This is a genomic window from Shewanella sp. Choline-02u-19 (assembly GCF_002836205.1).
Classification (GTDB): domain Bacteria; phylum Pseudomonadota; class Gammaproteobacteria; order Enterobacterales; family Shewanellaceae; genus Shewanella.
The window spans coordinates 3,402,617-3,517,959 of sequence record NZ_PJBE01000013.1 but is presented as its reverse complement, the minus strand read 5'-3'; the positions used below and the strand labels follow the sequence as shown (position 1 = coordinate 3,517,959).

Annotated in this window: 98 protein-coding genes, 4 tRNA genes and 3 pseudogenes (2 of these 105 running past the window's edge); 33 read left to right on the top strand and 72 right to left on the bottom strand. The window is 43.8% G+C overall.

Annotated features, from left to right (window positions below):
* The 14 genes and pseudogenes from CXF83_RS22105 to gmk form a co-directional block, all read right to left on the bottom strand.
* Positions 1-250, bottom strand: a pseudogene (locus tag CXF83_RS22105) (lysophospholipid acyltransferase family protein); it reaches 570 nt to the left of the window's first position.
* The gene (locus CXF83_RS22100) at positions 243-959 is read right to left on the bottom strand and encodes a beta-ketoacyl synthase chain length factor (protein ID WP_101089485.1); all 717 of its coding nucleotides are present in this window, start codon (positions 957-959) and stop codon (positions 243-245) included. The pseudogene CXF83_RS22105 and the gene CXF83_RS22100 overlap by 8 nt, the downstream one beginning before the upstream one ends.
* A gap of 345 nt (positions 960-1,304) precedes the next feature.
* Complete coding sequence (locus CXF83_RS22095) at positions 1,305-2,177, bottom strand: DUF3014 domain-containing protein (protein WP_101089484.1); 873 nt, start codon at positions 2,175-2,177, stop codon at positions 1,305-1,307.
* Between the two features lie 130 nt (positions 2,178-2,307).
* Positions 2,308-4,383, bottom strand: a complete 2,076-nt coding sequence (gene recG, locus CXF83_RS22090) for an ATP-dependent DNA helicase RecG (RefSeq protein ID WP_101089504.1) — start codon at positions 4,381-4,383, stop codon at positions 2,308-2,310.
* A gap of 82 nt (positions 4,384-4,465) precedes the next feature.
* On the bottom strand, positions 4,466-5,062 hold the full coding sequence (locus tag CXF83_RS22085) for a response regulator transcription factor (RefSeq protein WP_101089483.1): 597 nt from the start codon (positions 5,060-5,062) through the stop codon (positions 4,466-4,468).
* Positions 5,063-5,067: 5 nt separating this feature from the next.
* A complete protein-coding gene (locus tag CXF83_RS22080) occupies positions 5,068-6,138 on the bottom strand; it encodes a sensor histidine kinase (protein ID WP_101089482.1) in 1,071 nt (356 codons plus the stop codon).
* Between the two features lie 120 nt (positions 6,139-6,258).
* Positions 6,259-6,960: a hypothetical protein gene (locus CXF83_RS22075; RefSeq protein ID WP_101089481.1), complete on the bottom strand. Its 702-nt coding sequence runs from the start codon at positions 6,958-6,960 to the stop codon at positions 6,259-6,261.
* 126 nt (positions 6,961-7,086) lie between these two features.
* Positions 7,087-8,010: a calcium/sodium antiporter gene (locus tag CXF83_RS22070; RefSeq protein ID WP_101089480.1), complete on the bottom strand. Its 924-nt coding sequence runs from the start codon at positions 8,008-8,010 to the stop codon at positions 7,087-7,089.
* A 221-nt stretch (positions 8,011-8,231) separates the two neighbouring features.
* A complete protein-coding gene (locus tag CXF83_RS22065) occupies positions 8,232-9,887 on the bottom strand; it encodes an AMP-binding protein (RefSeq protein ID WP_101089479.1) in 1,656 nt (551 codons plus the stop codon).
* 274 nt (positions 9,888-10,161) lie between these two features.
* On the bottom strand, positions 10,162-10,848 hold the full coding sequence (trmH, locus tag CXF83_RS22060) for a tRNA (guanosine(18)-2'-O)-methyltransferase TrmH (RefSeq protein WP_101089478.1): 687 nt from the start codon (positions 10,846-10,848) through the stop codon (positions 10,162-10,164).
* 65 nt (positions 10,849-10,913) lie between these two features.
* The gene (locus tag CXF83_RS22055; RefSeq protein WP_101089477.1) at positions 10,914-11,297 is read right to left on the bottom strand and encodes a RidA family protein; all 384 of its coding nucleotides are present in this window, start codon (positions 11,295-11,297) and stop codon (positions 10,914-10,916) included.
* A 49-nt stretch (positions 11,298-11,346) separates the two neighbouring features.
* Positions 11,347-13,452: a bifunctional GTP diphosphokinase/guanosine-3',5'-bis pyrophosphate 3'-pyrophosphohydrolase gene (gene spoT, locus CXF83_RS22050; protein WP_101089476.1), complete on the bottom strand. Its 2,106-nt coding sequence runs from the start codon at positions 13,450-13,452 to the stop codon at positions 11,347-11,349.
* Positions 13,453-13,465: 13 nt separating this feature from the next.
* Complete coding sequence (gene rpoZ, locus CXF83_RS22045) at positions 13,466-13,747, bottom strand: DNA-directed RNA polymerase subunit omega (RefSeq protein ID WP_101089475.1); 282 nt, start codon at positions 13,745-13,747, stop codon at positions 13,466-13,468.
* Positions 13,748-13,808: 61 nt separating this feature from the next.
* Positions 13,809-14,432: a guanylate kinase gene (gmk, locus tag CXF83_RS22040; RefSeq protein WP_101089474.1), complete on the bottom strand. Its 624-nt coding sequence runs from the start codon at positions 14,430-14,432 to the stop codon at positions 13,809-13,811.
* A gap of 296 nt (positions 14,433-14,728) precedes the next feature.
* On the opposite strand from gmk, the gene CXF83_RS22035 reads away from it, so the two are divergent.
* From CXF83_RS22035 to CXF83_RS22025, 3 genes are all read left to right on the top strand, one after another.
* On the top strand, positions 14,729-15,844 hold the full coding sequence (locus CXF83_RS22035) for a DUF805 domain-containing protein (protein WP_101089473.1): 1,116 nt from the start codon (positions 14,729-14,731) through the stop codon (positions 15,842-15,844).
* A 125-nt stretch (positions 15,845-15,969) separates the two neighbouring features.
* Complete coding sequence (locus tag CXF83_RS22030) at positions 15,970-16,866, top strand: nucleotidyltransferase family protein (protein ID WP_101089472.1); 897 nt, start codon at positions 15,970-15,972, stop codon at positions 16,864-16,866.
* Positions 16,867-16,957: 91 nt separating this feature from the next.
* Positions 16,958-18,025: a phosphotransferase enzyme family protein gene (locus CXF83_RS22025; RefSeq protein WP_101089471.1), complete on the top strand. Its 1,068-nt coding sequence runs from the start codon at positions 16,958-16,960 to the stop codon at positions 18,023-18,025.
* Between the two features lie 492 nt (positions 18,026-18,517).
* On the opposite strand, the gene CXF83_RS22020 is transcribed toward CXF83_RS22025, so the two are convergent.
* From CXF83_RS22020 to CXF83_RS22000, 5 genes are all read right to left on the bottom strand, one after another.
* Positions 18,518-19,177: a TorD/DmsD family molecular chaperone gene (locus CXF83_RS22020; RefSeq protein WP_101089470.1), complete on the bottom strand. Its 660-nt coding sequence runs from the start codon at positions 19,175-19,177 to the stop codon at positions 18,518-18,520.
* Positions 19,178-19,270: 93 nt separating this feature from the next.
* Positions 19,271-19,906 carry a DMSO/selenate family reductase complex B subunit gene (locus CXF83_RS22015; RefSeq protein ID WP_101089469.1) on the bottom strand — a complete coding sequence of 212 codons (636 nt, stop codon included), beginning with the start codon at positions 19,904-19,906 and terminating at the stop codon, positions 19,271-19,273.
* Positions 19,907-19,918: 12 nt separating this feature from the next.
* Positions 19,919-22,357, bottom strand: a complete 2,439-nt coding sequence (locus CXF83_RS22010; protein ID WP_101089468.1) for a DMSO/selenate family reductase complex A subunit — start codon at positions 22,355-22,357, stop codon at positions 19,919-19,921.
* Positions 22,358-22,397: 40 nt separating this feature from the next.
* Positions 22,398-24,404 (bottom strand): MtrB/PioB family decaheme-associated outer membrane protein, encoded by a 2,007-nt coding sequence (locus tag CXF83_RS22005; RefSeq protein ID WP_101089467.1) that lies wholly within the window; start codon positions 24,402-24,404, stop codon positions 22,398-22,400.
* Between the two features lie 15 nt (positions 24,405-24,419).
* Positions 24,420-25,373, bottom strand: coding sequence for a DmsE family decaheme c-type cytochrome (locus tag CXF83_RS22000; protein WP_101089466.1), 954 nt, complete (start codon positions 25,371-25,373; stop codon positions 24,420-24,422).
* A gap of 756 nt (positions 25,374-26,129) precedes the next feature.
* On the opposite strand from CXF83_RS22000, the gene CXF83_RS21995 reads away from it, so the two are divergent.
* Complete coding sequence (locus CXF83_RS21995) at positions 26,130-27,416, top strand: acetyl-CoA hydrolase/transferase family protein (protein WP_101089577.1); 1,287 nt, start codon at positions 26,130-26,132, stop codon at positions 27,414-27,416.
* Between the two features lie 90 nt (positions 27,417-27,506).
* Here the strand turns inward: CXF83_RS21995 and CXF83_RS21990 are convergent, their stop codons facing one another.
* Both CXF83_RS21990 and CXF83_RS21985 read right to left on the bottom strand, forming a co-directional pair.
* Positions 27,507-28,229 carry an SOS response-associated peptidase family protein gene (locus CXF83_RS21990; protein ID WP_101089578.1) on the bottom strand — a complete coding sequence of 241 codons (723 nt, stop codon included), beginning with the start codon at positions 28,227-28,229 and terminating at the stop codon, positions 27,507-27,509.
* A 268-nt stretch (positions 28,230-28,497) separates the two neighbouring features.
* Complete coding sequence (locus CXF83_RS21985; protein ID WP_101089579.1) at positions 28,498-29,130, bottom strand: outer membrane beta-barrel protein; 633 nt, start codon at positions 29,128-29,130, stop codon at positions 28,498-28,500.
* A gap of 567 nt (positions 29,131-29,697) precedes the next feature.
* Here CXF83_RS21985 and CXF83_RS21980 point away from each other — a divergent pair.
* The 4 genes from CXF83_RS21980 to CXF83_RS21965 are packed head-to-tail and all read left to right on the top strand — an operon-like array spanning position 29,698 to position 34,028.
* Positions 29,698-30,585, top strand: coding sequence for a virulence protein (locus CXF83_RS21980; RefSeq protein ID WP_101089580.1), 888 nt, complete (start codon positions 29,698-29,700; stop codon positions 30,583-30,585).
* Between the two features lie 43 nt (positions 30,586-30,628).
* Positions 30,629-31,537 (top strand): alpha/beta fold hydrolase, encoded by a 909-nt coding sequence (locus CXF83_RS21975; RefSeq protein ID WP_101089581.1) that lies wholly within the window; start codon positions 30,629-30,631, stop codon positions 31,535-31,537.
* Positions 31,534-32,835: a DUF4056 domain-containing protein gene (locus CXF83_RS21970; RefSeq protein WP_332871126.1), complete on the top strand. Its 1,302-nt coding sequence runs from the start codon at positions 31,534-31,536 to the stop codon at positions 32,833-32,835. Before CXF83_RS21975 ends, CXF83_RS21970 begins: the two co-directional genes overlap by 4 nt.
* Positions 32,832-34,028: a BamA/TamA family outer membrane protein gene (locus CXF83_RS21965; protein WP_101089582.1), complete on the top strand. Its 1,197-nt coding sequence runs from the start codon at positions 32,832-32,834 to the stop codon at positions 34,026-34,028. The genes CXF83_RS21970 and CXF83_RS21965 overlap by 4 nt, the downstream gene beginning before the upstream one ends.
* A gap of 59 nt (positions 34,029-34,087) precedes the next feature.
* Here CXF83_RS21965 and CXF83_RS21960 read toward each other — a convergent pair whose 3' ends face one another.
* The 5 genes from CXF83_RS21960 to CXF83_RS21940 form a co-directional block, all read right to left on the bottom strand.
* Complete coding sequence (locus CXF83_RS21960; protein WP_101089612.1) at positions 34,088-34,831, bottom strand: cupin domain-containing protein; 744 nt, start codon at positions 34,829-34,831, stop codon at positions 34,088-34,090.
* A gap of 176 nt (positions 34,832-35,007) precedes the next feature.
* Positions 35,008-36,093, bottom strand: a complete 1,086-nt coding sequence (locus CXF83_RS21955) for a DcaP family trimeric outer membrane transporter (RefSeq protein ID WP_101089583.1) — start codon at positions 36,091-36,093, stop codon at positions 35,008-35,010.
* A gap of 185 nt (positions 36,094-36,278) precedes the next feature.
* Positions 36,279-37,412: a hypothetical protein gene (locus tag CXF83_RS21950; protein WP_101089584.1), complete on the bottom strand. Its 1,134-nt coding sequence runs from the start codon at positions 37,410-37,412 to the stop codon at positions 36,279-36,281.
* 49 nt (positions 37,413-37,461) lie between these two features.
* A complete protein-coding gene (locus CXF83_RS21945) occupies positions 37,462-37,830 on the bottom strand; it encodes a cytochrome c3 family protein (RefSeq protein ID WP_101089585.1) in 369 nt (122 codons plus the stop codon).
* Positions 37,830-39,353 (bottom strand): flavocytochrome c, encoded by a 1,524-nt coding sequence (locus CXF83_RS21940; RefSeq protein WP_101089586.1) that lies wholly within the window; start codon positions 39,351-39,353, stop codon positions 37,830-37,832. Before CXF83_RS21940 ends, CXF83_RS21945 begins: the two co-directional genes overlap by 1 nt.
* Positions 39,354-39,692: 339 nt before the next feature.
* On the opposite strand from CXF83_RS21940, the gene CXF83_RS21935 reads away from it, so the two are divergent.
* Positions 39,693-40,484: a TetR/AcrR family transcriptional regulator gene (locus tag CXF83_RS21935; RefSeq protein ID WP_101089587.1), complete on the top strand. Its 792-nt coding sequence runs from the start codon at positions 39,693-39,695 to the stop codon at positions 40,482-40,484.
* 99 nt (positions 40,485-40,583) lie between these two features.
* Here the strand turns inward: CXF83_RS21935 and CXF83_RS21930 are convergent, their stop codons facing one another.
* The 6 genes from CXF83_RS21930 to CXF83_RS21905 all read right to left on the bottom strand — a co-directional run bounded on the left by CXF83_RS21930 (position 40,584) and on the right by CXF83_RS21905 (position 46,840).
* The gene (locus CXF83_RS21930; protein ID WP_101089588.1) at positions 40,584-42,212 is read right to left on the bottom strand and encodes a methyl-accepting chemotaxis protein; all 1,629 of its coding nucleotides are present in this window, start codon (positions 42,210-42,212) and stop codon (positions 40,584-40,586) included.
* Positions 42,213-42,509: 297 nt separating this feature from the next.
* Positions 42,510-43,643 carry a hypothetical protein gene (locus CXF83_RS21925; protein WP_101089589.1) on the bottom strand — a complete coding sequence of 378 codons (1,134 nt, stop codon included), beginning with the start codon at positions 43,641-43,643 and terminating at the stop codon, positions 42,510-42,512.
* A 22-nt stretch (positions 43,644-43,665) separates the two neighbouring features.
* Positions 43,666-44,142, bottom strand: a complete 477-nt coding sequence (locus CXF83_RS21920; protein ID WP_101089590.1) for a DUF3299 domain-containing protein — start codon at positions 44,140-44,142, stop codon at positions 43,666-43,668.
* 57 nt (positions 44,143-44,199) lie between these two features.
* A complete protein-coding gene (locus CXF83_RS21915) occupies positions 44,200-44,937 on the bottom strand; it encodes a cupin domain-containing protein (RefSeq protein ID WP_232775176.1) in 738 nt (245 codons plus the stop codon).
* A gap of 35 nt (positions 44,938-44,972) precedes the next feature.
* Complete coding sequence (locus tag CXF83_RS21910) at positions 44,973-45,326, bottom strand: cytochrome c3 family protein (RefSeq protein ID WP_101089592.1); 354 nt, start codon at positions 45,324-45,326, stop codon at positions 44,973-44,975.
* A gap of 11 nt (positions 45,327-45,337) precedes the next feature.
* Complete coding sequence (locus tag CXF83_RS21905; protein ID WP_101089593.1) at positions 45,338-46,840, bottom strand: flavocytochrome c; 1,503 nt, start codon at positions 46,838-46,840, stop codon at positions 45,338-45,340.
* 188 nt (positions 46,841-47,028) lie between these two features.
* Here CXF83_RS21905 and CXF83_RS21900 point away from each other — a divergent pair, with 188 nt between their 5' ends.
* The gene (locus tag CXF83_RS21900; protein WP_101098065.1) at positions 47,029-47,787 is read left to right on the top strand and encodes a TetR/AcrR family transcriptional regulator; all 759 of its coding nucleotides are present in this window, start codon (positions 47,029-47,031) and stop codon (positions 47,785-47,787) included.
* 168 nt (positions 47,788-47,955) lie between these two features.
* Complete coding sequence (locus CXF83_RS21895; RefSeq protein WP_101089594.1) at positions 47,956-49,044, top strand: branched-chain amino acid aminotransferase; 1,089 nt, start codon at positions 47,956-47,958, stop codon at positions 49,042-49,044.
* Between the two features lie 189 nt (positions 49,045-49,233).
* On the opposite strand, the gene CXF83_RS21890 is transcribed toward CXF83_RS21895, so the two are convergent.
* From CXF83_RS21890 to CXF83_RS21875, 4 genes and pseudogenes are all read right to left on the bottom strand, one after another.
* The gene (locus tag CXF83_RS21890; RefSeq protein WP_101089595.1) at positions 49,234-49,647 is read right to left on the bottom strand and encodes an energy transducer TonB; all 414 of its coding nucleotides are present in this window, start codon (positions 49,645-49,647) and stop codon (positions 49,234-49,236) included.
* Between the two features lie 353 nt (positions 49,648-50,000).
* Positions 50,001-50,942, bottom strand: coding sequence for an acyltransferase (locus CXF83_RS21885; protein WP_101089596.1), 942 nt, complete (start codon positions 50,940-50,942; stop codon positions 50,001-50,003).
* Positions 50,943-50,948: 6 nt separating this feature from the next.
* A complete protein-coding gene (locus tag CXF83_RS21880; protein ID WP_101089597.1) occupies positions 50,949-51,854 on the bottom strand; it encodes an acyltransferase in 906 nt (301 codons plus the stop codon).
* Positions 51,855-52,027: 173 nt separating this feature from the next.
* Positions 52,028-53,353: pseudogene (locus CXF83_RS21875) on the bottom strand (YifB family Mg chelatase-like AAA ATPase); the annotation flags it as partial.
* Positions 53,354-53,392: 39 nt separating this feature from the next.
* Here CXF83_RS21875 and CXF83_RS21870 point away from each other — a divergent pair.
* Together CXF83_RS21870 and CXF83_RS21865 are read left to right on the top strand one after the other, a co-directional pair.
* On the top strand, positions 53,393-55,252 hold the full coding sequence (locus CXF83_RS21870; protein WP_101089598.1) for a recombinase family protein: 1,860 nt from the start codon (positions 53,393-53,395) through the stop codon (positions 55,250-55,252).
* Between the two features lie 179 nt (positions 55,253-55,431).
* Positions 55,432-56,991, top strand: coding sequence for a DNA cytosine methyltransferase (locus CXF83_RS21865; RefSeq protein ID WP_101089599.1), 1,560 nt, complete (start codon positions 55,432-55,434; stop codon positions 56,989-56,991).
* A 24-nt stretch (positions 56,992-57,015) separates the two neighbouring features.
* Here CXF83_RS21865 and CXF83_RS21860 read toward each other — a convergent pair whose 3' ends face one another.
* Positions 57,016-57,993: a hypothetical protein gene (locus tag CXF83_RS21860; RefSeq protein WP_101089600.1), complete on the bottom strand. Its 978-nt coding sequence runs from the start codon at positions 57,991-57,993 to the stop codon at positions 57,016-57,018.
* An 81-nt stretch (positions 57,994-58,074) separates the two neighbouring features.
* Positions 58,075-58,650, bottom strand: a complete 576-nt coding sequence (locus CXF83_RS21855; protein ID WP_101089601.1) for a DNA-3-methyladenine glycosylase family protein — start codon at positions 58,648-58,650, stop codon at positions 58,075-58,077.
* A gap of 112 nt (positions 58,651-58,762) precedes the next feature.
* Here CXF83_RS21855 and CXF83_RS21850 point away from each other — a divergent pair, with 112 nt between their 5' ends.
* Entirely contained in the window at positions 58,763-59,137 is a 375-nt protein-coding gene (locus CXF83_RS21850; protein WP_101089602.1) for a MazG nucleotide pyrophosphohydrolase domain-containing protein, read from the top strand.
* Between the two features lie 34 nt (positions 59,138-59,171).
* On the opposite strand, the gene CXF83_RS21845 is transcribed toward CXF83_RS21850, so the two are convergent.
* From CXF83_RS21845 to CXF83_RS21815, 7 genes are all read right to left on the bottom strand, one after another.
* Complete coding sequence (locus CXF83_RS21845) at positions 59,172-59,720, bottom strand: recombinase family protein (RefSeq protein WP_101089603.1); 549 nt, start codon at positions 59,718-59,720, stop codon at positions 59,172-59,174.
* Between the two features lie 134 nt (positions 59,721-59,854).
* Entirely contained in the window at positions 59,855-60,121 is a 267-nt protein-coding gene (locus tag CXF83_RS21840) for a hypothetical protein (protein ID WP_101089604.1), read from the bottom strand.
* Entirely contained in the window at positions 60,115-60,417 is a 303-nt protein-coding gene (locus tag CXF83_RS21835; protein WP_101089605.1) for a hypothetical protein, read from the bottom strand. Before CXF83_RS21835 ends, CXF83_RS21840 begins: the two co-directional genes overlap by 7 nt.
* A gap of 83 nt (positions 60,418-60,500) precedes the next feature.
* Positions 60,501-61,013 (bottom strand): hypothetical protein, encoded by a 513-nt coding sequence (locus CXF83_RS21830; protein ID WP_101089606.1) that lies wholly within the window; start codon positions 61,011-61,013, stop codon positions 60,501-60,503.
* A complete protein-coding gene (locus CXF83_RS21825; RefSeq protein WP_101089607.1) occupies positions 61,010-61,414 on the bottom strand; it encodes a hypothetical protein in 405 nt (134 codons plus the stop codon). Before CXF83_RS21825 ends, CXF83_RS21830 begins: the two co-directional genes overlap by 4 nt.
* Positions 61,407-61,871 carry a hypothetical protein gene (locus CXF83_RS21820; RefSeq protein WP_101089608.1) on the bottom strand — a complete coding sequence of 155 codons (465 nt, stop codon included), beginning with the start codon at positions 61,869-61,871 and terminating at the stop codon, positions 61,407-61,409. Before CXF83_RS21820 ends, CXF83_RS21825 begins: the two co-directional genes overlap by 8 nt.
* Positions 61,868-62,089 (bottom strand): hypothetical protein, encoded by a 222-nt coding sequence (locus CXF83_RS21815; RefSeq protein ID WP_101089609.1) that lies wholly within the window; start codon positions 62,087-62,089, stop codon positions 61,868-61,870. The genes CXF83_RS21820 and CXF83_RS21815 overlap by 4 nt, the downstream gene beginning before the upstream one ends.
* An 801-nt stretch (positions 62,090-62,890) precedes the next feature.
* Here CXF83_RS21815 and CXF83_RS22655 point away from each other — a divergent pair.
* Both CXF83_RS22655 and CXF83_RS21805 read left to right on the top strand, forming a co-directional pair.
* The gene (locus CXF83_RS22655; protein ID WP_157822877.1) at positions 62,891-63,046 is read left to right on the top strand and encodes a hypothetical protein; all 156 of its coding nucleotides are present in this window, start codon (positions 62,891-62,893) and stop codon (positions 63,044-63,046) included.
* 140 nt (positions 63,047-63,186) lie between these two features.
* Positions 63,187-64,065 (top strand): hypothetical protein, encoded by an 879-nt coding sequence (locus CXF83_RS21805; protein ID WP_101089426.1) that lies wholly within the window; start codon positions 63,187-63,189, stop codon positions 64,063-64,065.
* A gap of 69 nt (positions 64,066-64,134) precedes the next feature.
* On the opposite strand, the gene CXF83_RS21800 is transcribed toward CXF83_RS21805, so the two are convergent.
* From CXF83_RS21800 to CXF83_RS21790, 3 genes are all read right to left on the bottom strand, one after another.
* Positions 64,135-64,518: a hypothetical protein gene (locus CXF83_RS21800; protein WP_101089425.1), complete on the bottom strand. Its 384-nt coding sequence runs from the start codon at positions 64,516-64,518 to the stop codon at positions 64,135-64,137.
* Between the two features lie 21 nt (positions 64,519-64,539).
* Positions 64,540-65,055, bottom strand: a complete 516-nt coding sequence (locus tag CXF83_RS21795; protein WP_101089424.1) for a hypothetical protein — start codon at positions 65,053-65,055, stop codon at positions 64,540-64,542.
* A gap of 217 nt (positions 65,056-65,272) precedes the next feature.
* Complete coding sequence (locus CXF83_RS21790) at positions 65,273-66,133, bottom strand: hypothetical protein (RefSeq protein ID WP_101089423.1); 861 nt, start codon at positions 66,131-66,133, stop codon at positions 65,273-65,275.
* A gap of 42 nt (positions 66,134-66,175) precedes the next feature.
* On the opposite strand from CXF83_RS21790, the gene CXF83_RS21785 reads away from it, so the two are divergent.
* Entirely contained in the window at positions 66,176-66,442 is a 267-nt protein-coding gene (locus CXF83_RS21785; protein WP_232775175.1) for a helix-turn-helix domain-containing protein, read from the top strand.
* Between the two features lie 66 nt (positions 66,443-66,508).
* On the opposite strand, the gene CXF83_RS21780 is transcribed toward CXF83_RS21785, so the two are convergent.
* Together CXF83_RS21780 and CXF83_RS21775 are read right to left on the bottom strand one after the other, a co-directional pair.
* A complete protein-coding gene (locus tag CXF83_RS21780; RefSeq protein ID WP_101089422.1) occupies positions 66,509-66,949 on the bottom strand; it encodes a thermonuclease family protein in 441 nt (146 codons plus the stop codon).
* A gap of 47 nt (positions 66,950-66,996) precedes the next feature.
* Positions 66,997-67,209 (bottom strand): annotated as a pseudogene (locus CXF83_RS21775) (magnesium chelatase domain-containing protein); the annotation flags it as partial.
* A gap of 1,147 nt (positions 67,210-68,356) precedes the next feature.
* Here CXF83_RS21775 and CXF83_RS21765 point away from each other — a divergent pair.
* Positions 68,357-69,433, top strand: a complete 1,077-nt coding sequence (locus CXF83_RS21765) for a DUF2157 domain-containing protein (protein ID WP_101089420.1) — start codon at positions 68,357-68,359, stop codon at positions 69,431-69,433.
* Positions 69,433-70,242 carry a DUF4824 family protein gene (locus CXF83_RS21760; protein WP_101089419.1) on the top strand — a complete coding sequence of 270 codons (810 nt, stop codon included), beginning with the start codon at positions 69,433-69,435 and terminating at the stop codon, positions 70,240-70,242. The genes CXF83_RS21765 and CXF83_RS21760 overlap by 1 nt, the downstream gene beginning before the upstream one ends.
* Positions 70,243-70,710: 468 nt before the next feature.
* On the opposite strand, the gene CXF83_RS21750 is transcribed toward CXF83_RS21760, so the two are convergent.
* Both CXF83_RS21750 and CXF83_RS21745 read right to left on the bottom strand, forming a co-directional pair.
* Positions 70,711-70,986: a hypothetical protein gene (locus tag CXF83_RS21750; RefSeq protein ID WP_101089417.1), complete on the bottom strand. Its 276-nt coding sequence runs from the start codon at positions 70,984-70,986 to the stop codon at positions 70,711-70,713.
* Positions 70,983-71,414: a GNAT family N-acetyltransferase gene (locus tag CXF83_RS21745; RefSeq protein ID WP_101089416.1), complete on the bottom strand. Its 432-nt coding sequence runs from the start codon at positions 71,412-71,414 to the stop codon at positions 70,983-70,985. The genes CXF83_RS21750 and CXF83_RS21745 overlap by 4 nt, the downstream gene beginning before the upstream one ends.
* A gap of 434 nt (positions 71,415-71,848) precedes the next feature.
* Here CXF83_RS21745 and CXF83_RS21740 point away from each other — a divergent pair, with 434 nt between their 5' ends.
* The gene (locus CXF83_RS21740; RefSeq protein ID WP_101089415.1) at positions 71,849-72,775 is read left to right on the top strand and encodes a LysR family transcriptional regulator; all 927 of its coding nucleotides are present in this window, start codon (positions 71,849-71,851) and stop codon (positions 72,773-72,775) included.
* A gap of 302 nt (positions 72,776-73,077) precedes the next feature.
* On the opposite strand, the gene CXF83_RS21735 is transcribed toward CXF83_RS21740, so the two are convergent.
* Both CXF83_RS21735 and ilvY read right to left on the bottom strand, forming a co-directional pair.
* On the bottom strand, positions 73,078-73,899 hold the full coding sequence (locus CXF83_RS21735; RefSeq protein ID WP_101089414.1) for a GGDEF domain-containing protein: 822 nt from the start codon (positions 73,897-73,899) through the stop codon (positions 73,078-73,080).
* Positions 73,900-73,987: 88 nt separating this feature from the next.
* Positions 73,988-74,860, bottom strand: a complete 873-nt coding sequence (ilvY, locus tag CXF83_RS21730) for an HTH-type transcriptional activator IlvY (RefSeq protein ID WP_101089429.1) — start codon at positions 74,858-74,860, stop codon at positions 73,988-73,990.
* Between the two features lie 202 nt (positions 74,861-75,062).
* On the opposite strand from ilvY, the gene ilvC reads away from it, so the two are divergent.
* The 7 genes from ilvC to CXF83_RS21690 all read left to right on the top strand — a co-directional run bounded on the left by ilvC (position 75,063) and on the right by CXF83_RS21690 (position 85,262).
* A complete protein-coding gene (gene ilvC, locus CXF83_RS21725; RefSeq protein WP_101089413.1) occupies positions 75,063-76,544 on the top strand; it encodes a ketol-acid reductoisomerase in 1,482 nt (493 codons plus the stop codon).
* Between the two features lie 558 nt (positions 76,545-77,102).
* Positions 77,103-78,776, top strand: coding sequence for an acetolactate synthase 2 catalytic subunit (gene ilvG / locus CXF83_RS21715; protein WP_198553566.1), 1,674 nt, complete (start codon positions 77,103-77,105; stop codon positions 78,774-78,776).
* Positions 78,773-79,039 carry an acetolactate synthase 2 small subunit gene (gene ilvM, locus CXF83_RS21710; RefSeq protein WP_101089411.1) on the top strand — a complete coding sequence of 89 codons (267 nt, stop codon included), beginning with the start codon at positions 78,773-78,775 and terminating at the stop codon, positions 79,037-79,039. The genes ilvG and ilvM overlap by 4 nt, the downstream gene beginning before the upstream one ends.
* A gap of 4 nt (positions 79,040-79,043) precedes the next feature.
* The gene (locus tag CXF83_RS21705; protein ID WP_101089410.1) at positions 79,044-79,973 is read left to right on the top strand and encodes a branched-chain amino acid transaminase; all 930 of its coding nucleotides are present in this window, start codon (positions 79,044-79,046) and stop codon (positions 79,971-79,973) included.
* A 428-nt stretch (positions 79,974-80,401) separates the two neighbouring features.
* Positions 80,402-82,249, top strand: a complete 1,848-nt coding sequence (gene ilvD, locus CXF83_RS21700; RefSeq protein WP_101089409.1) for a dihydroxy-acid dehydratase — start codon at positions 80,402-80,404, stop codon at positions 82,247-82,249.
* Positions 82,250-82,277: 28 nt separating this feature from the next.
* Positions 82,278-83,828 (top strand): threonine ammonia-lyase, biosynthetic, encoded by a 1,551-nt coding sequence (gene ilvA / locus CXF83_RS21695; protein ID WP_101089408.1) that lies wholly within the window; start codon positions 82,278-82,280, stop codon positions 83,826-83,828.
* Positions 83,829-84,125: 297 nt separating this feature from the next.
* Positions 84,126-85,262 carry a pyridoxal-phosphate-dependent aminotransferase family protein gene (locus tag CXF83_RS21690; RefSeq protein ID WP_101089407.1) on the top strand — a complete coding sequence of 379 codons (1,137 nt, stop codon included), beginning with the start codon at positions 84,126-84,128 and terminating at the stop codon, positions 85,260-85,262.
* 213 nt (positions 85,263-85,475) lie between these two features.
* Here the strand turns inward: CXF83_RS21690 and CXF83_RS21685 are convergent, their stop codons facing one another.
* The 6 genes from CXF83_RS21685 to CXF83_RS21660 all read right to left on the bottom strand — a co-directional run bounded on the left by CXF83_RS21685 (position 85,476) and on the right by CXF83_RS21660 (position 91,988).
* Positions 85,476-87,065 (bottom strand): methyl-accepting chemotaxis protein, encoded by a 1,590-nt coding sequence (locus tag CXF83_RS21685; protein ID WP_232775174.1) that lies wholly within the window; start codon positions 87,063-87,065, stop codon positions 85,476-85,478.
* Positions 87,066-87,383: 318 nt separating this feature from the next.
* Complete coding sequence (locus CXF83_RS21680; RefSeq protein WP_101089406.1) at positions 87,384-87,800, bottom strand: VOC family protein; 417 nt, start codon at positions 87,798-87,800, stop codon at positions 87,384-87,386.
* A gap of 128 nt (positions 87,801-87,928) precedes the next feature.
* A complete protein-coding gene (locus tag CXF83_RS21675; RefSeq protein ID WP_101089405.1) occupies positions 87,929-88,357 on the bottom strand; it encodes a hypothetical protein in 429 nt (142 codons plus the stop codon).
* A 634-nt stretch (positions 88,358-88,991) separates the two neighbouring features.
* Positions 88,992-90,350, bottom strand: a complete 1,359-nt coding sequence (locus CXF83_RS21670) for a sodium-dependent transporter (RefSeq protein WP_101089404.1) — start codon at positions 90,348-90,350, stop codon at positions 88,992-88,994.
* A gap of 287 nt (positions 90,351-90,637) precedes the next feature.
* Entirely contained in the window at positions 90,638-91,123 is a 486-nt protein-coding gene (locus tag CXF83_RS21665; protein ID WP_101089403.1) for an Lrp/AsnC family transcriptional regulator, read from the bottom strand.
* An 82-nt stretch (positions 91,124-91,205) separates the two neighbouring features.
* The gene (locus CXF83_RS21660; protein ID WP_232775173.1) at positions 91,206-91,988 is read right to left on the bottom strand and encodes a phosphatase PAP2 family protein; all 783 of its coding nucleotides are present in this window, start codon (positions 91,986-91,988) and stop codon (positions 91,206-91,208) included.
* A gap of 239 nt (positions 91,989-92,227) precedes the next feature.
* On the opposite strand from CXF83_RS21660, the gene CXF83_RS21655 reads away from it, so the two are divergent.
* Entirely contained in the window at positions 92,228-93,073 is an 846-nt protein-coding gene (locus tag CXF83_RS21655) for a DUF417 family protein (RefSeq protein ID WP_101089401.1), read from the top strand.
* 85 nt (positions 93,074-93,158) lie between these two features.
* Here CXF83_RS21655 and ubiK read toward each other — a convergent pair whose 3' ends face one another.
* The 4 genes from ubiK to CXF83_RS21635 all read right to left on the bottom strand — a co-directional run bounded on the left by ubiK (position 93,159) and on the right by CXF83_RS21635 (position 98,395).
* Positions 93,159-93,413, bottom strand: coding sequence for a ubiquinone biosynthesis accessory factor UbiK (gene ubiK, locus CXF83_RS21650; protein ID WP_101089400.1), 255 nt, complete (start codon positions 93,411-93,413; stop codon positions 93,159-93,161).
* A 173-nt stretch (positions 93,414-93,586) separates the two neighbouring features.
* Positions 93,587-96,667, bottom strand: a complete 3,081-nt coding sequence (locus CXF83_RS21645; RefSeq protein ID WP_101089399.1) for a multidrug efflux RND transporter permease subunit — start codon at positions 96,665-96,667, stop codon at positions 93,587-93,589.
* A 15-nt stretch (positions 96,668-96,682) separates the two neighbouring features.
* The gene (locus CXF83_RS21640) at positions 96,683-97,801 is read right to left on the bottom strand and encodes an efflux RND transporter periplasmic adaptor subunit (RefSeq protein ID WP_101089398.1); all 1,119 of its coding nucleotides are present in this window, start codon (positions 97,799-97,801) and stop codon (positions 96,683-96,685) included.
* Positions 97,802-97,816: 15 nt separating this feature from the next.
* Positions 97,817-98,395: a TetR/AcrR family transcriptional regulator gene (locus CXF83_RS21635; protein WP_232775172.1), complete on the bottom strand. Its 579-nt coding sequence runs from the start codon at positions 98,393-98,395 to the stop codon at positions 97,817-97,819.
* A gap of 404 nt (positions 98,396-98,799) precedes the next feature.
* Here CXF83_RS21635 and rep point away from each other — a divergent pair, with 404 nt between their 5' ends.
* Positions 98,800-100,812 (top strand): DNA helicase Rep, encoded by a 2,013-nt coding sequence (gene rep, locus CXF83_RS21630; protein WP_101089397.1) that lies wholly within the window; start codon positions 98,800-98,802, stop codon positions 100,810-100,812.
* 43 nt (positions 100,813-100,855) lie between these two features.
* Here the strand turns inward: rep and CXF83_RS21625 are convergent, their stop codons facing one another.
* Positions 100,856-103,477 (bottom strand): bifunctional diguanylate cyclase/phosphodiesterase, encoded by a 2,622-nt coding sequence (locus CXF83_RS21625; protein WP_101089396.1) that lies wholly within the window; start codon positions 103,475-103,477, stop codon positions 100,856-100,858.
* Positions 103,478-103,693: 216 nt separating this feature from the next.
* Here CXF83_RS21625 and CXF83_RS21620 point away from each other — a divergent pair.
* The 4 genes from CXF83_RS21620 (at position 103,694) to CXF83_RS21605 (ending at position 104,248) form a co-directional block, all read left to right on the top strand.
* Positions 103,694-103,770, top strand: a tRNA-Arg gene (locus CXF83_RS21620).
* Between the two features lie 39 nt (positions 103,771-103,809).
* Positions 103,810-103,885, top strand: a tRNA-His gene (locus CXF83_RS21615).
* A gap of 35 nt (positions 103,886-103,920) precedes the next feature.
* Positions 103,921-103,997: transfer RNA gene (locus CXF83_RS21610), tRNA-Pro, on the top strand.
* Between the two features lie 174 nt (positions 103,998-104,171).
* Positions 104,172-104,248: transfer RNA gene (locus CXF83_RS21605), tRNA-Pro, on the top strand.
* Positions 104,249-104,707: 459 nt separating this feature from the next.
* Here the strand turns inward: CXF83_RS21605 and CXF83_RS21600 are convergent.
* From CXF83_RS21600 to CXF83_RS21570, 7 genes are all read right to left on the bottom strand, one after another.
* Positions 104,708-106,630, bottom strand: coding sequence for a bifunctional diguanylate cyclase/phosphodiesterase (locus tag CXF83_RS21600; RefSeq protein ID WP_101089395.1), 1,923 nt, complete (start codon positions 106,628-106,630; stop codon positions 104,708-104,710).
* 8 nt (positions 106,631-106,638) lie between these two features.
* Complete coding sequence (locus CXF83_RS21595; RefSeq protein WP_101089394.1) at positions 106,639-107,352, bottom strand: transglutaminase-like cysteine peptidase; 714 nt, start codon at positions 107,350-107,352, stop codon at positions 106,639-106,641.
* 18 nt (positions 107,353-107,370) lie between these two features.
* Positions 107,371-107,976 carry an OmpA family protein gene (locus CXF83_RS21590; RefSeq protein WP_101089393.1) on the bottom strand — a complete coding sequence of 202 codons (606 nt, stop codon included), beginning with the start codon at positions 107,974-107,976 and terminating at the stop codon, positions 107,371-107,373.
* On the bottom strand, positions 107,973-109,388 hold the full coding sequence (locus tag CXF83_RS21585) for a TolC family outer membrane protein (protein WP_101089392.1): 1,416 nt from the start codon (positions 109,386-109,388) through the stop codon (positions 107,973-107,975). The genes CXF83_RS21590 and CXF83_RS21585 overlap by 4 nt, the downstream gene beginning before the upstream one ends.
* A 32-nt stretch (positions 109,389-109,420) precedes the next feature.
* Positions 109,421-110,803, bottom strand: coding sequence for an HlyD family type I secretion periplasmic adaptor subunit (locus tag CXF83_RS21580; protein WP_101089391.1), 1,383 nt, complete (start codon positions 110,801-110,803; stop codon positions 109,421-109,423).
* Positions 110,800-112,977 carry a type I secretion system permease/ATPase gene (locus tag CXF83_RS21575; RefSeq protein WP_101089390.1) on the bottom strand — a complete coding sequence of 726 codons (2,178 nt, stop codon included), beginning with the start codon at positions 112,975-112,977 and terminating at the stop codon, positions 110,800-110,802. The genes CXF83_RS21580 and CXF83_RS21575 overlap by 4 nt, the downstream gene beginning before the upstream one ends.
* Positions 112,978-113,071: 94 nt before the next feature.
* Positions 113,072-115,343: the 3' portion of a beta strand repeat-containing protein gene (locus CXF83_RS21570; RefSeq protein WP_101098064.1), read on the bottom strand. 2,657 nt of this gene lie beyond the right edge of the window; 2,272 of the gene's 4,929 nt are visible here — the last part of the coding sequence; the start codon falls outside the window, past its right edge; it ends in the stop codon at positions 113,072-113,074.

The window sequence follows — 115,343 nt, the reverse complement described above, 5'->3', positions numbered from 1 at the left end:
CGCCATGACTGACCTTAATCAACCCCGTCCAAGTGAGCATGCAGACAAAGCCTTTGAACATGAGGTGAACCGCATGCTGCACTCTTTCTATACGTTGTGTGGGGGTGCCAGGCCAAAATCTGAGGATAGGCAAAATGGTCAATGAACTGAGTAATCCACCAAGGCCAAAAACGATATAGCAAAACGTGCCCCCTACCCATCGTGGCAAGTAAGCGATACCGGTTAGTCGAGGTGCTGGGTGCTTATTCAAAGCTCAAACTCCAATGCGCACCGGAAAAGTTACCTGAAATAGCCTGTTTTAGCGCGATACTAGATAATATATCACCAAAGCTTAATGTCGCAGCTTTGGGGCACAGTTCGCTTAAGTTAATTGTTGCCAAGGCCGCTTGCGGTGAAGTTATTGGCGCGACTAGAAATGCCATTGCAATCGGCCATTCTGGTTCACTCGTAAATGGCTTATAAATATTGGGTACGGTGTCATCGGCATAAGAAAGTAGTACTGGCTCAGGATCATCAACCAGTAGTGCGTATGCTTCAATGAAGGCTTGGGATAGCGTCTCACTGCCGGCAGCAATGGATGTTGATGCTGCTCTGTTTTGACTAATGATGCTAAAGATCCCGCTGGCAGTATTGTGCACTGACTGACTAAAGGCGGTGGGTGATAACGCAGACTTATCGACAATGTCATTAAGTAAGCTAATCGTACGGTTTATCTCTCCATGCTGCGAAGCAAAAATGCTGCGACATTGCGGTGGTGGTTCACATTGAAAAATAGCATCAAGGATAATTTTTGTGAGTTTACTGAGGCGGCGGCGTTGCATTGCAGGCACTTGTGGCAATTTAGGCACAGCCGTCTTCGCAGTAGATACGTCTAATACTGTCTTGGGCCAAGCCTGCCATTCAGCGTTATGCTGATAGTGTGGCGACCATGCGCCCCATGAAAGAATGCTAAACTTCATTGCATTGCCTTACATACGAATATCCGTTCGTAGTGCCTAAGTTCATTGTAAATAATCGCTTGATCCCCTCAAAAGTAAATCAATTCTTAAGGCCTAGCATATACGATATGTCGAAGTAGCCGCTATTGCTTGGTATCACACGAAAGCTTAGTTCAATAGTATAATTATACTGTTGAAATTACGGCATTAGAGCCGCTATTCTACATCATAAGATAGAGATTACAGAAGTGCTTTACGATACGGCTGTAGCGCAAAAGCGCTGAAGACTATTAAAATGTGGCGATAAAGTAAAGGCCCTGTTGGTTCGGGGCCTTTGAATACTTTAATATTTTACTTTAGGAGAGGTTAGTCGAGGTGCTTTTGCAATCGACGTAGTGCTGATTTTACCTTGCGAGCATTTTCAGGTCCCATGCGCACCATGAGTTTCTGAGCATTAGGTAAAGCTTCTAGTTTAGGATCAACAAACTGGTAGTTAACACTCACACCATCGAGTTCTATCGGTTGTTCAATAATCGGCGCATCGAGCATGATGCCAATGGCTTGCTGCATTCTGTCGTTAAACGACGTGCTACTGTAGCCAAGTTCGCTGAAAGCTTCGCTTAAAAGCGGTGTCATCTCTTTGTAAGTTTTAGCTAATTCCTCTTCATTTAAGCTGGCAAGGAAGTCTGCATATAAGTCATATCGGTGGTAACTATCTGGGTCAACATAGGTCTTATTAGCGATGTCTGACACGGTAAAGCCATTATTAGGTGCTTTTAATGGACTGACTTTTCTAGCCAACTCTCCTTGAGCTAAGTTATCAACAAATACCACAAATTGACGCACAACATTGTCTTCAATGAGTAAAGGCTGAATTGCCATGCCGTCTGCAATATCAATCGCTTTCTGATGAACATAAGGATCGCTATCGGCCAGTGTTGGCAATGGCTCTACTGCTGGAACGGGTTCGAGTGTAGGCAACTGCACAGGGACAGGATCCACTATTTCTGGTTCCGGTTCTGGCAGATTAGCATCGGTTTCGAGTGGCTCTTCTGGGATAGGATCGGGAATGACAACCGGCGCAATAATTTGCGGTGCTTCGCTCTTATCATTACCGCTTAAATAGTAATAACCTCCAGCAGAGATCAGTACAACAACGGCAATGGCAATAATCGCTAGGCCATTAGTACCTGAGGACTTTTCCTGAGGTGAAATTCTATCTTCTTGACTGAGTTGCATGTTGATTCCTCTGCTACCGCACGATGATCGTTATAGTGATAAGTATAGCCTTAACCCATTTTGCAAAATAAAACGAGCTTGTCTATAGGTTGAAGCTCTATTAAGAATATTTAATTTTATGGATCAGCAATTAGGCTTGAACAAACTGCTCCCGATCGCCAAGCCAGCGTTGGATAATGGCATCCACACTGTCGGGCGATTGCTGCATGACATATGGGGCAAGCTTCTGTACATGGGGGATTAAGGCTTGATCTCGCATTAAGTCAGCAATCTTCATATCGGCGATGCCAGTTTGCTTGGTGCCGAGCACTTCACCTGGGCCACGGATCTCTAAGTCACGCTGGGCGATCACAAATCCATCGTTACTTTGCCTTAGTACGCCGAGTCTTTTAATGGCGGTGGCTGACAGCGGTGGCTTATACATGAGTACGCAATGACTGGCCACGGCGCCTCGACCGACACGGCCTCTAAGCTGATGCAGTTGTGCTAGACCTAAACGTTCTGGATTTTCAATAATCATCAGACTGGCATTAGGCACGTCAACACCGACTTCAATCACTGTTGTAGCCACAAGTAGATGCAAGTCTCCAGCTTTAAAACTGGCCATAATCTGCTGCTTTTCAGCAGATTTCATTCGGCCATGTATCAGGCCAATATTGAGTTCAGGTAAGGCAATTTTAAGCTCTTGAGCTGTGTCTTCTGCTGCTTGGCACTCTAATGCCTCAGACTCTTCAATAAGCGTGCAGACCCAATAGGTTTGACGGTTATCATTCACCGCCGCTTGGCGCACTCGGTTGATAACTTCCTCTCGACGCTGATCCGATACTGCGACTGTAGTGACCGGTTTACGCCCTGGTGGAAGCTCATCGATGATTGAGGTATCTAAGTCCGCATAAGCGGTCATGGCCAATGTACGTGGAATGGGAGTCGCTGTCATAATGAGCTGGTGCGGATGAAAGCCCTGACTCACTCCTTTTTCTCGTAGGCCTAGGCGCTGATGTACTCCAAATCTATGTTGTTCATCGATGATAATTAATGCGAGCTTATTAAACACCACTTGTTCTTGGAATATAGCGTGGGTGCCAATCACAATATTGGCCGCACCCGATTCGATATCGGCTAACGATTGTATTCTGGCCTTGCCTTTTAGCTTACCGGCTAACCAGCCGACTTTTAACCCTAATGGCTCAAACCAGCTGCTGAAATTAATCATGTGCTGCTCAGCGAGTAACTCTGTTGGCGCCATCATAGCGACTTGGTATCCGCTCTCGATAGCCTGTAATGCGGCGAGTGCGGCCACTAAGGTCTTCCCTGATCCCACATCGCCTTGAACCAGTCGCATCATCGGCTCTGCTTTTTCAAGATCGGTGCTGATATCGACACCGACTCGCTGCTGTGCGCCAGTGGGTTTAAAAGGCAGTGACGCCAGAAATGGATTTAACAGCTGACCTGTTGCCGACATACTCACGGCTTTGTCTCGACGTGTTCGTTGACGTAGGCGTAGCATGCTTAAATTGTGTGCTAACAACTCCTCTTGGATAAGGCGTTGCTGTGCAGGATGTGTCCCTTGCTCAAGATCAAACTGTGAGACTTGATTATTCGGTCGGTGTAGTAACTGTAGTGCTTGTTTGAGCTCCATATGATTGGGTTGCAGATGGGGAGGCAATAGCTCTGGTAGTCCTCCCTCAGCCAGCATCACCAAGGCTTGCTCTGTTAACTTAATCCAACTTGCCTGCTTAAGGCCCTCAGTGGTGGGATACACCGGCGTTAAGGTATCACTTAGCGGCATGTCATCTTCGGCGGAGACTAACTTGTATTCAGGATGAATAATTTCACTAAAATGCTTACCGCGGCGAATTTCACCATAGGCTCGAATCACCGTGCCGGCTTCAAGACCATTCCGCTGAGCTACTGAAAAGTTGAAAAAGCGTAGGGTTAAACTGCCAGTATCATCACGTACAGTACAGGTCAGCATGCGTTTGCGACCTTGGATCACTTGGCTTGACTGGATCACCGCTTCAATGGTGCCATAACTGCCAGGATAGAGTGAAGCAATAGGGTAGATCTGAGTACGATCTTCATAACGCAGCGGCAGATGAAACAACAGATCTTGCACTGTTGTAATATCCAGCTTAGCTAATCTCTCGGCCATCTTTTTGGCGACGCCCTTGAGTTCTGTTATAGGAACAAGATCGAGACTTTGCAAACGGTTAGCACTCAAACACTGTAAATTTATACATATATTATCAGAGATATCATTTTTCGCAAATTAGCGCGTTATTTAACCATTACAACCAACCTTTTTGCTGTGCAATTCTGGCGGCATCAATACGGTTAGTTGCATGTAATTTACTGATAGCCTCAGATAAATAGTTTCTCACAGTACCTTCTGCAATAAATAGTAGCTCGGCTATGTCTGAGGTGGATTTTCCTTCGCTGGCGAGCCTTAATGCGCGGCGCTCTTTGTCATTGAGTGGGTCCATTTCGCCCACGGCCATCATTGCCAGTTCAGGATCGATTATGCGCTTACCTGCCATCACTTGGTTAATCGCTTTGATTAAGGTGTCAGAGGGAGCATCTTTTAATAGAAAGCCCCCTACACCAGATTCTATGGCACGTTTGATATAACCGGCTCTGCCGAAGGTGGTAATGATAACGATCTTAAGTGCTGGCTTATGTTGTTGGCACCAACTGGCGAGTTCGAGCCCGGTACGGCCCGGCATTTCAATATCCGTGAGCAGCAGGTCAAACTCCGTCAGTTTTAACAGTGCTAGGGCTTCGTCTCCATCAGCCGCTTGGGTAATGTCAAAGTCACCGCCTAAAGAGAGTAGCGCTGACAATGCCCCTCTCACCATGGCTTGATCTTCTGCTAACAAAATTCTCATTGGTTTCATCCTTGTGCTGGCAGAGTAATGGTAAATTGGCATTCATCATCCAACTCCCATGCCAATACCCCTTGAAATTTAGCCAGTCGCTCATTGATACCAATGAGTCCATTGCCTTGTTCGATTTTGCTCGGGCAGCCATCATCGGTAATAGCGATCCGCAGTTGAGTTGCCGTTTGCTCAAAGTGCAATTCACATCGGGTGCCCTTGCTATGGCGAACAATATTGCTACAAAGCTCCGTCAGACTCAAAATTAATTGGGTTTCTAATTCGGGCTCAAGCTTGGGGATGTTACCAATCAAACTGACACTTAAGCCCTTGTCTCGTAGTGTTTGACAAAGCTGTGTCACACTGGCGGAAAGGCCCTTGTGTTTATAACCTGAGACAGTTTGCCTTATCTGGCTCAAGCTATCTCTAGCGATGCTATTGAGTTCAGTTAATTGCAGTCGTGCTTGCTCAATATCATTATTGGCGATCAGCTTTTCGGCTAACTCGGCTTTCAAAGATATTGAGGAAAGACTGTGCCCCATAATGTCATGCAGATCGCGAGCAATGCGTTCTCGTTCTAGCATGGTCGCAAGTTGTTGGATCTCCGTTTGGCTTTTTTGTTGCTGACATTTATGCTCCACGCGTTTGCGCTCTGCAACCCCAAACAGCCCTACACCAGCAATGAGGCCTGCACCATAAATGACCCAATAATAATGGTCAAAATTAAGGCTAGCATTCAACAGCGACAGTAATCCCATTAGCCCTAATAGGCTGACAATGGCTGTTCTTAACGGGTAAAAAAAACCGAGAAAGAAGCCGGCAAAGGTAAATAATGATAGCGAGCCAGTATTAATAGGGGTCACTAATACGCCGATAATTATCATGGCTAGAATAGGTCGGTAAGCGTTAGCCGTGGTGGACCGATAAGCCCAAAAATAGCAATAAATGAAGGGCACAAGCGCCATTAAGCTTAGGGTTATTTCCCATGGCTGCATCTCATTGACAAAAATGGGGATAAGGTAAAAAACCAGATTGACGAGATATATCCAAGCCAGTTTGTCTTCTTTTGTTTGAGTTGACGTTGTCATGAAAAATTCCTATTTATACCTAAACGACTTGTTCACCACAAAGTGCTGCTTTAAAAGTGGCTTGAATATAGGAGAGTTAAGTCTAAGATTGCCGCTCTCCATCCATTGCGTTGTAGTGAATTATCGCTGGGCGCTTTGGCTATTTTGTTGCAGTAAAAATCGTGCCCAGTTGTAGTCGCTTTCGACAACTAAGGCTTGCTGCCAATCTGATATCGCGCCATCAACATCACCTAAATTCTGCTTAGCTAATCCTCGCCAAGTGTAGGCTTCAGCGTGTCCCCAGCAAATGTTATCACAAGGAATTGCATAAAACTCAATGGCTTTACTGCTTAAATCAATAGCACCTTGTTTGCTGCCACCGTATATTTCTGGTGTATTAAAGGCGGTGATTGCTTGAACTAATAGTACCCTAGGATTGGTGGGGGCCAGTGCTTTTGCTTGCGCTATCGTAGTGCCAGCTTTGGCACCATATACAGCGCCTTTACTATTATCCAAGCCAATAAGGATGCCATAAATGGATGACAGCAGGGCGAGGTTGTCGGCATTGGCACTAGAGGCCGTTAGTGGTTCTAGTGTGTCTTTTGCTGATTCAAGCGCGGTGATTGCAAGCGCACGTTGGCCAAGAATATTGGCGCTAATAGCAAGTCTATAACCTGCGTATGCTTGTTGATAATCATCGCCTTGCCGAGCAAGTGACTGTAAGGTTTTTACGTCCATGTGGTTAGCTGCTGCATCGATAGCGCTAATACTAGTATTAGTGCTGTCAGCTTGAGCAAATTGGCTAATGATGGCCATTGAAGTTACGAGTAGTAATGATTTCATGTCAATCTCCTTTTGAGCCCTGTATTGGGTACAGGGCTAGTATTGAAGATTATGAGGGAGTTTTGCAGGCACAAAAGTCATAAAAAGTGCATGACAAATGTCATTTAAATCTTTGTGATAACGGCTTTAAGCCTGTGTGATCAAATAGCCTATGTAAGCTAAATAGCCCAACACCAAGATGCTGCCTTCTCTACGACCAATTCGCAGACCGGTATAGGCAAAGGGGAGTAGAAGGGCTGCTAGGCCTATCATGACCAGCCAATCAAGTGGGTTAATGTCGTTGCCAATGATGGGATGGATCACCGCCGTGACACCGAGAATCCCTAAAATATTGAATAGGTTAGAGCCTACGACGTTACCGATCGCAATATCGCTTTGTCCTTTAAGGGCGGCAACGACGGAGGTCACCAATTCTGGCATGCTAGTGCCAATCGCTACGATGGTTAGTCCTATGATGATTTCGCTGATCCCGAAAGACTGCGCTAGTGCCACGGCACCATCGACAAATAATATGCCGCCGCCAACCAACATACTGATACCAATAATGATAAAGACGATAGATAGCCACTGGCTTTGATTATCCGCAGCAACCTCTTCAGAGATTTGTTTGTCGGCAGTCAAATAGCTATAGCTTAAATAGATAATTAGTAGCGTTGAAAGAATGACACCATCAACAAAGCTCAAGCCTCCATCGAGAAGTAGGCCCCAAAATAGCAGTGATGCCGCGATCATAACCGGAATGTCGCGCTTGACCATTTGCGATTCAATCTTTATCGGTCGAATCAGTGCGGTAATGCCTAATATTAGACCGATGTTGGCAATGTTTGAACCAATCACATTGCCTAATGCAATACCGCTATTGCCCGCCACCGCGGATTTAATACTCACCGCTAGCTCGGGTGCACTGGTGCCAAAAGCGACAATGGTTAAGCCGATAATTAACGGCGATAAGCCAAGCCTTAAGGCGATTTTGCTGGCACCTCTGACTAAAGATTCGGCGCCGACGGTCAAAATGATAAACCCGCCGATAATCGACAACCAAATAAACATAATGAACACTACTTATAGATAAGATAAATGGGTGGCTAGGATAGGTTTTTTTCTAAAGAGCACAACAAAAAAAACAGCTAATGGCCATTAAAGATAGTTTATTTAACCAGACCTAGTGGTAATGAGTCTCTGAACCATTGCCTTGCCTAAATTAACGGCTAACCTGATATGAAACGCGCACCAAAAGGTGCGCTGTTGTATGCCAAAAATATCACTATAGACTAGATTTCGTCTTCCCAGCAGATCTTGCCGCCGCGAATACCATCGACCTTTTCGCTGAAACTCTTCTCAAGTATATGACGTTTGATCTTAAGCGTTGGGGTTAACACGTCGTTATCGACATCCCATTTATCGGTGACAACCACAATCGCATCAACCGTTTCGTGAGATTCTAGATGAGGATTAACCGCATCTAAGGTCTTTTTAAGTGACGCCTTAACCTCTTCTCTAGGTTGCAAAGAGGCACCTTCAGATAGTTGTACCAGTGCAATTGGGTGTGGTAGACCTGAACCAATAACGCAAATCATCTCTACGTGAAGATCTTGTGCCAGTTTTCGCTCAATAGGCACTGGCGCAACGTACTTACCTTTAGAGGTTTTAAAGTTATCTTTAACGCGGCCTGTGATGGTGACGTAACCATCGTCATCAATACTCACTAAGTCGCCAGTGTAGAAATAACCCTCTTCGTCAAAACACGCGGCACTTTCTTCGGGCTGCTTATAATAACCTTGCATCAATCCAGGGCTCTTAACCATCAACTCACCGACATCTGTTTGCTTAATGGTGCAACCTTCAACAGCGCGACCCACGGTGCCAATTTTACTGGCATCAAACGGATTGTTAATGATCGAGTAAGCGCAATTTTCAGTCATACCCCAAGCTTCGGAGATATTGAGACCAATTTTGTGGTACCAGCTCACGAGCGAGGGTGGAATTGGCGCAGAACCAGAACCGAGTAAATGGCAATGTTCAAGGCCCAAGCCTGCATGGATTTTACGTTTTACGATACCACTAATAATCGGTATTTTAAGTAACAAGTTGAGCTTGCTGTCGCCAATTTTGTCGATAATGTTTTTTTGGAATAGGCTCCAAAGACGAGGCACTGAGAAGAATACCGTGGGTCTTGCACGCTGGACATCGGCGACAAAGCTATCGAGGCTTTCCACAAAGGCCACGCTGCTACCTGAATAGAATGAAGAGCCTTCCATCGCTACTCGCTCGGTGATGTGTGCTAACGGTAAGTATGAAATTAATCTGTCTTCGCCATCCGTTTTTAGATCACGAACAACTGCGTTACAGGTCCAAGCATAACTGGCAAAAGTTTGAATCGCGCCCTTGGGCTTTCCGGTTGAACCTGAGGTGTAAACCAGCGTCATGATCTGCTCAAGCGTCGGCAGTGGAGCATCGACTAAAGGCTGACCAAGAGTGAGTAGTTTATCCCAGTGATATTGGGCTGGCATGGTGTCGTAAGGCATTGCCATACGTAAAATTTCACCGCCAACGCCAGACTCTTGATCGGCCCAGTAATCCAACTTACCGATGAATATTGCTTTTGATTCACTGTGCTCAAGTGTGTAGCGGATGGTATCGGCATTGGCTGTTGGATAAATAGGTACGCTAATATACCCGCCATGCATCAGGGCGAGATCTGTGATAAACCATTCGGCGCAGTTTTTAGACAGAACGGCAATTTTATCGCCTGGATTAAGCCCTAAATGTTTAAGTGCCCCCGCAATTTGTTGCATTGTCGTTTGTACATCGCGCCAAGTAAAAGTCTTATATTGACCGTCAATAGGCTGCTTTAGATAGACTTGATCGCCTTGCTTTTCGACCCAATGTTCAAGCATCTCAATTGGGGTTTTCATAGATGATTCCATCGCATTTCCATATTGATTATTATTAATTCCAATCCAGTCGGCTGATTACTTTTTGTTTTAATCGTTCGTTTAACAGACTGATGTCGCTAATATTGAGTATGGCGAAAAATGTGATCTATGACAACTTTTTCAAACGCTCGTTACAATTTCGCGCAATGATGCCGTTAAAGCGTGTCTTTGGGTTTAAAAGAGTGGTAGGTAAATCGAGGGACTTTATGGGTAAGAGCTGGCCTGATTGGTCAGCTCTTATTGAACATTTATGAAAGTGGTGTTGTTATGCAGACGGTTCGCGCATTTTTTGCCACCATTGTTCATCAGCCACAATTTGGCCAGTGTCATCAATGCCGGGATAGGCAAGCTTCTTACGGCGGCAGGCTTTGGCGTAGATAGGGTGGCCTTGTTCAAACAGTTTTATTTGGCAATAGGCGTCATCAAGTTTGCGGGTTCCGTACATGCCTGCAGCTTCGCGTTGACGCTGCGCTTCATACACAATCAGTGCGCCAGCCACCGAGACATTGAGTGATTGCACCATGCCTATCATTGGAATAATAATATGCTGATCTGCTGCTGCAATGCCTGCTGCACTCACGCCATCGCGCTCATTACCTAAAATAATGGCCGTTGGACGAGTGTAATCTATTTCGCGAAAGTCGACGGCGGTCGGAGAAAAAGTGGTCGCTAAAATCTGCATATCTTGCCGACGAAACTCCTCTACTGCATGGCCCATCGTATGATGAACTTGTGTTTTAACCCATTGCTGACTACCTGATGCCGTATTGCCCGAGACACGCATCTCCAGCTCAGCCCAGACCGCATGAACCTCATGGATCCCAACAGCGTCGGCGCTACGGATCACTGCTGCAATGTTATTGCTTTTATGCACAGTGTCTAAGCAAAGGGTGAGATCAGGTTGGCGATTATCTAGCATCTGGTTGATACGGGCGAAACGTTCAGGACTCATGGTGTTCTTCTTAAATGTTATCAATAAAAAAGGGCGCCGAAGCGCCCTGTTTTTGGCTGAATGGATTAAACCTCCATTACGCCATCCATCTCTACTAGCGAGCCTTTCGGTAGCTGACTTACACCGATAGCCGCACGAGCGGGATAAGGTTGCTCAAAATAGCGACCCATAATTTCGTTTACAGTGGCAAAGTTACTTAGGTCTGTCATGAAGATGTTGAGTTTAACAATATCACTTAATGAACCACCAGCAGCAGCACAAACCGCGGTTAGGTTTTCAAAAACCTGGACCACTTGTGCGTCAAATTCTTCACTGACCATTTGCATCGTTTCAGGGTTCAGTGGGATCTGACCTGATAAATAAACGGTGCTGCCTACTTTTACTGCTTGAGAATAGGTGCCGATAGCTTGTGGTGCTTTGTCGGTAGCAATGATGATTTTCTCTGCCATGATTATCCCTTTATCTGTATTAAGTAAACTAATGTTTAGGTTAAATGAGCTAGCGGTTACGCGACGTTCGCAGTACTTCAGGGAGCACCCTAATGCGGCGCATCACGTTGGCTAAATGAATACGATCTCTCACAGAAATACGCAGGTTGATGAGGAATACACGCCCATCTCGCTCTTCTGTGGTTAAATTATGAATATTGGAGCCTTCAGCTGCCACAATAGAAGTAATTTTAGCGAGTGCACCTTGGTGGTTTACTATCTCTACGCGCAAGTTTGCTTGATACTCAACACCCTCGGCACTATCCCACTGCACTGGAATATACTTATCTGGCTCACCTTGGTAGCCACGAATATTGGCGCAGCTTTCCATATGCACCACTAAGCCCTTACCTGGACTAACGTGGGCAATAACCGCATCCCCTGGGATCGGGCGACAGCAGTTAGCAAAGGTGACCAACATACCATCAGCGCCACGAATGGGCATGGTATAGGATTCTCTGTGCTCCTGCGTATCGACTTGATCGCCACGTAAACGTTGGGCAATAACAATACTCATCGCATTACCAAGGCCAATATCAGCGAGTAACTCGTCAAGCGTATCGTGCTTGGTATCATTAACGACTTTATCGATGTGCTCTTTAGACAAGTCATCTAGCTTGGTTTCGCCTAACGCATGGTTTAATAAGCGCTTGCCGAGCAAGATAGCATCTTCTCCTTTGAGACTCCTAAGCAACTGACGGATCTTAGAACGCGCTTTACCGGTCACTACAAAGTTGAGCCAAGCAGCATTGGGACGTGCGCCCTTAGCGGTAATAATCTCAACGGTTTGACCTGAAATAAGTGCTTGGCTTAATGGATACGCTTGACGATTAACTCGAGCGCCGACACAGGTGTTACCTACATCGGTATGCACTTCATAAGCAAAATCGACCGCTGTAGCGCCATCTGGTAGCTCTAAAATACGACCTTCAGGGGTGAAGACGTAGATCTCTTCTGGGAATAACTCGGTTTTAAAGTTCTCCACAAACTCAAAAGAGGTGCTGGCGCTTTGTTGCAATTCAAGTAGGCTCTGCATCCATTTGCGGGCACGCACTTGTGTCGTCGTGCCTTGCTCTTGTGAGCTACCTTTCTTGTATAACCAATGTGCCGCAACCCCTTTATCAGCCATTTGGTCCATATCTTCAGTCCTAATTTGGATCTCAACGGGTACGCCGTGAGGACCAAAGAGTGAAGTGTGTAATGATTGATAGCCATTGGCTTTAGGGATAGCGATATAATCTTTGAATCGACCTGGACGCGGCTTATAAAGGCCATGCATGGCGCCCATTACGCGGTAGCAGGTGTCGATTGAGTCGACGATGACTCTGAAGGCATAGATATCCATGACCTCTTGGAACTGCAGTTCTTTATTACGCATCTTGTTATAGATGGAATAGAGGTTCTTTTCACGACCTTTGACAGTGCCTTCAAGGCCAGTGTCATCTAATCGTGTCGCAACGGCAGCTTCGATACTTTGAATAAGCTCTTTACGATTGCCTCGTGCGGCTTTCACCACTTCTCTCAATACACGATAACGCATCGGATAATAGGCTTGAAAACCTAATTCCTCTAACTCGCACTTAATATTATGAATACCAAGACGGTTGGCGATAGGGGCATAAATTTCGAGAGTTTCACGGGCGATACGACGGCGCTTATCGGGCCGCAGTGCACCTAAAGTGCGCATGTTGTGTGTTCTATCGGCAAGCTTGATTAAGATGACCCGTATATCTTGAGTCATAGCCATCATCATTTTACGGAAGTTTTCAGCTTGAGCTTCTTTCTTGTCGCGAAATTTTAGCTTATCGAGCTTAGATACACCTTCAACCAATTCGGCAATAGACTCACTGAATTTTTCAGCCAGTTCCTCTTTGGTAACAGGGGTGTCTTCGATAGTGTCGTGCAGAAGTGCGGCCATAAGCGTCTCATGATCGAGACGCATATCGGCCAGGATGCGGGCAACCGCAACCGGATGGGTAATATAAGGTTCGCCACTCGTGCGCATTTGACCTTCATGGGCATCGCGCGCCACCTGATAGGCCTGCTTGAGTAATGCTACCTGCTCAGGTTCTAAATAACCTGAAGCTGACTCTTTGAGACCTTCAAACAGATACAAGTGGCTCTACTCCTTATATAGCGTTACGGCCTTCAGCGATGGCAGCAACAGCAGCAATTTCAGCTGCTTCACGTTCACGAACTGTTTGGCGCTCATCAGCATCCAAAGTCGCAGCGGTGACTAAACCTAGCTCGATTTCGCGCAAGGCGATAACCGTTGGCTTGTCGTTCTCTTCGTCAACCATAGGATCTTTACCCTGTACGGCGATTTGGCGAGCACGACGCGCAGCAATCAGAATCATATCAAAACGGTTGCCGATTTTATTTACGGCATCTTCTACAGTTACGCGAGCCATGTGGGGAAACTCCAGTGGTTTATTGATTGGAAAAATGACGCAAAATTGTACATGAAGACAGTTAGCCTGCCAACAGATCTTTAATCATATCATTTTGGGTATGAATTTGGCTAGCACAGGTTAGTCTTTGGCTGCGAATGATCGCTAAAAGATCGGCCTGAGCCTTGTCGAAATCATCGTTCACTAAAATAAAGTCAAATGCATTGTAGTGTGACATCTCTGAAACAGCCTGTGCCATGCGGCCATCAATGACCTCTTGGCTATCTTGTCCGCGGCCTGTAAGGCGACGTTCTAGCTCGACTCTTGAGGGTGGAAGAATAAATATTCCAATCGATGTGGGCATCAATTTTTTAACTTGCTCGGCACCTTGCCAGTCAATATCGAGAAAAACGTCGATACCTTTAGCCAGTGTTTGCTCAATGGTCACACGTGAAGTGCCATAGTAGTTACCGAAGACTTCGGCCCATTCAAAAAAAGCATTGCCTTCGATTAACCCTTTAAACTCATCTTGATTTACAAAGTGATAATGCTGGCCATGTTCTTCACCTGGACGAGGTTGACGCGTGGTATGTGATACCGACACTTGCATATCAGCGGGCTGATCTTTTAACAGAGCTGATATGAGTGATGATTTACCTGCGCCACTTGGCGCTGAGACGATAAATAGGTTTCCGCGTGCAGTCATGATTTGCGTATCCGGTGCTTTAGCCCATTTGAGGGCAAGTGAAAAGATTTAGCGCGACATTATACAGTCTAGGGCGATATTTGCGCTAGTCATGACAGTTTGGCCTGATAATATTTTATTCTAGCGGCACTTTTCGGACTAATTTTGCTGTATCCGCCTAAAACACTGACATCTTCAGGCAAATTGGGTAGGCTATTTCTTTAGGTTTGAACATAAGAACCAGCTTGATTTGTAGTTAAGCGGATAGCGATCCGTTTATTAGTCAGATTCTATTGAGAAGGTAGGTATATCAAGGTATGCAGTTTACGACGCTTTTTTGTTTAGTCGGTCGCGACAACGGCCAACGGTTCGCCAGTATCAGTGGCTTGGTTTTCTTTGTTTTGTTGTTGGCAGCAGTGGTGTCGGACTCTGCATCGATCCTGTATATCGTCGGCCTGCTACTGGCGCCAATATTGGCATTAACCAGTCTTAGGCGATTGCGTGATAGTGGTAAATCATCAAAACTGGCGGCACTGACGCTGGCACCATGGGTGTTGATTATGCTGACACTAGCGCATATCGACAGCGTGATGTTGCTGATCACTCTTATGCTCTTTGCTGGATTGGCGATTGGTTATGTGGCTATGTTGCCCGCAATCTCAGTCAGTCATTACAAGCAGGGCTATTCGGGGCCGATAGACATTAGCGCCAATGTAACGGTAAATAATGCTCGAGTACGAGTCGAACCTACATTAAGCGACGCTAAGTCTGACGTTGACGCGCACTCAGCGGCTTTTGTTGACCCAACCGCAGGTATCAAAGAGTGCAGCACTGCATCCTCTAATGAAAATGAATCGGATACACTAACATCGCGCAGATCTAATAAGAGCAGTGCGAGTTTGATGCAGCTACAGCATTGGTTACTGGAGCATAAAAAGGTCGCGTTTTCTGCTGTCGCTTCATTAATGCTGGTGATGCTATTACTTAGCGTTTGGTCAATGATCCCAAGCGATGATGTGAGTGCCGCAGAGCAAGATATTGCTGAGGCGGGAAGCATCGCTAGTAAACCTGTCATCGCGCGTGAAATTACCACACTACCAGATGGGTTTAGCTTGGTGCTTGAAGATGATGTGTTAATCGTAAGGTGGCTTGGTGAAACTGGCTCGCCGACAAAATTATGGTCGCTTGCCACTGCCAAAGGGGATAGAGCATGTTCAGCGCTGACGTTTAATAACGGCACTGAATATCGCACCGTTGCGGTCGATCTATTGGCTGATACCGGTACAGAAGCCCGCTTTTCCCCCCTCGACACTAAAGCGATTATTGTGGATATGGCACGCCGAGGCAATGTGAGTTTGTGTGGCTATAACTTTAGTTTGAAAGGCAGCCAAGCAGCCATTGGAAAAGTGGCCGCATTCTCTACCTATTTATAAGCTGCTGTATCAGTATGATGTAATAGTGGAAATTAGCGGGGAGAGTCATTAAACTGCTTCGCCTTAACTTTATATGCTACGTCGTGTGGTTATAGCGATGATTAGAGCGCTTGATAGGTAACACAATGCCAGATTTAACCTTGGTTATTCTTGCCGCCGGTTTAGGCACCCGTTTTGGTGGTGATAAACAGCTTGCGGCACTCGGTCCCAATGGCGAGACCATGCTGGAGTTATCACTGCAAAGCGCGCATCGAGCCGGCTTTACAAAAGCAGTGTTAGTGATTCGGCCGGAACTTGCCGACACTTTAGATATGCTATTAGAGAATAAGTTACCCAGTGATTTTGTTTGTGACTACTGCATACAGTCACTTGATGACCTACCTGTATCCGCGGTGCAATATGCGGATGTAGCATCGCGTAAAAAACCTTGGGGAACAGCACATGCCCTCTGGAGTGCAAGAAAGCTGGTATTGGGACCAATGGCGGTTATTAATGCTGATGACTTTTATGGCGATAGTGCATTTATCTTGTTGGCTCAAGGGCTACTCAAAAACACTGACGATTGGATGATGGTTGCCTATCCGATTAACTTAACCTTGTCAGATAATGGCGGTGTTAATCGTGGTTTATGCGCAGTGGAAAATGGCAAACTAGTCGATGTTGCAGAATGGCTAGACATTCAATCGCATTCAAATGGATTGGTTGGCACTCTTGCTGGTAAGCGGGAAAATATTGCAGACAATGCGTTGGTATCGATGACATGTTGGGGCTTTAAACCCGATATTTTTGATGTTATTGAAACGCAGTTAAGCCGCTTTTTCATTGAACATGGCCAGCTCGCTAAAAGTGAGTGCTACTTGCCGAGTGTAGTGCAAGCGAGATTGCAAGAAAGTGCTAATAGTCATACCGATACTCGGAGTGTTTATGTCAGTGTGGCACAGGAATCTTGGTATGGGGTCACTTACCCAGAAGATGCCGAGTGGGTTAAACAGAAATTATTGGAAAAATTAGCGGCATCTTAAACAGAGCGGCTAATTCATAATGAGTTTGCACGAAAAACCTGCATGATAAACAGGTAGAAGCAACGATATTGACAGAGAACTGGAGAGTTGGGTGATTGATTTTATAAGACAAAACGTTTTGTCGCATTTTGGTGAAAAGATGGACAATGCCAAGGTGTCCCCATTGGGGAATGGCCATATAAACCATACTTTTCTGGTACGCTGGCCAGCAGGTGAGATGGTGTTGCAAAAAATCAATACACAAGTGTTTACTACGCCAGATGCCTTGGTGAATAACGCAGACCGGATCAGTCGACATTTAGCGGCCAAAAAACAAGCAAAACAATACCAGTTACAAGTTGTCTCTCCGGAGTTAACGCAAGAGGGCGCCTTGTCGATTGATCTCGGTGAACATGGATATTGGCGGGCGATGAATTACTTGCCTCACAGCCACAGTGTTGATGTTGTTAGTACTGAATCTCACGCTGAAATAGCGGCTCAAGCCTTTGGTCACTTCTCTGGTGCTTTAAGCGATCTCGATGCGGAGTTGCTTGAAGATGTTATTCCCAATTTTCACCATCTTCCTGGACGCATCGAGCTGCTGTCGAAAGCTGTCGCGCAAGATACTAAGGCACGCTTAGGTGAGTGTCAGCAATGGGTTGATTTCGTTATGGCGCAAACAGAGTTGCTGCAGGAACTCGCGCAAGTGGAAGCTACGTTGCCGCAGCGCATTTGCCATAACGACACCAAAATTAATAACATGTTGTTTGATAAGCGCGACATGAGTAGTTTGGCCATTATTGACCTTGATACCTGCATGAAAGGTTATTTAATGTATGACTTTGGCGATATGGTGCGGACTTTTTGCAGCCCTGAAGAGGAAGATTCAACGGCGCTTGATAACGTGCAGGTGCGCGAGTCTATTTTCGCTGCCATTTGTAAAGGTTATCTGGGCGAGCTTGCGCCGATATTGTCTGATGTAGAGCGACAAAGTTTGTGGCTAGGTGCGAGGGTGATCTGTTTAATGATCGGGGTTAGGTTTTTAACCGACCATCTCAATGGCGACGTGTATTTTCATATTCATCATGAGGGTCACAATCTTGAGCGCGCGGCTAATCAATTTACTTTGTATCAAAGTTTATTGAGCCAACAAGATACTCTTAGCGCTTATTTGAAATAAGTGATTAATTTCTAACTCACTGAATAAATGGGATTATAATCGATCTATTTGGCCAGCGATAAAGTCATTGAGGGTTAACCTAGGTGGCTTACCTATCGACTTATATGGACTCAATTTATCTATCTGATCCACTTCACAATAAAAGTCATGCCTAAGGGATGGCTTTATCTATTTTCAAACATATCCACTTGCTAATCCTTTGGCTGTAACCAAGCATCTCTCATCGTTTCCTCTTCGGCTAGAAAGCTTACCGTCTTCAATAAAGTCTGATGCGCAATAGCATATTATTGGAAATAGTCGGCAGACTGTCAGGCCTTCATTTCTAATACCAGTTGCATTAAAAGTTTGAGGCGCTCTGAATTGATCAAATACCTAGTGCAATGGGTATAATGCACGTTGTGATTGGTACGTGCCAATGATGATTTACCGCGAATAAGAGAGCCCCATAAAACTGAGGCGATATACACTCTTCGTTGATGTGAATCTTAGCGACTAACGATATAAGCGTGTCGTTATTGGAACTAGGTTTAATTTTTGGATCAGTCCCTCTAAATAGGCTTGAGTCAGCAATGCTATGCCGCGATAGAAGTCGGTTCTGGCATGCTCAGTCATAAGTTCCAGGCAACGACCGGACCAGGGGAGTAAGTGTTGCTGAAGCAGGATCATGCAGCTGCGCTCCAGTGGTTCGCTATCTTCTGTTTGTGCCCATTGGCTAAGCATCTGATCCAAGACGGCGAAAAACAGGCCGATATGATCCACCGGTTGATTGCTATCGAGCTCGAAGCTGATCCCTTGCTCTTGATAAAAAGCCATCAGTGCCATAGTCGACTTGTCATTGAGGAGTTGCCTCTCACTCAAGTAGACCGATCCCCAAGGTACGGCATTGGGTTCACCCGGACCATAGAAGAGTTGTGCATAATCCAATTTTAAGGCTTGTTGTTTATCTACAGTCCATTGACCGAGATAGTTGGATAGTAACTCTCGACCACTCTTTTCTTCGGCAGATGACGTACACTCAGGCCAGCTTTGGGCCACACAATGCCCAATAAAACCCTGGATCAATTCAGGTGTCGGATCGTTAAATAAGACATTGTGAAGAATGCGCGCAATGCCTTGATATTCTAAGATCTCATTTTCAGTAAGGGATGACATACTAACCTCATTTGTTGCACTAAAATTTGTCGGGACTAATTGCAAGAACCAGCAAAAAAGATGCCATTCAAAATGAATGGCATCAAGCGGGGGTTAAACTTCTGAGTTGTTTAATACTTTCCCATCGGTGCTGCTACTAGGGCGAGCGTGGCGGTTAGGTTTCATCAACAAGTTTGGTGAGGTTACGCTGCTATTTGGCATAGGCGCAAAGTTAGGTTGAACTGCACCTGGGTATTTAGCCTTAAGTTCATCCATGGTACCAAAATCAATAGCACGCATTGGGCAAGACTCGACACATGAAGGTTGTTTACCCTCGGCCAGACGCTCAAAACAACCATCACATTTGGTCATTACCTTACGATCTTTGTCTATTTGTGGTGCATCGTATGGACAGGCTCTTGCGCAGCTTTCACAACCGATACACAGATCCGCAGCCACATGAACTAAACCATCTTCGCGGCGCTTGTGCATCGCGCCAGTCGGACAAGCCTTAACACACACAGGCTCAGAGCAGTGGTTACAACCTAAAGAGGTGTAATAAGCGAAAACATCTTGGTTGATACTACCGTCAGCATTCTCTGTCCAAGTACCACCGCCATATTCATACACACGACGCCAGTTGATACCTACAGGAAGATCTTTGCGATCTTTGCAGGCGATTTGGCAGGTTTTACAACCAGTACATTTACTTGCATCGACATAAAAGCCGTATTGAACATTATTACTCATTGTAAGCTCCTATTAGGCTTTACGGATTTCAACTAGGTTAGTGTGTTGTGGGTTACCCTTGGTGATAGGGGTCGTTCTATGCGTGGTTAACACATTTAAACAACCACCTTTATCAACGCTGCCACCTGGTTGGAACCATGCGCCTTGACCTAAAGCTGTTACGCCGATCATGATTCTTGGAGTGACTTTAACTTCAACTTCAATGGTGCCACGGTCATTAAATATGTGGACTTTATCTCCGGTTGCTAGCCCGCGAGATTGAGCATCAATCGGGTTCATCCAAACAGCATCTTGTACTGCTTCACGCAGCCAAGGCACGTTGTGGAAACTGGAGTGAGCACGGCCTTTGGTGTGATAGCCCGTTAGCTGTAGCGGATATTTCGCCTTCATGGCGGTATCTTCGAAGCCTTCCCAAGTCGGTACATACTTAGGTAATGCTGAAATCACATCGCCTGGCTTAAGTTTCCAGGTTTTGGCTTTTTCAGCTAACTGAGAAGAGTAGATCTCAATCTTACCCGATGGTGTGCCAAGCTTATTATTTACCGGATCTTTACGGAAGTCTTCCAGGACAATATAGCTACCGTCTGGCAGATATTTACGATGGATACCTTGCTTGAGCATCACCTCTTTTACAGGCAGATCTGGCGTAGCAGCTTTGGCTGTAGCATAGAAGCCATCTAACCAATCTTTACGAGTTTTACCTTCGGTGAATTCAGCTTCGACACCCATACGCTTAGCAAGGTCGACACAGATTTCATAGATAGGACGAGATTCGAACATAGGGTCAACGCTCGTGCTCATCTGGATAAGTGTAGCGGTATCACCAGCGGCATAACTTTGGTTGACTAAATCTTCTGACTCTAACCAAGATACGTCAGGTAGCAAGATATCTGCGTACTTAGCGCTTGGTGTCATCCAGTTATCAACGACTAGAATGAATTCACACTTAGATTCATCGCCAACAATTTTAGCTGTTTTATTGACATCAGAGTGTTGGTTGATTAATGCATTACCGCCATAGTTGATAATGGCTTTAATGTCATGACCTAGCTTACCATCGCCGTTTGCATCAAGCAGTTCTTTAGGTAGTGCGACACCATCGCTCAAAACGGTCATATTCTTGCCGTCTTCAACGGCTTGGGTCCATGTAAAGAAAGAAATACCTTTCGTTACAGGGTTGCTTCCAGCTGGCATAGAAGGGGCAGTCATTGAAGACCCTTTACATAAACCACCACAGTTAGTGCCCGGCAGACCAAGCTGGCCTAAAAGAATCGGCAGCATGTAGCCTGCGCGAGTGTTATTTTCACCTGCAGCTTGACGGTTTAGTGAGGCTGCAATTTGGATAAATGGCGCTTTAGCCGCCGCCAGTTCTCTTGCTAACTCAATGATGACATCTTCGGCAATACCTGTGATCTTGGCAGCCCAAGCAGGAGTTTTAGCATTCACGCCCGGAGTTGAGTCACCAGCCGTTTTGTTATCTAAAATATAAGATTTGTAGCTTTCTTCATATCCTACGCCAGCTGGCATAGTCTTCTCATCGTAGCCAACACAGTATTTATCAAGGAAAGCTTGATTCACGGTATTAGTGGTTATCCACTCGTAAGCTAAGGCTTCGAACAATGCCGCATCTGTACCTGGACGAATCGCTAGCCATTGATCTTCTTTACCGACAGCCGAATCGGTATAGCGTGGATCGATGATGATAGTCTTAAATTTCTTGCTTTGCTTCAGTGATAAGAAGTCGTAAGCCTCACCTGAACCACTCATGCGGATCTCAGATGGGTTATAACCAACCATTAGCACAAGATCTGAGTTCTTCATTTCAGAAACAGAGCTGCCTTGCCAACCTGGACCAGCAGAACCGTATGTTTTTCCTGCTGCTTCATAGATTTGCGACCAGCTATAATCGCCATTAGAGTTCAGGAAACCGCCTTTAAGGTTCATTAAACGCTTAAGACAGCCGGTACCTGAAAAGTGATAACGTGCACCTGAATCATAGGTAAAGTGTACTGACTCGTTGCCATACTGATCGATAGTATCTTGCAGCTTTTCAGCAACAATATCTAAAGCCTCATCCCAAGTGATACGCTCAAACTGTCCTGCACCACGAGGGCCTACACGTTTCATTGGGTACTTTAATCTGTCGGGAGCATAAACACGCTTACGTAGTGAGCGGCCACGAGGGCATGCACGTACATCATGATCGCCATACTTATCACTAACCGTAAAGTTTGACTCCACTCGGGTAATGACACCCTCTGTAGAGTACACGCGAACTGGGCAGTTAGAACCACAGTTAACCAAACAAGCCGACCAGTTCATCTTCTCAACAGCCGTTGTCGGTGTAGTTGGTGCGACGACTTCAGCATCACTTGAGCTAGAGTTACAACCTGTAACTGTCGCTGCACAGCCCATTGCGGCACTCATTTTTAAGAAACTTCTGCGTTCCATTATCTTTTCCTCATTGCAGTTATGATTAGCACTGTTTGCATTAGCGCAGCTGGTAGCTAAACGACAACATCACTTGGTGCGCGTTATAGTTATGGTTCAGGTCACCTAAGGTGGTCAGTCCTGGAACTGTATTGACATCAATTTGCGCGTAATCGGTGTCGTAATAGCGCTCATACTGGTAAGCCAGTTTTAACGCCATCTCTTCGCTCAATGCGTAGTTCGCATGTAGCTTGAGACTGTGGTTGAAAGAGAAGTAATCCCCCTGTGGCGTGGTGACGTCATAGGTGACCAGCGTGTTGCTGGTGGAGTTAGCGAACAAGTAGTCGCCGCCCAGACTGAGCCTGTCTTCAAGCAGCCCGGTATAGGTGAAGCCAGCGCCCAGATTGATAAACTCATCTTCGATATCAGCGAACCAATCCGGGGTTGAGAAACTCTGGCTGCCAGCTTGATTAGATTCGATCCACTGCTGACCGGCAAAGGCATAGCCAGACAGGTGCTCATCGAGTTGCAGTCCAAGGTTGATGTCATAGCCGTAATCTTCAGATTCGGTCAGACCCAGTTGCGTCTCGTTATAATCATCTTTGGCGTAGCGGGCGGTCATATCCAGGCTGAGCCACGACGTTGGGGTGTGATTAAACTTGGCTTCGAAGGCGGTGCGCTCTCTGTCTGCCAGGTAGTATTTCCGCAGCAACGGATTCTGTTCAGATGAGGTCAGTTCGCTGGTTTGATATTCGCTGCCGCCACGGTTATCCAGACTGGCCTTGAATTTAAGCTTGAGGTTATCCAATGCGCGAACATTGAGTTTGGCCCATAGCACGTCGTCATTGGTCTGTTCGCGGTCACCATGGCTGCGCTCCATCTCTTTTCTGTCATAGCCGGCTTGCAGGCGATAGTCGCTGGTCAGACGGTAACTGGCATTAAGCTTGAGGCCACGGCGCTCAGTGTCTAAAGGTACATTCTGTTTAAAGGCTCCTGTGATGCCGTTCACTTCATATTGGGCGAACTCCCATACCGAGCCCTTGTTGTCGCGCTTGCTGTAATCGACACTGCCGCCGAGTCTGAATTTGTTGCTCATAAGTGAGGTGACAGACAGCTTGCCGTCTAAGGTATCTACTTCTCCGTCCCAGTTTTGCAGTGGGTTACCGGGCATCTGGATCAAATTATCGTCTTGGATCATCTTGCCCGATACCAGACGAGCACTCATGACGGTGCGGCTCAATTGGTATTGGCCAGACAAGCTAAGTTGATGGGCCTGATTGTCAGGAGCGGGTGCAAAAACGTCATACAGATAGGGGGGACTTAAGGCGCCAATATCGTTGTTATACTGACTGACGAAGTAATTCAGATCTGTAGTCCAATTATCGCCGGAGAGTGACAGGCCTGCGGTGAGGTTATCTGTGCTAGCATCGATAGGCAGACCGAAATTAACCGGACGTGGGGTGACGATACTGCTGCTCTGGTAACCCGTTTTTTGCTCGTGGTCATAGCGCACATAAGCCTGATAGAAATCGCGGCCATAACTCAGACCCAGGCCAGCTTTATTTCTCTGCAGGGAGAGCTCCTGGATCTGAGTATGCTCACTCGGTGTCAGCACGTCATCTTTGTACCATAACTGGCTGCGCGCATTGCCTGACTGATAACTCGTCAGTTGTTGATAATCTGCCACCAGTTCATAGTGACCTGATTTTCCCGCTTCAAGATGAGCGAAACCGTTATCTAGGCCTAACTGGTGTGCCTGGAATTTGGCCTTGTAGCCTGATTTATTTCGATAATTGAGGTCGGCATCCACACTGGCATTCGCGCCGTCTTTGTCAGTTCCGAACGCATTACCGGAGTGAATGTCATCACTGTCAATATAGGCGGCATTGACCCCGATGCTTCCGGTATAGCCTTCGACTTGAGGGCAGCGTTTACACTGAAAGACTTCCTGTCTAACTGTACTGGTATTGGCCTTGTTTACGCCAAAGTCAGCCGCCATTGCAGAGCCCGTTATCGCACCCGATATGGTGAGAAGTGATAACGTGATGAGGTTAAATTTGAATCTCATTTGAGTTACTCCTGGTTAGCGCTGCAGCTTGCTGCCGGCTGGATGATTGGAGCCATGGATCTGGCTATGGCAGTTGAGACAGCTCTTACCGCCGCCAAAGGCGTCACTTCCACCTTGCTGTACGACACGGCTTGCATGACCATTGTCCATATGGCATTGCTGACACAGTTGCGGCGCTCTTTGAGTGAGCATGGCTTCATTAACGCTGCCATGGGGGTTATGGCAGTTGGCACAATTTTCTGTGACTGGCGCATGCTCCCATAAAACGGGGCCACGTTTTTCGCCATGACAGCTATAGCAAGTGTCATTTATTGTGGTGTGGTTCAGTGCACTTTCACTCATAGACCCATGTGGGTTATGGCAATCGATACAGGTCATTTGATCCCATTTCATCGGGTGGGATGAGCGCTTATTCATGTCAGATTTTTGCTGAGTGTGGCAAGAGGTGCAGGTGTCATTGACCGTGAGTTGGTCCATTACCGGATCTTTATCGGTGTGGATATTATGACAATCGCTGCAGGCCACTTCGTCTAAATTGTGACTGCTGCTATGCCATGCCATCTGCTTAGGATCGTTGTGGCAACCCAGGCAGACACTGTTCTGACTCTGAGCGGAGAGCTTGCTCTCTTTGCCAAAGGCGATCATCGGCTCCTTACCGCCCTTATTATGTTTGCCTAACGGCCCATGACAGGCTTCGCACTGCAGACCCGCCATGGGCGAATCCGTTTGCCCCGAGTTACCGTGCACGCCATCGAATATTGCCATGACCTTGTCATTTTTCTTATGGCACATCAGGCAGGAGTCGGCACCTTTGTTGGAATATTTACCCTGAGCAAATTTCTCCGTCAGTTGCTGTTCCAGTTGTTCACCAGTGAGTTGGTTCCAGGGGGCCGCCTGAACTGAGAGAGATAAAAACGCGAAAGCGAATACCCCAAAAAGTAACTTAGTGATAATAGATTTGTTCATCATCTTGGCCTTACGGTTAATTATTTTAATGTTTAGTATTTTTTATGTTAATTATTTTGCAGTTGAATTGTAGTTTGAATGTATCTGTATTACTAAATAGGTATGCGTGAAATTGTGATTATTAATTTAAAAATAATTTATACGTGATCGGGATCTTTATTTAGAGGTCGCTGTTTGATGCCGTAATTATTATATTTGCACCCCAATGCGTTTCGGTGTAAATAACTGTTTATATTGATTTTATATTGTTTTTTTGAGGTGCGCTTTATTTGTTTTCTAATATTTTTAATTTTTATTTTATATATATTTAAAATAAGCATTAATGTGAATAAATATAATAGTTTTTCATATTGTTTTTTATAAATCCTGTTCTGTTAATAAGTTTTAATAACTTTATTAATAATTCTTCATAAAAATTCATATTTCTTCAATAGTTCAATTGATAATCATTATTCTTTATGTTTTTTAAGGGGGTTTATATGATTTTTATTGTTGGTCGTCGCCAATCGATAGGTGATTTAACCTCTTTAAATAATGACCCGATTACGTTTATGACAACAATGATTAGCCAGCATCATTCTTGTATTGGATGACTGTAGATTACAGCGCTAGACGGAAGTGTTCAGAACGGCCTTCGTTGTACAAATATTGGCTGAGTTGTTTAAGATCACATCATCGTTAACTGGCATGTGTAACCGCTGTTAATGAATGACCGAACCTCATACACTGGCGGCATAATCATTATATTAGGGATCATTGATGGCACCCATTATCTGCAGTAGTGCTTTAGAGGCTGTGTCTTTAATTCAAAGTGGTGAGACGCTATGGACACATTCAATGGGGGCGACTCCGACCCTGCTACTCGATGCTCTTGCTGAGCATGCATTAACCAAGCAAGACCTGACTTTGTTACAGTTGCACACTGAAGGGGCTGAGTCACTCAGTAGCGAGAAGCTCAAGGGCCATCTGCGGCATCGTTGTTTTTTTGGTGGCTTACCAACTCGCTCGCTACTGCAACAGGGGGATGCGGATTACGTGCCTATTTTTCTCTCTGAAGTGCCTAAGCTATTTCGTTCGGGTGAACAGCCCATCGATACCGCCATCATTCAAGTTTCTCCTCCTGATAAACATGGCATCTGTTCCTTAGGGATCTCAGTTGAAGCGACATTGGCTGCTTGTCAGGTAGCAGGTAAGATTATTGCTCATATCAATCCCCTCATGCCGCGAACGCATGGCGATGGTTTTATTCATTATAATAAGTTTGCCGCGGTATACGAGCAAAGTATGCCACTGCCACAACATCCATTAGCCGCAAGTGATGAGGTTAGCCTCGCGATAGGGCAAAATGTGGCGAAGCTAGTACGTGATGGGGATTGTCTACAGATGGGGATCGGTGCCATACCTGATGCAGTGCTTTCTTGTTTAACCAAGCATAAAGATCTTGGGGTGCATACCGAGTTGTTCTCCGATGGGGTGCTTAACTTAGTCGAGCTTGGGGTGATCAATAATAGCCGTAAGAAGGTACATCCCGGTAAGCTCGTCACCGGTTTTGCACTCGGTAGCCAGCGACTCTATGATTATGTCGATGATAATCCTTCGGTGATATTTATGGATATCGAGCAGGTCAACGACACGTCTATCATCCGTAAAAACCCTAATGTCATGGCGATTAACTCCGCGCTGCAGGTGGATATCTCAGGGCAGATTTGTGCTGACTCTTTAGGGACTCGAATTTACTCTGGAGTCGGTGGTCAGATGGACTTTATTCGTGGCGCAGGCCTTTCTGAGGGCGGCCGCTCGGTGATCGCACTGCCGAGCACGGCTGCACGTGGCTCAGTCTCGCGGATCAGTACCGTGTTATCTCCCGGTGCGGGAGTGGTGACCACTCGCGCCCATGTGCATTATATTGTTACTGAATATGGCATCGTTAATTTAAGGGGGAGATCGTTACGAGAGCGGGCGAGAGACTTGATAGATATCGCCCATCCAGATTTTAGAGAACAGCTCTGTCGAGAGACTTTCGACATGTGGGGATTGACGGTGTAGTTAATTTTGCCTTGCCCTACGCGATCTCTAAAATAAGCACCTTAAAGTCACTATGATATCTAGGTTCGGTAAGGGATTGCTGTTTTGATTTTATTCATTGGTGCTGCGCTGAGCGGCAAGAAAGTCATTGGGCGTTAATCTCGATGGCTTGCCGATAGCATTGTGTAGGCTAGGTTTATCTATCTTCTGGGCTATAAAGTCATGCCGCAGTGCTGGCGTTAATAGCTCGTCAAACATATCTACCTGTTGATTATGAGGGCTCAGCCATGCGTCCATTATTGATTCATCTTCAGGTAGAATCATCGGGCTTGCCTTACTGTGATAAGGCAGTAAATCAGGGTGAGGTGGATTGGTAATGATGGAGCAGGAAACGCGACTCTCACCTGTTTTAGGGTGTTGCCATTCTCGATATAATCCACCAAAGGCTACTGCTGCATTTTCCGCGATAAAATCATGATAAACATTGCGGCTGCCTTTTGTCTCTGTTTCGCCAAAACCTTTGGCAATCACAATACAGCGACTCTCTCTAAATGGCGTAAAGCCGGCACTATTGGGTTGGTTGAGTTTATCGGAACGGGTATTAAACGAGGTAAAGCGACTCGGTTTAAAACCGTGATAAGTCGTTTGTTGTAAAAGCCACCAAGTAGCTGTCTGTAATTGTCGTTCGCCGTCTTCGGTTTCACGCACAATACTGATGTCATTGGTCGGCATTTTAAAGCGAGAATAGAGCATCTCGTCGCTATTGTTGACGCGTAAGTCTTCCATCAATGCTTGTACAAACATATCATCGATAACATTCAGTCGACCGCACATCTCTATTCTCGTTTTAGTAATCGCTGTTACCTGTATAAATAGCAGATATGAGGTTGGAAAACATCATGCCTCTGGTATTGATCTAGCGAGGTTGCTGTTTCTTGAGGGGATGATACGAGTAAAATGACGTTAGCGATGGGTTGGATTAAATGCGCTAGGCTGATAAATATCATTAAACAACAGATACAAAAACTCCAGCAATATACATTGCTGGAGTTTTTGTATGCCCCGTGCACTAGCGTGAGGCAAGGTCTATATAACGACTCGCTTAGAAGCGGTAATCAACAGATAGATATAGTTGCTGGCTATCATTTAGTGATGCCGTTTCTGTAATGGTTGTTCCAATAGCATCTTCCATTTTAGGTTGCATGGTCATAGATGCTGATGCATCATAATCCTGCTTAAGGTAACGGTAACCAATTTCTGTGCTTAGGTTGTCATTGATCTTGTACATAATACCTGTTTGACCACCCCATACAAAGTTGTTGCTTGAGCTAGCAAGCGCAGTTTCAGGGCTGATGTGATTAACACCCGCTGTTGCACCGATGAACCAGTTCAGCTTGTTGCTATCACCTAGGGCTACAAGGTAATCATAAGAGAGTAATAAACTCTGTTGCTTAGCAAAATCATCTGAGTTGTAAGAGTATGTACCGTAAACACGGTTATTATCATCTAGAAAAACACCCGCTCTTAATTCGTAAACTGCATTATCTTCAGATGTTGACCAGTTTTCAGTCTCGCTGTTAAACCCTGGGTCAACTGTTGCTTCAGTGGTTGTTGAACCTTTATATGAGTTTTGCTGTGCGCCAACACCGCCACCAATAAACCAATCTGCTGCCATTGTCGGTGCTGAAATTACGGTTGCGATTACTGATGCCAAGATAAGTGATTTAGTTTTCATATTTGTGCTCCCACACTAAAAAATTTTTGATTGTGTTCATTATCAATCGAGGTGTTTCGTTTCGTTGGAGCTATAGTAGGGGACACTAGCTGAATAATAACTGAATGATATTAACGATAAGGGAACTTTCTGTTTTAGCTATATGTAACGGAACGCAGTACTGTTAATCTGCTGATATATAGTGGGTTAATTTATTGCAGTGTTATTTTTGAACTCTCTCTAGTGTCGTGTTATGGCAACTTATATTTAAAGCTTTCTTACAATAATCCCCTTTTTGCATTCTCTTTCATCAGTTAACCCAGCTTATCTTCGCCCTCTAATAAGGGGCTTTTAGCAATCGTACCGCAAATCTGTTTAACCCTGATTAATGTTGTTTTAACAATACAGATCAAATTAGACCTTTTACTCTAATTATTGTTGGTAATGGCTCTCATTTCAGATTTATTTCAGATTAGTACGAGATAATTATGCTTCATTAATGTATTGCCTCGTCTTAGTTAATCTATGTGCGACCTTCATTGAAACAACATTCACTCCTCTCTTTTTCAGCAAAGGCTCAAACTATACATGTTTAAATTTTTAAAAATCATGGCTATATCAACCATGCTGTTTTGTATTGCACCTGTTCACGCTATCGAGCGAGAGCCGCATCAAGTGCGTTATGACCGCACCTTTCCTATTTGGGCTCAAGAAGCGATTGATTTGGGGCATGAATTACCAAAGCCATTTGGTTTTAGCGTCAACTATATGTCGATGGAGCAACCTTTAATCGTCGATTCTGTTGCCTTTTCTGGATTAGGCGGCCTAGATGATCTGCTCAGTATAAAAGGCAGTGAAGCGCAGCAAGAGTCAGAAACCATCACTTTTAGAGCTGATGCATGGGTACTGCCATTTTTGAATTTATATGGGGTAATAGGGCATACCAAAGGCAGCAGTGTGGCGAATGTACAGCTTGAAGCTGACTGGTCTTCAGTGTTGCCACCGTTGGTATGTAAGATCAATCCTTGCCAGAGCGTTAGTGACCCATTCGATTTCGAACTCAACTTCAAAGGCACTACCTATGGTGTGGGCGGCACGCTAGTCGGCGGCATCGGCAATTGGTTTGCATTGCTTGATATTAATTATACCAATACTAATTTGGATATTTTAGATGGTGAGATCAGCAGTATCGTAGTATCCCCTCGTGCTGGATACCGCACTAGCTATAACAATCATGATATTCAGATATGGGCCGGGGCTATGTATCAAAATGTGGAACAGACCTTTAGTGGCTACCTGCAAGATATTGGCATTCCATTGGGTAAGGCAAAGTTTGAGGTCAACCAGCATCTTGAAGATAAATGGAATGGCCTTATTGGCGGGCAAATCGGGGTAACTAAAAATATCGACCTGTTGATGGAGTTGGGAATAGGTACGCGGACGAGCTTCATGATGAGCTTAGGTTATCGTTTCTAAAGCATTTAATCGGAAGTTTAATCAGGCACTTTCAGGGGGCATTATGCGATCTATTTATCTATTACTCAGTATCCTATTTATCAGTGGTTGTTCAATTGTTGAGATGGCTGATTCAAGTGACAAAGCCGCATTGCAAAAAGTGGGTTTTTCACAGCAGCAGCTTACGTTATCAGAGGGCGGTGAGCTCAATTATTGGCAAGCGGGACAAGGTAAAACGGTGCTGCTCATTCATGGGTTTGGTGGCTCGGCTGTCACGACTTGGCAGCAAGTGATGCTTGAGTTGAGTCAAGATTATCAGGTTATTGCAGCAGACTTAGCTTGGTTTGGTGACTCTCTTAGTCAGGCTGCACCTAGTCTTGCGACTCAGTCACAAGCGATTCGCCAGCTTATTGATGCGCTTAAACTCGATAAGGTCAATGTCGTTGGGATCTCCTACGGTGGCTTTGTCACTTTCGACTTAATGGTTAACGAGCCTAAGGTTGAAAAAGCAGTGTTGTTAGCAAGTCCTGGTGTGCTTTTCTCTGATAACGACTTAGCACAAATGAATCAACGTTTTGGCGTCGATAATGCCAGCGAGGTTTTTGTACCTGAAAATGCTCAGCAGATGCGTCGCTTGCTCGATGCGACTTTTACTGACTTTCCTTGGTATCCCGCTTTTATTGATGAAGCCATTTTTGCTCAGTACTTTGTACAGCACCGCCAAGAAAAACACTTACTCATTGAGGGGCTACCGGCGGACAGATATCGTATTGCGGCGGCGATAGCTGTGGAGGCATTACCGCCAAGCATGCTGATTTGGGGTGAGAATGATCAAGTTTTCCCATTGGCATCGGGGATCCAACTGGCTAATTATTTAAGCGCTCCGATAGTGGTTATTCCAAAAGGGGCTCATGGGATCAGCAATGAGCACCCTGAGATCATTAGCCAAGCAATAAAGGCGTTTATACAATGATGGCGGGTAATTTAAGTTGGAAAAGTGGGGTGCTGGTGATTAGCCTATTGCTGCTTGGCGCGTGTAGTAGCCCTGACTGGCAAGTGCGAGCTTTACCCAGTGATATTGCGATTGCTGCCGCGCTAGATAATGAGCCTGACCCACTGTTGATGGGTGACGTAGTGCTGCAAGATTTACCATTAGTGCGTATGCCTGAAGATGTTCGTCCTTGCTGCGCCTTTGGCAATGCGCAAAAAGTCCAAGTCGGCTCTGTGCCTGTGCCGTTCTTTCGTTATGCTAACACGTTAGCGGTCGACAGTGTTGGGCCACATGCTTTTGAGGCGGGGACATTTAGCTACCAAAAAGGTGCGCCTAATGGCAGTCGTGGCGGTGAGAATAACGGCCAAATTTATACCCTACGTGGCGGTTTTATCGATTTAGCCCATGTGCGCGATACCGCTGATAATGCCATTGCCCTGTTCTATCGTATTTACCCTCAATTAGGTTTGCCGCAGAGTATTGTACTGCCTGATGAAATTGGTCCACGCACCATAGAGCTCAAAGCCTTTGATACCTCTGGTTTAACCGCCGCTCAGCGCTGGGAAATTGCAGCGACCATCTCCGTGCGCTTAGCTTATTTTATGGCGGAGGCTCATGAAGTCGCGCAGTGGCATGGCTATCGTAGTTGGGTGCCGTGGTCTGAGGCGGTATCGGCTTATTCACCTGAAGATCTTTATTCCAATATGTTGGGCGCCAAGATTGCATTAGCCTTGCTGACTAATAACTTGGCGATGAATAAGGAGTTATATAATCAACACATGACACAATGGCTAGCGGCTACACTCACCTGGTTAGAACCTGTTTCTATAGCGCAAACCAATGCACTATTTGATGTCATTGATGGCGTTTGGTGGGATTCAACGCAACCCTTACCGAACAAGTTTATGCTGCTCAAACGCCATTATGAGTTAGGCGATAAGCAGTCACCTTACTTAGTGCCAGAATCCTTAGCTAATTCCCATGCTAAATGGCGCGATGTTAGCGAGCTGTATGAGTCGAATGCTCAGCCGCATCACTTAGCCCTGAGTAACACCATACATGGGATAGACATTGATGCGATTGCTCAGCAAAAGCTGTCGGTGGCGGATAAATTCAGATCCAGTTTTAGCCATATCCCCGAGAAACTGTGGCGCAATGGCTTCACTCAAGCCGATTTTTATCGCATCAGTGAGTACAACCAAATACAAGACTCAATCGAATTACAGCAGCATATAGAGCAGCGAGCTCGCCACCTTACCGAGTTAGAGGCACAACCATGAATAGCGGTAATATCGCTAATGTGCTTATGCTCAGTCTCGTTTTAGGATGTACGCTCAAGGTGCCTTATGTTGCCGCTACGGAGTCGACAGGTTCAATAGAGGCCACACAACCACAAGATGATGACGTTTCCCAAGGTTGGCTCGAAGGTTTCTTACAGACCTTAGGGGCTGATGGCGAGTTTAACTCCGATAAACTGATTGATTTCAGCTACCTGCCAGGACCCTTTTATAATCCAGAAATGGATCTTGGTGTGGGGATCTCTGCGGTAGGTTTGTACCAATATGATCCGAATGATGAGGTCAGTCAGTTATCGTCACTGGTGATTAACGGTTTGGCCTCAACTAATGGTGCACTAGGGATGACAATCGCCAATAAGACCTTTATCAATCAAGACAATCAACGCTTTTATCTCAACGCTGAAGTGTTTGATGCGCCAGATGTATTTTATGGTGTGGGTTACGATGCTAATCACAATGATGGTAATCGTGTTGAGTTTAACCAACGCATCATGTCGGTTAATCCTATGTTATTACAGCGAATGAGTCCGACTAGTTTTGTGGGTATTGGTTTTGATTTTAGCTATGCCAGCGCCGAAAAAATCAATCCGTTAGATTCAAGTGTGGCTACCGAAGCGCTAGAGGAAAGTTCACGCAATGTCGGGATTAATGTGCTACTTAATCATGACAGTCGCGACAACGTACTTAATCCACAATCAGGGCGCATTTTAGAAATAGATGCCGCGTTTTATCGACAGAAATTAGGCAGTAAAACCGACTTTGATGTCTATAACGCGCTCTACAGCGAATACATGAAAATAGGCCGTGGCGAAGATATTTTAGCATGGCAACTGCGTGGCCGTTTTACCTCGGGTGATGTGCCTTGGGATCAGTTATCTAAGGCAGGCGGCGGTAGCTTATTACGCGGTTATACCTCGGGTCGCTACCGTGACAAGCAAATGCTGCTTACGCAAGTGGAGTATCGGCTTAATCTTCCTGGTCGACATGGTATGGTCTTTTGGGGTGGTGCTGGCGTGATAGCAGATGATGTCAGTGGGTTTAACCGCGATACAATTCTACCTAATGGCGGTGTTGGTTACCGTTTTGAAGTTAAACCGAGAGTGAACTTACGCTTAGATATGGCATGGGGTGATGGTGACAGCGGCTTTTATTTTAACGTCAATGAGGCTTTTTAGCGGATTGTTGATGACGTTAATTTGGGGCCCAATTGAGCCCCAAATAAGATTAACTTAGCTTACTTTTTGAAAACAGCTTCGTTAGTACCGTATGGACCTAAATCTAGGTCACGCTTACGGATCTCATCAACGCGGTCAAATGCTTCTTCAGCAACGCGAAGGTTTTTCACATCTTTACGCCAGTAGTACTTAAAGCCATCAAAGTGAGCGTTGTTTGGATACCAGTACATCACACCTAAACCTTTATCAGACATGATAGGCGTGTTGTGGATAGTTGCACCGGGAATGTAGAAGTACTGGCCTGTACCAAGCTTCTTGAACTGGTTATCGGCAAGTGTTTGCCCTTCACCATTGACCACATAGTAACACTCAGGTTGACCATGGAAGTGGGGAGCATGATCTGACTTACCACCATCGGTAATGCCCATGACCATAGGGCTATCTGAAAGCTCTTTCCAAATGTAACCAACCGGTGATTTTGACTTATCGCAATCTTTAACTTCTAGGATGTTACCGTTGTCATCTAATGTCTTACAGAAACGCTGATCGGCAGCAATACTGCTGTTAGATTGGATGCTATTGAAATCAATTTTACCCGCTTCCCAGTCAGCAATGTACGCTTCTACCATAGGGTTACTACACTGAACTGGCATGGTATCTTGTGGCGAGTACGGTGTGCTGTCGTATGGCACTGGTGTCATCTGCTGGAATGGCAATTGTGCGTGATTACATTGTGGGCCTTGGGCGAAAGCGGCTGTTGATGTTAGCGCAGCAATGCCAAATATCATTTTTAGTTTCATCATTCCTATCCTGTTTTTAGCTGATGCAGCTTTAGCTGCGATATTGTGCTCGTTTAAACGGGCTTGAACTAACAATAAAGCGATTGTTGCGGCGTAAATTTGAATTGGATCACGCCGTGTTTTGACTAACAAACTTATTCGTGAGCAAGCTCGCGAATATTCTTTTCGTTAGCCACAATTTATAGATAGAACTGCAAACTTAACTGCACATAATTGGATGAACCTTGCGCAGCTGGCTGTAATGTATAGGCAGACAGTTCATCACTGATTTGATAGCGGCCGACTTCAAAGCCCAGTGCTAATACCGGGGTTAAGTTGGTAAAAATGTTGGCGCCAATATGAAAGCGGTCAGTTTGTTCAATCTCTGTTGTTGTACGGCCATAAAATAGACTTGAACGGGTGCGTTCAGTCCAAAAGTGGCGATAGGAAAACATGGCAGAAAGCGTTGTTTCAACTTCACCGTTGACGATGTCGCGAGCGGCGTCGGTACCTACATATCGCCCCAAATTGCCGTAATGTAGCTGCATTCGTAAATCGTCTTTGCCGAAGGTGTGTAGTTTGGCAGCAACCGACACCCCTGCTGCCAGCTGTGCGTTGTCGGCAGGATCTAAATAGCGCAGTAAGCTAGAAATTGAAACATTGCCCCAATCTCCTTGTTGGTCATAGCGGATTATGGCGTCGGGTACATAGTCATTACTGGTGTCTATCCAATCTGGCTCTGCAGCAGTTTGAGCGCCATCGCGCATGGCTTGTTTGCCATAGGTATAGGGGTTTTCTAGCGCGAATTCCCAATCGCCTGTTTGGTAACGAATTAATGCTTGTCGCACCATCGCTTGACCGACTAATGGTCCACCTAAATCGGCCGTTTCGGCAAAGGTGCTGGTATTAACCATTGTTGACCAAGTTTGTCCTGCAGTGACACCTTGGTACTCAATAAAGGCATGCCTTAGGCGTGGACTGTAAGAGTTAGAAAATACAGCATTACCTTGTGATGAACCGGCAAAATCGATTTCGACAAATCCTTTCACATCCCCTTGAGTCACAGTGACATTAAAGCGACTCTCTGCTGCGCTAAACTGACTTCGTTTAGCAGATTCTGTGACGCTGCCACCACCGGTCCAGCTGTCCTGAAAGGCAATGTTGCCATCAATGTAGCGTGCATTCGCTTTGATAAATCCACCAAAGTGATACTCACTGGCTGACAATGGCGCAGATAAAGTGCCAACCAAACAAATAAAGATGGAAGTTTTAATCATTGATTTCATAGTTTTTTCTTGTTGAGAAGGGTTACAAAACCCTAACAAGGGCATGATTTATTGAGATGGCTACAAACAGATGAGAGATATCAGATTTAAATGTTAGTAGGATCAAAAAGTAAATTGGATGGCAGGAGAAAAGTGGGAGCAACCTAACTCCTGCCGATAGCTTTAGTTCACTAAATCTTCATCCGTTAGAAGTAGTAACCAAAGTTGATGTTAACGCGTTTATCCCAATCATTGCCCATTTCAGGCAGACCAACATGATCGTTGTTAGCAGTTGAGAAGGTCATGTTTTTTCCCATGACGAAATCAAGCATGGTGTAAGTTGGACCGGCAGAAATGGCACAACCTGTCACGTTTTGTATGCTGTTATCGTAGTTATCATCATCAACATCTGGCGTCATTAAACCAAAGTCGTTGTAGCATTTAACACTACCCCAATCAGTGGTAAATGTTTTTGCGATATTAACGTTGTACGCTTGACCTTTTGAGGCAATTTCATACTGCCAGCTAACCACTGAAACACCAATTTTGTTTGGATCTTCAGCATCCGCGGCATCGTACTCATACTGCATCGCTTGCACTTGTAGATTCCAGCTCTTATAGCTGCTGTCTAAATGCATTGCTACCGCGTAACGGTCGCCATTATTACCCGTTTTGCTGTTATAAATTTGACCATATTGAACAGAACCACCAATCGTTGTTTGGCCGCCTTCATGTTCTGCTGTATAGGTTTGACGCACGTTGAACTGGTTAGTCTCTTCGTTGTTATACTCAGTGCCATTGATGGTACCTGTGTATAAGTCGGTCGAATAACGCTTGTTCTCAGTTGGGCCATATTCAGCATTCTTATAGAAAGCTAAATCTGTGTGCCAGCCATTTTTCTCGTAGATTGCTTTGATACCGACATCATGGTCATCTTCGAAACCAAGGTAATAAGGAAGACCAAACCACCAGCTGTTTGAGATAAAATCACGGTTACCAAAAGGCACCTTGTTAATACCAAACTGTAGTTGCCAATCAGGATCGATATTGTAGATACCGTATCCATATTTGATGTAGTTAGTGTTTGAAGTAAAGCGATATTCAGCCGCTAATCCCCAGTCACCTTTTTTGCCGTCAAACTTGATAGCGGCCATATCAAAGGTTAAATCACCGCCTTTGTCTTTTGAGGCTTCATCGTAGTCTTTATAACCGTAATTAACTCTTACAGCGCCGCCAACATTGATACCATCTTCCTGCTCGGCAGCGAATGCTGCTGAACCTGAAAGTGCGATTGCTGTGGCCACCATCGACAACATAAACTTAGTGGTATTTTTCATCATCATTCCCATTTTTTTAGATTTTTAGATTTTTGTATTTAAATTTGTTCTATTACATCTCTTCAAACCAAGTACGGTGGCACTCAGCGCAAACTGGTGCTTTTTTCTCGTGCTCGCCATGACATGCAAGGCAACTTGCACCTTGGTTGTAATGCAGTGACTTATGTGGATTTGCTTCTGGGATCGCCAGTTTGGTTTCATCGACATCAATGCTGTTGATGTCGCCATGACATTCAACACATGCGCTATCCGTGGCATTCTTTCTACCTGAACCTTGGTGGCAAGATTGACAGCCATCTTGGTAGATAAACTCGTGGTTTACTCGGCCTTTGGTGCTGCCTTTCATTTTGACTAACTCGCCGGCCATCGCACCTTGTGACACCACAAAGCTAAGTAGGGCTGTAAGTAATAACTTGTTCATTAGACGGCTCCCTTAAGATCAGCTTTAATCGTTTCAGAGACGACGATCCCCATCGCGAGACACTCTAGGCAAGAGGTTGAACTCAAGCGTGCTTCACCGTGAATACCGCCGGTAACTTCACCAATGGCGTAGAGGTTTTTAATTGACTCCATTGAGCGGCCATCAATGACGCGAGCGGCTAAATCGGTTTTAAGCCCCCCCATGCAGTAATGCACTTTTGGCCAAATACGAGAGACAACAAACGGTCCTGTTAGCACCTCTGCAGTATCCATTTTGCGGTTAAACAGTGGGTCTTTACCGGCTTTAACGTGCGTGTTGTACTCAGTAATACTGTGTTTTAGCTCATCGGCTGGGATATCGAATTTTGCGGCGATATCATCGAGCGAATCAAGCTTCCAGGCCATCTTGTCGCGCAATGCACGGGTAACACGATGGTCTTCGGCGTAGTTGTTGTAGTTAAAGAGCACGATTGGGTAAGCTGGGCTGCCATCGCTGTTACGGTTTTTCATAATGGCTTCAGAGCAGGTTTTGCGATCGGCTCGCTCATCCATAAAGCGTTTGCCGTTGAGCACGCTAATCGAAGCGCCTTGGTGCCAGCCAATTGAAAGGAGGGCATTAGACCAACCAAATCCGCCTTCATCAGGTGAACCCCAATGGCCAGTTTGGATAAGGTTCATGTGCACCGGCAGTGCGCCATAAGCCATTGCGGTAAGTGTCACTTCACCGGTTGCACCTAATGCATTGGTACAATCGAGTGTAGGGTCCAACGATGGATCGACGGCTGCACGCAATGCCATGTTACGAGCAAAGCCACCGTTGGCTAAAATCACAGCCTTGTTGGCTTTGATAAAAATGCTGCTACCGGTTTTTAGATCGGGGAAGCGGTAGTTCTTACGCACTTTTACACCGATAATCTTCTGGCCATCCATGATGAAGTCTTCAATATAGTGTTGTAGGCGGTAATCAACGCCTTCCTTTACACCCGCTTCATATAGCTTGGTGGTGATATCGCCACCAGTACCGTGTTGGGTGCGGATCGCACGCGCCTTGTTGTGGCCACCGACCTGAATATTGAAGCCTTCCTTAAATTTAACCCCTGTATCGATGCATAACTCGTAAGCATCTAAGGCTCGGTTGGCAATTTGGCGCAGTGCAGCTTCGTTCTGCATGCCACGCCCAGAAATTATTTGATCTTTCACTAGCTCTTCTGGTGAATCGTCATTAATACCTTGTGCTAATTGAGTCGGGTTTTTTGGGATCGCTAACCAACCACCGTTAATCGCCGAATTACCACCAATCACTTGCATCTTTTCTAAAACTAATACTGAACCCATGCCTTGACGTTTAGTATTGAGCGCAGCGGATAGGCCTGCAAAACCAGAACCGACAACAATCACATCGACGCTTTCGTTCCAGTTAATCTCGCCGCAGGTTTTTGCTTGGACAGTACCGGGCAACGTTGCTGCTATGCTACCAATTGCGGCACCCGCACTTAGTTTTAAAAAATTTCTTCTACCTTGCATTCTTGAATCCTCTCAATGGGAATGAGGTAACGATAAACACAAGTTAGGCTGCTAAAAGTGAACTAAGTCACGCCATTTTTTCAGTGACAAATTTATTCGTGAGTCAGATCTCGAAGATCTTTTCTCTACTCAAAAAGAGCTAGTAAATTGCGGTGGAAAATGTGACAGGATTTTATACTGAGTTAACAGCTGTGGTTGAAATGTTTGTATGAAGTAACTCACAAAGCCAAATAATAAACGGGTATTAGCGTGAAGTTAATCCCGATTAATGAAGCAACACCTAAACTAACAATTTTTAACAGCGCATAATTATCGCAAATAGATATAAAGGCTGTAATGATGAAATGTCCTACTGAAGCATTGCCCATGATGCGTTGTAATCAAATACTCGACGCTGCGGAGCAGCTTATTGAGTCACAGGGGATCGTGTCATTTAAGTTTTCTCAATTAGCCAAAGAAGTGGGTTGTTCCACAGGTACTCTCTATAAGTTTTTTGAACGAAAGGAGGATATCCTCGTTTGTCTTTTTCTGCGTAGTGCCACCTCTAATCATCTGCCCATTTTTATCGATAAGCATCCTGAACTAACGGCACAAGAAAAAGTGCTATTGCCAATTTTGTTTACCTTTGAAACCATTAAACGCAGTAAGAGCTTTTTTACACTGCGTTCAGTCTCTGTCAATACCATGGTGTGGCAGCTGGCGAGTGACGCAAAAATTGCAAAGTTTAAAAAACGTATTAATGGCTTCTGGGGTTGGTTCACTAAATCACTTAATGAAGCGATAGAAAGAGGGGAACTAGAAGCAACCCCCCTAGAAGTAAAAGAGTTAGTGCAAGGCATTACTTTTTATCTAACCGGTTCATTGACTCAATTTGAAAGCCAGCTAATCGCTCCTGAATATCTATCAAATCGCCGCGAAACCTGCTATCGCCATTTAGCGCGCTTAATGGGGCAGTACAAATGGGCAAAGCCATTAACGCCTGAATTATTTGAATCTTTGGAAAATAGAAGTTCAGATTTTTTCGACAAACACTATCGAGAGCATATGACCTGCGCAACATGCAGTGCGTTAGTGTGTGCATCGACTGATAAAATCTCAGCCTGCTCACGCCTAGAGGCCATCGCTAGATAAATAAAAAAGCCCTCAATAAGAGGGCTGGACCGAATAGTTGATGTGATGTTGGAGATGATGTTACTGGTCCAAAAACTGCAATTTAAGGGAAACTCTTCTCTATACTTTGAACTGTCTCAGTGTTGATGATATATCGGTGGCTAGTGCTTGTAGCTGCTGTCCGGCTATCTCTATTTGCTGAGCGCCTAACGCTGATTCATCAAATGCCTCTCTGATGTTTTCGATATTTTGATGTACGGTATTGACGACCACACTCTGCTGCTCGGTCGCTGAGGCTATCTGAGTATTCATATCAGCGACCACATCGATGTCAGCACTGATGTCACCAAAAGCTTCGGCGGTGAGTTTGGCTTGCTGTACACTGGAATCCGCTTTTTGTCTGCCTAAGTCTATGGTCTTAACGGCCTCATCAACTTGAGTTTGCATACCGAGAATCATACGTTCAATATCTTGAGTCGACTGCTGTGTTCGCATTGCTAGGGTGCGTACCTCATCTGCGACAACGGCAAAACCACGACCATGCTCACCGGCTCTGGCAGCTTCAATAGCAGCATTGAGTGCCAATAGATTGGTCTGATCTGCAATCGACTTGATAACATCTAAAATATTGTTGATGTCGAGTGCTTCCTGCTTAAGGCCATTCATCGCATTGACTATCTGATGGACTGTGTCTGACAGTTCATTGATAAAGGTGATGTTGTCCTCCACCAATGTATTGCCTTTCAATGCTCGGTCTTGAACGGTTAGTACAGACTTGGCCGCATCGGCGGCATTACGGGCAACATCGGTTATGGTGGCACTCATCTCGTGGATAGCGGTTGCTACCTGATGATTCTCATGCTGATGTTGGGTCAGAAGTTCTCGCGAACGGCTAGTAATCACCGACATCTCACCGGTAGCACTATCGAGCACGGTTTGACTTTGCTGCATTTCGATGACGATCCGTCGCACCTTTTCCGCAAACTGATTAAAGCCCACGGCTAATTGAGCTAGCTCATCTTTACTCGATACTTCGAGTCTGACGGTGAGGTCACCATCTCCTTGAGCTATCTCTTCCATCGCGAGAGTGGTTGCATTTAATGGGCGGGTAATTGAACGAATGATTAACATCGATGCGATAAAAATCATGCTTAATAGCAGACTGAAAAATATCACTTTGTCTTTAATGAGTTGACTAAATTCTGCATTGATATCGTCGGTATAGACACCCGTTGCTAATATCCACCCCCAAGGTTTATATAGCTTCACAAAGCTAAGCTTAGGTTCGGGAGTGCTGGAGCCCGTTTTAGTCCAAACATAATCGACATAACCTTCACCATATTGTCGTATCACGTCAAGGAAGGCGACATAGACTTTTTTGCCGTTAGGGTCAGTAAAGTTAATCAGGTTGTTGCCGACATCTTTTTGGCTGGTGCCATGGGCCAATTGTGTCGCCTCAGTGTCAAATATCCAAAGGTAGTTTTGGCCTCGATATCTCATGGCTGAGATCTCTGATTTCACCATTTCCTGCGCCTGTAACAGTGTTAACTCATTTCGGTCTACAGATCCTTGAGCTCGTTGAAGTAGCGATAGTCCAGAATTGAGGACACTGCTAATTTCAGCTTGTCGTTGTATTAGCATGCGTGATTTTTGGTTAAAGGATTCATATCCAGAGCTTACGATAAACGCAAACACAATGAAGATTAACAGTAGCCAGATCCTTTGTACGATAGAGAGGCGATTTAACATTATTTTTCCGAGTCAGAGTCTATGATTGTTTAGGATTTTCTAAACAGTTGCCCTATATTGTTTTTTATTTGTATGTTTTATGTTGTGATGACTGCCGCGAATAATTTTTCTGAGTTTATCTAGCAGTGTGATTACACAGGTTTTATTTTAAATAGAAAAAAGCCCTCTGGGAGAGGGCTGGACCTAAATGTAGGTGTGATGTTTGAGCAGATGAAACCGGTCCTAAAATCCCTATTCATGGCAAGTGATAAACCTATTGCAGGTAGATTCAACTCACCATAGACAGCGTAATCTTGGCTAGAAGTAATAGCCGAAGTTGATGTTAACGCGCTTGTCCCAATCATCGCCCATTTCAGGTAAACCAACATGGTCGTTATTGGCGGTTGAGAAGGTCATGTTCTTACCCATGATAAAATCGACCATGGTGTAAGTCGGACCCGCAGCAATGGCGCACCCTGTCACGTTTTGTAAGCTGTTGTCGTAATCATCGTCGTCAACATCAGGTGTCATTAGGCCAAAATCGTTATAGCATTTCACGCTGCCCCAATCGGTGTTGAATGTCTTGGCGATGTTTGCGCTGTATGACTGACCTTTAGAAGCAATTTCGTACTGCCAACTAACGACTGAAACGCCAATTTTGTTCGGGTCTTCTGCATCTGCCGCATCATATTCATACTGCAATGCTTGTAGCTGTAAATTCCAATCATTGAAGCTAGAGTCTAAGTGCAATGCCACCGCGTAGCGATCGCCATTATTGCCCGTTTTGCTGTTATAGATCTGCCCAAACTGAGCTGAGCCACCTAGGGTTGTAAAGCCGCCATTATGCTCAAATGTATAGCTTTGACGCACGTTAACTTGATTGGTTTCTTCGTTGTTATACTCGGTGCCGTTGATGGTGCCGGTATATAGGTCTGTGGCGTAACGTTTATTTTCGCTTGGGCCGTACTCTGGATTCTTGTAGAAGGCCAGATCGGTATGCCAAGCATCTTTTTCGAAAGTGGCTTTAACACCAACATCATGGTCATCTTCAAAGCCTAAGTAATAGGGTAGGCCGAACCAAAAGCTGTTGGAGATAAATTCAGCATTACCAAAAGGCACCTTGTTGATACCAAACTGTAGCTGCCAGTTAGGGTCAATATCGTAAAAGGCGTAGCCATACTTTATGTAGTTGGTATCAGAGGTAAAGCGATACTCGGCAGCTAAGCCCCAATCGCCTTTCTTACCATTAAATTTAAGCGCCGCCATATCAAAGGTTAAATCGCCGCCTTTATCTTTTGATGCTTCGTTGTAATCTTTATAGCCGTAGTTTACGCGCACGGCTCCGCCAATATTGATACCGTCTGCTTGCTCTTCGGCAAAAGCGCTGGTGCCAGAAAGTGCAATCATAGTTGCCACTGCTGACAACATAAATTGAGTGGTCTTTTTCATCATCATTACCTTTTGTTTTGCTTATCTATCTAGCGACTTCGTGTTGGTGTTCTTGCTCATCAACAATTGTGTTTATCTTCACTGGGTATGGGATGACTTCAATGCCTTCTAAGTGATAGCCGGTTTTAGCAAACCCAGCTTGGGCATTTTTCACCGTCAATGTGCCCGCGATATACATAGGTTGCTGTAAATCAGGGATTGCTACGGGAACGTCAAAAGCAACATGGATCAATTGATTCGACGGTGACGGCGGCTTATGAAAGCAAGCACCTTGCTGCGGTGTTAGCAGAAAGTTTTTAACGTAACCGCTATTTTTTCCATTCAGCGGTACCACAAAACCAGGAATAATCACCTTCTTGCCGTCTAGGGCTAGATTGACATTGGTTTCAACTGGCAGGTTGGCGGCGCCGGGTGCCAAGTTGTGCCACATGATTGATACGGCCTCTTCTGCTAGAAGGGAGGAGCTAAACAGTAAACTAAACGCCAGGATAAGATTTTTCATAGTGTATAAGGAGGCCAAGGATACTTGGCCTCACGCTCTATTGTGGGTTAAGTACGATTACTTAGATTTTTGAACGACATCCCAGCCATAACCACCGTTGCCAGAACGCACTAGCTTAGAGTTGGTGTAGGGGATGAAATCAAACATCAGTTGCTCACCTGGACCTACATCTTGTGGCCACTGGTACTTAAAGGTCGAGAACTTGCCATCTAATGGGAACCAGTACATGTAGATCAAATCTTGGTCATCATAGGTGTTCGGTGTGTAGTGCATCGCTTTACTTGGGATTTCAATATAATCTTTAGGTCCAAATGGTTGCATACGCTCTTGTGCCCAAGTAAGACCTTGACCACTTATGCCGTAGTAACACTCCATTTCGCGATGGTAATGAGGCGCTGCAGTACCCGGTGCTACACGCACTAAACCAATAACTGTTGGTTCATCGTTTAGCTCTTTCCAGCACATACCAACTTCAGTCGCGCTGGCTCCGCCTGCAGGGCAAGGGATTAGGTTGCTTGGATCATCTACACGCCAAGTTAACCAGCCAGAGTCATTTGCGCCTTTACCGCCATGATCGTTTGACTTGATGTTATAAATATCTTTCTCGCCAGACTGTAGCTCTTTGAGGTAAGCCATCGCTTGCTCTTGCTTACATACCATCGGCATGACTTTCGTTGGCGCATTGATGGTAGACAGCGTTGGTCTTTCATTGTGCCAAGGTTGGTCGGCTGGCTTGTCGCCGGCAACGGCGCAACCCGTCACTAAAATTGCAGAAACTGCGAGTAACTTTTTCATCATCTATCCCTTATATTTTTTAGGTTTTTCAGTTTTTATTGCTTAAATTTTGGAAAATCAAAGTTGTGGCAATCCATGCAGATGGCTTGCTTCGGTGTATGTTCACCGTGACACTCCATACAAGGGGCTTCTTGGCCGTAATGCATGCTGTCATGGGGGTTTTGTCTCGCCTCATCGCCCTCACGTTTTGTCTGCTGCGCCAGCTCGCTCATGTCATGGCATTGCAGGCAAGAATCATCAGACGGGAAAGATTTCATGCCTTGGTCATGACAGGTTTTACAGCCTGAGTCGTAGACCATTTCATGGTAATCACGTTGGTCACGTGCCTGTGCTGAAAGTGCAATACAAGCGCCAAGGACGAGTAAAAGTAATGTGTTAACTGTCTTCATCGAAAAATTCCTTATGCCTTCATGATTGAACGGGCGGCAGTAACGCCAAATGCCATACACTCTGGTGTTGAACAACCACCGAGTCGGCTGACACCATGAACACCACCGGATACTTCACCTGCGGCATAAAGCCCTGGGATTTTTTCGCCTGATTTAGCGGCAATCACTTCTGCTTTGGTATTGATTTGAATACCGCCTTGGCAGTAATGCACTTTTGGCCATAAACGCTGCACGATAAAAGGCGCAGTAAGGTAGATGCCGGTGCTCATATTCATGCGTTTGCCAAACTGAGGGTCTTCACCTGCTTTTACGTAGATGTTCCAATCCTCTATTTGTTTCTTAAGTTCTGTGAGCGGCAGGTCAAAATGCTTAGCAATGGCGTCGACACTGTCAAATTCCCAGGCAACGTTATATTTCAATACGTTGTGCATTGAAGGGTCTTTCATTGCTTCATGCTTAGGCGCAATTAACAGTGCAGGGTTAGGCTTACCCTCTTTATCACGACGCAGCACTTCTAAATCAGCACGGGTCTTACGGTCAGCTGTTTCATTCATAAAGCGTTGACCGGTATTGCGGTCAATGGCGATAGAGTGTGGGAAGTTATAGAGTGAGAACCCTGCGCCGTAACCAAAACCACCTTCGTCAGGTGATGCCCAAGGGCCTGATTGAATAAAGCTCAAATGCACTGGCATCGCGCCTTCGGCGAGCATAGCGATTAGGCCATCACCTGTAGCACCTCGTGCATTGGTACAACCGACATCAGCACCAAGGTTAGGATCGAGTGCTTGACGGAAACTGACGTTGGCACCGAATCCACCCGTCGCTATTAACACGCCTTTTTCTGCTTTTACATTGATGAGCTCGCCTGACTCTTCATGGCCGAAGTGATAGCCACGGCGCACTTGAATACCGAGTACGGTGCCATCTTTTGCCGTGATGAGATGTTCAAATTTATGACGGATTTTGGTTTTAACACCATAACTACGGGCTGTTTTGAGCATAGGGCGAATAAAGCCTGAGCCACTACGTTCAACCACTTGATGGCTACGGGTGGCACTGGTGCCACCCGTGTTGATGATGTGGTCGCGGTAAACACAGCCGCAATCTTTAGTGAGTTGGTAAATATAAGGTCCAAGCTCGGCGCTGTGGGTAAGCAGTTCTTCGCTAGCATAACCGCGCCCTGATTTAAGTTGGTCTTGAACCATGAGTTCAGCGCTATCTTCAATACCCAATTGCTTTTGCAAATCGGTATTTGCGAAACAGGCTTGGCCAGCATTCAGTGTACTGTTACCACCGTATACGCCGAGCTTTTCAAATATGACGATATCTTTGGCGCCTAATTTACCGGCTTCGACTGCGGCGGCAAGTCCTGCGAAACCAGAACCCACGATAACGATTTCATGTGTTTCATCCCATTTTACATCGGAAGAATTTGCGCTAACGGTAAGTGGCGCGAATGCACCAACAGCTGCAGCTCCAGCGCCTAACTTTAAAAACGAACGTCTTGTTTGCATATTTTAATCTCCAATTAACTTGGGCTAACAATATGCTTCTGCTTGTAAGTCAATGATGCGCGAAATCACATTTTGTATTAGGTAGTAAAGTTTTTTGTGGCGTTGTTCAAGAAAATGTTTCTTTTATGTATCTAATTGGTGAGAGCAGAATAATATAGATGCTGAAATAGTATTTATAGGTTTAAATAATGCGTTGTCCCAGTAGTCATTGTGACGCGATCCGGTGTAATCAATTACTCGATGTCGCGGAGGATTTAATTGATAAACAAGGGGTTGTGTCTTTTAGATTCGCACAGATAGCCAAAGGTGCAGAGTGCTCAACCAATACCTTATATAAATATTTTGAATCTAAAGAAGATGTACTAGTGTGTTTATTTTTAAGAAATACAATATCGAGCCAAATACCGACTTTTATAAAAGAAAATCCTGACTTAACTATTAATGAGCGTTCAGTGCTGGCGATACTATTTACCTTTGAAGTTGTGAAGAGAAGCCCAATCTTTAACATTTTGCGAGTGGTATCAATTAATAGTATGTTCTGGCAATTAGCCAGCTCTGATAAAATTGAAGTATTAAAAAATAGAGTTAATTTGTTTTGGAGTCGTATTAAACGCCCATTAGAAGATGCGGTTGTATCAGGTGACTTGCAAGCAACCGAAACTGATATTAAGGATCTCAGCCAAGCGTTGTATTTTTTCCTTGCGGGTATCACCTCTTCCTTCGAAAGTAAGTTGATGGATGAGCAGTATTTTACCGCGGAAGATATGCTTGGTCATCGACATATCAGCCGTTTAATGAATCGCTACCAATGGCGAAAGCCTATAAGCCAAGAGATGATGCTGGGATTATCGTCGCGGATCTGCGACTTTCTCGATAAAGGGCATGGCAATATTCGAAGCTGTGAAAATTGCTTAGCGATAGGGAAAAAATCCGATTGCAGGGAGTAAGGTCACTAATCAATCGTTGATGTTGTAAAAGCGCGCCTATCCCTAGTTGCAAGTGTCCATTATTACCAGCGCTTAAAATGCTGAATAAATTAATGCTAGCCCGCGTTTTACTTGACTTTTTTGTGACCACTGCATAGTCTGCTCAGTCAGTATTCAAGGTGGTATGCAATGCAAATAAACTATAATTTAAAACCTGCGTTAGAGCGCCGTACTGAGCAATTCCAACCAACCACCAATGTTGGCTTTGGAAACCTCAGAACTGACCATATGTTTTTAATGGATTATCGCGATGGTGAGTGGTGTGATCCTAGGGTTGTTCCATACGGTCCATTTCAAGTCGCGCCTGGTGCAATCGCATTGCATTATGGCCAATCTGTGTTTGAAGGTGCAAAAGCATTTCAACATGAAGATGGCGAAATCTACACCTTTCGCATTGATAAAAACGCCGAACGCTTAAACCGTTCAGCGGATATTATCTGTATCCCGGCGATCCCTGAAGCAACGCAAATCGAAGCTATTAATGCGCTCATTGATGTCGACAGACTGTGGTTCCCAATGCAGGAAGACGCCTGTCTTTATATTCGACCTTTTGTGTTTGCCACTGAAGACCGGTTATCGGTAAGCCCAAGCGAAGAATATACTTTCTGTGTGATGTTGAGCCCAAGTGGTCCTTATTACAGTGACGGTTTTGATAAAGCGATTCGTTTGCTGATCAGTGAGCGCTTCCATCGTGCTGTCTCCGGTGGCACGGGCGCTTCTAAAGCCGCGGGTAACTATGCCGCGTCATTAAAAGCGGGTAAAGCTGCGGCGGAATATGGCGCTGCGCAAGTGCTTTATTTAGATGCTAACAACAAGCAAATTGAAGAAGTGGGTGCGATGAACCACTTCCATGTGCTTAAAGATGGCAGCATCATTATTCCTACGTTTACAGATACCATTTTGAAGTCTATTACATCGCAGTCAATTCTCGATTTAAGTGAATTACTGGGGTGTGATGTTCGACAAGAAACGGTCATGCTAGATAAATTTATTGCAGATATTGAGTCTGGCGAAATTATTGAAGCGGGTGGTTTTGGTACTGCAGCGGTAGTATCGCCTGTAGGCTCTTATATATTTGAAGATAACCGCATTGTTACCGTCGGTGATGGTAATGTGGGTGAGCATACTAAGCGTATCTACAATGTGCTGACAGAGATCCAAAAGGGCCATATAGAAGGACCTGAAGGCTGGGTAAAACTGGTTGAACGACGGGCGTAATACTTCTGTCGGTATTCAAAATGAAAAGCTCCCATTGGGAGCTTTTTTTATGACTATTTTTTATCGCTAACTCAATGCATAGCTGTCTTATTCAATATCGCTCAGTGCAGAGCGCTTCTCCATCCCCTTAAAAAGACGGTCTGCAGAGCTTTGAGCTTCTGCTGAAACATCACATCTTATGGCTCTGTCTTATAATCGAAAGCTGGTATTAATGCGTACAGCTTGGCGTGCACTGTTTTGCGCCGTTGGATAAAACTGTTGATTAGACACCTCAGCCATAATCGCTTTATCTAAAAGCGCTCCGGTGGTGTTATTGATGATCTCTAGTTGACGCATCTGTCCCTCATTATCGACCACGAAAGAGATCTGGTAACTAGTTTCTGCAAATTCGACATTACTTGCTGAGGCTTTAGCGAGGCTTTTACGCCAATTAATTAGCTTATCTTTTGTGACCCAATAATGGGCAAAGCTGGTGCTATCAAGATCGAGAACCCTAACGTCTTGTTGCTTCGTGGTGGTGTTGGTGCAGCCTAGCAATGACCCCGACAATAATAGCAAACACGTCAAAGAGGCATTTTTAAAATGGAACCAAGTTATCGGCATTTAATGTACCCCGGTAGAAACAAGTGTTAACAAGCTGTTAATTTCGGTGTTAATATATAGGTCGAACGTACTGCTGTCTAGGTGTTGGGCTCAAGGGTTTGACTGATTTTTAATAAAATGAGATGAGCAATATTGTTTAAGTGATTAATGGACTTTAAGTAGCTGACATTACTTATAAAAAGCGATTGTGAATATTACCCATTATTAAATGAATTATTTATGATGCTAATAGAGGTAAGAGGCAACTTTAGCGAAGGGCGACTTTGGGAGCTGGATTGGATAACCATGGCTAGCGTAGATCAAGCAATAAAAAGGCGCACCGTTAGTGCGCCTTTATTCAAATGTTCAATCGCTTACTCTGCTGGCTTTTTCTCTGCAATTTGTTCCGTTGGCGCGCCATGTTTTATCATTAGCTGGTGGATCTCTTCATCTTTTTCTAGCCAGAGCCGGTTTAACCAGCGCTGAAACTCGACACGATAACTCGCCTCAGAGAAGTAGCGCTTATTATCAACTTCAGGTACAGGAAGGATTTTGATCCGCACCACAATTTTTTTCAAACGACCATGCATCACTTCATGCAAAGCATCTTTCTTAAACACTTCAGGATAAAGTACAGTCACGTTCAGCACGTTAGTAAACTGCTCTCCCATCGCTGATAAAGCGAAAGCAATACCGCCTGCTTTTGGGCGTAATAAATAGCGATAAGGTGAGTCTTGGCGTCTATGTTTTTCTTCGGTAAAGCGACTGCCTTCGACATAGTTGATAATCGAGGTCGGCATAAAACGAAACTTTCTACAGGCTTTACGGGTGCTCTCTAAATCCTTACCTTTTAACTTCGGGTTTTTCTTCAACTTAGCAGGGCTGGTTCGACTCATAAAAGGCATATCAAGTGCCCAACAACCTAAACCAAGAAAGGGCACATACATGAGTTCACGCTTCAAAAAGAACTTAAGCATGGGAATATGGTTACGCAGTACATAAGTTTGCACTGCAATATCAAAACCACTTAAATGGTTACTAATAAGCAGGTACCAGCTTTTCTTATCGAGGTTGTCTAAGCCTTCAACATCCCATTCCATATCGGCCAACAGCATAAGAATACCGCCATTACAGGTAGCCCATCCCCACATAAAACGGTTCATTAGACGCGTGAGTAACACGCGTCCAGCTGTAAAAGGAACCACCAGTTTTATGATCCCGCCCAGTGAGATCAGTGAGGTCCACACAATGGTGTTGATGATCAGTAATGTGGTACTCATAAAATATAAAAATGAGCCGGGTAAAAAATTTAACATCTTGCGCTAAGCCTCTTCTCTGGTTGTTTTCACTTGTGCTAACTCAGTAAGCACTTGATCTTTCTGCTGCCAAATTTGATTCAGCTGGTTTTGGAATTCAATCTTAAACTCACGATCTTTAATATAATCACCACGCAGTGATTCGCCAATTTCGCGCACTTGAATATGCACTTTGACCTCTTTAAGTTGCCCACTAATAAATTCCCAATAAGTAGGCACTTTGTCAGGGTAGCAAATAGAAACATCAACCAACTTATGAATATGGTCGCCCATTGCTGATAGCGCAAACGCCATACCGCCTGCTTTTGGCTTGAGCAAGTGGGTGAAAGGCGAGTTTTGTTTCTGATGTTTAGCGGGGTGAAAGCGTGTGCCCTCAACAAAGTTCATCACACTCACTGGCTTACTTTTAAACTTAGCGCAGGCTTTACGTGTTATCTCAATATCTTTACCGCGTAACTTCGGATTTTTACGTAGCTGTGCAGTGCTATAACGACGCATAAAAGGAAAATCGAGCGCCCACCAAGCGAGTCCTAAAACTGGAACGAAGATTAATTGCTGTTTCAGGAAAAATTTAAGAAAAGGAATTTTGCCATTTAACACCCGTTGTAAAATAAGAATATCGACCCAAGATTGGTGGTTGGCAATCACCATATACCACTCTTTTGGTGATAATTGTGCATCACCTTGAACATCAATGTTGACGGGATGGAAAATGTCTTCAACTACCCCATTGCAACGGATCCATGAGCTGGCACAGAAATCGAGGAAATAAGTACAAGCGGTACGCGTAAAAGTGAGAGGAATTAGCTTGAAAATACTGACCACTAAAATGGGAGTAACCCAAAATGCAGTATTAATGATGTAAAAGAAGAACGCTAAACTTCCCGTAATGCGTGACACAATTGCGCCCATTGAGGACCCCAGGATAAAAAACGGAGACCTATAGTACTCGTTGTAGTGGTTTGTCTCAATCTAGATGTTAATTTTTGCCGAAAAAACCAACAAGTAAGGTGTTTTAGCCTATCTGTTGTCGCTGTATTCTCACTTTGTTGATCTAAGCATGATTCAGTTAAGCATTGCTCAGCTTAGTACTGTTTTAAGCTTGTTAATAATCGGTCTATGGCGCGGTAACCTAATGCTTGCGCAATATGGGCCCGCGATACGTCTTGTTCCTGCTGCAGATCTGCAATCGTGCGGGCGACACGTTGCAGTCGATGGTAACTGCGGACCGATAAACCTAATCGATTGACACTCTCCTCTAGAAACAACAGATCTGCCGCACTAAACCTAGCCTCATTCTTTAATTGTTTACCGCTTAGTTCACTGTTGAGTGTGCCCGAACGTGCTAATTGAACCTCTCTGGCTGCATGCACGCGTTGGGCGATGGTTGCACTGGTTTCTGCGTGAGTATTACTACTGTTTAGTGCGCCTAAAGGGAGTTTAGGGACATCAATGGTTAAGTCAAAACGGTCGAGAAAAGGCCCTGAAAGTTTAGATAAGTAACGGATAATCTGCTCGTTGCTCGCTCTGGCATTATTAACATCGCCACAGGGGCTCGGGTTCATTGCGGCCACCAGCTGAAATCGACATAAAAAATTGAGCTTGGCCGCGGCTCGCGAAATACTCACTTCTCCGGTCTCCATCGGCTCACGCAGGCAATCGAGCACTTTACGAGGAAACTCAGCCACCTCATCTAAAAATAGTACCCCGCGATGGGCGAGGGAGATCTCGCCCGGTTTTGGCATTGCACCACCGCCAACCAATGAAATGGCTGAGCTTGTATGGTGCGGGCTTCTAAAAGGACGTTGAAAGAATTGTTGTCGTTGCATATTTTGTCCTGCAACCGAGTGGATTGAAGCAACTTCAAGCGCCTCTTCATAACTGAGTGGCGGTAAAAGCTGCATCATCCGACTCGCCAACATGGTTTTGCCAGTCCCTGGTGGGCCGAGCATCAGCAAATTGTGGTTGCCCGCCGCCGCTATCTCTAGCGCTTGCTTAGCGTGTTGTTGACCAATCACCTCGCTGAGGCAGTTGTTGCTGGGCTCGCCGGTGTTGGATGTCGGCGTTATCCATTCTAGGCCAAAATCGATGCTGGGTAACTCCGACTGTCCATGCAGGTAAGCGGCTAATGATTGCAGATGAGTAGCAAAAAACACTTTATCAAAACCGACCAATTCGGCATCGGCACGATTATCAATCGGCAGTATTATGCGGTTGTTTGCTTTGCTGGCCGCAACAATCACTGGCAGTATTCCTTGGCAATAGCGCACATGGCCAGAGAGGGCGAGTTCACCGACAAATTCATGTTGTTCAATCGATTTGAGCGGGATCTGTTTTGAGGCGGCGAGAATGCCAATCGCAATGGGCAGATCATAGCGGCCACCCTGTTTAGGCAGATCTGCTGGCGCTAACTTTCTTTGCTCGTGATACTATGTGTAAAAGGAGTGTTTATGATTTATGCGTATTGCAGGGTTTCATCAGGCAAGCAGTTATCGGGTCTATCAATGTCATTGCAAAATGACATTAAGCTGCTTAATGAGTTGGCTGAAAAGTACCAAACTAAGGTATCAGATAAGGTTTATTCTGACGAGGGACTATCTGCGTATAAAGGCGATAATCTTAAAGGCAGCTTAGGACTTTTGCTCAAGGACATACGGTCTAATTCAGTAATGGCGGGCGACATCATCGTTATGCGCCACTTAGATCGCCTGTCACGATTAGGGTTAACCGCAGCGCTAAATATTTACGGCGAGATCATGGCTGCTAGTGTTTCTATTCATACGACAATGGATAACCGCCTTTATCAAAAGGATGATCAAATAAGTCAGATCTTAGCCACGCTATCATTTCACACCGCAAATGAAGAGTCAGTGAAGAAAAGTTATCTTACTAATCGTCATGCGCTTGAAAGAGTTAATCAGTTTAAAGCAGGCGTAAAAGGCGATGACGGAGCTAGTTTTGATGTAGGGGTTGGCGGTGTACCATTTTACATCGAGATGAAAAATAAGTGTGTCTATAAGTCCCAATATTTCCAAACCGCTCAGAATTTATTAGAATTTTACCTTGAAGGTAACGGGCTTACTAAATGTGTAGACTGGTTGGCTGCGAGAGGGCTGGATTACACAAGAACTGGCTTATCGAATTTACTTAAGTCACCTGCATTGTTTGGGCAGTTAGATATCACTCTTCAGGGAGAAAATCATAAGCTAGATGGTTTCTACCCAGCCGTATGTACACCAGAGCGTTTTAACCTACTTCAAGCTCGTCTATCGCAGCGTAAAGCGAGTAATTCTGGTAGACAACAATACACGTTATTAGCTGGAAATCGCTTCTTATATTGCGATTGTGGAGCTTCTATGTCGGCTAGTCATACTGCTGATAGAGGGATCAAATATTACATTTGTATAAACAATAAATGTAGTAAAACAGTTCAACGGTACGCTTTAGATAACCTTGTTCTAAAGCATTTAATTACCCACATTTTTGTTCATGACGACGGTAAACGAGATGAGATTTTGTCTAAATTGACCTATGAACAAGACCAATTAAGCCGAAAGACACAGCTTTTATTTTCATTAGGTGATTTAGCTGATTTTGCAACAGCCGAAGCTTCACTAAAGATTCATAAAGATAAAATCGATGCTCTAAAAATTCAATTAAGTGATATTAGCTCAGGTGATTTAAAGCTTGAAGATTACTCTAAATGGCAGATGTCTATATCTGAAATATTAACTGGTGACAGTGAAATTCAACATCAGTATAGAGACAGAATCTCAGTCGCTGTAAAGAATGTTACTTGTCATAGAGATGGGTTAGTGGAGATTAAAACTGTTGATGGTCAAAGTAGTTATTATTATTTTCCTAAGCAGATGATTAATACAGGTCGACGACTAGGCATGAAGTTATTAGTTGTTTCGCAAAAAGAAAAAGATGAAATCAGCATCGAAATGAACTTGGGAGGAGTGGTTTTCACCGAAGTAGAGGTTCATGAAAAAAAATATGCAGACAAAATTGATTGCTTCAATCCACTCTTAACTTTGTACTCTGAAGAGCATACTAGGTATACCGCACAAGATAGATTTACTAACAAAGTCATTGAGGTAGTAAGGACTGAAGGTGCAATAATTTGGTCAAAAAAAAATCTGATGCCTTTTGTTTCTGAGAAACAATGGCAGAGCTACAAAACAAGAGCTTTTGAAGATATAGCAAGGCAAGTCATGGTTCGAGAGGTTAACCATAAGACTAGCAAGGGTAAGACAAAATTGATTAAGGTATTAAGTTACGAAGGGGGTGATACAACCAATTTTTAATAAAAAAATCAATCCTTAAATGTATCTGATACAGCTATTTCTGGCGAGTATATTGATCGAGTATAAGAACTATAATCTATGTTTATAGCAATTCTAAGAATTTTTAATTTTAAATACTCAGTACACAAAAGCACTGTATTTATATACAATACTGGCAATTATGACTTTGAGTTTATTTTATGAACCATATTGAATTATTTGCTGGCTGTGGTGGCTTATCACTTGGTCTTGAATCCGTTGGATTTGAGCTTTTGTTGGCGAATGAGATCTCTCCAATGGCGGCAGAGACTTTTACTTACAATTTTTTCAATGAGAACTTAAAGGACAAAGCAGAAAAACAAGAGAAGCCTGAAAATGCTCTTTGGGTTAGTAGTCAATATGAAGATCTTAAACTCAGATTGAGAGAAAATCCCTTTGAATACCCTGATTTTGGAACGGGTATTAATGACTTTGAGAGTTATGAACCTAATCAGTTAAAAGGCAAAATGATTGTAGGTGACATTCGGCACGTAAACCAATTGTTGGATTCAAATAGTGAGCTTAAAACTTCTATTTCGTATGCTTTCAATGGTAAAAGTTTGGGAGTTGATTTGGTGTCAGGAGGGCCTCCATGTCAAAGCTTTAGTATGGCTGGCATGCGTAAAAAAGATTGTGATAAAAATAGTCTTCCTTGGGAATTCGCCAAATTTGTAGATCATGTAAAGCCAAAAATTGCGATGCTTGAGAATGTTACAGGGATTCTTCGCCCTTTTGCTGACGAAGATGGCACTAAGTATCATGCTTGGTTTGAAGTTGCAAAGGTATTTGCAAGTTTAAACTATGTACCTCTTTGCTTACACATTAATGCTAAGTATGCAGGTGTTGCTCAGAACAGACCTCGTTTTATTATGGTTTCAATCAGAAGGGATTATCTCAATGATATTCTCCCTACGTTTACAACCAAGGAGCAAGATCTCTTTACATCGGGTCTTAACCTAAGCGATGCTATCCAAAACGGGCAAGATCCTGAATTTGGGATGTTGCAGTGCTTTGATGTAGAGAAGCAAGAGAGCGCTTATCATGATACTTTCCTACAAAGCCTTATTCAGTTTAAGGGGCATGAATTTAGCGTAAAACAAGCTATTGATGATCTGTGTACGAATAACTCTAAATCATACTATGTAAACTTGTTAAACGATTTGTTAGGCAAGAATACAGATACCATTGAAAACTATACTCCTAAAATGAACTCTGAAACTGTACAGCGTCGTTTTAGGATTTATCAAGTATTGACCAAAGTATCTAAGTCAACCGAGAAAGAAGTAAAGGAAGTCTTAAAGGGAAAAGAGCTTGAACTCACAGATCTAGCATCTCAGGAAATGTTGGAGCATAAGTTTCTATTTGAAAATGAGCATGAAGTTAGGTTTGCAATTAATGGTGAGCAAATACTTCAATTACTTTTAGCTCACAAGACGAAGAAACAAACTCAAAAAGCATTGAATCCTAGTTCTCCAGCCCCTGCAGCCTTAAGCATTCCGGATGATGCTTGTCATTATGGCCCATTGCGAACTCTTACAGTGCGTGAAATGGCTAGAGTACAGTCGTTTCCTGACTCATTTGTATTTCGTTCAAAACTATCAACGGGTGGTCTAAGCCGACGCTTTGAAGTTCCTCAGTATACCCAAGTAGGAAACGCTGTCCCGCCTCTCTTAGGCAGAACACTGGGCTACATAATAAAAGATTTACTAAACAGAAAATAAAAAAGGTCCGTTTGGGCCTTTATTTTACAATCTAGAAACTTGTTCTATAAACTCATCAAATGTGATGCTCTTTTCATCTAACCATTTTAAACGATTTTCACCAAAGGCAATTTTTTTTACATCAGGCTTTGCTTTTTCTTGTTCGTTTACTAATCGCTGAATCGATGACTCTATTGCACGATTTTTTTCTTTCTCAGTAACTACATAAAGAATGTCTTCTTTAATGTATTTTGCAACGATCTCATCACCAATATCATCAGTATTCTTTGTTGATGCACTACACCCGTTAAATGACACAAAGTAGTTACGTTGTCCGGGTACTAGCTCGCTAGTGGTAAGCCGTGTTCGATCATTGGAGCTAATTTGTACAGCTATGTAAGCCTTTACTTCTTCGGGTTTAGTTGCATTTGGAATAACAATATCAGTATCGGAGCCTTCAGAAGTGAACTGTGTTCCATAATGGATATCTTTTTTCATACCGCGAGACTGTAACAATGCTTCTACAACCATTTCTCCGCCACTACCAGCAATAGATTTACGAGCTTGGCTTAGACTACCTTCAGCATATACACCTAGGATCAAAATGATACGATGTTTTTGAGCTTCTTGACCATTTCTTAGAATATCGCAAACTTTATTATATAGAGCTAGAGCCGTTCCTTTCAACGAGAATTCTGCATCATCCTGCCATACAGAAAAGTTATCAACGACACCATAGAGCCTTGCATTTAAATGTTGCAAAGCCAATTCATAAACATCTTGTAATGCATCTTCAACATACTCGCTAGCAATTTGGTCTGCTCTTTCTTTCACATAACTTTGCAATAACAAGTCACGCTCTTTATTGAAAGAACCCCCAATTCCAGTCTCTTGTTTTTTTCGCCAAGCCATGTAGCCATTACCATAGAAGATTTTTTTAAAATCTGCTCTTAGCGCAATATCTTCTTTGGAGCTAATTCTGTTGCCGTTACTGATTTGCTTTAATAAGTCACAAGTATTCATAGATAGCCTCATATTAATATTTTAATTGAGGCTACCTCTTTTTAGGTGTTTGGTCTATGAATTCAAAGTTAAATGCATGTTTTATATTATATTCTCATCCACAAATTTCCAAAGATAGATAGCTAAGTAAGAACGGAATGGTCGAGAATGGTCTAAGTTTACTTGGACTCCTATTTCTTCCAGTTTTACTAATGCCCGTTTTATTGTCCCATCTTTATCAGGAAAAATATCAGAATGACCAAAGTGGAACAAAGCCAGAATCGAAATAGACCAATCAGAAACACCCCATATATCTTTTGACTCTTTACGAAGATGGTCAAACTCTAATTTTTCCCAGTTATCAAATCGATTTGGATTTTCGAAGTACATTTGTGCAAAGTTTAAAATGGCTTTTGATTTGTTTCTTGAAATGCCATGCTGGGTTAAGTCTGGCTCACTGCATTGCAGTAATAATTTGGGGTCTTCGAATAGGTGCTCTACTTTGGAAAAAATAGTGTTTGCTACATGCCTAGACAACATTTGACCAACGATTATTTTTGATAAGGCTTCTACCAAATGAGTATCTTTAGCTGTTAGTTCGACAATCGGGGTGGCTTGTTCAATGTACTCTTTCAAGTCTGGATACTGCTGTTTTAAGTAGCTAGTAATGTCTTCCATTTTAAATTAGTCCAATAAGTATTAATTAAATTAAGTTTAAGTAAATAGTCTGTAAAATAGAGACTACTTATAAAAGCACACCGAAGCGTTCACAAATAATTTGAGACACACAATGAATAACATAAAGCAATTGCTTGCAATAGCAGAGAAAAAAATCGAAATAGATCAAAATGGAACTTGGTCAAAAGGTAGCATCACATACTACAAAGCAATGTTTGATGAGTTAGAAGAAGTCAAAGAAGAAATGGATAGCAATCGTAAATGCTACCTAGAAGACGAGTTGGGTGACATTCTATGGGTTTACATGTGTCTGCTCAAAAACTTAGAAGCAGAAGGCACTATTTTAACTGAACGTGTTTTTGAACGTGCATTGAAAAAATATAAAGAACGCTTAGATGGAATAAATGATGGTGTGGGTTGGACAGAAATTAAAAAACGCCAAAAAGAAACTTTGACACTAGAGTACTTAACAGAGATGGAAAACTGATTTTATTCTAATAAGATAGCTAAAAATAGCTATTCTATTTTTTCAAGGTTCTATGAATTGTTGCCCTGCTTGTATCAAATTCCCTTGCTAACGCCGAAATTGAATAGCCTGCAGCAAACTTAACTTTTATTTCATTCCGCTGAGCTTCATTAATAGTCGACTTTCGTCCACCTTTTTTCCCTGTATGCTCTCTACCGCTTTGTAAGCGATCAACTATGATTGAGTGTTCTAACTCAGCAAAGACTCCGAGTAGTTGTGTCATTGCTCGCTGCATTGCGTTATCACTTGTTGTATCAACTTGTCCGTCAATTGTTCTTACTTGCACGCCTTTTTGTTGTAGTTGCTGAATAGTTGATAAAATCATGCTTAAACTACGACCTATGCGATCAAGTTTTGTTAGTATAACTACATCGTCTTTACGTACATAATTTAATAATTCAGCTAGTTTTTTGTTGTTTTTTTCAGATTTTCCACTTTGCTTACCGTAAAATATTTTCTGGCAACCAGACGCTGTTAGTGCTGCTAGTTGAGCTTCGAGATTCTGATCTTTTGTTGATACTCGTGCATAACCAATTAAAGCCATATTCTCCACCTGTACGTTACTTTGTAGTTCCGTACATCATAGGCTCCGCTGTACGAATGCCTCAACCTGAACCTTTTGTACATGTACGTATCACCAACCAAACAACCGTACGCTAGATATAAAAAAGAGAGCAATTAGCTCTCTTCTATCTGACGTGTCAGTTCACGTACTTTTTGTTGCCGTATAGATTGACGCCAAAGTTCTTCATCATTTGCTTTAGCTCGTTTTGCTTCAGCTTCTTGTACTGATTTCCTAATACTTTCTAGCTTAGCCAGATCACGTGTACTTTCTCTCTTTGACTCTTCTCGACCACCAACCATTCGTAATAAATCAGTTGATGTTCCAGTCCAACAATCATTTTCTTCAGATTCATCAATTACAGTATTAACAGTTTTTAGCATTGTTGCGACTCTCCCATTAGATCTTCAATTTCAGACCGATTCAAATGTTTTAAATATGATGAGCTAATCATATTTTCTTCATCAATTCGTTGCTTATCCAATCGTTCTTGAAGTTTTAACTGATGATGAATCAGCAACATAATCACCTGCCGCTGAGTTACACTGCCATAAATGCCACTTAGAGCATTTAGCGTTAACTCCTCGGCATCAAGCGATTCAATTACTACTGATTTAGCTTTCCCCCTTTTACTTTTTTGACCAGCTACAGATGCAGATTCTGTATTAAATTTAGCCATAAATTCCCCGTTATTTTTTCGTTATTTTTTTAAGAAAGACATGGCAGTATTCAAATTCAGACTGAACCATGCCTTTTTTATGCTTATTTGACCGCTCGCAATGCTTCTGCTTTAGCAAGAACAGAAACGATTAAATCAATGTCACCAGTCAGTTTAGCTTCACGTAAATCTCTAACTAAACCCATGTTTGACTCAATTGATCCCTCGTCCCGAAACAACACTACTAATAGCTTCCCAGAATAGATTGAATTAACAATATTCATCATTTCGTCAATAATTCCGTCTTCGAATTCGTCAGCCAATTGCTTGAGAGTGTCTACAGCATTGAATGCCGCGATCTGAGCGACTTTGTCAGCATCAAACCCCGTTTGTAAGTCTGCAATTTCAAACGCCAGTTGATTAGTTCTTTTAGAGTTATATTCACGAGCCTTTGCTACCATGATAGAACTCTCAAAAGTAAGGCGATCACCTTCCTGCTCCCTTTCTAGATACCAACGTTTAAGCTCTTGCTTAGCTTCTGCTACTGCTTTAGTTAAAAATTCACTATCAGCAATATCGTTGTCTATTTCCGTTGAATGTTCTGCAAAAGTATTCATTTATCGCTCCCCATAAAGTCTTTAATCGTATATTTTTTATCTTTAATCGATGCGCCCTTAGCTGAGCGATTTATCAAGACTGAGTTAATCAATCCATTTTTGTGTTCATAGTTCATTTGCTTGAAAGTCATACCTCGTAGAAGCCAATCTATATCAGCTTTGATATCAGAATCACCGTCAACTACTAGCCGTTCTTTAATAGCGTTGAGCTTATGTAATGCTTCTATATCATTATCAAGATATTGCGTAAATCTAGCGCGAATTTCAGCCATTTCAGCAACTGTTAATTCATCTGCTGTATGACCTTTTTTCTCAATATCGGCTAGTTTTTTAACAATCCGAGTTGCCATTACACTCTGGTCTGCTAGACCCGATAGTGCTGTGTATAATTCTTTAAACATAATTCATCACTCTTACTTGTTTACATCCAGTCAGCGCCAGTTTGTATAGCGCCCCCGAGCACTGTTCTCTATCTCTAACATTTAGCTTTAGTGACCCTATAAACTCTTTGAATTCATTTATTGTCATACTTTCATTTATCGGGTCTAGCGAGCTGAATAACGCTGTTTTGTCATCATTAGGAGCAAACGCATAAACAACTAGTCTCTCGTCAGCAGAAGCTTTAAGACGTGCTTTTAGCTGCTGATTTATGCTCTCTTGTAGAGCTATATCGTATGCTGATACCAAATTAAATACTTCTTTAGAATCAACCCACTTATCAAGCTGCTTTGCATAGTTAACTGCATGTGTATATGCGCTTTCATTCTGTGTGAGTATTGCTTCAAGTACATCGACCAACAAGAAACCATCACTTACATTTCTATGAACGTGCCCAAAATTTATACTGTTGATAATCATGCAAAAAACCTCTTTAAGTTGTTCTCTAATGTCGCTTTATCAACTAATTTATATTTACAGCGTCGCTGCTCTTCGTTGACGATGAATTTAAGCCTATTAATCATGTCCCGCTTTTGTTGTTCAATATCATTTGATAGCTCTTCACGCATAACTACATTCTCGTTGCTGTAAAGTTCTAGCCAAGTGCTATCAGCAGCCCTATTAAGATGAAAAGTCATACCAATCCCCATACCGTCTTTATTGTGTCTAGATATGCCAGTTGAAGCTCTTTCCCGTACCCACCGCTTAAGATTTCTTCTAAGCGAACTATGTCACTCATATGCTCTTGTCGTTGTTTATCTACTCTAGATAGTCGCTTTGAGCGTTTCCCACCCACTGCACCAAATTGAGCTGCGTTCTCTTTCGTAAATGCCAATTCCATAACCTTTTCTGTCTTCGTGTTCATGTATTTAGATGCTTAATTATGCTTGTTTTATAAGTCAAAAATAGTCGTCAAAAAAGGCAATCTCATTTGAGACTGATTAAAATATTAGAATGAAATTTGAAACCCTAGTGTAGATTAAACAGAGCTGAACTAAGTGCGCACCGAACAAAGTAAACCAATCGAAGACTAGCCAAGAAAACGTTCAAGTCGAACAAGACATTCACCGTTCATGCGAAGCATTACATTAGGAGCGAAGCGACGTGAGCGCAGCGAACTAATCGAAGACTGATTAATAATATTCTAGTGAAAGTTAACTGTTGAAACGAGGCTGCTTATTGAAACAAACAGTCGATGCATTAGCTTGCAGAAAATACCGGATTGTTTCTTTCATTCTTTCATTCTTTCATTCTTTCATTCTTTCATTCTTTCATTCTTTCATTCTTTCATTCTTTCATTCTTTACTTCTTTACTTCTTTACTAACTGAAGCTGTTTATTAAGATGGTTTTGAACAGATTGAGATTTTGTTGATAAGTTCGAATACTCAAATTTATCGTTATAAATAGAAATGTAGAAATAAAAAAGTAGAGAGGTAACATGAGAATTAGAAAGCCAAGAAGAACTGAAGTAGAAAAACGTCTTATTTATAAAATTTACCTAAACGGTGACACTTCTGTGTTTGAAATGAGCAAGCGCTTCATGATCTCAACAGCAACAATTTATAAAATAGTTAGAGAAAAAGAAAATGAATAAATCGAGCAGTACAGCTAGACAAGTTCGAATAAAACTTCGCCATGACCTACTCGAAATACACGATGAACTAATTGGCGATTCCATAAGCAGCACACTTAATAATCTTTTACAGTCTCATTTAGCAGGCATCAAGGAAAAAAATGAAAACTACAAAGCTTTCCATTCGAAATAATGAATACACGCTTCCAGATACATGTGAAATGTCCATCACTGATTTCAACGATATTTCACATGATATTACCGAAAATATATCTAAAAGACTGGTCGACAAATATGGTAACTATTCTTGCAAATTTGGTTTAACGCATAATGAAGTTTCACGTAATTTTTTTAGTAAAAGCAGAGGCGTTGAATATAAATTAACAGGCGGTCTGGATATGTCTCTAGAAATGATTTGCAACTTCACAAAGCGTGCGTCAGGTATCACTCGACTAAAAGATGCCTGTCGTAATTCGAATACTAAAACGCCGTGGTTACCTAGTATCGAACAACGTTTCAGAGAAGTGTTGCTCGATATCAAATCAGAAAGCAGTTCACGCAATATGCCGATTTACTACACTGGTGCTATAAAGCATCTAATGTCGAAAACATACCTGCCAAATGCAGTGGCAATGATAATTGAGCTGGAAGAATGCTGTGTGATGTACGTAATCATTGGCACAGTCGAATTCGAATTCGAATTTAACGTTGAACAGAATTTAAAAAGCAATTTATCTAAAGCACACCATACGGTCACATCGCTTTCACTATCAAATGTAGATGACGATTTATTTGATGATTACTTACCTGAAGTTGAGGAAGTTTGTTTACTGGGCGAAACAATCAATCGTATTAGTGTTCAAAGCTCTTGTGAGGTTCACTACGAAGTGGAACAAGACGAAACAAACACTTCACTAGACAAATCATTAGAAGATGTTATAGCGTCGTTAGACGATGAACACGAGAAGATGACAATAGCAGAGTTATCTAAACAACAAAGGATTAAGAACCAACGAAATTCATATGCGGGGCACATGTAATGGAAAATTTTGTACATGATATAATAGTGAACAAGCTAGCTAAATAACAGCCCATTTCTGGGCTGTTATTCACCATTTTATGTCTTTTTTGCTCATCTTTGACATTTTTTTTCGACGATTTCGAAGTTGCAATTTTATGTCTTTAGTATTGAATGTTTCGTCATTTGAATCGATACTGACATAAACAAGACTTTCTTCATGCGCTTTTTGTAAGCTTTCATTAGCAAGCGTTGAATCGTCATAAAACGAATACCAATAAACATAATTTTCAATCAAATTATTTTCATCAACTTGCCCGTATGAATACACATTTGAACCATAATCTAGACCTGCTCCATCAGCATTTTTATACCAATTAGTGAGCTCAGCACCACTAGCTTTAGCTGCTAGCTTTTTTACATGTGCTTTCTTTAATTGATTTAGATTGCGTACTAATATCTTGACAAGCTTCAATTCATTTTGATAACAACCATTTCAGATAATACTGTTAACCTTACTTTTCATAGCTTCGATATCTTTGACACCTTTTTGACGTGTTTCGGTAGCATTATCCGGCATGTTTTCATTTTTCACATCTGTCCAATATTCAAATCCTGTTGCATTTTCTTTGTAATACCTGACAGTATATTTATTGATAGAACCATCTAAAACGAGATTTTTCCATGGTGCTTTATTAAGAACTTTTGCTGACGAACCACGAGTTTGATGAACTGTGCCGTTTAGTTCTTCCATGTAAAACAAAGGGTGTTTTTTTCTTGTCTTCGCTTTAGTCGGCTGAACTGAATCGGCTACCTCTACTAAGGTAAACTCTAAAGCTTTAGCTAGTTGTTGCGGTGTGATTTTCAATTCGATGTATTCTTTTTTGAAACTTTCGATACATTCATTTTGTTCGACTTCTATTGATTTTTTGATTTGATTCTCTATCAATGCTGCTTCATTCTTTAGCTCTTTTAATTTAGCTTTAAGATGGTCAAGCTGTGTATTACTCATCGTTTTTCACCTTACTATTTTTGTTGATTACTTGGTTTTTGGTGTTAAGGCTACATATTATCCAAAATAAGCAAAATAGTATAATCCAATTCGTATTCACTAGATGTCAGAGCAGAATTTTATGGAATGATTGCGTTCATTAGTAAGCGGAAATTTAACTGATAGCTATAGTAATGCAACCAGAGTAAATACTCTGATTGCTAATATATATGTAATATTAATTAGTCACAGAATCAACTAGATTACGCATCGCTGCACATTGATTCGAAAAAGTTAGATAATCATGCAACCATAGATACCTTGATAGATTAAGTCCTTTTTGATGTGCTTGTTTGTAAGCTTTTTGATTCCAGTAATGCTTACCATCTACCTTTGATCTAATATCATTCCGTGCATAGCTTTCTGACTCTTTAACTGCTTGTTTTGCTCGTTTGTCAGATGATAAGAAAAACGTTCCCTTTTCCATGCATACTTGAATAGTAGCGATTCCTTGAGCAGTGTTGTTTAGTTCACGAATATGCCAGCTAGCTTTCTGTTTTTCATCGGATTTAATTATTGCTTGTTGTCTTTTTCTTTCTTTATTTTGCAAGGTTAAGTCTTTATGAAAGCTAATTAACTCCCGAAACTTCGGTAGTACTTCAGAAGAATATCCTTCGCTAATTTTTACACTATTTTTAAAAACCCCTTGATACTCAACTGTTGCTCGGCACTTCGATATATCCATTTGATTACTTTCTACATAACCATAAACATTGTTTTGACGACGAACTCCGCCGCCACTACTCTCCACTTTTGAGATGTATAAAGTTCCTCGCTTACCTTCAATCGATTCACCAAATAAACCACAATAAACAATATCAGATAGAGGCAAGTCAAATTGTAACGGGTCATTAATTATAAAGTTAAACCCCATTCTCTCATCATATTTTGGCGTTAAATTCACTGTTTTTGTACGAGTAACCTGATTTAATAGAAGATCATCCCCCCCCCTTTGTTGCTGAGCTGATAATTGACAGCCTGATAGCAATAGCGTTGATACTATAATCGTCGATGATCCAATACTTTGTAAAAATCTCATTGCCATTCCTTATTGTAACAATGCTCCGTCAGTGGAGCATTTATGGGTATGTTAAATGAGATCATTTTGCTCTACAACCAGAGCAAAGTAATAATGACTAAAAATGTGATCGGCTCAAAAATACGCCAAATAAGAAAGCGCAAAAACATTACTCAAGAAATGATGATTGCTCGCTTGCAAAGTAACGGTTTTGATATGAGTAGATCGACTTACTCAAAAGTCGAGCTGGAGATTAGACAAGTGCGTGATATTGAAATAATACAGTTTGCAAAGGCATTAGACATTGACGTGAGTGAGCTTTTTAAGTGATGAAAGCTAGCCATAACAATGTCCTACCAAATAGAATTGGCGTGGTAAATGTTTGAATTATACTTTCTATAACCGACACCAGCTATGCTCTTTACCGTATTCAACAGCTAATCCTGCTTTTCGTAGCTCTGAACCTAAGTTAACCCCATCGATATAGACATCAGCGACTAATCTAAAATACTTCCCTCGCTTAATATCTCGTAGCTCTATGACGCTAGCACTTGAGAGTGCCTTTAAAGTAAATTCACGCCCCTTTAGTGCCATTACCTTTTCATCACTACAACCAGCCCGAATTTCAGCAGTATCGATGTTTGCCACTCTAATAGAAATATTGGTGCCAACGACTGCTTGATAACCTTTAATGTCCGCTTTAAACGTATCACCGTCATAAACACTAATTACTCTGCTCACTTCAGCATTACCGTAATCCGCGAATGCTCTAATTGATGAACACAGACTTATAATTATCAATAATGGATATATGATTGAATTAATATTGATTTTCATAATTCACTACCTTATGCGTCTTAGTATTACTAGTAAGTGAATGTTGTGGGGGCTAAATTGACGGTAATGCGCCGCATTGGGAACTCGAATCCCGCATTTATCAGCGCGCTGCGCACGCGTTCTTTTGCTTCTTTGACGGAGGCTTCGGGGAGTCCAACTAATGAAAAGGCGGGTAAGCCATTACTTAAATGGACTTCTACGGTGACCAGAGGGGCGTCGACGCCGCAGCTTGCGCGGGTTGCAACACAGGCGAGTGCCATAAACAAATCCTTTTGTTTTAGTGGTGGATAGTCCTAAATTCCAATGTGGGCTGGGGTAAGTTTAGCTAAGGTTATGAATTTTTGGGTTTTGAATTTATTTTAGATTTGAGTTTCATTTTGGGTTTACAGATAAAGGCATCAAGCTGCGCTTGACCTTAAACGTTAGACTGCGTCTAACAACTAATAGAGTACCAAGCTGCGCTTGACCAAGGTCGTGGCGCTTCGCCCACACCAGAGCCAAGGGGTAAAGCGCTTGTACCCCTTGGCAATCCCTCAGCGCCCCGGCGAAATTTCTGAAAAGCGAAATTTCCAACGGGGAAGATTGGTGTCTGTGAGTTGAGTGCTTAGGTTTATGAGTAGTGTTTTATGTTGGAGTTGTGAAAGATAATTAGCTGGGTCAGAGTAAACTATTACTAAATAGACACTCTGGTGCTAGAAGATCCCGCTTTTCAAACCCTAGTGTAGATGCGGCCGTGACCGTCCATGACATGGACGTCATGGCCGAGCTTCCATGGATGGACTTGTAGCGTGTCACGGCTGTGTCTGCACATGCGCTGGCCGCAGGCCATTGGAACCACAGATACATCAAGTTGCTGTGTAACTACAAAATTTAGTTCAGAGTAAAACAACTCAATCTTTGCTTTTCGGTGATACCTCCAAAGCTAAACAATTGCGCTTTTATAACCCAGTGTAGATATGGCTGAGGCCTTTGATGGCATGGATGCCATCGTAGAGCTTCCAAGGCCAATTATGTTCCAGACAGAATTTGGCATTTCCTCCATCCATGGAGGTCAGATGGACTTGCAGCGAGCCTCCGGCATGTCTGCACATGCGCTGGCCACAGGCCATTGGAACCACAAATGTCAGTGTTTGCTTCAATACTTATTTGATAATCCCGCCTAGGGTGCAACTCAACTAGACAGCGTGTCACGGCATGTCTGCACATGCGATCACGACATTGGCACCACAGATATTCGAGCATCATGGTGCGCTTGGCGAGTGTAGGTCGATAACGGGTGTTTAATCAGGCAGAGTGAAGCAGAGTTTGTTGTGCCACATCCATTTACTGGCGGAAGGTACCGGTCATGATGAGTTGCCTTTATTATCAATTACGGCACTATAAGGTGTGATTAAGGAGAATCAATCCATGGAAGAAAATTCACTTTCTCAATGTGATGCGCAGCAACGTGTTGATCAAATTCATGCATTCCAACAAGAGATGCATGAGTTGGAAAATGATAACGTTATTGAAATTTCAGCTGAACAGAAAAATAGGCTCAGTGGCTACCACCAGCAATTATTGCAACGCCTATCAGATACCTATGATGTTGACACTAGTCGCCAATCTAAACAGCTATCTTTAGGAATGAGAATTGCCTCCATGCTCGGTGCGCTGGCAATGGCCACCAGCATCTTCTTTCTGTTCTATCAGTTCTGGGGCTACCTAAATACTGCGGTTCAAGTCAGCATTTTAGTGATAGCTCCCATCCTACTGTTCATAGTGTCATTGAAACTGGCTCAAGCAGAGAAAAGTGCTTATTACTCAAAAATTGCCGCCTTGGTAAGCCTTGCGTGCTTTGTGCTTAACCTTTCTATGTTGGGGCAGATATTTAATATTACGCCGTCACCTAATGCCTTTGCTGTGTGGGCTGCTTTTAGCTTTTTGCTGGCTTATGCGTGTAATGCGCGCTTGTTGCTGTTCTTTGGCATCGTCAGCCTCAGTGGTTTTATTGCGATGAAAGTGGGCAGTTGGTCCGGTATGTATTGGATAAACTTTGGTGAAAGGCCAGAGAACTTTCTACTGCCTAGTTTACTTATCTTCCTCTTACCCCATTTTAGCGATCATCGACGTTTCAGTGGCTTCGCTTCGATTTATAACGTGATGGCAATGATCATGCTGTTTCTACCGATCCTAATCTTGTCTAATTGGGGCGAAATAAGCTATTTAAGCTGGTCACCGGAGATGGTAGAAGGCTGCTATCAACTGACAGGGTTTGCGCTCTCGGTGGCTGCTATTTGGTTTGGGGTTAAGCGCCAATGGGGCGAGGTGACCAATACCGGTAATGTGTTCTTTATTTTATTCCTCTACACCAAGTTCTTTGACTGGTGGTGGGATTGGATGCCGAAATATATATTCTTTTTCATTCTGGGCTTGTCAGCCCTGCTGGCACTGATGGTGTTTAAGCGAGTTCGTTTAAGTGACTTAAGCAAAGGAGCCACGTAATGAAAAAGTTCTTATTGATTGGTTTAGTGATACTTATTGGCAGTAATGCCATAGCGCTAAGTGGTGTGGCATATAACCGTATCGGCGCGGTGACATCAGAGTTAACACTGACTGAAAGAGAGCTAGGTTTACCTTATAACAGCGGCATGAATAAAGAGAATTCAGGCATTTTATTTGGTATGAATTGGCGCACTGCAACAAGGGTTGAAAACGCTTACAACGGCTATAACTCACACGAGGCCGAGGTGACTCAAGCACAGTTGTTAGCTCTTGGTTTTGAGGTGCCTGACAACGAGTACTACGGCGCGCAGTCTCGTCAATTGTATTGGGCATTAGAGTTTGATGGAGCGTTACACACTGCTGAAATTACCAAAGCAGAGTTACGTTATCAGGCTGCACTCGAAACCTATACCCAGCAGCCTAATGAGAACAATCTTCGCTTAAAGGATGACTCTCTTGTTAGCTTGAAAAAGGAGAAGCTAACCAATAGTCGGCTATTTTTTGTTAAAGCAGCCTTGGACTATGAGTCTTTAGCCGCTGAGTTTTCTGGCCAAGATAATATGCTGTTTGTTAAGGGGCTAGCTAAGCCTTATTACAACGTTAATAACAACAGTTACCGCTTATTACTAAGAGAGTTATTGGTCAGTAACATTATGGTGCCACTGGAGTATTCCGAGGATCTGTCGGGCTTAAGCAGATTGGGTTACCAAGATATTACTGCGCCGCGTTATACGGTGGATATTAAATGGGGCAGTCGTTTGGAACCATGGATAACTAACGTGACGAACAAACAATTGGGGTCAGAGTAGACTTTACTAAATAGACACTCTGGTGCTAGAAGATCCCGCTTTTCAAATCGAGTGTAGATACGGCAGTGTCTGCACATGCGATCAAAACATTGGCACCACAAATATATTGAGTTGCGAAATAATGACGAAAATTAGCTTTATTTCAGACAAAAAAATCCCCCGAACAGAGGTCCGAGGGTAAAGGTACTTGGAGGATGGAAAAGGTTAAGCAATCATTAGCTTGGTTAGCCTCAAAGGCTTATGTACTTGGGCTGTACTGCCACGCTAATGCATACTTGATTGTCTATACGGTAGGAATTGAAGATGGGATCGTTTTTTTAAATAAAATTTTTGGGCAGAGTAGAATTAATAAATCTTGGCCTTTCAGCGATGACTCCAACGCCAAACTATTTCACTGTTCTAACCCTGTATTAATGTAGCTATGGCCAATTCCGGTCATAGCTATTGGCAGCCAAGGTTGATCTATCTTTAGCTTTCTAGCTCAGGCGTAAGGCTACGCTTTCTATAAGACTCTTCGATTGCAATCAATACTGCGAGTAAACAAGCAGTCACGATTAAAACGAAACAGTAAGGAAGAAACTGCATATATACCGCTCCCATAGCAATAGTATTCATAAAAGACATGGTAAATATCAGTACTGCCAATATCAGTGCCGTTCCGAATGCTCCTAAGATGAGAAACAGGCGTGAAATGGTTAACACTAATCCGAGGTTTTTAGTTTCTAGTTTTTTAAAAGGTTTCATTGGCTATCTTCCATTGAATACTGCTTCAGCATAAAATAACGTTCTGGGCTGCCGGAAAATCCGGGGACGGTTCCGACAATATCAAAACCAAGTTTTTTATAAAATACAGGGGCTTGAAAAGATAAGGTGTCTAATTGCGCCGTTAAACATCCGCGTTTTTTAGCTTCTATCTCTGCTTGATCCATTAACTGACGCCCAAGCCCTGTGCCTCTTGCTTGTTTACTTACCCAAACCACTTCGATGAGAAAGTTTCGATAAATGCTTCGTCCGGAAACGCCGCCGATGATGTTGTCATCTTCATCTCGGGCGATGACTGAAAGAGGGACCGTTTCTTCTGGCCCCATATGCTCGTATTTGTGCTGTTTAAGCCCCTCGATAAGCGTATCAAAAACCGCCTTATCTTCTTTATTTATGACTTCAATTTTCATTTTTGACCTATAAGTCCGTTTGTTAGTCATTCCAATCACATGCTGGAACATGTAGTTGAGAGTGCTGTTAAAAGTGCCATGGTGAGCGCTATATACCCGCTCTGGAGATCGTAACACTTAGCGGCGTGATCCATCTGGCTAGATTGCGCCGATTAACTTATCACTCTTAAGTCACTGTTGTAAAATGACTAATAGCAGTGAGACTCTTCCCTATCTGTATATACGCAGGCCATTGGAGCCATAGATGCATTAAATAAATCGACAACATTAAAGGACGCTGGCGCCGTGGATAACTAACGTGACTCGCGACTAGAGAGCGGATGGCGTATTCATAATCGTGCTTATATTTGTTTTGATGTTCGAAAACAGCACCGCTGATGCCTGAAAAAAACTATCATAGGCCAAGTCAGTTTTGGTATGTGAGAAGGTAACGGGTGAAACAGCTAGATTTCAATTTATTGCGAGTGTTAGAGGTGTTGCTCGAAGAGCAAAGTGTTACCGCTGCTGCGTCGAGGCTGCACCTGAGTCAATCTGCGGTCAGTAAACAGTTGAGCAAGTTACGCGAAACTTTCGATGATCAATTGTTTGATCGCACTGCTTATGGCCTAAAAGCAACACCACGAGCATTAGAGTTAGCCCCAGAGCTGCGCGAAGTGTTGCAAAGGCTAGATCAATTTACTCGTCCAAATACCTTTGAACCCGCCGAGAGCCGACGCCGTTTTCGAATCAACTTGGTTGAAACTGCCTATTCGCTCACATTTCCCTACTTTATGCCTCAGTTACTTGAACAAGCGCCACAAGTGAGTCTCAATTGTCAAACATGGTCACTGGATAGCTTAGATAAGCTATTACGCTGCGAAATTGACATGGGCATTATTTGCCGCGAGTGGGATAACCGTTCTTTGTTACATATGAATCACTTACCCGAAGAGTTAGGCTATGCAGAATTGATCCGGGACTATCCTGTATGTTTGGTGAGAAATGAGCATCCGCTATTAAATGAGCCTTGGAATATAGAGACTTTTCTAAAGTATCGTCATTTACAGGTTACGTTTGGCGGGCTTGAGCACTGGCTGTTGGATGATGTATTGCGTTTAAAGTATTTGCATCGAGATATAGCGGTTAACATGACTGACTTTAATAGTGCAATGGGCCTGTGTGAGAGCAGTGATTTGATTTTATGTGCGCCTAAAAAATATGCGACTAAAATGGCAGCAGACTTTGACTTAACGATGCTTGACGTGCCGACTGAACTTGAACCCGGCGCCTATGTTTTAGTGTGGCATAAGCACTTTAATCTTGATCCCAGCCACCGTTGGCTGCGTAATTTGATTATTAATGGCGTAAAAGAGAAAGATTAAGAGGGGGCTTATTTCTAGGGGCTGTTGAACTTTCGAGCTTAGTTTTTGTTCGAATTCAATGGTTTTAGTACAAGGCTTGAGCGATGATGCTTAGCTGGCTAAGCGAAAAGCTCGTAACGCATTAATAAAATTATTGAAACGAACCCTAAGGGCCGCGCTTCTTGGCTATTTTTACGGTGTTGTAGGCTATTTGTAGAGAATAACTAAACGACATAGCCTCCGCCTTGTCAAAATAGCCAATAAACTGCGGCAAAAACAACCGTGAAAGATCAAAAGCCCCTAGTCTTTTTGATTGTTTGTGATCAATCATTAACTTTGTGTCGTTCGGCATTATCTTGAAAAACTTGAATGTGATCTGCACGCTTTTTGGCTTCATACATGGCGATATCAGCAAATTTAAGAATGACTTTTCTGTTTTCTCCGTGGATTGGGTATTGGGCGATGCCAATACTAATCCCTACGACAAGTTGAAATGGGTCACAAACGATCTCACTTAGGAAGCTTTGTTGAATCGCTTGGGCAACTTTAACGGCATCATCAGCGTTGCTATTGGGGAGTATGACCGTAAATTCATCGCCTCCAATGCGAGCGACTAAATTTCCAGAGGGGACAGCATCAAAAATACGTTTTGCTATTTCTTGCAGTACATAATCGCCAAATGCATGGCCGTATGTGTCATTGATGACTTTAAAATTATTGACATCCATCATCATGCAGCAGGTTGGTATATTGGTATCAATCGTGAGCCGTTCAAGTGTTTCATAAAACTGGATACGGTTCGGTAAGCCTGTTAGCGCATCATGGTGTGCTTGATGGTGTTTCTCTTTTAGGGTAAGCAGTAATTCGCCTATAGTACTGTTACTCATTTTTATAATTGTTAGTACAAAGCCGCCTCCTGCAAAAAATATTACCGCGACAATCATTTCTAGGTTATTCGCTTCTCTATCAAATAACATCCAGATAAAACCTAAATATCCAATAATAAATAATAGGATCATTCCAAATAGAATGCGCCATCCATTACGTTGATAGTTTGGTTGATTACAGATCTGTAATGCTGGGTATAGGGCGAGTAATAGCCCTAGAAGACCAACAGAGACCAAGGTAAGCGCAATGGTATTCATAGTTATTTTTATAGGGAATGGTCATTATATTGTAGTAGAGATGATTGTTCTTTTGTATAGATTACTTGTGCTTACTTGAGCAGAATCGTTAGATGGCATCTAAAAAAGCTTGAATTACTGGCTCTGCTAAGCGTTTAAGTTTACAACAACACCCTAGTTCGAATGGCGGAATGGCTATTGGCGATGACAGTAATTGAATTCGGTCTCTTACTGGACTGTTATTAATCACCACTTCGGGAGTGATACTGACGCCACAGCCGAGCGCGACCATAGAGGTTATTGCCTCTTGTCCTGACACTTGAGCATAAATATTGGGCGTTAAGCCAAGTGCTTTAAACCAGTTGTCGATACGTTTACGACCCGGTCCATGTTCAGGCACGATAAACGGTAGACGATCCCATGGGATGTAGGATTCGGTCAACAGCTCTTGCACTTGGCAGCGAAAAGTGGGTGCGATGATAGACAGTGGCACGTCATCTATTTTGGCAAAATGCAGGTTTTCTGGAAAAGGATCAGGTAGCGCTGCAATGGCGATATCAGCGCGATTATTGCGAATTTCGTTGACGGCATTAGCCGCATCACCTGTGGTTAATGCTATTTCGACTAATGGATGCTCTCGCCTAAAGCGGTCAAGTAAGCCGGGCAGATGACTATAGGCGGCGGTCACTGAGCAATAAAGATTAAGTCGACCTCTTAATAAATCCTGTTTAGGGTCGATCTTGGTTTTGAGTTTGCCCCAGTGATCCAAGGTTAACTCGGCAAAATGACGATACTCCACGCCGGCACTCGTTAACGTCACGCTGCGATTATCACGCTGAAACAGCTGCGCACCTACCTCTGCTTCTAATCTTTGCATTGCACGACTTAGCGTTGATGGGCTGACATGCATCGCTTGCGCAGTGCGCGCAAAATGCAAACTATCAGACAGATGTAAGTAGAGCTTGATGGTGCGAATATCCAAATGGTTCATCCTCTGTGTATCGCGTTTGCTAGCCGCAAGGGTTAAGAGACCGCTATCTTTCCATGTTGCACAAAGCGCAACATCATGTTCCGAATATATCATTTTCGGCAATGAAAAGCTTGCGCTATAGTGAGTTCAATCACAGCTTAGCTCGCAACTGAGCAGGCCCGTTTAAACATCCAGAATCAAGGTGGTATATCAGATGGCTAACTATTTTAACTCTCTGAATTTGCGTCAACAATTAGAACAGCTGGCTCAATGCCGCTTTATGGATCGTAGCGAGTTCAGCGAAGGCTGCAACCATATCAAGGGGTGGAACATTGTCATCCTAGGTTGTGGTGCACAAGGTTTAAACCAAGGTTTGAACATGCGTGACTCTGGGCTCAACATCTCTTTTGCCCTGCGTGCACAAGCGATTAGCGAGAAGCGTGATTCATATCAAAAAGCTACCGGCAACGGTTTCCGTGTTGGCACGATTGAAGAGTTAATTCCTGATGCTGACTTGGTGTTAAACCTAACGCCAGACAAGCAGCACACTAATGCCGTTACCACTATTATGCCGTTAATGAAGCAAGGTGCGACATTGTCTTACTCGCACGGCTTTAACATTGTTGAAGAGGGCATGCAGGTTCGCCCAGATATCACCGTCATTATGGTTGCCCCTAAGTGCCCTGGTACTGAAGTACGTGAAGAGTACAAGCGTGGCTTTGGCGTGCCAACACTGATTGCGGTTCATCCAGAAAACGATCCAAAGGCTGAAGGTTTTGATATCGCTAAGGCGTATGCAAGCGCAACGGGCGGCGACAGAGCGGGCGTATTGCACTCCTCTTTCATCGCTGAAGTTAAGTCTGACCTTATGGGTGAGCAAACAATTCTTTGCGGCATGTTACAAACTGGCGCAATTTTGGGTTACGAGAAGATGGTTGCCGATGGCGTAGAGCCAGGCTACGCAGCTAAGTTAATTCAGCAAGGTTGGGAAACCACTACCGAGGCACTTAAGCACGGTGGTATTACCAATATGATGGATAGACTCTCTAACCCAGCTAAGATTAAAGCGTTTGAAATGGCAGAGGAGTTGAAAGAGATCCTTAAGCCATTATTCGAAAAGCACATGGACGATATCATCGGTGGCGAGTTTTCTAAAACCATGATGGAAGACTGGGCTAACGACGATGCTAATTTGCTTAAATGGCGCAGCGAAACCAATGAAACGGCTTTTGAAAATGCACCACAGTGTGATGAGCAAATTGACGAGCAGGCATATTTCGATAAAGGTATCTTCTTGGTTGCGATGATCAAAGCGGGCGTAGAGCTTGCGTTCGATACTATGGTTGCCGCGGGTATTGTTGAAGAGTCTGCTTACTATGAGTCACTGCATGAAACGCCACTTATCGCTAACACCATTGCTCGCAAGCGTCTTTACGAAATGAACATAGTGATCTCTGATACGGCTGAATACGGTTGTTACCTATTCAACCACGCAGCGGTGCCTATGTTACGCGGTTATGTTGAAAGCATGTCATCAGAATACCTAGGTGCTGGCTTAAAAGAGACCAGTAACGGTGTTGATAATCTTCGTCTTATCGAAGTTAATGATGAGATCCGTAACACTGCCGTTGAGTTCGTCGGCGCAGAACTTCGCGGTTACATGACCGAAATGCAACGCATTGTTGAAGAAGCTTAATATTATCTGAAGCGGAGCCTGTAACTCAATCGAGTGGCAGGCAATGCTGAAATAACACCGAGTAAAGCAGCCGATGATTAGTAAGGTATTTTTAATAAAGCATTAACAATTAACACCTTAGCGACAATAAATAGAGGCGGCAGTCAGTTATTCTTACACCGAGTTGCTAGCCGGAAACCTAAGGCTAATGCTTGAATGTTATTAATAATGCAAAAGTTTTCATTGTGTTTTTTATTCGCTTTGTGGTAAATCTTAATAGTGGTCTGATCGACGAAGACCGATACCGAATTTAAGCAAAGACCCAAATTAGGAATACGAGTCACGTATGTTTAGCCAAGCCGCCCAAATTATTATTGTGATTATTACCGTCGTGATTATTAAATCACAGCGGGGGGCGCGCATGCTAAATCGACACACCTAATTAGGTTTAAGATTGCAAACAACCCCCGCGCCGAAAGGAACGGGGGTTTTTTCGTTTAAAGGCCTGCTGAAATTATTGAGTGTCGCCATTAAGCCGTAACCAAGTTATCGATACATTGAGTAGTGGAGCAAGAACAGATGGAACAAGGGCAGATGATACGGGGCGCCGACGCAGTAATAAAAACCATCGCGGCACACGGGGTAAAGACGGTGTTTGGTTATCCAGGCGGTGCGATTATGCCGATCTATGATGCCTTGTATGGCAGTTCTGTTGAACATCTATTGAGTCGCCATGAGCAGGGCGCCGCATTTGCTGCTGTAGGTTATGCTCGTTCAAGTGGCAAGACTGGCGTTTGCTTTGCCACTTCAGGCCCCGGAGCCACTAATCTTATTACCTCACTTGCAGATGCGTTGCTCGATTCTGTTCCTGTGGTCGCGATTACCGGTCAGGTTTCCACCGCCGTTATCGGTACCGATGCGTTCCAAGAGATTGATGTACTAGGCATGTCACTGTCGTGTACCAAGCACAGCTTTATGGTGACCAATGTTGAAGAGTTAGTGCCCACGCTATATAAAGCATTTGAAATTGCAGCGTCTGGTCGCCCTGGCCCCGTTTTAGTCGATATACCTAAAGATATTCAAATTGCGCTAGTGGATTACAAAACGCCGTTGCAAGCCGTAATGCCAGAACCAGAACATACTCAAACCCAAATCGATGCTGCTAATGCACTGCTGGCTCACTCTTCACGGCCCATGCTGTATGTGGGCGGCGGCGTGGGCATGGCGAGTGCAGTTGAGCCGCTAAGACAGTTTATTGCCGCGACGGGCATTCCATCGGTGGCGACCTTAAAAGGGCTCGGCGCCGTCAGTTACGACACCCCGAGCTACCTCGGCATGCTAGGCATGCATGGCTCCAAAGCGGCCAATCTAGCGGTGCAACAATGCGATTTACTGATCGTAGTGGGTGCGCGCTTTGATGACCGTGTGACTGGGCGTTTAGCCTCGTTTGCTGAAAATGCCAAAGTGCTTCACCTCGATATTGATGCCGCTGAGCTGGGAAAATTAAGAATGCCAGAAGTGGCCATTGCAGGCGATTTGCGTCAAATCCTACCTACATTGAGTCAAAGTATGCAGATTGAAGCGTGGCAAGACGCAGTTAAAAATTTAAAAGAGCAACACCCATGGCGTTATGACCGTCCAGGTGAATTGATTTATGCCCCGGCAATGTTGCATCGTTTAGCGCAAAAACTACCTGAAGATAGTGTGGTTTCTTGCGATGTGGGTCAGCACCAAATGTGGGTGGCGCAGCACATGTATTTTCGTCGCCCAGAAGATCACCTTTCAAGTTCCGGGCTTGGCACTATGGGCTTTGGCTTGCCTGCCGCGATTGGCGCCAAAGTCGCGCGACCAAGTGCTATGGTGGTGGCAGTGTCGGGTGATGGTTCATTTATGATGAACGTGCAAGAGCTTACCACCATCAAGCGCCGACGTTTACCGGTTAAAATTTTGCTAGTCGATAATCAAAAGTTAGGCATGGTTAAGCAATGGCAGCAGCTATTCTTTGAAGAGCGTTATAGCGAAACTGACCTTTCTGATAACCCAGACTTTGTCAAAATGGCATCAGCCTTTGATATTCCTGGGCGTAACATTACCTTGGCCAGCGAAGTTGAAGCAGGCTTAGATGAAATGCTCAATAGTGAAGGGCCATTCCTACTGCACGTGTCGATAGATGATGCGCACAATGTATGGCCATTAGTCCCGCCAGGGGCGTCAAACCAAGACATGATGGATGAGATGGAGAAGCAAACATGAGCCACTACTCAGTAGCAATTAATGTGCAGCAGCAACCGGAAGTATTAGAGCGGGTGTTGCGCGTCGTCCGTCATCGCGGTTTTAAAGTCACTAGTTTACAGATGCAGCTCAACGAAAATAACACCACCAGTATTGATATGTCAGTGCAAAGCGACAGAGCGATTGCTTTGTTAACCAATCAAATAAAAAAGTTAATTGATGTACTGGACTGCCAAGTATTGGCAAGTCAAACAAACAAGACTACCGAATCTGCAAAAGGATAAGAATATGGCCGCTAAAACAGCTGAGTTAATTTGGTTTAATGGTGAAATGATGCCTTGGGGTGATGCCAAGGTGCATGTCATGTCGCATGCTTTGCATTACGGTACGTCGGTGTTTGAAGGTATTCGTATTTACGATACCCCCGCAGGGCCAGCGGGCTTTAGATTGACCGAGCATATACAGCGTTTGTTTGATTCAGCAAAAATCTATCGCATGCCTATTCCTTATTGCTTTGATGAGTTGATGCAAGCGTGTCGTGATGCGGTGTTAGATAACGGTTTATCCAGCGCCTATATTCGCCCGTTAGCTTTTTACGGTGATGTCGGCATGGGCATTACGCCCCCCAAAGATGCGCAGTGCGATGTATTAGTGGCAGCTTTTCCTTGGGGCGCCTATCTAGGTGAAGACAGTATGGATGCCGGTGTTGATGTTGCAATCACCTCTTGGAATCGTTTAGCGCCAAATACCATCCCTACTGGCGCCAAAGCGGGTGGCAATTATTTGTCATCACTACTGATTTCTACCGAAGCTAAGCGTAACGGTTTTGATGAAGGTATTGCGCTAGACACCAACGGTCTGGTCAGTGAAGCTGCGGGGGCAAATATTTTTGTGGTGAAGAAGAATAAAATCTACACACCACCCGCCACTGCCGCTATTCTGATGGGGTTAACCCGCGATTCCATTATCACTCTGGCCCGAGATAATGGCTATGAAGTCGTTGAAGAGAACATGTCTCGCGAATTTCTCTATTTGGCTGACGAAATTTTTATGACGGGCACCGCAGCAGAGATTGTTCCAGTACGCAGCGTTGATCGCATCGAAGTGGGCAACGGTAAGCGCGGTGACATCACTAAAATAGTTCAAGCGAGTTTCTTTGGTCTGTTTAATGGTCAAACTGAAGATAAATGGGGTTGGTTAGAACCGTTGAAAAAATAGGTTAGAAGCAGATTAAGAGACGATTAAAAGCCGGTTGAGAGCAGATTAAGAGACGATTAAAAACCGGTTGAGAGCTGACTAAGAGCCGGTTAGAAGACGGTAAGAGCGGGTTAGAAGCCGATTAAGAGTGGGTTGGAAGCAGATTAAGAGCCGGTTTATAACGGGTTAGAAGCAAACTTAGAGCCGATTAGAAGTAGATTAAGAGCCGGTTAAGAGCGGGTTGGAAGCAGACTTAAAGACGGTAAGAGCGGGTTAGAAGCAGACTTAGAGCCGGTTAGAAGCCGGGTGGACGCTTTGCTGATGAAAGCCGGGAAAGCTAAGACGAATTATATAAATCTGAGGCAAATGCCTTTGGTTAAAGAATTAAAATAGAAGGTCAGGGTGGGTCTTTTAGAACCTAAAGCCTTCTTTAAATAAGGATTATAGCAATGCCAAAATTACGTTCAGCAACCAGTACCGAAGGTCGTAACATGGCCGGAGCACGTGCACTTTGGCGCGCCACGGGTGTAAAAGATGGCGATTTTGGTAAACCAATTATCGCTATCTCTAACTCGTTTACTCAGTTTGTGCCGGGTCACGTTCATCTTAAAAATATGGGTTCTTTAGTGGCTGGCGCAATCGAAGAGGCGGGCGGTATTGCTAAAGAGTTCAACACCATTGCTGTTGATGACGGTATCGCAATGGGCCATGGCGGCATGCTTTACAGCTTGCCATCACGTGAGCTGATTGCCGACAGCGTTGAGTATATGGTGAATGCACACTGCGCCGACGCGCTAGTGTGTATCTCTAACTGCGACAAAATTACTCCTGGCATGTTGATGGCGGCGCTTAGACTGAATATTCCAGTCATTTTCGTCTCTGGTGGCCCGATGGAAGCGGGTAAGACTAAGCTGTCAGACAAAATTATTAAGCTTGATTTAGTTGATGCTATGGTGGCGGGCGCCGATGAACGTGTGTCGGATGCCGACAGCGAGCAAATTGAGCGAAGTGCTTGTCCAACATGTGGCTCATGTTCTGGCATGTTTACCGCTAACTCAATGAACTGCTTAACCGAAGCGCTAGGTTTGTCATTGCCGGGTAATGGTTCAATGTTGGCGACTCACTCTGATCGTCGTGAACTGTTCTTAGAAGCGGGTCGCCGTATTATGGATCTTGCGACGCGTTATTATCGAGATGACGATGAGTCAGCATTGCCACGTAATATTGCTAACTTTAATGCGTTTGAAAATGCCATGACACTCGATATCGCCATGGGCGGTTCGAGCAACACGGTATTGCATTTGGTTGCCGCGGCAAGTGAAGCGGAAGTTGATTTCACCATGGCTGATATCGACCGACTATCTCGCCTAGTACCGCACCTGTGTAAGGTTGCGCCGTCTACACCGAAATACCATATGGAAGATGTGCATCGCGCCGGTGGCGTAATGGGTATTTTGGGTGAACTCGATCGTGCTGGTCTACTGCACAATGACGCTTATCATGTTGCCGGTAAAAACCTTGCTGAAGTACTGGCAAAATATGATATCGCTCAAAGCAAAGATGCTGCAGTACATAAATTTTTCTCCGCCGGTCCTGCAGGTATTCCAACGACTAAAGCCTTTAGCCAAAGTTGCCGTTGGGACAGTGTTGATATTGACCGCGAAGAGGGCTGTATTCGTACTCGTGAATTTGCCTTTAGCCAAGAGGGTGGACTCGCTGTTCTATCCGGTAACATCGCGGTAGATGGCTGTATTGTTAAAACCGCCGGTGTTGAAGTGGAAAATCACAAATTTATCGGTAGCGCACGCGTCTATGAAAGCCAAGATGATGCCGTTGCTGCTATCTTAGGCGGCGAAGTCGTTGCGGGTGATGTCGTAGTTATTCGTTATGAGGGCCCTAAAGGTGGGCCTGGTATGCAAGAGATGCTTTACCCAACAAGTTACCTTAAATCTCGTGGCCTAGGGGACAAGTGTGCGTTGATCACCGATGGTCGTTTCTCTGGTGGCACATCGGGATTATCGATTGGACATGTATCACCAGAAGCGGCAGCGGGTGGCACGATTGCTTTAGTGAATACCGGTGACAGGATTGAGATTGATATCCCTGCTCGTTCAATAAAACTGGCCATTAGTGATGTTGAACTAGCCGCGCGTCGCACAGCGATGGAGGCGTTAGGCGCCAATGCGTGGAAGCCAATAGGACGCGTAAGACAAGTGTCGATGGCGCTAAAGGCGTACGCATTATTAGCGACCAGTGCCGACAAAGGTGCTGTGCGTGATACCAGTAAACTGGTTTAATCGATTTAATGGGCTTAAGAGGTAGTTTATGTTGGCTGTAGCATCAAAACCACAATTGGACTTAGCGCATTATTATTTGCAAAAGATATTACTATCTTCTGTTTATGATGTCGCTAAAGTGACGCCGCTTTCTAGCCTAAATAAGCTCTCTGCACGTCTTGGCTGCCAAGTATTTCTTAAACGTGAAGATATGCAGCCAGTGCACTCTTTTAAGCTGCGTGGTGCTTATAACAAGATTGCGGAGCTCACAAAAGAAGAGTGTGAGTGTGGCGTAGTATGCGCGTCGGCGGGTAATCATGCGCAAGGGGTGGCAATGTCTGCTGCTGCGCGTGGTATTAGCGCGGTTATTGTTATGCCTGAAACCACCCCCGATATTAAAGTTGATGCGGTAAGGCGACTCGGTGGCAATGTTTTTTTGCATGGGCAGGCTTTCGATCAAGCCAATGCTTACGCACAGAATCTGGCTAAAACAGAAGGGCGCGTCTACGTTGCCCCATTTGATGATGAAGCGGTTATCGCCGGACAAGGGACAGTGGCGCAGGAGATGGTACAGCAACAGCGCGATCTTGAAGTAGTATTTGTTCCTGTGGGCGGTGGTGGCTTAATTGCGGGTATTGCTGCTTATTACAAAGCGGTGCGGCCACAAGTGAAGATCATTGGCGTTGAACCTGAAGATTCTGCCTGCTTGAAAGCGGCACTCGATGCGGGTGAGCGAGTGATACTGCCGCAAGTGGGTTTGTTTGCCGATGGTGTGGCGGTGAAGCAAATTGGTGCAGAGCCCTTTAGGGTAGCGCGCGAGTATGTTGATGATGTTATCACCGTGACCTCTGATGAAATTTGCGCAGCGGTAAAAGATATTTTTGAAGATACGCGTGCGATAGCTGAGCCTTCAGGTGCATTGTCGTTAGCGGGACTTAAAAAATATGTGGGTAGTAATGGCAAAGGCGAGAAGCTCGGCGCCATATTAAGCGGCGCTAATGTCAATTTTCATAGCCTACGTTATGTATCGGAGCGCTGTGAGCTTGGCGAGCAAAAAGAAGCCATTCTTGCGGTAACGGTACCTGAGCGTCCAGGAATCTTCCTGCGTTTTTGTGAGCTACTTGATAAGCGGGTGATGACTGAGTTTAACTATCGGTTCAGTAGTCGTAATAAGGCGGTTGTTTTTGCGGGTATTCGCATATCCGAAGGGCAAAGCGAGCTTAATGAGATTATCGCTAACCTCGAATCTGAAGGTTTTGGGGTACAGGATCTCTCCCGGGATGAAACGGCTAAGTTGCATGTGCGCTATATGGTTGGCGGACATCCTCCTGAGCCGCTCGAAGAGCGTTTATTTAGCTTTGAATTCCCAGAGCACCCAGGTGCACTGTTTAAGTTTTTGACCACACTGCAAAGTAAGTGGAACATCAGCTTATTTCATTACCGTAACCATGGTGCTGCCTATGGCAGAGTGTTAGCCGGCTTTGAAGTGCCAGAGAGTGATAATCTTGCTTTTCAGCAGTTTTTAATTGAGCTTGGTTTCATCTATCAAGAGGAAACCCAGAGTCCAGCGTATCGGTTATTTCTCGATAACCGCGCATAGATTGTGGTTTTTATATAAAATTTTGTGGTTGAAATTATCATTTTCGACTGAAGATAATGACCATAACTGAACCTTCTCAAAATGCAGAATTTAGCATTTTGAAGTGGTTTCTTAAAAAAAGGACGCGAAAGCGTCCTTTTTTTATAAAACTCTCGCAGACTTATAGAGTTAAGTCTCGTTTTGTAATATGGTCTTAAAGAAAATAATAATAATAACTGCGGTCAGCGCAGGGCTTTTGTTTAGGCAAGGCAGTTCAATCTTAACCACACCAACGTACTTTGTTTCTAAGGAAATATAATGTTAATAGCACCCTATACTGAAACGTTTAATCCACCGCGCAGAGTGCTGATGGGACCCGGGCCTTCAGACGTTTATCCAGAAGTCTTGGCTGCACAAGCTAAACCCACTATTGGTCATCTTGATCCCTTATTCATTGGCATGATGGATGAGTTAAAGGCGCTGATCCAATATGCATTTCAAACTACCAATGAGATGACGCTAGCGGTGTCAGCACCTGGCAGCGCAGGCATGGAAACCTGTTTTGTTAATCTGCTTGAGCGCGGTGAAAAAGTGATTGTTTGTCGTAATGGTGTATTTGGTGAGCGTATGCGCCAAAACGTCGAGCGCTGCGGTGGCGTTGCGGTAATGGTTGATAATGAATGGGGCGAAGCGGTCTCAGTTGATGACGTTGCTAGCGCACTTGCGGCCAATCCTGATGCTAAGTTTCTTGCTTTTGTACACGCAGAAACCTCAACTGGCGCCTTGTCTGACGCTAAAGCTTTATGTGCTTTGGCAAAACAACATGATTGTTTATCGATTGTTGATGCGGTGACGTCTCTCGGTGGCGTTGAGCTTCGGGTCGATGAATGGGGCATTGATGCTATCTATTCAGGTAGCCAAAAGTGTCTATCCTGTGTACCTGGTTTGTCACCAGTGTCATTTTCTCCTGCTGCAGTTGAGAAAATGAAAGCCCGTACGACGCCTGTACAGAGTTGGTTTCTCGATCAAACCTTGGTAATGGGCTATTGGACCGGTGAAAGTGGCGGGAAACGCAGCTATCACCATACGGCACCTGTTAATGCACTGTATGCATTACATGAGTCATTGCGTCTGTTGTCGCTTGAAGGGTTGGAGCAAGCGTGGCAAAGACACGCTGATATGCATCAAGTGTTGCGCCATGGTTTGCAGCGATTAGGCCTTAAGTTTGTGGTTGCTGAAGCGGTTCGATTACCTCAGCTTAATGCGGTCTATATTCCTGAAGGAATAGATGACGCTAAAATACGCAAGCAGCTATTGGAAAACTATAACCTAGAGATAGGGGCTGGGCTTGGCACTTTGGCAGGCAAAGCTTGGCGCATTGGTTTAATGGGCTATGCTGCCCGTCGTGAAAATGTCGCGCTATGTATCAAGGCACTTGAAGAGGTGCTGGCGTAACTCGCGAACTTTTTAGGTTTTCGAGTTAACGATGTCATCATCGTAGCGCTTATCAATAGTGTTTAATTAAGGCCAGCCACATTAGTGACTGGCCTTTTTATAGGTAGATGTTTTTATTCAATGTTGAGAAAAAACCACCCGTTCAATATGGATGAAGGCTTCAATACTTGTCTCTGAATCAAGGTGTGGTAATAAGTACCGACTTCTTCTTTGTTAGTGATCAAACTGTACTACCAACTCCAATAGCCTACCACTTTGCGCCGTAACCTCTTTGCTGCAGCTTGCTGCATGTTCACAATTTTTTATGAACATATTCGTGCTCGATTTAAGATCCATCGCATTAGCGTAAACTTGATTAATGACAGTTGATTGCTCTTCAGCACAAACTGCTATCTGTTCGCCGTTGGCTTCCATCAGATGCAGACCATCGCTAACAGATTGCAAGCTGTCAGATAATATCTGATTTGATTCAACACTTTTTTCAGTCAACTCGTGACTCTGTTCCATTTGACTGACAGCTTGTGCCGTTGTCTTGCTTAGTGTATCGATGATTGACTGGATCTCATGGGCGGATGTTTGAGAGTGATTAGCCAAGCTTCTAACCTCATCGGCAACTACCGCAAAACCCCGTCCAGCTTCACCCGCGCGTGCTGCTTCAATTGCCGCATTGAGTGCCAGCAGGTTTGTCTGCTGGGCTAGGCTATCAATCACTTCCAATACCGACTTTACTTTTACACACTGTAATTCGAGCTCTGAAATTGACTGATGTGACTCCGACAACAACCCAGTGATCTCAGAGGTGGTTGTTTGGCTTGTCTTCAATGCTGATTGAGTGGTTTCGATCTTTTCAACCAAAGTTGAAATTTCATCGGCGGAGCTGGTGGTACTCTTTGCTATGTCGGTTACTGCTTCATTCATCTGCCCAATGGCGACAACAACCTGCTCAAGATTTGATGATTGCTCAACTAGATGAATTTGATTGGAATTATTCTGTTTATCATGTTCCACCATACTCTCTTGTAACTCTTCAGAGCTGTTCTTAACTCGGCCTAAAATGGCTAGGCTCTCCGCTCTTTGCATTCTTAAGCTTAATTCAATGTGGGATAATTCATCTTGATATCCAGTATAAATGACCTGATTTAGCGCGCAGTCATGAACCTTTTTACTCATGGTCATCAGATGATTAAGCCGTGTGTTTAACCGTCTTAATGGTAGAAAGAAACTGAATAGACCAACAGCGCCTAACCCCAGACTAACGGGTATAGATGATATTGTGGCTAAGTAGATCATCAACAATGAGATAGCCCAACTAAGACCTAAAGATTGAACAATAGAGAGACGATTTTTAGGTTTAATTTTTTTACCACTATTAATGGCGTCGTAACAGGCTTGAGCTCTCGCCTTTAGTGATGGCTCTAGTTTAGTTCTTACAGATTGGTATTCGGTGACTTTTCCCTGATGTCTTATCGGCGTGACAAAAGCATTCACCCAATAATAGCTGCCATCTTTGCACTTATTTTTGACCAGCCCCATCCAAGAACGACCACCTTGAACTGTTTGCCAGAGATCTTTAAATGCTGCTTTGGGCATATCAGAATGTCTAATAATATTATGAGGTTTACCGACCAGCTCAGACTTTTCATAACCACATGTTTGTAAGAAGTCCTTGTTCACATGAGTGATGTAACCATTAAGATCGGTGGTAGATAGAATTTTATAACTATCTGGGTAGGTTACTTCTTTTGATTGTCGCTGATTCTGATTTTCCATAATATTTTTGTCTAAAATTATCTGAGTTTCCACATTGCAGCACCATAGAACATCTTGTTTATTAAAAAATAATTATTAGTAACTTATCAGACTCACCTTTATTGTTTTTTTGAGTCTTGTGATGATGTTCTCAATTATTAATACCATGTAAAGGGATGGGTAAAGCATTAACCAATCAGGCTTATTGGGTTACTTATGGTTACACAGGTTTTAATTTGTAACTCACCCCCACTGCTGAAAAGTGGGTCGAGATTGTAGCTTCTTCCTTTATCTTCATTGATGGAGGTTAGATTGACTTGCAGCAAGGCCCTGTTATATCTGGACGAAAGTGGCTGGTATTTAAAGCTATTTCTATCTTTTCGCCATGGGGTGATCGGGGTTTAGTTGCAGTAAATCCCAAAGATTGCCATATAAATCCTCAAAGACCGCTACAGTGCCGTAGTCCTGCTCTTTCGGTTCGCGAACAAAGTTGATACCAATTGACTTCATGTGCTCATAGTCACGCCAAAAATCATCAGTATTCAAGAAGATGAATACTCGCCCACCGGCTTGATTGCCAATAAAATTGTGCTGTTCAGGTTTAGAAGCCTTAGCAAGCAGCAAAGTCACGCCATGTGAATTTGGTGGCGCCACAACAACCCAACGTTTATCTTGCTCCGATTGATAAGTATCTTCAATAAGCTCAAACTTTAGCTTGTTGACATAGAAATCTATCGCTTCGTCGTAGTCTTTGACTACAAGTGCAATATGGACAATATTCTGCTTCATTTTCTTACCTATAGTGAGAACTTTTTCGGTTACATTGGGCCCATTTCAACGGGCCATTATATATTTGGCCAAAGTATCTCGCGAATAAAAATGAAGTAAGCTATTAGCTGCTCAGCTTCAAATTATTGTTAGGTATACTTTATTACCAGAGTCCCAAGGTGATCTTTGGCTTTAAATATATCTTTACCGACAACGAACACACGGTATCTTGGATCATTGGCGGTATTGAAAGCGGGTATATCATTTCGAATAGAACGAACCCCAAATTTTTTCAGTTTATGTTCTAGTTCTTGAGCTTGTGTTTCTTGTATAAAAAAGCCGACCAAGTGCCAATGCTCTAAATTTAGAATGTAGTCATAGAAGAATTTGCAAGCGTCAATTTCCGAGCTTGACCAATAGATGGGGTTAGCATCTATTCCTCTTTCGGAATAAAAAACAGCCCACGCACCTCCAAGTCTATCCAAGCAATAAGCATCGCTCTGGCGAGACAAAACAGTAAAGCTTTCTGGTGTGCAACCTTCTGCTAATAATTTTTTAGTCAACTCTGATGCGAGCACTTAATCCCCCCTAAAGCTTATTCAATAGTAGCTCGATAACGTTCTTGGCTGCGCACTTGTCTTGTCCAAAGTTAGCACTGCTAAGCTATTATCCTAAATTGTTTATTTTTGTAATACCACGACTTTGGCTAAGCAAAGCTTGATACTTTAACTTTTGCGGATCCAATCGTCTGTGGTGGTGCTGGACAGGAAGTCCGAATGTCGTGATTACATGGTCGATGACGTTCCCGACATCATAGTGATATTTCCCATATTGCTATGGGTCAGATGGGAATGAACGACCGTATGTGCAGACACTTTTTAATTGGAAAGTCACGCTGTCCCAGTGTCTGTGTTGTTAATTTAAAAATACAGATATAAGCCCTTAACCTCTTAAGCTAGGAATAACACTATCTTCCCCGTTGGAAATTTTCGCTTTTCAGACAATTTCGCCGGGGCGCTGAGGGTTTGCTAAGGGGTACAAGCGCTTTACCCCTTGGCTCAGGTGTGGGCGAAGCACCACGACCTTATCGGCCGTAGGCCGTGCTTTAATCGCAATTAGCTAACCCCAAACTCACCCAAACCCACATAATTCAATGAATGTGAAAACAAAAATCCCCGCATATAGCGGGGATTTGATAGCAACTAACAAATGCTATTTAGTAAACAACTGCATGATAATGACGATAATCAACAGCGGGCAAACGAACTTGACATACACTGGCCATAGCTTCCAAAACAGGCTGTCAGCTTTTACTCCATCTTGCGCTGCAATGGTGTTAATCAACTTGTTACGGCTCCAAACCCAACCCAAGAAGATGGCGATGCCTAAGGCGATTAACGGCTGAGCTCGCTCGGTGGTTAAAGTGATCATCAATCCAAATAGGGTGTTGAAGTTAAACACCACCACCATAGATAACACAGCGATAAGGGCACCAACCAATAGCGTTGCTTTATCGCGGCCTAGTGATGTTTTCTCTACTATGTAGCTGGTGGGAACCTCAACAATAGAGATAGCAGAGGTGAGGCCTGCAATGGTCATCAACATGAAGAAAATAATGGCGAGTAGATACTGACTTACACCGCCTAATGTATCAAATAGCGCGGGTAATACGGTAAACACTAAGGTGTCTGAATTGAGCAAACTGCCATCTTCTGCGAATATCTGTACGCCGTTGTGCTGTGCAACGTACATGGCTGGGATCACCATTAATGCCGCTAAAAATGCAACACTGGTGTCGGTTAACGTGACATAAGCGGTTAGCTTGCCGAGATCCTCATTTTGGTTTAAATAGGCTCCGTAAACCATCATTGCACCGGTACCTATGGTTAGCGAGAAGAAGGTTTGTCCAAGGGCTCCAACCAGTACGTCGGCTTCAAATATTCGGCTAAAATCAGGTACGAGTAATACTTCAAGCCCTTGCATTGCACCCGGTTGCGTTAATATGTAAGCCACCCCGGCGACTAAAATAATCAATAACATTGGCATTAATCGTTTTGACCAGCGCTCGATCCCTTGCTGCACGCCTTGGCGAATAACCAAAATGACCATGGCGATAAAGACCAGCGTAAACACCAGATTGCGGGAAAGCGAAAAGTCCATTAACCAAGCCGATACCTGTGGCTGATTGGCCATTTGTGCCACTGGCGCGAGGGCGAAACTCACAAACCAACCTGACAATATGCTGTAAAAAGTACAGATGAGGGTGGCGGTAATAATGGAGATAAAACCGATAGTTTTACCTATCTTTTTAGCCATAGGATTGTTGGCGATTTTTGCCATGGCGTCTGCCGGGTTGGTTTGACCGTGGCGACCAATCATCAGCTCCGCAAGTAACATCGGGTAACCAAGCAGCAAGATCAAAATGAGATATACCAGTAAAAATGCGCCACCACCATGAGTTGCTGCCTGCGTAGGAAAACCCCAAATATTACCCACGCCAACAGCGCTGCCTGCAGCGGCCATGATAAAGCCAATTCTAGAGCTGAAATGCCCCTGTTTTACAGTGCTCATAAATGATCTCGAACCAATGAAAGAGCGCGCATGATAGAGTTTTAAATACGTAGGTCAACGCAATCAATAGGCGTTAATGTCGGTAATACAAGTAGAGTTAATCTTAATTTTGCATAAAACCAAGATTAAAGCCTTAAAACTCACAAATTGACGATTTTATTTTGCGTTGATGAGCGTTTACCGCCCTTGTGGCGCAATTTAATCATTTATTGGTTTATTAGAAAAGTGCGACCGAATCCACAGATTATAGTCGCAATAGGCAAGACTGGAGGCTGGTTTGCGCTAATTTAGTCAGCAGACTGAGGGAGCGGGATCTGTGTTTGGTTTTTGACCTGTTTAAGTACAAAGCTTGAGTGTACACCGGCAATCTTTTCATTGGTGGTGAGTTTATCGAGCAGAAAAACTTTAAAAGCGGACATGTCTTTAACCAATACTTTTAATTGGTAATCGGCATCACTACCCGTCAGTAAACAGCACTCTTGTACTTCGTCATAAGAGGCAACTTTGGCTTCAAATCCCTCTAAAGTCTCACTTGAATGCTTTTCGAGTCGCACATGAATATAAGCGGTCAGCGCTAAGTCAAAATGTGCAGGGCTAAGCAAGGTGGCATAGCCTGCAATATAACCCGCTTCTTCTAACGCTTTGACTCTGCGAGAACAAGGCGAAGGAGATAGACCGACTTTCTCAGCAAGTTCTTGGTTAGACAACTTTCCATGTTGCTGCACCAGTTTGAGGATATGCAGATCAATTTTGTCTAATTGAATGTCAGCCATTGGGGTTTCTCTTAAAAGTCAGATAACGTCTTAGGCAGCATACCCTTATTCTATTTAAGTTCAAGGTGTTGGAGCTTACCCCCTATTCGTTTGCTGATAGTTTCTGCACCCTATTCACTCTTATCAACAGTGTTTGTATCACTGCAATGCTGCTTAAAGCGATAATACCGCCAATGACGGTTGAGGCGAGAACATCTTGTGGCCAATGCATGCCGAGCCACATGCGGCTAAAGCCCATTGCAATCGCCCAACTAACGAGTGCTGTTGGCAATAGAGTTTGCCCTGCTAATAACAGGTAGAAACTAACCACTAGCGCCAAGGTGACGGCAAATAATGTGTGACCCGAGGGGAAAGAATAACCAACCTCGTGCTGCCAATGTCCTTTAATGGCAGAGCTTAAGTTAATATCGGTGCGAGCGACTTCCAGTTGTTCAACGGCAGTGCTAATCATCGCTCGTTTGTTTTTTTTGTTGTGTTGATAAAAGTCATCGGTATTGAGCAGTGATTCTTGAGCGAGTAGCGCAGCATAAGGTCTTGCTTCGGCAAAAAAGGGTTTTAAAAAATGATTAAGGCTTAGGGTGGCAGCCATGCTGATGGAAACGGCGAGTACTAGCTGTAAAAACTGAGGCTTAGCAAGACTGCGATAACAAGCGATAAGAATGACAATACCCGTGGCGATGCCATAGGGTGCAGTGCCAGTGCTGGTGATCCAATACAGTAATTGTGCAAAGTGAGTATCGAGCTCAATGCGCGGGAACATGGTGACTGAAAAAATATAAAGGCTCGCAGGGATAAGGATCAACATCGCCCAGCCTATGAGTAGGAGTTTGGAACTGGTTTTAGCGTCACGATGTAAAGGGTTCAATATGGGCCTCAGTGAGCAAGATGGTAGCTGTTGTCTGTTACCCAGAAGCACTCTGTGAAACTGGAGTGGGCTGGAGTTATATGGCATGGCAGATTAATGATTAACGGCAGGCTATGCTAGTTCAATTACATGAAGTGTAAATTAAACTTGTTTAACTGATATCAAAATGTTTGAAAGGCTTTTGCACCAGCGCGGGTCTATTGCTGGAATTAACTACTGAAAAAGATTGAGAGCCCTACATGCTAACTTCATTCAAATCATTGTCAGTTGCAAGCAGCGTAACAATATCCCGTTACTTGTTAGGCAGCTTTTTGTTGCTCACTGCCATAACTCGCTTTACCGCGGCCGATAGTCTGTACTTCACTAAGCAACTGCTTGAAATCAATCTCCCCACCATGCCTTGGTTAGCCGCTGTTTTAGGTATATTGCAATTAGTTGTCGTTGTTGCGCTTATGATGCCAACTCAGCGTTGGAGCCAGATCATGCTCTATGTTTATGCTGCATTAGCGACAGTGCCGTTATTCATGCTAGTGACTCATCCCGTTTGGATTGACGCGTTAGGGGGATTTCCAGCGATTGGCGCAGGGCAGGGACTGATTAAGTATTTGGGGATTTCAGCCGTTTCGTTATATCTGGCCTCATATTATGCCAACCATACAATAGTTAACAAAGTGGCGGTGAAACTGGTGCTTGCTGGCATTCTATTGGTGATGGTTTGGATCGGAGCGATGAAGTTTACCCAAATTGAAGCGGATGGTATTGAAGGGCTAATGAGCACGAGTCCGCTGTTTAGCTGGATCTACTCACTCTTTAGCGTGCTGCATGGATCTTACTTCATTGGTGTGGTCGAGTTACTCGCGGTGACGGGGATGCTGTTAGGGCGTTGGTCTGATAAGGCTTATGTTTTTGGGCTTGGGATGGCGGCGTTAACGTTTGCTGCGACACAGACTTTTATTATTACGCTGCCAGCTGTGGAAATCAGCTTAGGTTTTCCCGTTTTGACTGGGAGTGGCCAGTTTATTGTTAAAGACTTAGTGTTACTGGCGGGGTGTCTAATTCTATTTGCACAGCGCAAGCCAAACTAAAATATGCTTATTTGAGAACAGGATAGCCATAATATAAAAAAGCACCCGCTTAAAGGGTGCTTTTTTGGGTCAAATAATATTGAGATTAGTCTTCAGCGTTCAGCTTAGCTTCTAGTGCATCCACTTGAGCTTGCAGTGCTTCTAGTTTTTCACGGGTTTTGATTAATACATGCTGCTGTACTTCAAACTCTTCACGCGAAACAACATCTAACTTCTGTAGCTGGTTTTGCAAAACTTGCTTACTGCGTTCTTCAAATTCGCCGGCAAACTGCTTTAGTCCACTGGGTAGACTTTCGCTAAGTTGCTTGGCAACTTCTTCGATTTTCTTTGGATTGATCATCTTTAATATCCGCTAGGGTGCCTGTTCAGTATGGCAGTGATTGTACCTTAGGAGATGGCGATTGCCAAAAGATTCACCATTTGCTGAGTGCCGTGTAGAGGCACTTCGGCAACAGATAAAAAAAAGGCCCACAACCATATCTCGTCGTGGGCCCTTATGCTGTCGGTTATGGATTACGACTCCGGTTGTAGCTCTTCATCAAATACTGGCAAAGGCTGGTGCTTTTCTGCCAAATAGGTATAGATAACGGGCAATACAAACAGGGTGAAAATAGTCCCGATGGCAAGGCCAGAGACAATAACCAGTCCAATATTGAAACGGGCAACTGCTCCTGCACCTACAGCAAAGAGCAATGGTATGAGTCCCGCTATCATTGCTGCTGTGGTCATTAAGATCGGACGCAATCTAATGGTGGCTGCGTGCTTAATAGCATCTACTCTACTTAAGCCGTTATGCAGTTGCTCCTCTTTGGCGACTTCACACATTAAAATACCGTGTTTGGTAATAAGGCCAACTAAGGTTATGAGCCCGACCTGGGTGTAGATATTCATCGAAGATAGCCCCATAACGTGGGTCCAGCCAAGTGCGATTAACGCGCCACTGATGGCTAATGGCACAGAAACCAAGATCACTAGCGGGTCTCTCAGGCTTTCGAACTGGCTAGCGAGAACCAAAAAGATAATCGCCAGTGCTAAAGCAAATGTCGCATATAGCGCTGAACCTTCGGTGACGTATTGACGGGCTTCGCCAAGGAAGTCGTAGCTATAACCTTTAGGTAAATCGTTATCACCAATGTTTTGCAGGAAGGCAATCGCATCACCAATAGCAACACCTGGGGTGGCTACGCCGCCAACCGTTACCGCATTCATTTGGTTGAAGTGCGGTAATGATCGCGGCTCTGAGATCATCTCAATGTCGACCAAGCTGGATAACGGAATAGAGCGCCCGTCAGCCGCCGTCACGTAATAACCTGCAAGTGATTCAGGGTTAGCACGATATTTGCGGTCCACTTGAGGAATAACCTCATATGAGCGCCCGTCGAGGTTGATACGGTTAACATAACCATCACTCATCATTGTGGTTAGCGTAATACCAATATCTTGCATGGTGATGCCATAAGCACCGGCTAAATCACGTTTGATGTGGATTTTCATGGTGCCTGAATCAAACTTAAGGTTAATTTCTGAGTAAACAAACAGTGGGCTTTGCTGCACTTTTTCAAGTACGCCACTACCAATTTGAAACAGACTCTCAAACGATGCTGAACTGGTGATCACAAATTGTATTGGCAAGCCACCAGAGGCACCAGGAAGCTCAGGCATTTGGAAGGTCGTAACCGCCATACCAGGAACCGTTTTAACTTCTTTTCCGAGTATTTTTTGCATCTCTTTCTGGCTTTTATCTCGCTCACTCCAAGGCACCAGCGGTGCGATACCAAATGCTTGGTTCGCATTTGGCACACCCACAAAGGCAAGTGATGCAGCCGCTTCGGGATGGGCAGTGATCATGTCTGTGACTATCGACATATTGGACTGAATATAATCCAAGTTAGCACTTGAAGGTGCTGTGCCCATCATCATCACAACGCTTTTGTCTTCGTTAGGAGCCAGCTCTGAGGGAATAAAGCTAAACATCACTGGTAAAGACGCAAACACAATTATGGCAAATGCGACGATTACCGGACGGTGATTAAGCACTGCACTTAACATGCGGCTGTAGCGGTTGGTGAGGCCATTAAGAAAACGCTCAACGCCACGCTCGAACCTATTCGGCTCAGAGTGGGCTTTGAGGATCTTAGAGCACATCATTGGCGATAACGTGAGTGCCACAATACCGGAGATAAATACCGCACCAGCAAGGGTGAGTGCAAACTCTTTAAACAGAGAGCCAGTTATTCCGCCCATTAACGCAATAGGTGCATACACTGCGGCTAACGTAATGGTCATTGAGATAACAGGGGCTGCTATTTCACGGGTACCTATTATCGCTGCTCTAAAGGGGGTTTCGCCAAGTTTGATATGCCGGTCGACATTCTCAACGACCACGATGGCGTCATCCACCACTAAGCCAATCGCCAGCACCATCGCCAGCAGTGTCATTAGGTTGAGTGTAAAGCCAAACATCAGCATGACGACGGCAACACCAATCAGTGACAACGGGATGGTGACTATTGGAATAATGACCGCCCTGAATGAGCCCAAGAAGAGGGTGATAACCACAATCACAATCAGTGCCGCTTCGCCAATCGTCTTGATCACTTCATTGATCGATTCATCAATCGCCAGTGACGAGTCATAAAGGATACGCGCCTTCATTGATACCGGCAGGTTACGGGTGATATCTGGCATCATCGCACGCGCATCAGCAGCCACAATCAGTGGGTTAGCTGTTGGGGTGACGTCTAAGCCAATAACAACCGCTTCTTGCCCATCGGCGAGTGCGCGGTAAACGTCATGGCTTTTTTCTAAGCTGACATCGGCAATATCACCAAGACGAATAACCAGGCCGTCCTGACTGCCGACCACCAGTTTTTCTAACTCGGAAACGGTGGCGACTTGGGTGTCTGCGGTGCCATTAAACAGGGTGAAAGTATTGTTTGCCTGACCCACTGCAGATTGATAGTTGTTAGCTTGTAGTACGTTCATTACGTCGGTCGACGATAGGCTAAAAGCCCCCATACGTGCTGGATCTAACCAGATGCGCATGGCGTACTTAATACCGCCATAAAGGTTGACTTTGGCGACACCATCAATGGTGAATAATTCTGGCTTTACCACGCGCTCAAGATAGTCGGTAATTTGGCTAGAGTTAATTTGCTCACTGTAAAATGAGATGTATAACACCGATGTCTGCGAGCCGGTAGACATGTCAACCGTTGGGTCTTCTGCTTCTTTAGGAAGCTGCGACCGTACTGAGTTAACTTTAGCGAGAATGTCTGCCAATGCCCCATTGGGGTCGGTGTTGAGTTTCATGTAAACGGTGATTTTTGAGCTACCCAGAAAACTGTCTGAGGTCATGAAATCAACGTTGTCAGCTTGAGCTAAAGCTTGCTCAAGCGGCTGGGTAATAAAGCCTTGTATCAAGTTTGAATCGGCACCGTAATAACTGGTGGTGACAGTGACCACGGTATTGGTCATTTCAGGGTACTCTCGAACCTGCATACTGTTTAGCGAATAAAAGCCAAGTAATAGGATTAGAAAGCTAATTGACGCAGCTAACACAGGTCTGCGGATAAATATATCAGTAAAGCGCATGACTCTGACCTCCGCTTATAGCTGTGGCAATGTGGCGGGAGGCGTTAATGCTTTATCCTCACTCACACTGATTTTGCTATTGTTACTCAAGCGAACTTGGCCTGAGGTGACGATCATATCGCCAGGCTTTATCTCGCCTGTCACTAACGCATTATGAATGCCACGTTCAACGACATTCACGTTGATCTGTTTAACGCGTTTAACTTGCTCGCCGTCTTCGACTTTGTCTTCAATGACATAAACTGAGTTGCCGTAAAGGGTAAAGCTGATGGCCGTTTGTGGTAGCACGATTTGCTCAACGAGTTCAGGCAACAGGATGTCGACTTTAGCAAACATCCCGCTACGCAATTTTGAATCGGTATTGGGAATTTGTGCCTGTACTTGAATCAAACCACTTTGGTAAAAAACAGCGGGTTCAATTGCCGATATTATGCCTTCAAAGGGTTCGGTCGGATAAGCGTCAACATAAACATGCACAGCTTGTCCTGTCGCGATATGCGGTAACTGCGTTTGTGGAATGGTGAAACGAATTTTCATGGTGCTGATATCTTCAAGACGCACAATTTTAGTGCCTGTTTGTAGGTACTCACCTAAATTGACGTTACGAATACCCACCAAGCCTCCAAAGGGAGCGCTGATTTCACGGCGGCCAATTGTGGCGCTTAAGCCTTCGCTATCAGCCACAAGTGCCAAGTATTTTGATTCACTGTTATCAAGGTCTTGTTTAGACACTGAGTTCTGTTGGTACAATTTGGTGAGTCGCTTAAAGTCTTCTCTCGCGGCAGGCAGCTGTACTTGCTTACTCTTAAGGTTGGCTTTCTCTACTTTAGAATCGAGCTCAATCAGCATTTGGCCTGTTTCAACACGGCTACCGTTTTCAAATTTAATTGCTGACACTACACCTGCAAGTTCATTGGCGATAGTGACCCCTTGATTGGGCTCCACAAAGCCAATGGCATTAATGGTCGACTGCCAAGTGTTTGATGCAACAGTGATCGCGGTCACTGGAGCGACTGGCTCGGGCATATTAGCAATAGCATCGGCAATTTTACCTTTTACAAACAGGTTAAATCCAATGACAGAACCAAATGCGAGTACGGCGATAATTAACATTACCAGGGTCCATTTTTTCATGTCCTGATAGCTCCTTTAATGAGTGGGTTTAATGGGGATTAGAATCGTTTTCCAGCATAGATCGCAAGCAAGTTCGATTTCATGGGGTTCATACTGGATCTGTCCACGACGAGTTGTTCGAGCGATGGCCATGGCAGGTTCCATAGAGAGCGCATATAAGGCGCGTGGGTGCAAAGGCTGCATAATGCCAGCGGCTTTGCCCTCATCAAAAAGTTGCTTTAGTGGTGCAAACAGGGTGATTTCGATATTGCGGATCTCTTCATTATTGATTTCAGGTAGATGAGCATACTGCTCATAGCTTAAATTTGTTGGAGTGCGCTGTTTACCAAAACTATGCATTTTTAACCATATACGTTTAAACCTTTGCTCTAATGTACCTAGCTGGTGGTCTTCTAATATAAACGCTGCAACATGCGCTAGGACGTCCTTCCTAAGCTCTAAGATCAATTCGTTTTTGTCTTTAAAGTAGCGATAGATTGTGCCCGCCGCGACACCCGCTTCATTAGCCACTTGTTGCATTGACAGGCCTTGAATACCACTAGAAGCGATAATCTTCTCTGTCGCTCTTAAAATTAAGTCACGTTTGTTTGGCATAGTTGTTACCAGGGTATGAATGAACGTTCATTCACTAGTCTAGTGATCACACCGAGAATTGGCAAGAAATATAAAGCGTGCGGAAGACTCTTTACAAAATTGAACTACAAAAGGCAGATAATGTTCTATTAATTATAGTCTGTAAAAATAGTGACGAGTATCGTCAGCTATAAGCGCGGCCCTTAGGGTTCGTTTCAATGCTTCTATTCTTTTACGACTAGAATGCGTTACGAGCTTTTCGTTTAGCCCGCTAAGCATCATCGCTGAAGCTGTGTACTAAAATCATTATTCTTTACGGTAAAGAGTCAAACAAAAACTAAGCTCGGAAGATCTACAGCCCTTAGCTTTCTGCTATCATTCGTTTTCTAGTACCCCCTTTCATATACCTTGGTTGTTAAGTACAGATGAAGCTCAATCCCGGACAAAATGAAGCCGTCCACTATGTCAGTGGCCCTTGTTTAGTGCTTGCTGGTGCAGGTAGTGGCAAAACCAGAGTGATTATTAACAAGATTGGTTATCTGGTCGACAAGTGTGGCTATAAGGCCCGCAATATTGCCGCTGTGACCTTTACCAATAAGGCTGCGCGCGAGATGAAAGAGCGTGTCTCTAAGTCTATGGGGCGTAAAGAAGCTCGTGGTCTATGGATTTCGACGTTTCATACTCTAGGGTTAGAGATCATCAAGCGTGAGCATAAAGTGGTTGGGTTAAAGCCTGGATTCTCACTGTTTGATGATCAAGACACTTTATCTTTGCTGAAAGAGCTGACGCAAGACGAGTTAGATGAAGATAAAGATCTATTACGCTCGCTGGCGACCACTATTTCCAATTGGAAAGGGGATTTGGTTATTCCAGAGCAAGCCACCAAGATTGCTAAGGATGAGCAGCAACAGTTATTTGCGGTGCTTTACCATCGCTATGCTCAGCACATGAAAGCGTATAACGCGCTCGATTTCGATGATTTAATTCTGTTGCCTACTTTATTGCTTAGACAAAATGAAGAGGTGAGGACGCGCTGGCAGACTCGGTTTAAATATATGCTGGTGGATGAGTATCAAGACACTAACACTAGTCAATACGAGATGGTGAAGTTGCTCGTGGGTGAGCGGGCTCGTTTTACCGTGGTGGGTGACGACGATCAGTCAATCTACTCGTGGCGCGGGGCTAAACCGCAGAATCTGGTGTTGCTTGGCAAAGATTTCCCTAAATTAAAATTGATAAAACTGGAGCAAAATTACCGCTCTAGTCAGCGTATTTTACGTGCCGCAAACATACTGATCGCCAATAACCCGCATATTTATGAAAAAGCCCTGTTTAGCGAACTCGCTTATGGTGAGCCTATTCGGGTATTAATTGCGGCAAATGAGGAGCAAGAAGCTGAACGGGTTGTGGCGGAGATTATTCGACATAAGTTTGTTGGGCGTACTCAGTATGGTGCCTACGCTATTTTGTACCGCGGTAACCATCAGTCTCGTTTACTCGAGCGGGCGCTAATGACCAACCGTATCCCTTATAAGCTTAGCGGCGGGACATCCTTTTTCGGTCGAGCTGAGATTAAAGACATCATGGCTTACCTGCGCTTGGTGGTGAATCCTGATGACGATAATGCCTTTTTACGGATTGTTAACCTGCCTAAACGAGGTATTGGCCCTGCCACATTAGAGCGTTTAGGTAACTTCTCTAACAAAAAACAGATCTCAATGTTTGCTGCCATTTTTGAGGCCGATCTGAACCATGAACTGCCTCCAGCGGCGATGGCTTCTTTGTACCAGTTTGGCCGTTTTGTGGTTGAAACGGGAGAGGTCGCTTTGCGCGGCGAGCCCGTTGAAGCGGTAAAGCAGTTGATCAGAAAGATCAATTACGAAGACTACCTCTACGAAACCAGTACCAGCGCTAAAGCTGCTGAGATGCGCATGAAAAACATTTCGGAGCTGTACCGATGGGTTACTGAAATGCTTGAAGGTGACGATCTTGATGAGGGGATGACACTGCAGGAGGTGGTGGCTCGCTTAACGTTACGCGACATGATGGAGCGTAATAGCGAAGATGAAGGTGGAGACCAAGTGCAGTTGATGACCTTACATGCGTCAAAAGGCTTGGAGTTCCCATTCGTATTTATGGTCGGCGCAGAAGAACGCATTTTGCCTCATCAAAGCAGTATTGATGAAGGTAATGTCGATGAAGAGCGTCGCTTAGCCTACGTAGGGATCACGCGAGCACAAAGAGAGCTGTGGTTTGTGATCTGTCGTGAGCGCCGACAGTTTGGTGAAACGATACGTTGTGAACCCAGTCGTTTTTTGATGGAGTTACCACAAGATGACTTGATCTGGGAAAATCGTAAGCCAGTGCAAAGTGCAGAACAACTACAGCAAAAAGGTAAGAGCAATATTGCTAACCTGAGAGATATGTTTAAGAAGTAAATGTTTTATTTTTTACCGCGCAGCAGATCCGCATTCTGCTGCGTTAAGCGCACACTTGGTTTTTTGCGCTATTAAGTTCAAATACTTTACCCAGCGCAATACCTTGGCCTTTCTTAAAGCCTATCTCTGATAACACTTGGCAGTGTGCTTTACTGCAAATTCCCACCGCGAATATTTCAAGCTCTAGTGCACGAGCGGCGCAGTAATAGGCTTTTATAAGCTTGAGGTACTGTTCACTTTCGAGGTGAGTTGCGTAGCTTGGATCTAGCTTTAATGACTGAATAGGTAAAAAGGTTAAGCTGCTTATAGCGCTATGAGCGCTGCCGTAAGCTTCTATCCCTAACTGCACGTTGAGACTGCTGAGTATTTCAAAAGCGTTAATGTGGTTATTGGTATTTTGTACGAAGGCTTTCTCATTGAAAAAGAGTGTTAGTTTGCTCAGATCAAAGCCGCATTGCTTAATCTTATTCTTTAATGATCTCAGTGCATGCTTGTGATTTAAATGCTGGCTTGATATTGAAACCTGCAAATGGAAGTCGACGCCAAATTGCTGTTCTAATGTTTGAAACCCCTCATTAATGCCTGCTAGCAGGTAATTATCCAACTCTATAAGCAAATTGCAGTGCTCAGCAATGTTATTGAGCTGCAATTGCTTCACTTTGCCTAGTGTTGGATGATGCCAAAATAATCTTGGTTCAAATGCAATGACCCGCTCAGTGTCGAGTTCCATTATAGGTAAGTAGCTAAGTTGTAGCTCGCCTTTTTTAAGTGCCATCTTGAGTTCGTTTTCTAGCTCAAGTTCTTGGACTTGTTGCTTATTGTTACCGTGATCAAAGATCACGTAGCAACCTTTACCTTTTGATTTCGCTTGGTACATTGCGTTATCAGCGTTGCGCAGCACCGACTCACTCGTGTCTGAATTGCTTGAGCCACTCATGGCGACTCCGATACTGGCACTGGAGTTGACTTGTTGGTTTGAGAGGGTGAAGGGGTGGGACAACTCAACTAATACACGCTCAGCGACATCTTCAGCATCTTTCTGATTGCCAACGGAATCCAATAAGATAACAAACTCATCACCGCCTAAACGGGCTAGCATGTCGTTACTGCGAATGCAGAAGTGCAGGCGTTTGGCTGTTTCAATTAGAAAACGGTCGCCCTCTAGATGACCTAAAGTGTCGTTTAACAGCTTAAACCTATCCATGTCGATAAACAGCACTGCAAACTTGTCGAGAGTGTGGCGTCGAGCATGCTTAATTGTTTGCGATAAACGCTCCATAAACATGGCGCGATTAGGTAACCCTGTGAGGTTATCGTGTTTGGCGTCATGTACCAGTTGTCGCTCAATGCGTTTACGCTGATGGATCTCTTCTTCAAGATCCTCATTTACACAAGCAAGCGCCTGAGTGCGCTCATGTACCTTCTCTTCTAATTGTTCGTAGCTGAGTTGCAATGACTCTGACGAGAGTTTTTTCTCTATCGCTGTGGCGATATGCTGCGAGACAAAGGTAAGCAGCTCTAAGTCTTTTTCTTGGTAGTTTTGGCTATAGCTGTAACTGTAAATGGTGAGCGAACCACTGACTTTTCCGTGGATTAATAATGGTAAGCCTATCCACTGGTTTATCTCTTGGGTGTCATTGAGTTCAGGGGCTTCACAATAGAGCTCTCCTGATTGAATTAATGCATTAATGTCACTGCGCTCTAATAATCTAGGTTTATGGTTTAATAAAATGTACTCAGTTAACCCGTCACTAACGGCTCTAGGCTTAGGAGAAGGTAGATCAAACTGTGAAACAAAGTAGGGGAAACTTAAGGTGTTTCGTTCTTCGTTAAGCAACGAGATAAAGCAATTATTGATTGGGATAAGGTGACTAATGACCCGATGAAGCTCTTCGTAAAACTCTAGGCTATCAATATTGGATGTTGCGAGGTCCGCAATCTCAAACAAAGACTGCTGCAATCGCTCGGCTCTTCGTCTTTCATAGACTTCAAGTTTCAACTTGTTGTAAGCAATGCTGAGCTCTTTGGTGCGAGTTTCGATAGCGAGCTCAAGTTGCTCTTGATATTGCAAACGTTCAACGACAGCAGAGATATGATGGCTAATGAAGTTCATCAGTTCTACTTCTATATCGCCATAGTGGATGTTGGAGTCATAGCTTTGCACCACAAGCACCCCAGTGGTGCACTCTGCGCTCCTAATTGGAACCCCTACCCACAGATGACAGTTGCTGCCTTTGGGCATAATAGCGTTAGAGTTGACGAGCTGTTGGTAAGTGTCGTTATTGCAAACCAGTGCTTGTTCGGTTTTAAGCACATAACCCGTCAAACCGCTATAAAGCATTTGGGATAGATCTTCATTGGGGTAACAATCTTGTGGATGTCGATCTTTTTCATCTGCAAAAAAGGGAATTTCAATTCTTCCCGTAACAGGATTTAGTGTCGCGATGAAGAAATTATCAGCAGCAATGAGCTTTTTGAGGGATTGATGCAAAGATGAGTAAAACTCTTCAGGTGTGCTGACACTGGCAGCTAAGTTGGAAATATCCAACAGAGCGTTTTGAGTGATCTCAGCGCGCTTGTATTTAAGAGCCAATACTTTTAAGCGTGCAATCCTTTTGTGCAATCTCACAGTTTCTGTCGACTGCAATGTTTCTTCCCTAAACATGCATTTCCGCCAAGCGCTATTTTTATTTTGATCATGATTTTAACTAATCTTTATAAATAACATGAAAAATGTTTATATCCAAAGCTTTATTTTTGTCCAATCGTGCTATAAAACCGTACAAACGACTCAAATCTTGAGCAAGCAGATGAAAAATGCAAATCAAGTGTAGACGGGGGGGTGTTTTATCCATATTATATGCGTCGCTAACAAGGCAAGGCACCCATAGCTCAGCTGGATAGAGCGCACCCCTCCGGAGGGTGAGGCCGAGGGTTCGAATCCTTCTGGGTGCACCAGATAGGAAACGGATGTTTTGTTAGTAGGAAATAGCAGTGGTGATTGTAGCTCAGTTGGTAGAGCCCCGGATTGTGATTCCGGTTGTCGTGGGTTCGAGCCCCATCAGTCACCCCATTTTTCCTCGTGTTGTTAGAATAGTTTTAAAAGTTCGGTGATTAGCGCAGCCCGGTAGCGCATCTGGTTTGGGACCAGAGGGTCAGAGGTTCGAATCCTCTATCACCGACCACATTTAAAAGATAACGAGTTTACTCGGTATTTAGTTAGACAAAAGATTTTCGGATTCTTAGTAAAATAAGAGCGCAGCCCGATAGCGCATCCTGATTTGAAGCAAGAGCGGACCAGAGAGTCAGAGGTTCGAATCCTGCTTTTTACAAGATACCGACCATCTTTAAAAAGTTTACGGTGATTAGCGCAGCCCGGTAGCGCATCTGGTTTGGGACCAGAGGGTCAGAGGTTCGAATCCTCTATCACCGACCACTTTACTAGAAAGCCCTTCGAGAAATCGAGGGGCTTTTTTGTTGGTTAGAATTAAAGGCTTCGAATCCTACTTTTAACGACCGACCACTTTCGAAAAGCCTCCTGATTTATCAGGAGGCTTTTTTCGTTTTGATTAAAGCCAGGTTCAAATCCTCATTTTTTATGAACCGATAGCCGACCACTTTACTAGAAAGCCCTTCGAGCAATTCAAGGGCTTTTTTGTGTGTTGAATTTACTTGAATATTCCACTTCTGCTGTGTATTGATCGGAAAAACGATCATGTTCATCCAATCAATGCGCATGAGTTAAGGCATGAGTGCAGCTGGATTGACAGCATACTCAATACATTTGGTATTTTGAGGAAAGCAATTTTAGAGTTCAAAGCGATTGAAATTTTACTGTAGACAAACAAAAGGCCTCTGTTGAGGCCTTAATCAATTTGGTTATGCAGGTGCCTCGCTATAGCTCAATGTCTATTGGTGGTGATACATAGCCCATATAAGCATTGGTCTTTAAGGGGACGAAACGTGCTAACTGCTGTTTCTCTTCTATGCCGGTGACGATAACCTCAATGTCTAGCCCTTTGGCTACATTGATTAAGGCACGGCAAAGCTCACTGCTATGCTCACTGTCATCATAATATGCAAATGATTGATCTAACTTAACATAGCTAGGTCTTAAGCTTTGTAAGTAGCGCATTGAGCCAAACTGGCGACCAAAATGATCGATACCAAAGTGTGCACCATTGTCTCTAATAACCGTACACAGAGCTTCACAAGCCTCTGGGCTGCTATATACCGCCGCTTCTGGTATATCAAAACATATACGTTCTCTCAACGCAGATGATCGCAGCAATTTATTGAGCCACTGATGGAACTCAATGTCATTGATACTTTCAAACGTTAGGTTGATAGCAATAGGTTCAAAATTACGGCCGAGTAAGTCTTTTGCACTAATAGTTTCGATTAAACATTTATCGAGTAAAGTGCCCAGCGATAATAGTTCAATATAAGGCATGAACTGACCCGCAAACACTTTTTTATCACCGATCTCTAGCTGACAATAAAGCTCTCTTTGTAGTACTGAATCATTGTCATTAAGTAATATAGGTTGCCACTTAAACTTAAACTTGCCACCGCTAATTGCGGTACTGAGGTGCTCTCGCCATTGCTCGCGAGTAAACAGTTGTTTCTCATTTGTCTCAAACCAATGGAATACTTTATTTTCCTGCAGTGATTTTTGCAGTGCATTGTCAGCCTGCGCCAAAATGTCGCTAACCGTCATTTGACCTATGCGTTCTGCAATCCCTAGTGCGAAGCCTTCATTTGGCTTACAACCGGCTTTAGACATTTCTTGGTTAATGGTGCGAATAAGGGTCTGCAAGTATTTACTGGTTTGATCATGCTCAGAGCTTGTGATCAGAAACGCAAACTCATAGGCGGCAATACGGGCGATGACGGATGTGGTCACGCCGTCTAAATGCTGCTTCATTTTTTCAGCTAACAGCTTGATGGTCTCATCTCTTACTTGGTAACCATATTTACTGTGGACCTCTTCAAGCCAGTCCATTTTAGCCATAATAAGCGCACCGTTCTTCGGCTCGCTTAACCAGCCATTCAACCTACCCATCATGTATTGACGATTGGGGAGGGTAGAGACTTGGTCAACTAGGTTTTTCTTTCTCAGCTCGCCGACCTCCTCATCAAGAGAGGTAAAGATCTGTTTGAGTTGCTCAGACATGCTATTGAAGGCTTGAACGACTGATTTCAGCTCAAGGGTTCTAGGCACCACCATATCAGGGCCAAACTTTCTATTGGCTATCTCTTTAGCATGTTCCGCAATTTCATGTAATGGCTTCAAAATCCACGTAAGGCCAACACGGGCCAAAATAATTGCAATTAAAAAAAGTATGGAAAAAACAATGATTGCATTGGTCATGGTGCGCCACAGTTCATGGTAACCAAAACCTGGGTGGGCGGTGATCTCTAGTCTTGCTAGTTGGATCCATCCTGAAGTAATCGTGCTTTCTCGTCGAATTGTCTTGAAGAGGTCAAGGTCAATAAACCACTGCGGCACACCTTCAATAGCGACTGGATTTTGCCAAGCTTGCTGTTTGCCATCGACTAACCAAGTTAATTTGACCTCTTGGTAATAACCCCCTTCGAAGATGACATTGATTAAGGTTTCTGCACCGACAATATCGCCCGCTTCTAAATCGGGTACCAGCATGATACCGAGCGAATTGCTGGTATTGTTGAGGTCAGATTCCATTTGCTTGGTCAGAAAGCTCTGAGTTTCGGTAAACTGCACATACCCTAAACTCGCTACCACTAGCAAAAATAGAACAAACAGAAGTGTGTATATCTGTCGAAACAGTGTCATCTTGTTAACTACTCCAGTTTTAGTTTAGGTTGTTTGAGTCGCTCAACACCTAAACGTTGTTTTAGGTCATTCCACTTCGCAAGTTTCGATGATGATCCTGCTAGAACGCCTCGTCCTTTTTCTTTATTTAGCCACAATTGTCGACCGTTAAAACTGTATACCGGGATTAGATCCTTGCGCTGCGTTGCTGGTTTTATGGATTTATCAAGGTTATCTAAAACGAGGGGGATGGAAGAGGGAGTTTCATAGTAGGCAAGCACCATATGGTATTGGTTTACGCTGGTTGCCTTAACCATAGTAATGCGTAATTTATCTTCTGAAACACCAAGTTGGAGCAACGTGAAATACTTTGCGATAGAAAAATCTTCGCAATCTCCGCCGCTAACGCCAATAAACTCCATTGGCGTAGCCCAATAATTCTTATTTCCCCAAAGTTTTATATCTTCGACAAAATGAAAGAGGTTAAAAAAATTATTAACCATCAATATTTTATCGCTATCTTGTAATTCCCTCGCTTCGTCAAGAATTTTAAACCAAGCTCTAATACGTTTACCCGCCCGCTCTCCATATTGAGATTCTATTGTTTGGGTAATATGTGCAGAGTCTAGTTGTGGTACTGGATTCGCGTCTAGATAAAGAGAAGACACAGACAAAGCCAATACCGCCAATTTGAATTGACAGACTTTTTTTAATTTTTTTAATTTATAAAGCCTGTCATTCATACTGCGCTAGCTCGTCTCCTAATTAACAACTTCATCTACGGTATATATATGCCATTTCATATCGGCAGTAGTGTCATCCCCAGTGAGTTCCGCTATTACTCGACGATTCACTTTATGCGCAGCAGCGGTATGAGTCGGATCGATTGGGCGATCAAAACTATATCCTACAGCACTTAAACGAGATGATTCAATATCAAAGCGCTCGCTTAGCAATGCACTTACGGCATTCGCTCTGTTTTGCGATAGTTCTTGGTTATGATCATGAGATCCCGTTTTACTACAATGGCCCTCAATAACCGCTTGTGTATTGGGAAACTTTTGCATAAAACTGGCAATGATTTCTACTTGGGTATAGTAAACCGGATCGATGTAGTAAGAGTCATTGGCAAACAAAATCTTTAACTCTTGACGTTCATTGATGGGTTTGATTTTACCACAACCATAGTTATCGATAGTTGCCCCAAGCTCTGTTTCTGTGCAACGCTCTCTAGCTACGATGACACCGTCATGATCGATATCATTTAAATCGTAAACCTGCTTAGTCGGCGTGTCCATTGATACAGTATCACGCATTGAACAGCCACCTAATATGGCTAAACTCAATATTATAATTAAGGTTTTCATTGCGGTACTCCTCCTTCGTAATCTCGTTCACCTTGCCATACATCTGGGCGAGTCACTCTTAATGAATCAAGTAATTGCCCTGTCGCATTGAGAATGCGGTATTGCGACACTATTTGGTCATATTCAGAGACTAAATAATCCTTTCTTGCTTCAAATAATTCATTTTCGGTATCGAGCAAATCCAGTAATGTACGTTGACCTAAATTGAACTGTTGGCTATAGGCTACTTGCGTGTCTTTAGCTGCAATAACGTGGTCACGAATATACATTTTTTGCGGTGTTAATAGCTCATATGCATTCCAAGCTAAGTTAACCCCTTCAACGACTTGTCTATGCGCACGTTGACGGATCTCTTTTGCTTCACCTATTTTATAGGCTGCTTCTTTTTCTCGGGCCAAATCACGGCCACCCGCAAATAGGTTGTACTTAACTCTGATCATGGCAACGAGATCGTTACTATGGCCACCAACATTGTTACTTGATAACAATGAGTAACCGTCTTCACCGTCAAGATCGTTATTCCAATTACCATCAAGCTCTAAGGTAAACTTAGGGTAATAATTTGATTGAGCCGAATCTTTTTCATTCTCAGCGGCATGAATGTCACTTGAGGCTGATTTAAGGATCGGGTGATTATCTTGCGCCATCATCACACTGGTGCTGAGGTCGCTTGGTAACATATCGGCATCAGGCACTGGAACGATCATATCTTCAGGCTCTTGCTCCACAATGCGAACGAACTGTGATCTGGCATCATAGAAATTATTGCGAGCAGAAATCACATTGGCATTCGCACGTGCTAAACGGCCGGTGATTTGAGATAGATCTGCCGTTGAGCTTAATCCTGAATCGGTTCTTTGTTTAATCTGATCATATATATCTTTATGGCTTTCGAGGTTTTTCTCAGCCAAGGTGAGCACTTGTTCACTGCGGATGTAGTTGGTGTATACCTTAACCACATCAAGCGCCATATCTTCGGCTGCCGCAAATAATGCCCATTGCTCTGCACTGGCTTCAAAGCTATATCTATCAACTTCGCTGCTGGTATAAAAACCGTCAAATAGCATTTGTTTAATACTAAAACCGGCTTCACCTCGTTCTAGCTCAATAACACCGTCATCATCGACGTCACCTTGGCCTGCACGGCGACGAGTCGATGGGCTGTTAGTTTGCTCCCATCCGTAACCACCAGAAATATCGACGGTAGGCATGTAACCTGCAACAGCTTGGTTAACTTGCTCTTCTCGTGCTTTAAAGCGATTAAATGCGATCCGTATTTCAGGATTTGTATCTAATGTGTGCGCTACTGCTTGCTCTAACGTTTGGCTATAAGCCGACGCGGGCAATATTAGTGCGCCAACGGCGAGTGCAATGGCACTACGTCTTACCTGCCGCATTATGCTGCTGTCCATGTTAACCCCTCCAGGTCGTTTTTTATAAGGCTTCAACGCTCTCTGAGCGCCGTATCTTTAGCCCGTAATATTGGATTAAGTATGTACTCTAAAACAGATCTCTGCCCAGTAATCACATCAACCGAGGTTAACATCCCTGGTATGATAGGCATTTCCGTGCCATCGTCCTTTGTTAAGCTAGAAAACTCCGTTCTAACTTTTACAATATAGAAACTATTGCCCTCTTCATCTTGTGTAGTATCAGCACTAATATGCTCTACAACCCCATTTAACCCACCATATCGAGTGAAGTCATAAGCGGTGATTTTGACTACTGCCGGAAGGCCCGGATGTAAGAATGCGATGTCTTTGGGGATAATCTTGGTTTCAATAAGCAGCTTGTCTTCTGAAGGAACAATTTCAATAATATCAACGCCAGGCTGTACAACACCGCCGAGCGTATTAATGTGAATCGTTTTAATGGTGCCGTTAACAGGGGAGGTGATTTCAGCTTTACTGACTTTGTCTTGTGCGCCAACTTGTGCTTCATTCATACGCGACAGCTTGGTTTGCATCTCATTTAACTGAGCCCGAGTATCCGCAGCAAAAATAAGCACAGTTTCTCTGCGCTTCAAAATGGCCTCATCCATGGTTGACTTCACTTTTGGGCGTAATAACCGTAATGAAGACAGCTCTCCTTGAATGTCGTTTACGACTCGCTGCAGCTTGAGCAGTTCAACTTCGGGAACAATCCCTTTATCTGCTAGTGGCCTCGTCAGCTCTAGTTCTCTAGAGACTAATTGGAAGCTTGTTGTGAGTGTTCTGATTTTAGAGGCTAACTCTTGGATCTCTTGATTTCGTTGTTGGATCTGTCTTGCTTGGATCTCGAGCTGGTTACTCAGGTTATCAATCCGACCTTGGTACTCTTCTCGTTGTCTCTTAGTGAGCTCCGGCTCATTATCTTCTAATAACTCAGGAAAAATTAGCACATGAGGTTGTATTTTTACTTGCTCTCTCCAGTCAGTGCCGATATTAGAAATAGTGATACTGTTCAACTCGGTTTTTAAACGGATGACATTGGATAGTAAACTATTAACCTCTTGCTCTTGCTGGGCAAAGTCAGATTTAAAGCGTGTTGCATCAATGCGTGCAAGTGCTTGTCCCTTGGTCACCATAAAGCCTTCTTGCACGTACATATCTTGCAATATGCCGCCATCTAAGCTCTGTATTATCTGGATTTGAGAAGAGGGAATGACTTTTCCCATTCCTGTCGTGACTTGATCCAACTCAGCAAAGTAGGCCCAAATCAAAAATGTGACGGCGAGCGATGCAAGCGCCCATATGGTTAATCGATGGCTGGTCGGTGCATCGGCCATCATGGCGCCATAAACATCGTCAACCATGTCTAAGTCTTGTGAAGTTAAATGCTTACTCATTTATTTACCGCTCCTGCAAGCAAGCCTTCATTTAGCTTTTTAAGTACATCAGCTTTAGCACCGTCGGCAACAATGTGGCCGCGGTCTAATACGATAATGCGGTCAACCAAATTCAATAAGTGCATTTTGTGGGTAATAAGCAATAGCGTTCGGTCTTTACTGACATTGTGCATAGCTTGAATAAACTGTTTTTCAGCTCTAGCGTCTAAACTGGCCGTTGGTTCATCCATTAATAATACCGGGGGATCGTTCAGCGTTGCTCGTGCTAATGCAATGGTCTGTCGTTGACCACGAGAAAGCTCTCTGCCTCCTTCACCCACTTGTTGATCGAGCCCTTCGGATTCTAGATTAGTAAACAAGTTAACCCCCGATAACTGTACGGCCCTAATCAGCTGATGTTCGGTAACTTGTCGTGTTCCAAAGAGGATGTTGTCGCGAATGGTGCCGTGAAACAAAGTAATATCTTGCGGTAAATAACCGAAGTTACGTCGTAGATCACTTGGGTGTATTTGAGCTGAATCTAGGCCGTCGTATGTGAGACTGCCCTTGCTAGGCTGAAAAAGTCCAACCAGCACTTTAGCGAGAGTACTTTTACCTGAACCATTACGGCCTATTATTGCAATCCGTTCGCCAGGTTCAATTTTTATTGATAATGGATGAAGTATTGGCCGTTCTGAATTTGGATAGCTAAATGCTAAGTGGTCCGCACTAATTTGGCCTTGTAATCGCTGTCTGCTAACGAGATGACCTTTGTTTTCAAACTCACTCTCTTGAGCCATGATTTCATTAAGTTGACGCAGTGCACTGGCAGTTTGGTTGCCTCGTGTCATTAATCCTGCTAACTGCGCCATAGGGGATATTGCGCGACTGGATAAGATCACGGCTGCAATGATGCCACCCATAGAGATTAGATTGTCTGCTACACGATAGACACCTAATATTACGACGAAAATAACAGAAGTCTGCACCACGAATGTCGCGACATTCGTGACTGAAGTTGAAATCTTTTTAGATTTTAACTGCCAGCTAGCGGTATGCCCGATCATCTGTTGCCAACTTTTTTGAACTAAGCCTTCGGCACCACTTGATTTGATAGACTCTAGTGATGAAAGTGACTCGATAAGATGACCATGTTTTAAGCCTGAGAATTTATTACTTTCTTCTATTGCCGCTTTTAGTTTTGGCTGCATAATCAAGGTGTAAGCAATAATTATAAAACTACCGACCAATGGAATAAGCGCAAGATCACCTGCGACTAGGTAGATAATGGTCAAAAAGAATAGCGCAAAGGGCAGATCGACTAATGTGGTAATGGTGGCAGAGGTGAGAATATCTCGAATACTGTCAAATTCTCCGAGTTGCTTGGCCATACCGCCCACACTTGGCGAACGTTTTTCTAATGGAATCCCGACGGCCTTTGCGAACAGTTGCGAGGAGACGATAATATCGACTTTCTTACCCGCGACATCGATTAAGTAACTGCGTAACTGACGCATTACCAAGTCAAAGATATAAGCTATGCCCGCACCTATCGCTAATACCCATAAAGAATTAAATGCTAAGTTAGGCACGACTTTGTCGTATACATTCATAATAAATAGTGGCGACACCAGTGCGAATAAGTTGACTAATACTGATGCGATTAAGGCGTCACGATAAATTGGGGCAGAGTCTTTAAGTGTCTGTAATAGCCAGTGAGATTTGTTCTCGTGAAGGTGGACATCAAAGCCCATATCGCCACGATACTCCTGTTTAACAAGAAACAAGTAGCCCACATAAAGCGCTTCGAGCTCTTCAATTGACAGTGTTTCTTCACCGCCGGTTTCAGGTAACTGGATAATCGCTTTATCGTGCTCAACATCTAGCTCTCGAAGTAGGCAGGCTTTTTTATCTTTCAGCAGCAAAATACACGGCAGTAAAATTGGCGTTATTTCATTGAGTCCCTTACGGGATAGCTTAGCTGCTAAACCTGCTCGGCTGGCTGCTTGAGGCAGTAGCTCTGGTGTTAGGACATGCCCTTGCATAGGCAGGCCTGCCGCCAGAGAGTCGCTGGAGCAAGGGCTACCGAAGTATTCAGTAAGTAAAACTAAACTGTCTAGCAATGGATCAACAATAACGCGCTGAGATGCTGAAATGGTCCATTGCTCAGTTTTCTTAGAAGCTGAAACTGTCACCTTGGGGACTTATCCTTAAGATTTTATTATGTATTGTTTGTTAGTATCGGTCATGATGGCCTATTTATCCACAGGCCATCATCCCACTAAGTGCTTAAGGTATGATCGTGAAACCTTGTGCCCAGAGTTCTTCATTTAGCGAGTCAGGCATATTGACAGCTGCTGGGGCTGCAGAGTCACCAGTAGAGGTACCTACAATTAATGGGCCCTCACCATTGCTGCCTAACAGCCCTGTAATTATTTGGGCCTCACTCGAGCCGAACTCGGTAAATAGGTCAACACCGTCGAGCACGATATGTTGATCGAAAACTCCATCGTTGTTGGTATCGATATTGATTGAGGTACTCCCGTTTTCATCAGTAAAGCTGATGTACTGCGAAAGTTCATTGACCGTATCTCCTTGAAGAATATCACTTAGGTCAAGCTTATCTTCCAACAGGCTAAAGTCGGTAATGTGGTCGGTAGTCTCTGTACCGTCGACGGAGTTAGCACTCCAAACAAAGGTATCTTCTCCATCGCCGCCGGTCATGGTGTCATTGCCCAAGCCACCAATCATTGTGTCGTCTCCGAGGCCACCAATTAAGGTGTCGTTACCTAGACCACCAATTAAAGTGTCATTACCGCCCTGGCCGAAGAGAATGTCGTTACCTTCATTACCATTGAGAGTATCAATGCCGTCATGGGTTTGAGACACATCAAACATGGCTGTATTAACAGAAATAAAGGCATGAATATCCTGTACTGAGACTTCGTTAGCTTCGACGTTAGTTTCTTGAGCAACCAGTTTTTGCAGAGCTGTAAAGCCTTGACCATCAATGCCAGTAAATTGGGTTAAATCACCAAAAATAATGTCATTACCTAAGCCTCCGGTTGTTTGGTCATCTCCTTGTAATAGGTTAGTTTCAGACCCAAGTATAACGCTAGCTAAATTATCGACACTAATTTTAGCCCTAACTTGTCCATCACTGTCGTATTGAATTAAATCAGCTGCATTTAAGTCATTTTTAATACCAACAGCCTCGACGATAGATAGCCCATTTAATAAGTTAAATGCAGCTTGAGGATTACCGCCTGCGTTATGTTTGCCGTCAGTAATGAAGTAAGTAATATTGTTTCCAGCATTACTTGTCACATCGTTGCTGCTAAACCAATCTCTTGCAGCATTAAATGCATCAACATAGTCTGTACTGCCACCATTGGTAATCGCGTTCCAAGCTGCATCGGTGCCAGATTCTAGTGCGCTGATATCTAGATCTTTAATATCTACAGAAAGACTTAATACAGCAGACCCTGAAAAATCAATTACAGCGACGTTAACTACCCCAGAATTTAGCCCTGATGCAGATGCAAGAAGTGTTTTAAATACTTCAATCAATTGCTCTTTGGCTGCATTTACAGCTGTTGTTCCCATGCTACCAGAGGAATCAAGAATAAAGGCGATGTTGTAGTTTTCACCTGGAACAATTTGTAAGCCCGTTGTGTCACTGACTATTATGTCGTGGTCGTCACCGCCTTGGATGTCATTGTCACCGTCAGTCCCAGATACAAAGCCATAATCTCGTGTAGGCAAAATATCAAAGTAAACGGTTGCGGTATCAGTTAAGCCACTTGGATCGGTAATGGTGTATTCATAACTAGCAGAACCCGTATAGCCTACATCTGGGGTAAACAAAATATTGCCATTTACATCCAGTGATACGCTGCCATGCTCGGCATTGTCCACGCTTTGAATCGTAATTAGATCGCCATCAACATCGCTATCATTGGCAAGTATGTCTGCTGCATTAAAGGTGTACGGTGTATCTTCGAGTACTATTATACCGTTAGCTACAATCTGATCTCCTAGTGGAGTGTAACTACCAATTTGCTGGTTAGTATTATCAAACTGACCAAGTTCAATATTTAGTTCGTAAGCTCCCCCTTGATCCCAATAGATGATTTCAATGGAATGTGCGCCAGCGGTATCGATATCGAAATAAATATGGCCACTGTCACCTGGATAACGGGTACTTGATGCCTGGTTCTTAGATACCTCAGCAACCACCACTCCATCAATTACAATAGAGTAGCCGTCGTCTGCAGTGACTTTTAGACCATATGTTCCAACATCAAGTTGTACTGCACCTTGCATGTGCAGTATGGCGTCAGAACTGTTGCCTGGATCGTTACTCAGGCTCGCGGCGTCACTACCGAGAAAATCTTGTAAGCTAGTCCCTGTACCTAGATTACCCCCGCCTTTTGCATAATTAAGGCTTGTGGCAAAGAAAGATGCATCTGCATCATTACTGTTGATAAAGCTGCGAACCTGACCCACAGACGATAGGTTGCCACCATCAGTACCATCATTGTAGCTGTAGTACGTAGCG

Coding starts and splice junctions, on each gene's coding strand:
- CXF83_RS21745 (WP_101089416.1), bottom strand. CDS start 71,414: ATGAAAATTGAAGTCATAAATAAAGAAGATAAGGCGGTTTTTGATACG.
- CXF83_RS22065 (WP_101089479.1), bottom strand. CDS start 9,887: ATGGAATCATCTATGAAAACCCCAATTGAGATGCTTGAACATTGGGTC.
- CXF83_RS21580 (WP_101089391.1), bottom strand. CDS start 110,803: ATGAGTAAGCATTTAACTTCACAAGACTTAGACATGGTTGACGATGTT.
- ilvA (WP_101089408.1), top strand. CDS start 82,278: ATGTTGGCTGTAGCATCAAAACCACAATTGGACTTAGCGCATTATTAT.
- CXF83_RS21980 (WP_101089580.1), top strand. CDS start 29,698: ATGTTTAAATTTTTAAAAATCATGGCTATATCAACCATGCTGTTTTGT.
- CXF83_RS21665 (WP_101089403.1), bottom strand. CDS start 91,123: ATGGCTGACATTCAATTAGACAAAATTGATCTGCATATCCTCAAACTG.
- CXF83_RS21930 (WP_101089588.1), bottom strand. CDS start 42,212: ATGTTAAATCGCCTCTCTATCGTACAAAGGATCTGGCTACTGTTAATC.
- CXF83_RS21825 (WP_101089607.1), bottom strand. CDS start 61,414: ATGTTTAAAGAATTATACACAGCACTATCGGGTCTAGCAGACCAGAGT.
- CXF83_RS21935 (WP_101089587.1), top strand. CDS start 39,693: ATGAAATGTCCTACTGAAGCATTGCCCATGATGCGTTGTAATCAAATA.
- rpoZ (WP_101089475.1), bottom strand. CDS start 13,747: ATGGCTCGCGTAACTGTAGAAGATGCCGTAAATAAAATCGGCAACCGT.
- CXF83_RS21680 (WP_101089406.1), bottom strand. CDS start 87,800: ATGAAGCAGAATATTGTCCATATTGCACTTGTAGTCAAAGACTACGAC.
- CXF83_RS22075 (WP_101089481.1), bottom strand. CDS start 6,960: ATGAAATCATTACTACTCGTAACTTCAATGGCCATCATTAGCCAATTT.
- CXF83_RS21995 (WP_101089577.1), top strand. CDS start 26,130: ATGGCACCCATTATCTGCAGTAGTGCTTTAGAGGCTGTGTCTTTAATT.
- CXF83_RS21895 (WP_101089594.1), top strand. CDS start 47,956: ATGCAAATAAACTATAATTTAAAACCTGCGTTAGAGCGCCGTACTGAG.
- ilvG (WP_198553566.1), top strand. CDS start 77,103: ATGGAACAAGGGCAGATGATACGGGGCGCCGACGCAGTAATAAAAACC.
- CXF83_RS21640 (WP_101089398.1), bottom strand. CDS start 97,801: ATGAAAAAATGGACCCTGGTAATGTTAATTATCGCCGTACTCGCATTT.
- CXF83_RS21865 (WP_101089599.1), top strand. CDS start 55,432: ATGAACCATATTGAATTATTTGCTGGCTGTGGTGGCTTATCACTTGGT.
- CXF83_RS21910 (WP_101089592.1), bottom strand. CDS start 45,326: ATGAAGACAGTTAACACATTACTTTTACTCGTCCTTGGCGCTTGTATT.
- CXF83_RS22100 (WP_101089485.1), bottom strand. CDS start 959: ATGAAGTTTAGCATTCTTTCATGGGGCGCATGGTCGCCACACTATCAG.
- CXF83_RS21990 (WP_101089578.1), bottom strand. CDS start 28,229: ATGTGCGGTCGACTGAATGTTATCGATGATATGTTTGTACAAGCATTG.
- CXF83_RS22085 (WP_101089483.1), bottom strand. CDS start 5,062: ATGAGAATTTTGTTAGCAGAAGATCAAGCCATGGTGAGAGGGGCATTG.
- CXF83_RS21625 (WP_101089396.1), bottom strand. CDS start 103,477: ATGTTTAGGGAAGAAACATTGCAGTCGACAGAAACTGTGAGATTGCAC.
- CXF83_RS21975 (WP_101089581.1), top strand. CDS start 30,629: ATGCGATCTATTTATCTATTACTCAGTATCCTATTTATCAGTGGTTGT.
- CXF83_RS21795 (WP_101089424.1), bottom strand. CDS start 65,055: ATGAGTAATACACAGCTTGACCATCTTAAAGCTAAATTAAAAGAGCTA.
- CXF83_RS22000 (WP_101089466.1), bottom strand. CDS start 25,373: ATGATGAACAAATCTATTATCACTAAGTTACTTTTTGGGGTATTCGCT.
- CXF83_RS21760 (WP_101089419.1), top strand. CDS start 69,433: ATGAAAAAGTTCTTATTGATTGGTTTAGTGATACTTATTGGCAGTAAT.
- CXF83_RS22080 (WP_101089482.1), bottom strand. CDS start 6,138: ATGACAACGTCAACTCAAACAAAAGAAGACAAACTGGCTTGGATATAT.
- trmH (WP_101089478.1), bottom strand. CDS start 10,848: ATGAGTCCTGAACGTTTCGCCCGTATCAACCAGATGCTAGATAATCGC.
- CXF83_RS22010 (WP_101089468.1), bottom strand. CDS start 22,357: ATGGAACGCAGAAGTTTCTTAAAAATGAGTGCCGCAATGGGCTGTGCA.
- CXF83_RS21750 (WP_101089417.1), bottom strand. CDS start 70,986: ATGAAACCTTTTAAAAAACTAGAAACTAAAAACCTCGGATTAGTGTTA.
- CXF83_RS22020 (WP_101089470.1), bottom strand. CDS start 19,177: ATGTCATCCCTTACTGAAAATGAGATCTTAGAATATCAAGGCATTGCG.
- CXF83_RS21925 (WP_101089589.1), bottom strand. CDS start 43,643: ATGATGAAAAAGACCACTCAATTTATGTTGTCAGCAGTGGCAACTATG.
- CXF83_RS21970 (WP_332871126.1), top strand. CDS start 31,534: ATGATGGCGGGTAATTTAAGTTGGAAAAGTGGGGTGCTGGTGATTAGC.
- CXF83_RS21780 (WP_101089422.1), bottom strand. CDS start 66,949: ATGAAAATCAATATTAATTCAATCATATATCCATTATTGATAATTATA.
- CXF83_RS21960 (WP_101089612.1), bottom strand. CDS start 34,831: ATGATGAAACTAAAAATGATATTTGGCATTGCTGCGCTAACATCAACA.
- CXF83_RS21830 (WP_101089606.1), bottom strand. CDS start 61,013: ATGAATACTTTTGCAGAACATTCAACGGAAATAGACAACGATATTGCT.
- CXF83_RS21880 (WP_101089597.1), bottom strand. CDS start 51,854: ATGGGCGCAATTGTGTCACGCATTACGGGAAGTTTAGCGTTCTTCTTT.
- CXF83_RS21940 (WP_101089586.1), bottom strand. CDS start 39,353: ATGCAAGGTAGAAGAAATTTTTTAAAACTAAGTGCGGGTGCCGCAATT.
- CXF83_RS21950 (WP_101089584.1), bottom strand. CDS start 37,412: ATGATGAAAAATACCACTAAGTTTATGTTGTCGATGGTGGCCACAGCA.
- CXF83_RS21655 (WP_101089401.1), top strand. CDS start 92,228: ATGCTAACTTCATTCAAATCATTGTCAGTTGCAAGCAGCGTAACAATA.
- CXF83_RS21815 (WP_101089609.1), bottom strand. CDS start 62,089: ATGACTTTTCATCTTAATAGGGCTGCTGATAGCACTTGGCTAGAACTT.
- rep (WP_101089397.1), top strand. CDS start 98,800: ATGAAGCTCAATCCCGGACAAAATGAAGCCGTCCACTATGTCAGTGGC.
- CXF83_RS21855 (WP_101089601.1), bottom strand. CDS start 58,650: ATGGAAGACATTACTAGCTACTTAAAACAGCAGTATCCAGACTTGAAA.
- CXF83_RS21585 (WP_101089392.1), bottom strand. CDS start 109,388: ATGGACAGCAGCATAATGCGGCAGGTAAGACGTAGTGCCATTGCACTC.
- CXF83_RS21790 (WP_101089423.1), bottom strand. CDS start 66,133: ATGAGATTTTTACAAAGTATTGGATCATCGACGATTATAGTATCAACG.
- CXF83_RS22655 (WP_157822877.1), top strand. CDS start 62,891: ATGAGAATTAGAAAGCCAAGAAGAACTGAAGTAGAAAAACGTCTTATT.
- ubiK (WP_101089400.1), bottom strand. CDS start 93,413: ATGATCAATCCAAAGAAAATCGAAGAAGTTGCCAAGCAACTTAGCGAA.
- CXF83_RS22070 (WP_101089480.1), bottom strand. CDS start 8,010: ATGTTTATTTGGTTGTCGATTATCGGCGGGTTTATCATTTTGACCGTC.
- CXF83_RS22030 (WP_101089472.1), top strand. CDS start 15,970: ATGCCAGATTTAACCTTGGTTATTCTTGCCGCCGGTTTAGGCACCCGT.
- CXF83_RS21945 (WP_101089585.1), bottom strand. CDS start 37,830: ATGAACAAGTTATTACTTACAGCCCTACTTAGCTTTGTGGTGTCACAA.
- CXF83_RS21845 (WP_101089603.1), bottom strand. CDS start 59,720: ATGGCTTTAATTGGTTATGCACGAGTATCAACAAAAGATCAGAATCTC.
- CXF83_RS21705 (WP_101089410.1), top strand. CDS start 79,044: ATGGCCGCTAAAACAGCTGAGTTAATTTGGTTTAATGGTGAAATGATG.
- CXF83_RS21635 (WP_232775172.1), bottom strand. CDS start 98,395: ATGCCAAACAAACGTGACTTAATTTTAAGAGCGACAGAGAAGATTATC.
- CXF83_RS21670 (WP_101089404.1), bottom strand. CDS start 90,350: ATGAGCACTGTAAAACAGGGGCATTTCAGCTCTAGAATTGGCTTTATC.
- CXF83_RS21965 (WP_101089582.1), top strand. CDS start 32,832: ATGAATAGCGGTAATATCGCTAATGTGCTTATGCTCAGTCTCGTTTTA.
- CXF83_RS21850 (WP_101089602.1), top strand. CDS start 58,763: ATGAATAACATAAAGCAATTGCTTGCAATAGCAGAGAAAAAAATCGAA.
- CXF83_RS22005 (WP_101089467.1), bottom strand. CDS start 24,404: ATGAGATTCAAATTTAACCTCATCACGTTATCACTTCTCACCATATCG.
- CXF83_RS21870 (WP_101089598.1), top strand. CDS start 53,393: ATGATTTATGCGTATTGCAGGGTTTCATCAGGCAAGCAGTTATCGGGT.
- CXF83_RS21785 (WP_232775175.1), top strand. CDS start 66,176: ATGGGTATGTTAAATGAGATCATTTTGCTCTACAACCAGAGCAAAGTA.
- gmk (WP_101089474.1), bottom strand. CDS start 14,432: ATGACTGCACGCGGAAACCTATTTATCGTCTCAGCGCCAAGTGGCGCA.
- CXF83_RS21920 (WP_101089590.1), bottom strand. CDS start 44,142: ATGAAAAATCTTATCCTGGCGTTTAGTTTACTGTTTAGCTCCTCCCTT.
- CXF83_RS22095 (WP_101089484.1), bottom strand. CDS start 2,177: ATGCAACTCAGTCAAGAAGATAGAATTTCACCTCAGGAAAAGTCCTCA.
- CXF83_RS21645 (WP_101089399.1), bottom strand. CDS start 96,667: ATGCGCTTTACTGATATATTTATCCGCAGACCTGTGTTAGCTGCGTCA.
- CXF83_RS21840 (WP_101089604.1), bottom strand. CDS start 60,121: ATGCTAAAAACTGTTAATACTGTAATTGATGAATCTGAAGAAAATGAT.
- ilvC (WP_101089413.1), top strand. CDS start 75,063: ATGGCTAACTATTTTAACTCTCTGAATTTGCGTCAACAATTAGAACAG.
- CXF83_RS21595 (WP_101089394.1), bottom strand. CDS start 107,352: ATGAATGACAGGCTTTATAAATTAAAAAAATTAAAAAAAGTCTGTCAA.
- CXF83_RS21735 (WP_101089414.1), bottom strand. CDS start 73,899: ATGAATACCATTGCGCTTACCTTGGTCTCTGTTGGTCTTCTAGGGCTA.
- CXF83_RS21890 (WP_101089595.1), bottom strand. CDS start 49,647: ATGCCGATAACTTGGTTCCATTTTAAAAATGCCTCTTTGACGTGTTTG.
- CXF83_RS21805 (WP_101089426.1), top strand. CDS start 63,187: ATGAAAACTACAAAGCTTTCCATTCGAAATAATGAATACACGCTTCCA.
- CXF83_RS22055 (WP_101089477.1), bottom strand. CDS start 11,297: ATGGCAGAGAAAATCATCATTGCTACCGACAAAGCACCACAAGCTATC.
- CXF83_RS21820 (WP_101089608.1), bottom strand. CDS start 61,871: ATGATTATCAACAGTATAAATTTTGGGCACGTTCATAGAAATGTAAGT.
- CXF83_RS21590 (WP_101089393.1), bottom strand. CDS start 107,976: ATGAAAACCTTAATTATAATATTGAGTTTAGCCATATTAGGTGGCTGT.
- CXF83_RS21690 (WP_101089407.1), top strand. CDS start 84,126: ATGTTAATAGCACCCTATACTGAAACGTTTAATCCACCGCGCAGAGTG.
- CXF83_RS21900 (WP_101098065.1), top strand. CDS start 47,029: ATGCGTTGTCCCAGTAGTCATTGTGACGCGATCCGGTGTAATCAATTA.
- CXF83_RS21985 (WP_101089579.1), bottom strand. CDS start 29,130: ATGAAAACTAAATCACTTATCTTGGCATCAGTAATCGCAACCGTAATT.
- ilvD (WP_101089409.1), top strand. CDS start 80,402: ATGCCAAAATTACGTTCAGCAACCAGTACCGAAGGTCGTAACATGGCC.
- CXF83_RS21600 (WP_101089395.1), bottom strand. CDS start 106,630: ATGACACTGTTTCGACAGATATACACACTTCTGTTTGTTCTATTTTTG.
- CXF83_RS21835 (WP_101089605.1), bottom strand. CDS start 60,417: ATGGCTAAATTTAATACAGAATCTGCATCTGTAGCTGGTCAAAAAAGT.
- ilvM (WP_101089411.1), top strand. CDS start 78,773: ATGAGCCACTACTCAGTAGCAATTAATGTGCAGCAGCAACCGGAAGTA.
- CXF83_RS21955 (WP_101089583.1), bottom strand. CDS start 36,093: ATGAAATCAATGATTAAAACTTCCATCTTTATTTGTTTGGTTGGCACT.
- CXF83_RS22035 (WP_101089473.1), top strand. CDS start 14,729: ATGCAGTTTACGACGCTTTTTTGTTTAGTCGGTCGCGACAACGGCCAA.
- CXF83_RS21765 (WP_101089420.1), top strand. CDS start 68,357: ATGGAAGAAAATTCACTTTCTCAATGTGATGCGCAGCAACGTGTTGAT.
- CXF83_RS21915 (WP_232775176.1), bottom strand. CDS start 44,937: ATGAAAAAGTTACTCGCAGTTTCTGCAATTTTAGTGACGGGTTGCGCC.
- CXF83_RS21905 (WP_101089593.1), bottom strand. CDS start 46,840: ATGCAAACAAGACGTTCGTTTTTAAAGTTAGGCGCTGGAGCTGCAGCT.
- CXF83_RS22015 (WP_101089469.1), bottom strand. CDS start 19,906: ATGAGTAATAATGTTCAATACGGCTTTTATGTCGATGCAAGTAAATGT.
- CXF83_RS21860 (WP_101089600.1), bottom strand. CDS start 57,993: ATGAATACTTGTGACTTATTAAAGCAAATCAGTAACGGCAACAGAATT.
- CXF83_RS21885 (WP_101089596.1), bottom strand. CDS start 50,942: ATGTTAAATTTTTTACCCGGCTCATTTTTATATTTTATGAGTACCACA.